This is a genomic window from Roseburia intestinalis L1-82, assembly GCF_900537995.1.
Classification (GTDB): Bacteria; Bacillota; Clostridia; order Lachnospirales; family Lachnospiraceae; genus Roseburia; species Roseburia intestinalis.
In genome coordinates this window covers 3,133,849-3,249,191 of record NZ_LR027880.1, presented here as the reverse complement: position 1 = coordinate 3,249,191, position 115,343 = coordinate 3,133,849, and the positions used below count along the sequence as shown (strand labels likewise).

Annotated in this window: 102 protein-coding genes and 3 pseudogenes (1 of these 105 running past the window's edge); 95 read left to right on the top strand and 10 right to left on the bottom strand. The window is 43.4% G+C overall.

What is annotated here, in order from left to right; translation table 11 throughout:
• The 42 genes and pseudogenes from RIL182_RS15310 to RIL182_RS15105 form a co-directional block, all read left to right on the top strand.
• Positions 1-45, top strand: partial view of a DUF6033 family protein gene (locus RIL182_RS15310; protein WP_172606720.1) — the 3' portion only. The gene continues 786 nt to the left of window position 1, outside the view; 45 of the gene's 831 nt are visible here — the last part of the coding sequence; its start codon lies beyond the left edge, outside the window; the stop codon is at positions 43-45.
• An 89-nt stretch (positions 46-134) separates the two neighbouring features.
• Entirely contained in the window at positions 135-509 is a 375-nt protein-coding gene (locus tag RIL182_RS15305) for a response regulator (RefSeq protein WP_006859104.1), read from the top strand.
• Between the two features lie 91 nt (positions 510-600).
• Positions 601-1,686, top strand: coding sequence for a tryptophan--tRNA ligase (gene trpS, locus RIL182_RS15300; protein WP_015559942.1), 1,086 nt, complete (start codon positions 601-603; stop codon positions 1,684-1,686).
• Between the two features lie 130 nt (positions 1,687-1,816).
• The gene (gene lepB, locus RIL182_RS15295; RefSeq protein WP_006859103.1) at positions 1,817-2,401 is read left to right on the top strand and encodes a signal peptidase I; all 585 of its coding nucleotides are present in this window, start codon (positions 1,817-1,819) and stop codon (positions 2,399-2,401) included.
• Positions 2,402-2,446: 45 nt separating this feature from the next.
• Positions 2,447-3,310: a ribosome biogenesis GTPase YlqF gene (ylqF, locus tag RIL182_RS15290; protein ID WP_044999537.1), complete on the top strand. Its 864-nt coding sequence runs from the start codon at positions 2,447-2,449 to the stop codon at positions 3,308-3,310.
• Positions 3,307-3,846, top strand: coding sequence for a signal peptidase I (gene lepB / locus RIL182_RS15285; protein ID WP_006859102.1), 540 nt, complete (start codon positions 3,307-3,309; stop codon positions 3,844-3,846). Before ylqF ends, lepB (RIL182_RS15285) begins: the two co-directional genes overlap by 4 nt.
• A 71-nt stretch (positions 3,847-3,917) precedes the next feature.
• Positions 3,918-4,685 carry a ribonuclease HII gene (locus RIL182_RS15280; protein ID WP_134523401.1) on the top strand — a complete coding sequence of 256 codons (768 nt, stop codon included), beginning with the start codon at positions 3,918-3,920 and terminating at the stop codon, positions 4,683-4,685.
• Positions 4,686-4,716: 31 nt separating this feature from the next.
• On the top strand, positions 4,717-6,675 hold the full coding sequence (fliK, locus tag RIL182_RS15275) for a flagellar hook-length control protein FliK (RefSeq protein ID WP_006859099.1): 1,959 nt from the start codon (positions 4,717-4,719) through the stop codon (positions 6,673-6,675).
• An 18-nt stretch (positions 6,676-6,693) separates the two neighbouring features.
• Positions 6,694-7,008, top strand: a complete 315-nt coding sequence (locus tag RIL182_RS15270) for an EscU/YscU/HrcU family type III secretion system export apparatus switch protein (protein WP_006859098.1) — start codon at positions 6,694-6,696, stop codon at positions 7,006-7,008.
• Between the two features lie 76 nt (positions 7,009-7,084).
• Positions 7,085-7,441, top strand: a pseudogene (locus RIL182_RS15265) (YraN family protein); the annotation flags it as partial.
• A gap of 24 nt (positions 7,442-7,465) precedes the next feature.
• Positions 7,466-8,329 carry a peptidoglycan editing factor PgeF gene (pgeF, locus tag RIL182_RS15260; RefSeq protein ID WP_006859096.1) on the top strand — a complete coding sequence of 288 codons (864 nt, stop codon included), beginning with the start codon at positions 7,466-7,468 and terminating at the stop codon, positions 8,327-8,329.
• A 56-nt stretch (positions 8,330-8,385) separates the two neighbouring features.
• Positions 8,386-9,423, top strand: coding sequence for a M42 family metallopeptidase (locus RIL182_RS15255; protein ID WP_134523399.1), 1,038 nt, complete (start codon positions 8,386-8,388; stop codon positions 9,421-9,423).
• 154 nt (positions 9,424-9,577) lie between these two features.
• Positions 9,578-9,952 carry a GntR family transcriptional regulator gene (locus tag RIL182_RS15250; protein ID WP_006859078.1) on the top strand — a complete coding sequence of 125 codons (375 nt, stop codon included), beginning with the start codon at positions 9,578-9,580 and terminating at the stop codon, positions 9,950-9,952.
• Entirely contained in the window at positions 9,949-10,848 is a 900-nt protein-coding gene (locus RIL182_RS15245) for an ABC transporter ATP-binding protein (RefSeq protein WP_006859077.1), read from the top strand. Before RIL182_RS15250 ends, RIL182_RS15245 begins: the two co-directional genes overlap by 4 nt.
• A complete protein-coding gene (locus tag RIL182_RS15240) occupies positions 10,823-12,751 on the top strand; it encodes an ABC transporter permease (RefSeq protein ID WP_242655643.1) in 1,929 nt (642 codons plus the stop codon). The genes RIL182_RS15245 and RIL182_RS15240 overlap by 26 nt, the downstream gene beginning before the upstream one ends.
• Positions 12,752-12,905: 154 nt before the next feature.
• Positions 12,906-14,231, top strand: a complete 1,326-nt coding sequence (der, locus tag RIL182_RS15235; RefSeq protein ID WP_006859076.1) for a ribosome biogenesis GTPase Der — start codon at positions 12,906-12,908, stop codon at positions 14,229-14,231.
• Positions 14,231-14,884, top strand: coding sequence for a glycerol-3-phosphate 1-O-acyltransferase PlsY (plsY, locus tag RIL182_RS15230; RefSeq protein WP_006859075.1), 654 nt, complete (start codon positions 14,231-14,233; stop codon positions 14,882-14,884). The genes der and plsY overlap by 1 nt, the downstream gene beginning before the upstream one ends.
• A gap of 4 nt (positions 14,885-14,888) precedes the next feature.
• Positions 14,889-15,902 (top strand): NAD(P)H-dependent glycerol-3-phosphate dehydrogenase, encoded by a 1,014-nt coding sequence (locus RIL182_RS15225; protein WP_022112240.1) that lies wholly within the window; start codon positions 14,889-14,891, stop codon positions 15,900-15,902.
• Positions 15,903-15,914: 12 nt separating this feature from the next.
• Positions 15,915-16,355 (top strand): dUTP diphosphatase, encoded by a 441-nt coding sequence (locus tag RIL182_RS15220; protein WP_006859074.1) that lies wholly within the window; start codon positions 15,915-15,917, stop codon positions 16,353-16,355.
• A 3-nt stretch (positions 16,356-16,358) separates the two neighbouring features.
• Entirely contained in the window at positions 16,359-17,351 is a 993-nt protein-coding gene (locus tag RIL182_RS15215) for a hypothetical protein (protein ID WP_006859073.1), read from the top strand.
• Positions 17,323-18,357, top strand: coding sequence for an SPL family radical SAM protein (locus RIL182_RS15210; protein WP_044999534.1), 1,035 nt, complete (start codon positions 17,323-17,325; stop codon positions 18,355-18,357). Before RIL182_RS15215 ends, RIL182_RS15210 begins: the two co-directional genes overlap by 29 nt.
• A 13-nt stretch (positions 18,358-18,370) precedes the next feature.
• Positions 18,371-19,114 (top strand): SDR family oxidoreductase, encoded by a 744-nt coding sequence (locus RIL182_RS15205; RefSeq protein WP_006859072.1) that lies wholly within the window; start codon positions 18,371-18,373, stop codon positions 19,112-19,114.
• Between the two features lie 247 nt (positions 19,115-19,361).
• Complete coding sequence (locus RIL182_RS15200) at positions 19,362-20,474, top strand: ABC transporter ATP-binding protein (RefSeq protein ID WP_015521323.1); 1,113 nt, start codon at positions 19,362-19,364, stop codon at positions 20,472-20,474.
• Positions 20,475-20,618: 144 nt separating this feature from the next.
• Complete coding sequence (locus tag RIL182_RS15195) at positions 20,619-21,713, top strand: PucR family transcriptional regulator (RefSeq protein ID WP_006859069.1); 1,095 nt, start codon at positions 20,619-20,621, stop codon at positions 21,711-21,713.
• A gap of 47 nt (positions 21,714-21,760) precedes the next feature.
• A complete protein-coding gene (locus RIL182_RS15190) occupies positions 21,761-23,683 on the top strand; it encodes a DNA gyrase/topoisomerase IV subunit B (protein ID WP_006859068.1) in 1,923 nt (640 codons plus the stop codon).
• Positions 23,684-23,790: 107 nt separating this feature from the next.
• The gene (locus RIL182_RS15185; RefSeq protein WP_006859082.1) at positions 23,791-26,040 is read left to right on the top strand and encodes a DNA gyrase/topoisomerase IV subunit A; all 2,250 of its coding nucleotides are present in this window, start codon (positions 23,791-23,793) and stop codon (positions 26,038-26,040) included.
• Positions 26,037-26,837: a CPBP family intramembrane glutamic endopeptidase gene (locus tag RIL182_RS15180; protein ID WP_006859067.1), complete on the top strand. Its 801-nt coding sequence runs from the start codon at positions 26,037-26,039 to the stop codon at positions 26,835-26,837. The genes RIL182_RS15185 and RIL182_RS15180 overlap by 4 nt, the downstream gene beginning before the upstream one ends.
• A 196-nt stretch (positions 26,838-27,033) precedes the next feature.
• On the top strand, positions 27,034-27,462 hold the full coding sequence (locus RIL182_RS15175; RefSeq protein WP_006859066.1) for a GNAT family N-acetyltransferase: 429 nt from the start codon (positions 27,034-27,036) through the stop codon (positions 27,460-27,462).
• A complete protein-coding gene (locus RIL182_RS15170) occupies positions 27,459-28,451 on the top strand; it encodes a hypothetical protein (RefSeq protein ID WP_006859065.1) in 993 nt (330 codons plus the stop codon). The genes RIL182_RS15175 and RIL182_RS15170 overlap by 4 nt, the downstream gene beginning before the upstream one ends.
• Before the next feature lie 62 nt (positions 28,452-28,513).
• Entirely contained in the window at positions 28,514-28,795 is a 282-nt protein-coding gene (locus RIL182_RS15165) for a hypothetical protein (protein ID WP_006859064.1), read from the top strand.
• Positions 28,767-28,994 (top strand): DUF6198 family protein, encoded by a 228-nt coding sequence (locus RIL182_RS15160; RefSeq protein WP_006859063.1) that lies wholly within the window; start codon positions 28,767-28,769, stop codon positions 28,992-28,994. Before RIL182_RS15165 ends, RIL182_RS15160 begins: the two co-directional genes overlap by 29 nt.
• A 333-nt stretch (positions 28,995-29,327) precedes the next feature.
• On the top strand, positions 29,328-33,902 hold the full coding sequence (gltB, locus tag RIL182_RS15155) for a glutamate synthase large subunit (RefSeq protein ID WP_022112245.1): 4,575 nt from the start codon (positions 29,328-29,330) through the stop codon (positions 33,900-33,902).
• Between the two features lie 59 nt (positions 33,903-33,961).
• On the top strand, positions 33,962-35,455 hold the full coding sequence (locus tag RIL182_RS15150; RefSeq protein ID WP_006859062.1) for a glutamate synthase subunit beta: 1,494 nt from the start codon (positions 33,962-33,964) through the stop codon (positions 35,453-35,455).
• A 202-nt stretch (positions 35,456-35,657) separates the two neighbouring features.
• Entirely contained in the window at positions 35,658-37,292 is a 1,635-nt protein-coding gene (locus RIL182_RS15145) for a response regulator transcription factor (protein WP_408638721.1), read from the top strand.
• Positions 37,289-38,746, top strand: coding sequence for a sensor histidine kinase (locus RIL182_RS15140; protein WP_006859060.1), 1,458 nt, complete (start codon positions 37,289-37,291; stop codon positions 38,744-38,746). The genes RIL182_RS15145 and RIL182_RS15140 overlap by 4 nt, the downstream gene beginning before the upstream one ends.
• Before the next feature lie 185 nt (positions 38,747-38,931).
• A complete protein-coding gene (locus RIL182_RS15135) occupies positions 38,932-40,068 on the top strand; it encodes an ABC transporter substrate-binding protein (protein ID WP_006859059.1) in 1,137 nt (378 codons plus the stop codon).
• 71 nt (positions 40,069-40,139) lie between these two features.
• Entirely contained in the window at positions 40,140-41,660 is a 1,521-nt protein-coding gene (locus tag RIL182_RS15130; protein ID WP_015559982.1) for a sugar ABC transporter ATP-binding protein, read from the top strand.
• Positions 41,653-42,717 (top strand): ABC transporter permease, encoded by a 1,065-nt coding sequence (locus tag RIL182_RS15125; protein WP_006856928.1) that lies wholly within the window; start codon positions 41,653-41,655, stop codon positions 42,715-42,717. The genes RIL182_RS15130 and RIL182_RS15125 overlap by 8 nt, the downstream gene beginning before the upstream one ends.
• On the top strand, positions 42,717-43,733 hold the full coding sequence (locus RIL182_RS15120; RefSeq protein WP_006856929.1) for an ABC transporter permease subunit: 1,017 nt from the start codon (positions 42,717-42,719) through the stop codon (positions 43,731-43,733). The genes RIL182_RS15125 and RIL182_RS15120 overlap by 1 nt, the downstream gene beginning before the upstream one ends.
• A 71-nt stretch (positions 43,734-43,804) precedes the next feature.
• Positions 43,805-44,866 (top strand): ABC transporter substrate-binding protein, encoded by a 1,062-nt coding sequence (locus RIL182_RS15115; protein WP_006856930.1) that lies wholly within the window; start codon positions 43,805-43,807, stop codon positions 44,864-44,866.
• Between the two features lie 101 nt (positions 44,867-44,967).
• Entirely contained in the window at positions 44,968-46,149 is a 1,182-nt protein-coding gene (locus RIL182_RS15110; RefSeq protein WP_118597925.1) for a hypothetical protein, read from the top strand.
• Positions 46,150-46,212: 63 nt separating this feature from the next.
• Positions 46,213-47,913 carry a M3 family oligoendopeptidase gene (locus tag RIL182_RS15105; protein WP_006856931.1) on the top strand — a complete coding sequence of 567 codons (1,701 nt, stop codon included), beginning with the start codon at positions 46,213-46,215 and terminating at the stop codon, positions 47,911-47,913.
• A 22-nt stretch (positions 47,914-47,935) separates the two neighbouring features.
• Here RIL182_RS15105 and RIL182_RS15100 read toward each other — a convergent pair whose 3' ends face one another.
• From RIL182_RS15100 to RIL182_RS15085, 4 genes are read right to left on the bottom strand one after another with little or no spacing between them, the layout of a single operon-like run.
• Positions 47,936-48,556 (bottom strand): flavin reductase family protein, encoded by a 621-nt coding sequence (locus tag RIL182_RS15100; RefSeq protein ID WP_006856932.1) that lies wholly within the window; start codon positions 48,554-48,556, stop codon positions 47,936-47,938.
• A gap of 11 nt (positions 48,557-48,567) precedes the next feature.
• The gene (locus RIL182_RS15095; RefSeq protein WP_006856933.1) at positions 48,568-49,083 is read right to left on the bottom strand and encodes a DUF4364 family protein; all 516 of its coding nucleotides are present in this window, start codon (positions 49,081-49,083) and stop codon (positions 48,568-48,570) included.
• A gap of 27 nt (positions 49,084-49,110) precedes the next feature.
• The gene (locus RIL182_RS15090) at positions 49,111-50,031 is read right to left on the bottom strand and encodes a TIGR01212 family radical SAM protein (RefSeq protein ID WP_118488424.1); all 921 of its coding nucleotides are present in this window, start codon (positions 50,029-50,031) and stop codon (positions 49,111-49,113) included.
• Positions 50,028-51,179, bottom strand: a complete 1,152-nt coding sequence (locus RIL182_RS15085) for an NAD(P)-dependent malic enzyme (RefSeq protein ID WP_044998978.1) — start codon at positions 51,177-51,179, stop codon at positions 50,028-50,030. Before RIL182_RS15085 ends, RIL182_RS15090 begins: the two co-directional genes overlap by 4 nt.
• Positions 51,180-51,527: 348 nt before the next feature.
• Here RIL182_RS15085 and RIL182_RS15075 point away from each other — a divergent pair, with 348 nt between their 5' ends.
• From RIL182_RS15075 to RIL182_RS15040, 8 genes are all read left to right on the top strand, one after another.
• Entirely contained in the window at positions 51,528-54,509 is a 2,982-nt protein-coding gene (locus RIL182_RS15075; protein ID WP_006856935.1) for a DUF3427 domain-containing protein, read from the top strand.
• Between the two features lie 31 nt (positions 54,510-54,540).
• Positions 54,541-54,954 (top strand): (deoxy)nucleoside triphosphate pyrophosphohydrolase, encoded by a 414-nt coding sequence (locus tag RIL182_RS15070; protein WP_006856936.1) that lies wholly within the window; start codon positions 54,541-54,543, stop codon positions 54,952-54,954.
• A gap of 60 nt (positions 54,955-55,014) precedes the next feature.
• Positions 55,015-56,109 carry an HNH endonuclease domain-containing protein gene (locus RIL182_RS15065; protein WP_044998972.1) on the top strand — a complete coding sequence of 365 codons (1,095 nt, stop codon included), beginning with the start codon at positions 55,015-55,017 and terminating at the stop codon, positions 56,107-56,109.
• A gap of 53 nt (positions 56,110-56,162) precedes the next feature.
• On the top strand, positions 56,163-56,687 hold the full coding sequence (locus RIL182_RS15060) for a nitroreductase (protein WP_015560000.1): 525 nt from the start codon (positions 56,163-56,165) through the stop codon (positions 56,685-56,687).
• 33 nt (positions 56,688-56,720) lie between these two features.
• Positions 56,721-57,746: a transglutaminase domain-containing protein gene (locus tag RIL182_RS15055; protein WP_006856937.1), complete on the top strand. Its 1,026-nt coding sequence runs from the start codon at positions 56,721-56,723 to the stop codon at positions 57,744-57,746.
• A gap of 14 nt (positions 57,747-57,760) precedes the next feature.
• Positions 57,761-58,753, top strand: a complete 993-nt coding sequence (locus RIL182_RS15050) for a helix-turn-helix transcriptional regulator (protein ID WP_006856938.1) — start codon at positions 57,761-57,763, stop codon at positions 58,751-58,753.
• A 276-nt stretch (positions 58,754-59,029) separates the two neighbouring features.
• Positions 59,030-59,752: a hypothetical protein gene (locus RIL182_RS15045; RefSeq protein ID WP_006856939.1), complete on the top strand. Its 723-nt coding sequence runs from the start codon at positions 59,030-59,032 to the stop codon at positions 59,750-59,752.
• Positions 59,753-59,766: 14 nt separating this feature from the next.
• Positions 59,767-60,072 (top strand): type II toxin-antitoxin system RelB/DinJ family antitoxin, encoded by a 306-nt coding sequence (locus RIL182_RS15040; RefSeq protein WP_015560003.1) that lies wholly within the window; start codon positions 59,767-59,769, stop codon positions 60,070-60,072.
• Between the two features lie 230 nt (positions 60,073-60,302).
• Here RIL182_RS15040 and RIL182_RS21365 read toward each other — a convergent pair whose 3' ends face one another.
• Positions 60,303-60,530 (bottom strand): hypothetical protein, encoded by a 228-nt coding sequence (locus tag RIL182_RS21365; RefSeq protein WP_006857040.1) that lies wholly within the window; start codon positions 60,528-60,530, stop codon positions 60,303-60,305.
• Between the two features lie 8 nt (positions 60,531-60,538).
• Between RIL182_RS21365 and RIL182_RS15025 the strand changes: the two genes are divergently transcribed.
• The 22 genes and pseudogenes from RIL182_RS15025 to RIL182_RS14925 all read left to right on the top strand — a co-directional run bounded on the left by RIL182_RS15025 (position 60,539) and on the right by RIL182_RS14925 (position 83,144).
• Positions 60,539-60,883, top strand: a complete 345-nt coding sequence (locus RIL182_RS15025; protein WP_006856941.1) for a hypothetical protein — start codon at positions 60,539-60,541, stop codon at positions 60,881-60,883.
• 84 nt (positions 60,884-60,967) lie between these two features.
• Positions 60,968-61,117 carry a hypothetical protein gene (locus RIL182_RS22195; protein ID WP_202864850.1) on the top strand — a complete coding sequence of 50 codons (150 nt, stop codon included), beginning with the start codon at positions 60,968-60,970 and terminating at the stop codon, positions 61,115-61,117.
• Between the two features lie 113 nt (positions 61,118-61,230).
• Positions 61,231-62,259 (top strand): glycoside hydrolase family 172 protein, encoded by a 1,029-nt coding sequence (locus RIL182_RS15015; RefSeq protein ID WP_226947204.1) that lies wholly within the window; start codon positions 61,231-61,233, stop codon positions 62,257-62,259.
• A 106-nt stretch (positions 62,260-62,365) separates the two neighbouring features.
• Positions 62,366-63,283, top strand: a complete 918-nt coding sequence (locus RIL182_RS15010) for a serine hydrolase domain-containing protein (protein ID WP_006856943.1) — start codon at positions 62,366-62,368, stop codon at positions 63,281-63,283.
• A 322-nt stretch (positions 63,284-63,605) separates the two neighbouring features.
• Positions 63,606-63,875 (top strand): annotated as a pseudogene (tnpA, locus tag RIL182_RS15005) (IS200/IS605 family transposase); the annotation flags it as partial.
• Positions 63,876-64,036: 161 nt separating this feature from the next.
• On the top strand, positions 64,037-64,309 hold the full coding sequence (locus RIL182_RS15000; RefSeq protein ID WP_006857041.1) for a PDDEXK nuclease domain-containing protein: 273 nt from the start codon (positions 64,037-64,039) through the stop codon (positions 64,307-64,309).
• 635 nt (positions 64,310-64,944) lie between these two features.
• A complete protein-coding gene (locus RIL182_RS14995; protein WP_006856944.1) occupies positions 64,945-65,955 on the top strand; it encodes a lysozyme inhibitor LprI family protein in 1,011 nt (336 codons plus the stop codon).
• Between the two features lie 14 nt (positions 65,956-65,969).
• A complete protein-coding gene (locus RIL182_RS22345; RefSeq protein WP_370819204.1) occupies positions 65,970-66,044 on the top strand; it encodes a hypothetical protein in 75 nt (24 codons plus the stop codon).
• A gap of 33 nt (positions 66,045-66,077) precedes the next feature.
• The gene (locus RIL182_RS14990; RefSeq protein WP_242655554.1) at positions 66,078-66,545 is read left to right on the top strand and encodes a GNAT family N-acetyltransferase; all 468 of its coding nucleotides are present in this window, start codon (positions 66,078-66,080) and stop codon (positions 66,543-66,545) included.
• A gap of 127 nt (positions 66,546-66,672) precedes the next feature.
• A complete protein-coding gene (locus RIL182_RS14985; protein WP_044998973.1) occupies positions 66,673-66,882 on the top strand; it encodes a hypothetical protein in 210 nt (69 codons plus the stop codon).
• A gap of 94 nt (positions 66,883-66,976) precedes the next feature.
• Complete coding sequence (locus tag RIL182_RS14980; RefSeq protein ID WP_134523396.1) at positions 66,977-70,516, top strand: PD-(D/E)XK nuclease family protein; 3,540 nt, start codon at positions 66,977-66,979, stop codon at positions 70,514-70,516.
• Positions 70,517-70,564: 48 nt separating this feature from the next.
• Entirely contained in the window at positions 70,565-74,278 is a 3,714-nt protein-coding gene (addA, locus tag RIL182_RS14975; RefSeq protein ID WP_006856946.1) for a helicase-exonuclease AddAB subunit AddA, read from the top strand.
• Positions 74,279-74,371: 93 nt separating this feature from the next.
• Positions 74,372-74,998 carry a Maf family protein gene (locus tag RIL182_RS14970; protein WP_006856947.1) on the top strand — a complete coding sequence of 209 codons (627 nt, stop codon included), beginning with the start codon at positions 74,372-74,374 and terminating at the stop codon, positions 74,996-74,998.
• 62 nt (positions 74,999-75,060) lie between these two features.
• Positions 75,061-75,318: a hypothetical protein gene (locus tag RIL182_RS14965; protein ID WP_006856948.1), complete on the top strand. Its 258-nt coding sequence runs from the start codon at positions 75,061-75,063 to the stop codon at positions 75,316-75,318.
• 93 nt (positions 75,319-75,411) lie between these two features.
• A complete protein-coding gene (locus tag RIL182_RS14960) occupies positions 75,412-76,812 on the top strand; it encodes an NAD(P)/FAD-dependent oxidoreductase (RefSeq protein ID WP_006856949.1) in 1,401 nt (466 codons plus the stop codon).
• Positions 76,813-76,840: 28 nt separating this feature from the next.
• Entirely contained in the window at positions 76,841-77,830 is a 990-nt protein-coding gene (locus RIL182_RS14955) for a peptidyl-prolyl cis-trans isomerase (protein WP_015520142.1), read from the top strand.
• Between the two features lie 18 nt (positions 77,831-77,848).
• On the top strand, positions 77,849-79,198 hold the full coding sequence (locus RIL182_RS14950; RefSeq protein ID WP_006856952.1) for an MATE family efflux transporter: 1,350 nt from the start codon (positions 77,849-77,851) through the stop codon (positions 79,196-79,198).
• Between the two features lie 63 nt (positions 79,199-79,261).
• Positions 79,262-80,818 carry an ABC-F family ATP-binding cassette domain-containing protein gene (locus RIL182_RS14945; protein ID WP_006856953.1) on the top strand — a complete coding sequence of 519 codons (1,557 nt, stop codon included), beginning with the start codon at positions 79,262-79,264 and terminating at the stop codon, positions 80,816-80,818.
• A gap of 82 nt (positions 80,819-80,900) precedes the next feature.
• A complete protein-coding gene (gene fliB / locus RIL182_RS14940) occupies positions 80,901-82,172 on the top strand; it encodes a flagellin lysine-N-methylase (protein ID WP_006856954.1) in 1,272 nt (423 codons plus the stop codon).
• Between the two features lie 59 nt (positions 82,173-82,231).
• Complete coding sequence (locus RIL182_RS14935) at positions 82,232-82,465, top strand: hypothetical protein (protein ID WP_006856955.1); 234 nt, start codon at positions 82,232-82,234, stop codon at positions 82,463-82,465.
• The gene (locus RIL182_RS14930) at positions 82,446-82,760 is read left to right on the top strand and encodes a YbjQ family protein (protein ID WP_006856956.1); all 315 of its coding nucleotides are present in this window, start codon (positions 82,446-82,448) and stop codon (positions 82,758-82,760) included. The genes RIL182_RS14935 and RIL182_RS14930 overlap by 20 nt, the downstream gene beginning before the upstream one ends.
• Before the next feature lie 105 nt (positions 82,761-82,865).
• Positions 82,866-83,144: a cupin domain-containing protein gene (locus RIL182_RS14925; RefSeq protein ID WP_006856957.1), complete on the top strand. Its 279-nt coding sequence runs from the start codon at positions 82,866-82,868 to the stop codon at positions 83,142-83,144.
• Positions 83,145-83,219: 75 nt separating this feature from the next.
• On the opposite strand, the gene RIL182_RS14920 is transcribed toward RIL182_RS14925, so the two are convergent.
• The gene (locus RIL182_RS14920) at positions 83,220-84,092 is read right to left on the bottom strand and encodes a DegV family protein (protein ID WP_006856958.1); all 873 of its coding nucleotides are present in this window, start codon (positions 84,090-84,092) and stop codon (positions 83,220-83,222) included.
• A 220-nt stretch (positions 84,093-84,312) separates the two neighbouring features.
• Between RIL182_RS14920 and RIL182_RS14915 the strand changes: the two genes are divergently transcribed.
• The 9 genes from RIL182_RS14915 to RIL182_RS14885 all read left to right on the top strand — a co-directional run bounded on the left by RIL182_RS14915 (position 84,313) and on the right by RIL182_RS14885 (position 89,602).
• Positions 84,313-84,513 carry a hypothetical protein gene (locus tag RIL182_RS14915; protein ID WP_006856959.1) on the top strand — a complete coding sequence of 67 codons (201 nt, stop codon included), beginning with the start codon at positions 84,313-84,315 and terminating at the stop codon, positions 84,511-84,513.
• The gene (locus RIL182_RS14910; protein WP_006856960.1) at positions 84,504-85,097 is read left to right on the top strand and encodes a hypothetical protein; all 594 of its coding nucleotides are present in this window, start codon (positions 84,504-84,506) and stop codon (positions 85,095-85,097) included. The genes RIL182_RS14915 and RIL182_RS14910 overlap by 10 nt, the downstream gene beginning before the upstream one ends.
• On the top strand, positions 85,085-85,252 hold the full coding sequence (locus tag RIL182_RS21360) for a hypothetical protein (RefSeq protein WP_006856961.1): 168 nt from the start codon (positions 85,085-85,087) through the stop codon (positions 85,250-85,252). The genes RIL182_RS14910 and RIL182_RS21360 overlap by 13 nt, the downstream gene beginning before the upstream one ends.
• A gap of 43 nt (positions 85,253-85,295) precedes the next feature.
• On the top strand, positions 85,296-86,360 hold the full coding sequence (locus RIL182_RS14905; RefSeq protein ID WP_006856962.1) for an ATPase, T2SS/T4P/T4SS family: 1,065 nt from the start codon (positions 85,296-85,298) through the stop codon (positions 86,358-86,360).
• Positions 86,317-87,900: a hypothetical protein gene (locus RIL182_RS21770; RefSeq protein WP_022111859.1), complete on the top strand. Its 1,584-nt coding sequence runs from the start codon at positions 86,317-86,319 to the stop codon at positions 87,898-87,900. The genes RIL182_RS14905 and RIL182_RS21770 overlap by 44 nt, the downstream gene beginning before the upstream one ends.
• Positions 87,897-88,232 carry a hypothetical protein gene (locus RIL182_RS14895; RefSeq protein WP_006856963.1) on the top strand — a complete coding sequence of 112 codons (336 nt, stop codon included), beginning with the start codon at positions 87,897-87,899 and terminating at the stop codon, positions 88,230-88,232. The genes RIL182_RS21770 and RIL182_RS14895 overlap by 4 nt, the downstream gene beginning before the upstream one ends.
• A 142-nt stretch (positions 88,233-88,374) precedes the next feature.
• A complete protein-coding gene (locus tag RIL182_RS21355; protein WP_006856964.1) occupies positions 88,375-88,524 on the top strand; it encodes a hypothetical protein in 150 nt (49 codons plus the stop codon).
• Positions 88,525-88,533: 9 nt separating this feature from the next.
• Positions 88,534-88,986, top strand: coding sequence for a hypothetical protein (locus RIL182_RS14890; RefSeq protein ID WP_006856965.1), 453 nt, complete (start codon positions 88,534-88,536; stop codon positions 88,984-88,986).
• A gap of 28 nt (positions 88,987-89,014) precedes the next feature.
• Positions 89,015-89,602: an InlB B-repeat-containing protein gene (locus RIL182_RS14885; RefSeq protein ID WP_044998979.1), complete on the top strand. Its 588-nt coding sequence runs from the start codon at positions 89,015-89,017 to the stop codon at positions 89,600-89,602.
• Positions 89,603-89,690: 88 nt separating this feature from the next.
• Here RIL182_RS14885 and RIL182_RS14880 read toward each other — a convergent pair.
• Positions 89,691-93,947: pseudogene (locus tag RIL182_RS14880) on the bottom strand (acyl-CoA dehydratase activase-related protein).
• A 277-nt stretch (positions 93,948-94,224) separates the two neighbouring features.
• Here RIL182_RS14880 and RIL182_RS14875 point away from each other — a divergent pair.
• The 9 genes from RIL182_RS14875 (at position 94,225) to RIL182_RS14835 (ending at position 105,070) form a co-directional block, all read left to right on the top strand.
• Positions 94,225-95,394: an IS110 family RNA-guided transposase gene (locus tag RIL182_RS14875; RefSeq protein ID WP_118592507.1), complete on the top strand. Its 1,170-nt coding sequence runs from the start codon at positions 94,225-94,227 to the stop codon at positions 95,392-95,394.
• Between the two features lie 379 nt (positions 95,395-95,773).
• Positions 95,774-96,655, top strand: a complete 882-nt coding sequence (locus RIL182_RS14870) for a rhomboid family intramembrane serine protease (RefSeq protein WP_006856968.1) — start codon at positions 95,774-95,776, stop codon at positions 96,653-96,655.
• Positions 96,656-96,792: 137 nt separating this feature from the next.
• Positions 96,793-97,665 carry an NAD(+) diphosphatase gene (gene nudC, locus RIL182_RS14865; protein WP_022112931.1) on the top strand — a complete coding sequence of 291 codons (873 nt, stop codon included), beginning with the start codon at positions 96,793-96,795 and terminating at the stop codon, positions 97,663-97,665.
• A 279-nt stretch (positions 97,666-97,944) separates the two neighbouring features.
• Positions 97,945-99,363, top strand: coding sequence for an efflux RND transporter periplasmic adaptor subunit (locus RIL182_RS14860; RefSeq protein WP_006856969.1), 1,419 nt, complete (start codon positions 97,945-97,947; stop codon positions 99,361-99,363).
• Positions 99,364-99,383: 20 nt separating this feature from the next.
• A complete protein-coding gene (locus RIL182_RS14855; protein ID WP_006857048.1) occupies positions 99,384-100,061 on the top strand; it encodes an ABC transporter ATP-binding protein in 678 nt (225 codons plus the stop codon).
• Positions 100,061-101,389: an ABC transporter permease gene (locus RIL182_RS14850; RefSeq protein ID WP_006856970.1), complete on the top strand. Its 1,329-nt coding sequence runs from the start codon at positions 100,061-100,063 to the stop codon at positions 101,387-101,389. Before RIL182_RS14855 ends, RIL182_RS14850 begins: the two co-directional genes overlap by 1 nt.
• 267 nt (positions 101,390-101,656) lie before the next feature.
• On the top strand, positions 101,657-102,481 hold the full coding sequence (gene pdaA, locus RIL182_RS14845) for a delta-lactam-biosynthetic de-N-acetylase (protein WP_044998974.1): 825 nt from the start codon (positions 101,657-101,659) through the stop codon (positions 102,479-102,481).
• A 167-nt stretch (positions 102,482-102,648) separates the two neighbouring features.
• Positions 102,649-104,610 carry a transglutaminase domain-containing protein gene (locus RIL182_RS14840; RefSeq protein WP_134523394.1) on the top strand — a complete coding sequence of 654 codons (1,962 nt, stop codon included), beginning with the start codon at positions 102,649-102,651 and terminating at the stop codon, positions 104,608-104,610.
• Positions 104,611-104,677: 67 nt separating this feature from the next.
• The gene (locus RIL182_RS14835; RefSeq protein WP_006856974.1) at positions 104,678-105,070 is read left to right on the top strand and encodes a hypothetical protein; all 393 of its coding nucleotides are present in this window, start codon (positions 104,678-104,680) and stop codon (positions 105,068-105,070) included.
• A gap of 96 nt (positions 105,071-105,166) precedes the next feature.
• On the opposite strand, the gene RIL182_RS14830 is transcribed toward RIL182_RS14835, so the two are convergent.
• Together RIL182_RS14830 and guaB are read right to left on the bottom strand one after the other, a co-directional pair.
• Positions 105,167-106,447, bottom strand: coding sequence for an HlyC/CorC family transporter (locus RIL182_RS14830; RefSeq protein WP_006856975.1), 1,281 nt, complete (start codon positions 106,445-106,447; stop codon positions 105,167-105,169).
• A gap of 97 nt (positions 106,448-106,544) precedes the next feature.
• Entirely contained in the window at positions 106,545-107,999 is a 1,455-nt protein-coding gene (gene guaB, locus RIL182_RS14825) for an IMP dehydrogenase (protein ID WP_006856976.1), read from the bottom strand.
• 324 nt (positions 108,000-108,323) lie between these two features.
• Between guaB and hisA the strand changes: the two genes are divergently transcribed.
• The 3 genes from hisA to RIL182_RS14810 are packed head-to-tail and all read left to right on the top strand — an operon-like array spanning position 108,324 to position 111,010.
• Positions 108,324-109,103 carry a phosphoribosylformimino-5-aminoimidazole carboxamide ribotide isomerase gene (hisA, locus tag RIL182_RS14820; protein WP_006856977.1) on the top strand — a complete coding sequence of 260 codons (780 nt, stop codon included), beginning with the start codon at positions 108,324-108,326 and terminating at the stop codon, positions 109,101-109,103.
• 6 nt (positions 109,104-109,109) lie between these two features.
• Positions 109,110-110,441: a type I glutamate--ammonia ligase gene (glnA, locus tag RIL182_RS14815; protein WP_015560053.1), complete on the top strand. Its 1,332-nt coding sequence runs from the start codon at positions 109,110-109,112 to the stop codon at positions 110,439-110,441.
• Between the two features lie 23 nt (positions 110,442-110,464).
• On the top strand, positions 110,465-111,010 hold the full coding sequence (locus RIL182_RS14810) for an ANTAR domain-containing response regulator (protein ID WP_006856980.1): 546 nt from the start codon (positions 110,465-110,467) through the stop codon (positions 111,008-111,010).
• Positions 111,011-111,419: 409 nt separating this feature from the next.
• Here the strand turns inward: RIL182_RS14810 and aroC are convergent, their stop codons facing one another.
• A complete protein-coding gene (aroC, locus tag RIL182_RS14805; protein WP_006856981.1) occupies positions 111,420-112,523 on the bottom strand; it encodes a chorismate synthase in 1,104 nt (367 codons plus the stop codon).
• Positions 112,524-112,665: 142 nt separating this feature from the next.
• Here aroC and aroA point away from each other — a divergent pair, with 142 nt between their 5' ends.
• Complete coding sequence (gene aroA / locus RIL182_RS14800) at positions 112,666-113,994, top strand: 3-phosphoshikimate 1-carboxyvinyltransferase (RefSeq protein ID WP_006856982.1); 1,329 nt, start codon at positions 112,666-112,668, stop codon at positions 113,992-113,994.
• A 138-nt stretch (positions 113,995-114,132) separates the two neighbouring features.
• Complete coding sequence (tgt, locus tag RIL182_RS14795; protein WP_006856983.1) at positions 114,133-115,287, top strand: tRNA guanosine(34) transglycosylase Tgt; 1,155 nt, start codon at positions 114,133-114,135, stop codon at positions 115,285-115,287.
• Positions 115,288-115,343: the final 56 nt, after the last annotated feature.

The following is a 115,343-nucleotide window of genomic DNA, read 5'->3' as shown; positions in this document are numbered from 1 at the left end:
AAAGAAGAAAAAGCAGTCGGACAGTCTTTTGATTATTCCATATAAAAATACTGGGAAAAAAGGACAGTTGAACCACAGGTCATTCTATGGCAGAATAAAAGAAAATACAGAAGAAAATATGCATAGGTGACATTGTGAGATATACAGTATTGATTGCAGATGATTCAAAACTTCAGAGAGTGATTGTAAAAGAAAATTTAAAAGATATCTATGATGTGGCAGAGGCATCGGGCGGACAGGAATGTCTCGATCTGGTAGAACACAGTGCCGGGAAGATCGATGCAGTACTTTTGGATATTGTGATGCCTGGGATGGATGGATTCGAGGTGCTGCGGAGAAGGCAGGAGTCCGGGGTGTTTCAAAAGATTCCGGTGATCGTACTCACTATGAGTGACAGGAAAGAGGATCAGGAACTTGCAGAACAGTTAGGCGCAGATGGATTTCTGCTAAAACCGGTCGATGCAAAGCAGGCGCGTCTTCAGATCAGCCGTGTTTTAAGGGAAGACTGACAGAGATTACCCATATGTAAAAGAATAAATTGAATCACGGAAACAAAACGTGTATAATAGACACAGAAATATGTTTGACAGGGGAAAAAATATGGCACAGAAAATTATTTTAACGGGCGACCGCCCGACAGGCAAATTACATGTGGGACATTATGTAGGCTCTTTAAAGCGGAGAGTTGAACTTCAGAATTCCGGTGAATATGACAAGATCTTTATTATGATCGCAGATGCACAGGCACTTACCGACAATGCAGACAACCCTGCAAAAGTGCGCAGTAATATCATGGAAGTGGCACTCGATTATCTTTCCGTAGGAATCGATCCGGCGAAGTCTGATATCTTTATCCAGTCTTATGTAACAGAATTGACGGAGCTGACATTTTATTATATGAACCTCGTTACGGTATCAAGATTACAGCGCAATCCTACCGTGAAATCAGAGATTCAGATGCGTAACTTTGAGACAAGCATCCCAGTTGGATTTTTCTGTTATCCGATCAGTCAGGCGGCAGATATCACTGCATTCCATGCAACGACAGTTCCGGTCGGTGAAGACCAGATGCCGATGCTTGAGCAGACAAAGGAGATCGTGCACAAGTTTAATGCCGTATACGGCGAGACACTGACCGATCCGCAGATCTTGCTGCCGGAAAATAAGGCGTGCTTGAGACTTCCGGGTACCGACGGAAAGGCGAAGATGAGTAAATCACTCGGCAACTGCATCTATCTCTCCGAGCCGGAAGCAGATGTCAAGAAAAAGATCATGTCCATGTATACCGATCCAAATCATATCCGTATCGAAGATCCGGGTAATCTTGAGGGCAACACGGTATTTACCTATCTGGATGCGTTCTGTAATGACGGACATTTCGCAGAATATCTTCCGGAGTATTCCTGCTTACAGGAGTTAAAAGACCACTATACACGCGGTGGTCTCGGTGATGTCAAGGTGAAGAAATTCTTAAACAATGTTATGCAGGAAGAACTTTCTCCGATCCGTGCACGCAGAAAAGAATACGAAAACCGTATCGGTGATGTGTATGACATTTTAAAGAAAGGCAGCGAGACAGCAAAACATGAGGCTGAGAAGACGCTCGCCGAAGTAAAACATGCGATGAAGATCGACTATTTTGATACACCGGAGTTTTTAGAAGAACAGGTGGAAAAATTTAAGTAAAAAATATGAAAAAGCTGCCCTGCAGGTGGAAACACAGCGGGGCGTTTTTTATTCTCCATGTATATGGTTTACGAAGTGCAGTATTTTGTGATAAAGTATATAGGTACATCTTTGTGAAAGGAAAACGGACGTGGTAAGACGAAGAAAAAGTGGTTTAAACTTTGGAAGACGGAAGAAGAAAATCAATTTTGCAGTGGTAAAAGAGGTTTTGTCGTGGACAGTAGAAATAGCACTCACGTTACTCATTGCGTTTACGTTTGTTTATTTTATCGGACTTAGAACCAGTGTGGTAGGACAATCGATGTCTAAGACATTAAATGGCGGAGATCAGATTTTAGTAAACCGTTTTGTTTATAAAGTGACAGATCCGAAAACGAATGATATTGTCGTATTTTTGCCAAATGGAAATGAAAAATCCCATTATTATGTAAAGCGTGTCATAGGTGTTCCGGGAGATACCGTACAGATCAAAAATGGAACGGTATATGTCAACGGAAAAGCGTTTGATGAGGAGACGGATGTGGCATCCATTGAGGATGCGGGACTGGCAGCGGAGGAGATCACACTTGGAGCAGATGAATATTTTGTTTTAGGAGATAACCGCAATAACAGTGAGGACAGCCGTTATGCAAATATCGGAAATATCAAAAAAGATTATATTATAGGAAAAGCCTGGTTTCGGATTGCACCGTTTTCGGAAATTGGATTTCTGTAAAAAGATACAGATGTTAAAAAAATATTGATAGAAATGGAGAAAAATATGCAATTTCAATGGTACCCTGGACATATGACGAAAGCAAAACGTCAGATGCAGGAAGATATAAAACTGATCGATTTAGTGATTGAACTGGTGGATGCAAGAATACCACTTGCAAGCCGTAACCCGGATATTGATGAACTTGGGAAAAATAAGGCAAGATTGATTCTGATGAATAAATCGGATCTGTCGGATGCGGGAAGAAACCGTGAGTGGTCGGATTTTTTCCGTGAAAAAGGTTATTATGTTGTATGTCTGGATGCAAGGAGCAAGGCAGGAATGAAAGATGTCACAAATGTTGTGATGGAGGCCTGTAAGGAGAAAATTGAGCGTGACCGGAAAAGAGGAATCAAAAATCGTCCGGTGCGTGCAATGGTTGTAGGTATTCCGAATGTCGGCAAATCAACATTTATCAATTCCTATGCTGGAAAGGCATGTGTGAAGACTGGAAATAAACCGGGTGTGACTAAAGGAAAACAGTGGATCCGGCTCAATAAGAATGTGGAACTGTTAGATACACCTGGAATCCTCTGGCCAAAATTTGAAGATCAGAGAGTTGGTCTTTATTTAGCTCTGATCGGTGCAATCAAGGATGAGATCTTAAACATTGATGAATTATCATTAGAGTTGATCAAAATACTGTTAAGCGATTATCCGACCGTACTAAAGGAACGTTACGGTGTGGAGGAGGACGCAGAGCCGCCGGTGATCTTAGGACAGATCGCAGAAAACAGAAAGTGTATCTCAAAGGGCGGAGAGTTAGATTACAGCAAGGCGGCAGCACTTCTGATCGACGAATTCCGGAGTGGAAAACTGGGACAGATCACACTGGAACGTCCGAAGATACAGGATGGCAGTGCAGAATGAGACAGACAGAGATCAGGGCAGTGTTTGAAATCATTCTGTATTTTGCACTTGTGGCGTGTATCACTTTTTTGATCATTCATTTTGTAGGGCAGCGTACGGTTGTAAACGGTGTTTCCATGCAGCCGACACTTTCTGATGGAGATAATCTGATCGTGGATAAATTGTCCTATCGTTTTCATGATCCGGACAGGTTTGATATCATTGTGTTTCCTCAGGAAGATGGCAGATATTTTATCAAGCGGATCATCGGACTGCCCGGAGAAAATGTGCGGATCGATGAGGACGGATTCATTTATATCAATGGCGAAAAGCTGCAGGAATCATATGGAAAAGAAGTGATGCGGGATCCGGGACTGGCAAAAGACGGGATACAGCTTGGAGCAGATGAATATTTTGTGCTGGGTGATAACCGGAACGACAGCATGGACAGCCGTATGGCGGAAGTGGGACCGATTGCGGGAGAAAGGATCATAGGACGTGCGTGGCTTCGCATCTATCCGTTTGATCAGATCGGTTTTTTAAAACACGGCTCATGACAATAGATTTGCCTGCGGAAGGTGTAGTCTATTGTAAAAAAATACAGACAGCAGAAATGGAAGTGTCAGAGATGGAAGAACGAAAAATAGGACAGATCAAAGAGGAATTAAAGGCGGCAACGGAAGCAATGCTGCCTTCTTTTATTATGGCATATGAGTCAGATGAGAGAAGTGGTGTCATAAAACTTGTAGAGCAGGCAAAAAAAAGACTGCAGAAATTAGAGGAAGAACGAAAAAGAATCTGGAAACTGCAGGAATACGAACGAAAATATGGTCAGTACACCTATATCTGTGGGATTGATGAAGTGGGAAGAGGACCGCTTGCCGGTCCTGTTGTTGCCGGGGCAGTGATCCTGCCGAAAGACTGTGATATTCTTTATATCAATGATTCTAAGAAACTTACGGCAGTAAAGCGGGAGGAACTCTATGATGAAATCATGGAGAAGGCGGTTGCAGCAGGGATCGGAATGGTATCCCCGCAGCGGATCGATGAGATCAATATTCTGCAGGCAACCTATGAAGCGATGCGCGAGGCTATAAGCAAATTAGAACCGGCACCCGATATATTATTAAATGATGCGGTGACGATACCGGAAGTTACCATTCCACAGGTACCGATCATCAAAGGAGATGCAAAAAGTATTTCAATTGGTGCAGCGAGCATTATCGCAAAGGTGACAAGGGACAGGCTGATGGTAGAATATGATCAGATCCTGCCGGAATACGGGTTTGCGTCAAATAAAGGGTATGGTTCGGCAGAGCATATTGCGGCATTGAAGAAATATGGTCCTTCCCCGATCCACCGCAGAAGTTTTATCCATAATTTTATAGAGGAATAAAGTGTCAGACTTTTTGGAATGAGGGTTTGTTATGCAGATCAGAGATATGTTGGGGCAGTACAGCCAGAATGTCAAAAATGGAACAGAGGAGCTTATGAGTGCGCAGGGAACGCAGAAACTTGTGTCGTCCATGCAGGAATTAGAACCGGGAAGCACGTTTGAGGGAACGGTTAACAGTGTCAAAAACGGTAAGGTTGTTTTAGCACTTGGAAACGGGCAGACGATCACGGCGAGGCTGGATGGAAAAGTGTCCATTCAGCCGGGTGAATCCATGTTTTTTCAGGTTCGTTCGAATGACGGGACGACGATCGCACTCCGTCCCTATGTCCAGGCGGGCAATATCAATAATCCGATTTTATTAAATGCGCTGACTGCGGCTGGAGTTCCGGCAACAGAGCGGAATATCACAATGGTGGATTCCATGATGAAAGAGCAGATGTCGATCAGCAGACAGAGCATCCTTGACATGGGCAGAGTCGTTGGAAGCAATCCGAATGTCAATGTAAATACAGCCGTCCTTATGACAAAGATCGGATTGCCGGTCAGTGCGGAAATGGCATCACAGTTTGAAAATTATATGGTGGATCAGCATGCGATCGTGGATGAGATGGATCTTGCAATGAACCAGCTTGGACGTCTTTTAGGAGATGCAGATTTAGGAGAAGAACAGTCCTTTGAATTATATGGAAAGGTTTTAGACATTTTAAACGGAGAGGGAGAAACGCCGGCACAGACGACGGACGGATTGCAGCAGAACGATACAGGAACGATGGTAAATGCCGGTGAGAATATAGAGATGGAAGCGGCAGTGCAGCAGAGCAAAAATGGTGCTGCTGCAGAAGGTGTGCAGAAACAGGTACAGCAGCAGAATACGAAAGACCTGATTTCAATGGGAGCAGCCGGGCAGGAACAGAGTGCCGGTGTGGCAGAAAACGCAGAAAATATTGCGGGGGAGCAGACCGCGGGAAATGCAGCGCAGAGTATGCAGACAGGCATAGATGCAGCGGACGTTTTGAAAAATACACAGGCGGATACGGCCGCAGATTTCAAAAATGTGCAGGGACAGACGGACACCTTAGAGCAGATCTTAGACCAGAACGGTCTGGATCATTTAAAACGTTTATTGCAGAATATACCGACGCTCACCGGAAATACAGATCTTTTTGAAGTGCAGGAAGAGGAAGATGTATTTGTGGACACAATGTCGGGGGACGATGCAGGTAAGAAGGCATTTGAACTTGCACAGGCAGAACCGGAAGTGACATTAAAGCAGTCCATGACGGCGGAAGATTTCCTGAATACGCTTCGTGATGCGTTAAAACAGAATCAGGAGTATGGATTTGCCGGAATGACAAAGCTGTTTGGAAGTAAGGAATTTGCTGCAATCTTAAAGAACCGTGCCGAAAAACAGTGGCTGCTTGAACCGGAACAGCTGAGAGAAGCATCAAAAGTAAGCGACCTTTATGAGCGGCTGGATCACCAGATGAAACAGATGGAAAATGTGATGAAAGCTGCCGGAGTCACACAGAATTCCTTTGTACAGACGGCAGCAGATATCCGCAGTAATATAGAATTTATGAATCAGATTAACCAGGTCTACACATATGTACAGCTTCCGCTCAAATTGTCAGGGCAGAATGCATCGGGAGATCTGTATGTATACACAAACAAAAAGAATCTGAATGATCCGGAAGCGGAACTGACTGCATTTTTACATTTGGATCTTGAAAACTTAGGTTCCACGGATGTTTCCATACGCATGAAAGATAAAAATGTAAAGACGAATTTTTACATTGCGGATGACGCGTCCTATGACCTGATCGAAAAACATCTTCCGGTGTTGGAAAAACGGCTGGCACAGAAGGGGTACCGATGCAGCATTACGATGTCAAAAGAAGAAAAAAAGGTTGAATTTGTGGAAGATTTCCTGCAGCGGGACATGCCACAGGCAGGAACGCTTCACAGATATTCGTTTGATGTGCGTGCATAGACAGCGCAGGAGGCAGATATGTGGTTTGATGGAAAAAACAAAGAACAGGAGAAAAAACAAAAAACTGCAGTAGCGGTGGCATATGAGCCGGGGGATGCGGCACCAAAGATTTTAGCAGCGGGAAAAGGCGAGGTCGCAGAGCGTATCATTGAAAAGGCAAAAGAAAATGATGTACCGTTTTATCAGGATAATAAGTTAGCCGAAACACTCTCAAAACTGCAGATCGGGGATACGATACCGCCGGAGCTCTATGATGTTGTGGCAGAGATTCTGGTGTTTGTGGATGATATGGATAAAATGAAAGCTAAATTAAGCAGGGCAGGGTTACTTTGATCAGATCTTGTTTTTGATGCACTGGAAATGTAAAATAAAATAGTATAAAAACGGGGGAGAAAGTACGGAGAAAGTAAACAGGCGTGCAGTGGGGACTGCATATGAAAAGATGGCAGGTGAATATTTAAAAACACAAGGATATGAGATCCTGCAATATAATTTCCGCTGCCGTATGGGCGAGATCGACATCATTGCAAAAGATCACGGATATCTTGTATTTATAGAGGTAAAATACCGCAGAGACAAAAGCTGCGGACATCCGGCGGAGGCAGTGACACCAAGAAAGCAGCGTACGATCAGCAAAGTTGCATCGTATTATCTGCTGACCCATGGATGCGGGATGGATACGCCGTGCCGTTTTGATGTTGCGGCGGTGTCCGGTGACGAGGTGGAACTCATAAAGAATGCGTTTGAGTATCAGGGGTATCTTTAGAAAAAAAACAGGAAGGGCAACAGTGTGAATCTAAAAAAGAAAAATAATGACATTGTGTTAGAAGAAGTATGGTGTGAAAATGGAGCGGGCAGCACATTACCGCTCCTTAAATATCCACTGCTTGAGCAGACGGGCATCGTAGAACATTGTTTTACCACACGGATTGGTGGTGTGAGTAAAGGGATTTATGAATCCCTGAATTTAAGTTTTACGCGCGGGGATGAGGATGCAGCCGTAAGAGAAAATTTCAGGCGGCTCGCCGGCGCAATGAAAACAGATGTTTCAAAGTTTGTGTTTACCGATCAGACACACACGACAAATGTGCGCAGGGTGACGGCGGAGGATGCCGGAAAAGGGATTGTAAAAGAGAGGGATTATACGGATATTGACGGACTGATCACAAACGAACCGGGACTTGTACTCTCGACGTTTTATGCAGACTGCGTACCGTTATACTTTGTGGATCCGGTGCACCGTGCGATTGGCATGAGCCATTCCGGCTGGAAGGGAACGGTCGGAAAAATGGGAGCGGCCACGATCACAGCGATGAAACGTGAATTTGGCACGGAGGCGAAAGATTTAGTCTGTGCCATCGGTCCGTCCATCTGCCAGGACTGCTATGAGGTCAGTGAGGATGTCGCAGATGCTTTTAAAGAGGCGTTCCCGGGGCATGCAGATGAGATCTTGCTCGATAAGAAAAATGGCAAGTACCAGCTTGATCTCTGGGGGGCGAACGAGATCGTCCTGACAGAAGCAGGAGTTTTAAAAGAAAAGATCGCAGTCACGAACATCTGCACCTGCTGTAACCCGGATCTTCTGTTTTCCCACCGTGCAAGCCATGGAAAACGCGGAAATCTTGGCGCGTTTATTTATCTGAGAAACGCATAAATACAATGAACGCAAACAGTCATTGGAATATAAAATAAAAAAGAGGAAAATAAAAAATGGAAAAGAAAAATTATATTGATTATATCGTGGAAGAGACAAAAAAGATCCTTGCGATCGCCAGTCCGTCCGGCTACACCAAAGAGGTGGCAGAGTATGTCTTAGGCGAATACCGTGCATTGGGATATGAGCCAAAACTTACCGTAAAGGGCGGCGTCCTTGTCGCATTGGGCGGCAAAAATAAAGAGGATGCCGTGATGTTAGAGGCACATATTGACACCTTAGGTGCGATCGTAACGGAGATCAAGTCAAACGGAAGATTAAAGGTATCTCCGATCGGTGGTATGAATGCCAATAATGCAGAGGCGGAAAACTGCCGTGTGGCAACCAGATTTTCCGGTACATTTGAGGGAACCTGCCAGCTTTCAAACGCTTCCGTCCATGTGAACGGGGATTACAGTGATACCAAGCGAAGCTGGGATGAGATGGAGATCGTGCTTGACGAAAAAGCAGATTCCAGGGAAGAAACAGAAAAACTTGGCATTATGGCAGGGGATTTTGTATGCTTTGATCCGCGCACCACAGTGACAAAGACCGGTTATATCAAGAGCCGTTTCTTAGATGATAAATTAAGTGTCGGCATTTTACTTGGATATGCAAAATATTTAAAAGAAGAAAATATCACAACGGAGCGTATGGTATACCAGCATATCACAGTTTACGAGGAAGTCGGACACGGCGGTGCGGCATCTATCCCGGAGGGAGTGACAGAGGTGATCTCCGTGGATATGGGATGCGTGGGAGACGGACTTTCCTGCAAAGAAACACAGGTTTCCATCTGCGCAAAAGACAGCAGGGGACCTTACAATTATGATGTAGTCACAGGTCTGATCAAAGCTGCAAAAGACAACGATCTTGATTTTGCCGTGGACGTTTATCCATACTACGGTTCAGATGCGGATGTGGCACTGACGGCAGGTTATGATGTGCGCCACGGTCTGATTGGCGCAGGAGTGTATGCCTCCCACGGATACGAGAGAAGCCATAAGGACGGCGTGAAAAATACATTTGAGTTACTGCGCGCTTACTTGGGTTAAAGAATCGGGCGTACATTTTTACAGGAACTTTGAGCAGGCTTCATAAAATCTTCATAATATCATAGGATTATCTTTATTGTATCAGCAGATACCCCGTGTTATAGTGACCGTATGATAGAAAATAGTACGGTTAGTACAGACAGGGGGTATCTGATTGATACAGTTAAATTATCGTGATTCCAAACCGATCTACGAACAGATCAAGGATGGACTCAGAAAACTTGTAATATCAAATTCTCTTTCTGCGGATGAAAAACTGCCATCGGTCCGGGAACTTGCGGCGAAGCTTGCAATCAACCCGAACACGATCCAGAAAGCATACCGGGATTTGGAAAGTGAAGGCTATATTTATACGGTCACTGGAAAAGGAACTTTTGTTGCAGAACGAAAAGAAGTTTATGATGCGAGGGCGAAAGAGTTACTGACAGAATTTGATGAGATCGTGGAAGAATTATTCTTTTTGTCTGTAAAGGAAAAGGAATTGGTCGAACGTATGGATAATCTGGCAGAAGGGAAGGTGGACCAATGATACAGGTAAATCATCTGGAAAAGTCTTTTGAGGGATTTCATGCATTGAAAGGCGTGGACATGCATGTGGAAAAAGGTGCGATCTATGGACTGGTCGGACCGAACGGAGCAGGAAAATCGACACTGATCCGCCATATTACAGGGGTGTATAAACCGGATGCAGGAGAAGTCCTCATTGCGGGGGAACCGGTGTATGAGAATAAAAAAGTAAAAGCGAAATTTTCTTATATCCCGGATGAAATATTTTATTTTATGCAGGCAGACACGATGGAAATGAAGCGTTTTTATCAGGGGATTTATCCCACATTTGATGAAAAACTTTTTTACCGTCTTCAGGAGTTCTTTCCGAATATTGACGTAAAAAGAAGTATTCGCCGTCTGTCAAAAGGTATGCAGAAACAGGTTGCTTTCTGGCTTGCGATCTGTGCAAAACCGGAACTGATGATCTTAGATGAGCCGGTAGACGGTCTTGATCCGGTTATGCGCAGACAGATCTGGAGCATCATCATGTCGGAAGTTGCAGAAAATCAGATGACAGTACTGGTATCATCCCACAATTTAAGAGAGCTGGAGGATGTCTGTGATCATGTCGGCATTATGCATCAGGGAACGATCATGATCGAGCGGTCTTTAAGCGATCTGCAGGGCAGCGTATCAAAAATCCAGGTTGCATGCCAGAATGGTGTGCCGAAGCTGTCGGAAGAATTTGAAGTCCTTCATATGTCCAATACGGGACGTGTATACACGCTGATCGTAAAAGGAGATCCGGAAGATGCCAAAAAAGCTTTAGCGGCAGCAAATCCGGCAATCGTGGATGTCCTTCCACTGACATTGGAAGAAATATTTATCTATGAAATGGGAGGTGCTGATTATGAAGTCAAAGACATCCTCTTTTAATACAACGATATTTAAAAAGAATCTTACACATCACTGGCCGATCTGGATCGTATACCTGTGCTATCTGATCGTGGTAGTGCCGCTCAGTATCTGGCTTTATGCAAATAATGAGAGTAATTATATCGGAAACGTGCCCCTTACACAGAAACAATATTATGTGATTGGGTCGGCGTTAGCAGGTGCGGGATCGGTAATACCGGTTTTTATTGCAGCGGCAGCGGCAGCACTTGCAGTGTTTTCTTATTTATATAATCCCAGAAATGCCAATATGATACACTCCCTGCCGTTAGACAGGCGGGAACTTTATATCACCAATTATGTTTCCGGTTTTGTTTTTCTGTTTGTCCCGGAACTGATTGCATTTATTGCCGGTGTACTGGTCTGCCTGGCAAACCAGATTACCTGTATCCAGTATCTGTTTTACTGGTTTTTATACATGGCAGGCGTATCTTTTTTCGCATATGCGCTTGCGGTATTTGTGGCTATGCTGACGGGAAATATTTTTGCCATGCCGTTTTATTATCTGGCAGTCAATTATCTATGGATCGGCTGTATGAAGATGGTGCAGAATATATCAAGTCTGATCTGTTACGGTGTATCAGATACATGGACTTCGAGTCAGACCAGTAGATTGTCACCGCTTGATTATCTGATCCGTAATCTGGTTATGGGAGTAAAATACGATAAGGACTATGTGCAGGCAGTTGGAGTTACGATCAGTGGCGGAAAAACAGTTGCAGTTTATGCTGTGGCAGCAGTTGTGATCACGGTTTTTGCGTACTTTTTATATAAAAATCGTAAAATCGAAACAACCGGAGACGTAGTCAGTATTGCAGCTTTAAGACCGGTATTCCGCTGGATATCCGGTATCTGTGGCGGCGGACTGATCGCACTTGCCGTATCTGCTCTGGTACTTGAATATATCAAAGTGAATGAATTTATCAGCCTTATGATTTTTATGGTCATTTTTGGAAGCATCTGTTTTTTTGCGGCAGAAATGGTTTTGCAGAAGAATTTCCGTGTACTGTGCAAAAAAAGAATTGCAGAGTGGGCTGGTTTTGTGGCGGTTGTGCTGATATTACTGACCTGTTTCCGCGTGGATGTATTTGGCATTGAACGCAAAATTCCGGATGCATCTGAGATTGAAGCTGCATTTGTGAATATGGATTATCCGGTCTGTGTTTCAAAAGAGCAGATCCCGGATGTGCTGGAATTACAGAAACAGTGTATTGACAGCAAAGATGAATATTTATCTGTCTATAAAAAGGGAAAAAATTATTATTATACATCGTTCCGGTATTACATGAAGGATGGCTCTGTGTTTGAGCGGAGATATCCGGTTTCCGTTACGGAGGAGGCATTAAAAGACAAAAATTCAGTTGCATTTAAACTGACTGCCCTGGAGACAGATCCGGATAACATGATGAAACAGGTTCTTGGAAACGGATATAAAGAGAATGATTATTATTCCGGATATTTAACTGTCTATAAGGAAGATGGTGAATCGGATGTATATACGTTTTCCAGACAGGAAAGCACTGCTCTGCGGGACGCTGTTGAACAGGATGTGAGAGAGGGCAATTTTGATTATTACCAGCTTCCGGCGGTTTATAAGGATGGACAGGACGAGATGTATACCAATTCATTTTCGATTTCTTATTATGGAAAAGGAAATGATTACCAGACCTGGGATTACTATTATAATTATTATGATTACCGGAATGCGCGAAATGATAATGTTGCGCATGGCGATGCATCCGGAAACAGTTATATCCAGTTTGGACCGAAGTGCGAAAATACGGTAAAGGCATTGGAAAAGATGGGTGTGCTCAGTGACACCTGGCATCTGTATAATTATGATGAACTTGATGAGATCCAGAAAAAGACAGGTGTGACAGAATAAATCAAAAATTCGTGAAATGTTCTGTAAAAGCCCGCAATGGAAAATATCTTTACAAGAACCACAGGATATTGTAAAATCAAAATAATGTTCAGAGCGTAGTATCAGCCGCTCATGAAGTGAATGAGATTTGAGAATAAAAGGAGTACAGGAAATTATGAGTAAACCCGTAGTGGCGATCGTGGGTCGTCCGAATGTTGGAAAATCGACGTTGTTTAATGTGCTTGCAGGCGAGCGGATTTCCATCGTAAAGGATACGCCGGGCGTGACCAGAGACAGGATCTATGCGGATGTGACCTGGCTGGATTATCATTTTACCATGATCGATACCGGTGGTATTGAACCGGACAGTAAAGATATTATTTTATCCCAGATGCGTGAGCAGGCAGAGATTGCGATCGCAACTGCGGATGTGATCATTTTTTTGACAGACGTGAGACAGGGACTGCAGGATTCGGATTCCAAGGTGGCAGATATGCTGCGCCGTTCCGGAAAGCCGGTTGTTTTAGTTGTCAACAAAGTGGATAGTTTTGAAAAATTTATGCCGGATGTGTATGAGTTTTATAATCTGGGTATCGGGGATCCGTATCCGATTTCTGCATCCTCCATGTTAGGACTTGGAGATATGCTTGACGAAGTGGTAAAGAATTTCCCGGAATACAACAAAGATGAGGCGGAAGATGAGAGACCGAAGGTTGCGATCATCGGAAAACCAAATGTTGGAAAGTCATCCCTGATCAATAAACTGGCACAGGAGGACCGCGTGATCGTGTCCGATATTGCAGGTACGACCCGTGATGCAATCGATACGGATATCCGGTACAACGGAAAGGAATATGTGTTTATCGATACAGCAGGACTGCGCCGTAAGAATAAGATCAAGGAAGAAATCGAGCGTTACAGTATCATCCGTGCCGTGACGGCAGTGGAGCGCGCCGATGTGTGTATCATTGTGATCGATGCGACCGAGGGTGTGACCGAACAGGATGCAAAAATCGCAGGAATCGCTCATGAGCGTGGAAAGGGTATCATTATTGCAGTCAATAAATGGGATGCCATTGAAAAAGACGATAAGACAATCTACCGCCATACGGAGAAAATCCGTCAGATTTTAAGCTTTATGCCATATGCAGAAATTTTATTTATCTCTGCAAAATCAGGACAGCGTTTAAACAAACTGTTTGACATGATCGACCTTGTCATTGAGAATAACAGCATGCGTGTTGCAACCGGTGTCTTAAATGAGATCGTTGCGGAGGCAGTAGCAATGCAGCAGCCGCCTTCAGACAAAGGAAAACGTCTGAAAATCTACTATACCACACAGGTTGCGGTAAAGCCGCCAACGTTTGTTATTTTTGTCAACGACAAAGAATTGATGCATTTTTCTTATACCCGTTATCTGGAAAACCGTATCCGTGATACATTTGGATTCCGTGGAACGGCGTTAAAATTTATCATTCGTGAGAGGAAGGAAGAACAGTAATGCTTGGGGCAAGAGTCATAGCAGTGGCAGTGGGGTATTGTTTTGGGTTATTCCAGACAGGATATATTTATGGAGAAAAGCACGGCGTGGATATCAGAACACAGGGCAGCGGCAATGCGGGAACGACAAATACGCTGCGCGTGTTAGGCTGGAAGGCTGGATTAATCACTTTTCTGGGTGATCTGTTTAAAGCGATTTTTGCAGTGCTTCTGATCCGTTTCATTTTTATCGGAAAATATCCGGATGCGGTCAAGATCTTAGAACTTTACGCAGGGTTCGGAGCAGTTTTGGGACACAACTTCCCATTTTATCTGAAATTTAAGGGTGGAAAAGGGATTGCATGTACGTCCGGTATGATCCTTGCAGTGTGTCCGCTTGCAGCGCCAATCTGCCTGATACTGTTTATTGGATCAATCGCGATTACAAGATATGTATCGTTAGGTTCTATCCTTGTTGTGACAAGTTATCTGATCCAGGTACTGATATTTGGCCACATGGGATATCTTCATGTGGATACGGCATATCTGCCGGAATTTTACATTGTCAGTGCATGTTTTACAGCGATGGCATTATGGAGACACAAAGCCAATATTAAGCGTCTGCTTACTGGAACAGAAAACAAATTTGGAATGAAAAAGAATCAGGAGGAATGACAGAATGGCAAAGACAGCCGTTATTGGTGCAGGAAGCTGGGGTACGGCACTTTCTCTGGTATTACATACAAATGGAAACGATGTGACAGTCTGGTCGATCGTGGAGCAGGAAGTACAGATGCTCCGTGAAAAACACGAGCATGTGGATAAACTTCCGGGAGTGAAATTACCGGAAGATATTACATTTACCACAGATTTAAAAGAGGCGATCGAAGGAAAAGATTATCTGATCCTTGCGGTGCCGTCTGTTTTTACGAGAAGCACGGCAAAATCTATGGCACCTTTTGTAAAAAAGGGACAGGTGATCGTCTGTGTGGCAAAAGGTATTGAGGAAAATACCCTGATGACACTTTCTGATATCGTGGAGCAGGAAATTCCTGCTGCTGACGTGGCAGTGATGTGCGGACCGAGCCATGCAGAGGAAGTTGGAATCGGACTCCCGACCACAGTCGTTGCGGGTGCAAGAAAGAAGTCTGTGGCTGAGGGTGTGCAGGATATTTTCATGAATGAAGTATTCCGTGTATACACAAGTCCGGACGTCCTTGGAATGGAACTTGGCGGATCTTTAAAAAATGTGATCGCACTTGCAGCAGGTATGGCGGACGGACTTGGATACGGAGATAATACCAAGGCAGCGTTGATCACACGCGGTATATCTGAAATCAGCAGACTTGCAATTAAGATGGGTGCAAATGCAGAAACATTGAGCGGTCTGACTGGTATTGGTGATCTGATCGTAACCTGCGAGAGCAAACATTCCAGAAACCGCAAAGCCGGCATGCTGATGGGACAGGGATATACGATGAAGCAGGCGATGGATGAGGTAAAGATGGTCGTTGAGGGTGTTTACTCTGCAAAAGCAGCAATCGCGCTTGCAAGAAAGTATGAAGTGGCTATGCCGATCATCGAGGAGATCAATCACGTTCTGTTTGATGATAAACCGGCAAAAGACGCAGTGCGCGAGCTGATGCTGCGTGACCGCAGAGAAGAACACAGCAGCTTAGAGTGGGAAGAATAGACAGGAGTAAAAATGGAACAGCAGACGATCAGAATTAAATATCATTCAAATGAAATAGAAAAACTTACCTATATTGACGGAAAGAGTGACTGGATCGATCTTCGCTCAGCAGAACACGTTGTATTAAAAAAAGGCGAATTTAAATTGATTAAACTTGGCGTGTCCATGCAGCTTCCGGCAGGATATGAGGCAGTTATTGTACCGAGAAGTTCTACCTACAAGAATTTTGGAATCATTCAGACAAACCACATGGGTGTTGTAGATGAAAGCTACTGCGGAGATGATGATGTGTGGATGATGCCGGCACTTGCAATGCGTGACACGGAGATCAATGTCAATGACCGCATCTGCCAGTTCCGCATCCAGAAACATCAGCCGGTCATCCGTTTTGAGGAGACAGATACACTTGGCAATGAAAACCGCGGCGGTATCGGAAGCACCGGAAGAGCGTAAATTATGATATATATATTTTGTGCCTTATACCATGAGGCAGAACCACTGATTCGTGAATATGGATTGAAGAAAAAGACAGATGAAACTTGTTTTCCTGTCTTTTTTTCTGAGGAAGAAAATATTCTTCTTACGGTAACGGGATGCGGAATGAACGCAGCGACGGCGGCCGTGGCGAGAATCTGTACGAAAAGAACTCCACAGCCGGCGGATTTTCTGGTCAATATCGGTACTTGCGCAAAAGTTTCTTGCTCAAAAGGATCCGGTCAAACTTGTAGAAATGTATCGGAAAAAGAAACCGCAGCCGGAGATGGTCTACATTCTTCCGACAAGAGAAAAACAGTACAGGAACAGTCAGTAAAGGCAGGAGAAGTGTATCTGTGCAAAAAGATCATGGAGCATGTGACAGGGCGTACATTTTATCCGGATATTTTATACAGACATCCTTTTGAGGAAGCTGAAATTGTGACAGGTGCAATGCTTTATCATACAGAAAACAAAACAGAGTTAATCCCAAAATACGAAACGGCCATAAAAAATAGTGTGGCAGACGGTTTTCTTTATGATATGGAGGCCTCTTCCATATATCAGGCAGGAGCATATTTTTTCGGCCCGCATCAGATGTCTTTTTTAAAAGTTGTGACAGACGAGGGAAATGTGCAGGAATTGTCTGCAGAAATGCTGAAACAGGGCATTGCGGGCGCAGTTCCCGGAATCCGGAGTTACCTGGATGAACTGAGGAAGATCGACGGGATAAAAAAGCTGCAGAACAAAAAAGCGATGGGGGAAGTATCGGAGCTTGCACAGAAGTTAAATGAGGATATGCACTGTTCGGCTGTGATGCAGGCCGCAGTAATGCAGCATCTGAAATATGCAGTACTTGCCGGAATTGATTATCAGGGAATCATAGAAGAAATGTATCAGGCGGGGGAGCTGCCCTGTAAGGATAAAAGAGAGGGGAAACGCTGCTTTGAAGAGTTTGGACGAAAATTATTATAATCCGTTTTTTTTTCATATTTATGTGGAAGAAGAAATAGCAGAACATCCGCGGGTAAAGCAAATCTTAGCGCGTTTTATGAAAGCAGAGATTGTGTATATCAGACATTACAAAGATGTATTCTGCAGACGCAGACAGGACTATGAAGAACAACATCATGCGCAGAACCTGATCCTGGCAAAAAAGACAGGCAGTCTGATCTATCAGGGGGCACCGGTGTGCCAGAATTTTGGAAATACTTATTTTTATTATACATCCTGTATGATGAACTGCATCTATGACTGTGAATACTGCTATTTAAAAGGAATGTATCCCTCCGCGAATATCGTAATTTTTGTAAATATCGAAGATATTTTTGAAGAACTTCACCGGATGCTTTCAGAACACCCGGTTTATCTGTGTGTGTCCTATGATACAGATCTGCTTGCATTTGAGACAATGACCGGTTATGTCAGGGAGTGGGAGCATTTTGTTCTGGGAGAAAATAAAAGATCTACATATCCGCTTAAGATCGAAATCCGTACAAAGTCGGCGAATGTAAAGCTTTTTGACAATCTGATACCCGATAAAAATATAATCTATGCGTTTACACTTTCGCCGCAGCAGATCACAAAACAGTATGAGCACAATACGCCATCACTTTTGCAGCGTGTCCGCTGTGTGGCAGATGCGGTAAAAAAAGGATTCCCGGTGCGACTGTGTTTTGATCCGATGATTTACTGCCCGGACTGGGAAAAAGAGTACCATGAAATGTTAGAACTTGTCACAAAAGAAGTTCCAATGGATCAGATCTTTGATGTCAGTGTCGGCTCTTTTCGTGTATCGCAGGATTATCTGAAAAAAATGCGGAAAAACGAGCCGTATTCTGCAGTAGTGCAGTTCCCATTTCAGAATGACGGCGGGGTTTATCATTATGGAAAAGAGCTGACAGAACAGATGGAGAGATTTCTGATCAGACAGCTTTTAGAGTATGTGCCGGAAGAGAAGATCTTCCGGTGGGAGTCGTGAGAGGAAAACAGCTATGACACAGAAATATACAGCCATCGTAACGGGTGCCTCGTCTGGTATCGGACGCGCTATCAGTGAAAAATTAGGTGTGCTCGGATATGAAGTATTTGGGATCGGGCGCAGATTTGATACGGAAGAGGATAGAGACATTGCCGGAGTACCTCAGTGTGAAAATGATTTGAAAAATGCCATATTTCATCCAATCATCTGTGACCTCACCGATACGGATAAACTGTGCGCTATCGTGAAACAGGTCACATCGGAGCACACGGTAAAAGTCCTTGTCAATAATGCCGGTGCAGCTTACTATGGTCTGCACGAGGAACTGAATCCCAAAAAGATACAGGAAATGGTCCGTGTGAACTTAGAAGCACCGTTGATCTTAACCCAGCAATTATTACGGACGCTGAAAAAAAACGGCGGTTACATTATCAATATTTCATCTGTTACGGCAAAACAGCCGAGTCCGCACGGCTGTGCTTATGCGGCAACCAAAGCAGGACTTGCATCGTTTTCGTCAAGCCTGTTTGATGAGGCAAGAAAATACGGCGTCAAAGTGACGGCGGTTTACCCGGATATGACGGAGACAAATCTGTACCGGAACGCGGACTTTACGGTGGGAGAAGAAAAAGAATCTTATCTTACCCCGAAAGAAGTAGCAGAAGCAGTGGAATATGTGCTGACGCAGCGTGAAGGTATTGTAATCCCGGAACTGGTATTAAGACCGCAGTTTCACCGGATCCGTAAAAAGAAATGATTTCAGCGGAACATAAAATAAACCTTTTATAAAAAAAGAGGAACGTCTGTATCCGTCAATCTGTACAGTTTTTGATGGAAAAGCCGTCAGTTTGACGAAAAGATGGAAAAGATGCACAGAGCACTGTGACATCCTACAAGAAAAAACAAAATTCTTTGTGTAGGAGGCATATGGTGCTTTTTGCATCTTTTTTGTATAGTATAGTTATCAAATAACGAAACACAAATATCAGGAGGTATTTAGACCAATGGCAAGTTTATCATTAAAAAACATTTGCAAAGTTTATCCAAACGGTTTTGAGGCTGTTAAGGATTTCAACCTTGAAGTAGAAGATCAGGAGTTCATCATTTTCGTAGGACCATCCGGATGTGGTAAATCTACTACACTTCGTATGATCGCCGGACTTGAGGAGATTTCCTCTGGTGAGTTCTATATCGACGGAAAGCTCATGAACGATGTTGAGCCAAAAGACAGAGATATCGCAATGGTATTCCAGAACTACGCTCTGTATCCTCATATGACCGTTTTCGATAACATGGCATTCGGATTAAAATTAAGAAAAGTTCCTAAGGATGAAATCAAGAGAAAAGTTGAAGAAGCAGCTAAGATTCTTGACCTTGAGAAATTATTAGACCGTAAACCAAAGGCTTTATCCGGTGGACAGAGACAGCGTGTTGCTATGGGACGTGCCATCGTTCGTAATCCTAAGGTATTCCTTATGGATGAGCCGTTATCCAACCTGGATGCAAAACTTCGTGTACAGATGCGTTCTGAGATCGCTTCTTTACATAACAGATTAAAAGCAACTATCATCTATGTAACACATGATCAGACCGAGGCTATGACACTTGGTACCAGAATCGTTGTATTAAAAGATGGTGTTATCATGCAGGTTGATTCTCCGCAGAAATTATACAATGAGCCGAACAACTTATTCGTTGCAGGATTCATTGGTTCTCCGCAGATGAACTTCATCGATACAAAATGTAAAGTTGAGGGAGACAAAGTTTCTCTTACATTCGATAACACAACAATCGTATTACCACCAGCAAAAGCAAAGAAACTTGCAGATGCAGGATGCAACGGAAAGACAGTTGTTATGGGTATCAGACCAGAGGATATTGGAGATTCCGAGATTGAGATCGAAGCACACCAAGATTGCGCATTCGAGGCTGATGTAACAGGATACGAGTTATTAGGTTCTGAGGTATTATTATACTTCAAAGTAGCAGGCACAAGCATGACTGCAAAAGTTGATTCCAGAACAACAGCACGTATGGGAGATCACATCAAACTTGCTATTGATCCTGAGAAGATTCATGTTTTCGACAAAGAAACAGAATTGACAATTACCAACTAATTCGGTAAAATTAAACAGAACATCATTTAAAATAAAACTGGGTACAGTGATGTACCCAGTTTTTGTTCGTCAGTAAGGATGAAATTATAGATCGGATGATGGGTGGAACTAGACGAAGGGGAGATATCGGAAAGGAAATAGATTATGATTTCAAACCATAAAATACAGACAGCACTTGATGAGATAAAGGATATATCGAGAATTGATCTTGCACTTTACACGGAAAAAGGAAAGCCGGTTGCAGCAACATTTGAGCCGGAGGGAGATTTAGAAGGTGCAATCACATCTTTTGCAGATTCCATGGCTGAGAGCCAGATGCTCTCAGGATATCATTTTTTTAAGGTGATCGCTGATGGAGAGATAGAATATATTCTGCTGACCAAATCACAGGCAGAGGATGCTTATATGGTGGGGCGCTTAGCGGTCTGCCAGATCAGAAACCTTGCGGCTGCCTACATGGAGCAGTTCGACCGCAACAATTTCATGCAGAATATTCTGCTTGGAAATATGTTGGTCGTAGATATGTACAATAAGGCGCAGAAACTTCATATCGAGCAGGCGGAGCGTGTGGTTTATGTGATCGATTTAGAAGATAAGAAAGATTCCACCGCAGTGGAGCTTGTGAAAAATCTCTTTGCAACCAAGATGCGTGATTATGTGACAGAAGTGGACGAGCAGAGCATCGTCCTGATCAAGGATGTTCGCGACGTGAAGAATGAAGATGAATTACAGAAATTGGCCGATATGATTGTGGACAATATGCATACCGAGGCAATGGTGCGCGTGAGGGTCGGCTACGGCAATCAGGTGAATAATCTGCCGGATATTGCAAAATCCTATCAGGAGGCAAAGATGGCGCTTGAGGTTGGAAAGATTTTCTATGCAGAAAAAGAGACGATCGCATATCGTTATCTTGGTATCGGGCGTCTGATCTACCAGCTTCCGATGAGTCTCTGTGAGATGTTTATTCATGAGGTGTTTGGGGATGAGATCCCGGATATTTTTAATGAAGAGACAACGACGACGATTCAGAAGTTTTTTGAAAACAATCTGAACATTTCAGAGACAGCCAGACAGCTTTATGTGCACAGAAATACTTTAGTGTACCGTCTGGAGCGATTAGAGAAAATCATTGGACTTGATATCCGTAAATTTGACGATGCGATGACGTTTAAACTTGCACTGATGGTTATTTCTCATATGCGGTATGCGAGACGTCAGGATACGGATCAGAGATAGCAATTCAGTATAAAAGTAATAGATTTAGCAGGAAAGGGAAGAAAGAAATGGCAAAAACAGGCGGCTATGACGAGAGCAGTATTTCCGTTCTCGAAGGGCTTGAGGCGGTAAGAAAAAGACCGGGAATGTATATCGGAAGTGTTTCGCGCAAAGGATTGAATCACCTGATCTACGAGATTGTGGACAATGCAGTGGATGAACATCTTGCGGGAGCCTGCGATACGATCTGTGTAACATTAGAAGCGGATGGTTCCTGTACCGTTGAGGATAACGGACGAGGCGTTCCGGTCGGCATGCATGCAAAGGGAGTTTCAGCTGCGCGTATTGTTTATACGACGCTGCATGCAGGAGGAAAGTTTGATGATTCCGCTTATAAGACCAGTGGAGGACTGCATGGAGTAGGTTCGTCTGTTGTAAACGCATTATCGACACATATGGATGTATGGATCAGCAGGGATGGTTACATTCATCACGATGGTTATGAGCGTGGTATTCCGGTGGTGGAACTGGAAAACGGGCTTCTTCCGACCATTGGAAAAACGAAAAAAACCGGTACGAAGGTCAATTTTCTTCCGGATCCTGAGATTTTTGAAAAGACCAGATTCAAAGAGGACGAAGTAAAAAGCCGTATGCATGAGACGGCATACTTGAACCCGGCACTGACGATTATTTATGAGGATAAACGTGGACCGGAAGTGGAACATATTGTATATCATGAGGAAGAGGGGATCATTGGTTTTGTCAAGGATCTGAACAAAAAGAACGAGGTGCTTCACGATGTGGTGTATTTTAAGGGCGAGCAGGACGGAATCACGGTTGAGGCAGCATTCCAGTATACCAATGAGTTCCATGAGAATATTTTAGGATTCTGCAACAATATTTTTAATGCGGAGGGTGGTACGCATATCACGGGATTTAAGACGGTGTTTACCACAGTCATCAATTCCTATGCGAGAGAACTTGGCATTTTAAAGGAAAAGGATTCTAATTTTACGGGAGCGGATGTCCGTAATGGTATGACGGCGATCGTTTCCATCAAACACCCGGATCCACGTTTTGAGGGACAGACCAAGACGAAACTGGACAATCAGGATGCAGCGCGTGTCACGGCAAAAGTGACCGGGGATGAGATACAGCTTTATTTTGACAAAAATTTAGAGGTATTAAAGACCGTGATCTCCTGCGCGGAGAAAGCGGCAAAGATCCGCAAGACCGAGGAGCGTGCGAAGACGAATCTTCTGACAAAACAGAAATTCTCTTTTGATTCCAACGGAAAGCTTGCCAACTGTGAGAGCAGGGATGCGTCGATCTGTGAGATATTTATCGTCGAGGGAGATTCCGCGGGAGGTTCTGCAAAGACGGCGCGTGACCGTAATTTTCAGGCAATCCTGCCGATCCGTGGTAAGATTTTAAATGTTGAGAAAGCAAGTATTGACAAGGTGCTTGCAAATGCAGAGATCAAGACGATGATCAATGCATTTGGATGTGGTTTTTCCGAAGGATACGGCAATGATTTTGACATCACGAAACTGCGCTATGACAAGATCATCATCATGGCAGATGCCGACGTCGATGGAGCACATATTTCCACACTGCTTCTGACACTGTTTTATCGTTTTATGCCGGAATTGATCTATGAGGGACATGTCTATGTGGCAATGCCGCCATTGTACAAAGCCATCCCGTCTAAAGGGGAAGAAGAATACCTTTACGACGATGCGGCATTGGAACGTTACCGCAGGAACCATAAGAGCAATTTTACTCTGCAGCGTTACAAAGGTCTCGGTGAGATGGATGCGGAGCAGCTCTGGGAGACGACCTTGAACCCGGAAACGAGGATCTTAAAACGCATCGAGATCGAAGATGGACGTATGGCGTCCGATATCACGGAACTTTTGATGGGAAATGATGTGCCGCCGCGCAAGATGTTTATTTATGAACATGCAAAAGACGCAGCACTTGATATCTGATAGAGATGTGGGTGTTACTGGAACGACTGGCAGGGAGCAGACAGTAACATGTGGGCGGGAAGTGAGCAGTGCCAGCTGACTTGTGATGCCCTGAAAAACGGACAGAAATGGAGTATGATATGAATCAGGAAGAACAGATTATCCGCACCGAGTATTCGGAACTGATGCAGAAATCTTATATTGATTATGCCATGAGCGTTATCATCGCGCGTGCACTTCCGGACGTGAGGGACGGTTTAAAACCGGTGCAGCGAAGAACGCTTTATGATATGTATGAACTTGGCATCCGCTATGACAAGCCGTACCGTAAGTGTGCGCGTATTGTCGGTGATACGATGGGTAAATATCATCCGCACGGTGACAGTTCCATCTATGATGCGCTCGTCGTGATGGCGCAGGATTTCAAAAAAGGACTGCCGCTTGTGGATGGACACGGTAATTTTGGTTCCATCGAGGGAGATGGCGCCGCAGCAATGCGTTATACTGAGGCGCGTTTACAGAAGATTACACAGGAAGCCTATTTGGCGGACTTAGATAAAGATGTCGTAAACTTTGTCCCGAACTTTGATGAGACGGAAAAAGAGCCGGAGGTGCTCCCTGTCAAAGTTCCAAATCTGCTTTTAAACGGTGCAGAGGGAATCGCCGTCGGTATGACGACCAGTATCCCGCCGCACAATTTTGGCGAGGTCATTGACGGTGTGATCGCATATATGAAAGACCCGGACATCAATACCGAGCAGATGATGCAGTATATTCCGGGACCTGATTTTCCGACTGGTGGTATCGTTGCAAATAAGGATGAACTGTTAGCCGTTTATTCAACCGGTATGGGAAAAATCAAGATCCGCGGTAAAGTTGAAGTTGAAAAGGGAAAAGGCGGAAAAGACCGTCTTGTGATCACAGAGATCCCGTACACCATGATCGGTGCCAATATCGGAAAATTCTTAAACGATATCTACAGCCTTGTTGAGACAAAGAAAACTTCCGATATCGTTGATATCACAAACCAGTCCTCAAAAGAGGGAATACGCATCGTTCTGGAGCTGAAAAAGGGTGCAGATGTCGAAAATTTAAAAAATCTTCTCTACAAGAAAACAAAACTGGAAGATACCTTTGGCGTTAACATGTTAGCGGTAGCGGACGGAAAACCGGAGACCATGGGAATCGTGCCGATCATCCGGCATCATGTGAATTTCCAGTATGAGCTTGCAACACGCAAATATCAGACGCTTCTTGCAAAAGAGCGCGACAAAAAGGAAATTCAGGAAGGTCTGATCAAGGCAACGGATGTCATTGACCTGATCATTGAGATCCTGCGCGGAAGTAAAAATGTGAAGGATGCGAGAGCCTGCTTAACCGACGGTATCACAGATAACATCAATTTTAAATCCGAACAGTCAAAACGAGACGCTGCAAAACTTCGTTTTACGGAGAGACAGACCACGGCGATTCTTGAGATGCGTCTGCAGAAATTAATCGGACTCGAACTCGAAGCACTCTTAAAAGATCATGATGAGACCTTGAAAAATATCTCAAAATATGAGGATATTTTGGGAAGCCGCGCGGCTATGGCGAAAGTCATCATCAAAGAATTGGAGAGTTTTAAGAAAGAGTACGCAAAACCGAGAAAAACGGTGATCGATAACTTAGAGGAAGCGGTCGTTGAGGAGAAGAAGATCGAGGAGATGGATGTTGTATTCTTAATGGATCGTTTTGGATACGCAAAAACCGTGGATGTCGCAACGTATGAGAGAAATAAGGAGGCGGCAAACACAGAAAACCGCTATATCCTGACCTGCAAAAATACGGACAAGATCTGCATTTTTACCAATAAGGGACAGATGCATCTGTTAAAGGTGTTAGATCTTCCTTACGGTAAATTCCGAGACAAGGGAACGCCGATCGATAACCTGAGTAATTATAACAGCAGCGAGGAAAATTTTGTCTACATCACGAACCTTGCGGCAATCAGCCGTTCCCAGGTGTTGTTTGGAACAAAATCTGCTATGCTTAAAGTCGTGGATGGAAGTGAGTTTGACGTTGCAAAACGAACCACGGCTGCGACAAAATTAAATGAGGGCGATGAGCTGATCTTTGTACAGGCACTTGCACTTGAGGAGACGCTCGTGATGCAGTCCGAAAAAGACTTTTTTCTACGGATCGACATTTCCAGTATCCCGGAAAAGAAAAAGGGAGCAGTCGGTGTGCGCGGCATGAAATTAGGTGCCGGGGACGCGCTTGCGGCGATCTATCTTCTGAATGCGGAAGATGTAGTAAATATTGAAGTAAAAGGCAAAGAAGTGGCATTAAACCGTCTGCGCACCGCGGGACGTGATACGAAGGGAACCAAACGATGAAACAGACAAAGGGCTTCCAGATCTGGCAGATTATTTATCCGGTCGGACTTTACTATGTGGTATCAAGTCTCTGTTATTTTGCATTGGAGATACTTCTCGGCAGTGCAGATGAGACTTACATGCTGCGCCAGCTTGTGGGTGATGCAGTTACGATTCCGGTCATATTAAAATTTTATATGGCAGATCAAAACATCCGGGATACTGTTTACGGAAAAAAGAAGTTTCGCTTTAGCAGTGAGCAGGCAATCAATATTGCCGTGACTGTTGTGTCCGTAGCGGCACTTGGAATTGCAGTCAACAATATCATTGCGATGACATCATTAATTCAGGCATCAGAAGGGTTCCAGACTGCAAATCAGGCATTTTTTGCAGGCGCAGCAGTCTATGAGTTCCTTGGATCCTGTTTTCTGATCCCAATCGCGGAAGAATTATTATTCAGGGGCGTGGTTTATCAGAGACTAAAATTGATGTTGGGTGTCGCCCCTGCAATTATTTGTTCCGCATTGATCTTTGGACTGGTGCATGCGAACCTGGTGCAGTTTCTGTATGCGGCGGTTTTGGGATGTCTGCTTGCATTTTTGTATGAAAAAACAGGATTTTTCTATGTGCCGGTACTGGGACACATCGCAGCAAACACTGTGTCGGTCGTGCGTGAGGAAACGGGATGGCTGTCCTTTGGCTATACGACGGATGCGAAAGGAATTGGATTTACGGCAGTGATGCTTGTGGTGGCTGGCGCTGTGATATGGGGGTTCTGGAAGTGGAAGAAGAATGTGGAATTTGACGAGAGAGCCTAAAGCTGCATGAACTATAGTTTATGAAACAAAAAGAATGATAGACAGCATATGTAAGCAGAGAGCCGGAAATGCGTATAAATTGCGGATTTTCCGGCTTTTATCAATACGGAAAAATGAATTTTTTATGAGCGATAAGGAGTGGGTAAAAAGATATCTTTGCAGTGCACTAAGACGAAAATAGAGATGGGGTAAATGTATGATAAGAAAAATGGAAGAAAAGGATATATCTGATGTTTTGCAGATATGGCTTGAGACAAACATTAAGGCACATAGTTTTATAGACAAGGAATATTGGACCGGCAATTATGAAATGGTGAAACAGATTCTGCCGGAAGCAGAAGTATATGTATATGAAGAGGAAAAAAATGGTCAGATAGATGGTTTTATCGGAATAAATGATTGCTATATCGAGGGATTGTTTGTGAAAGAATCTGCACAATCGATGGGAATTGGAAAATGTCTGCTGGATTATGTAAAAAGCAGAAAAACCGAATTGTGTTTATGTGTATACGAAAAGAATGTGCATGCAATTTACTTTTATCAGAGGGAGAATTTCTTGATTCAGGCGGAAGAAACAGATGAAGATACAAACGAAAAAGAGTATGTTATGAGGTGGGGAAAATGAAAAATAAATTAGTCATGGCGATGATTACTGTTGTACTTGCAAGTGAGTGTTTTGCTGGATGCAGTAAAAAAACAATAGAAAATTCTGCTGCTTCAAACGCGTCAGTATTGGAAGAAAATGAGAAAGAAGCAGAAAACGCGAAGAAAACAGAAAATGCAGAAGAGATGCCGGAAAAACTGAAAACAGGAAATACGGAAGAAATGTTAGAAAACATATCAGAAGACACAGAAAAAGAATCAGGTACAGAAATCTCTGAAACTACAGAAAATACTTCTGATGCACAGACACAAAAATATGTCGTGGAGAATCAGGAGTATGTATATTCCACATACAGCGATATCGGTCAGTTAGGGGAAGAGGGAAACTATTATAATTCAGATTATCCGGGTAAGGATGCCTATGAGGTGCCTGTATTTGAAACAACAGCAGATATCACACACGATGGAATCGCAGATCTGGTTTCAGTAGTCGGATATGGCGGTGAGCCGGATGCAACAGTAGATGATGTTGTAAGTAACAGTTCATATGGATGTTATGTGAAAGTCTATCGCGGAACAAAAGATGGAGAATATGAAAGTTATCCGAGATTTATCAGCAGAAACTTTCACCTGTCGCATGCAGGAAATGGAACGATATGTCTTTCGAAAAAGGATGGTCTGGACTATCTTTTGATAAGCACAACCTATGAAATGCAAGGGACTGCACAATATGATTTTGCAGCCTTTTATGTGGATGATGAAAAGGGAATTGTGATCGATGACACCTATGGTGTTGAATTTGCAGTTGACAAGGATGAACACCAGGACTGGAACGAATGTATACACAGGGAAGATGTCGTCCCGCTTTTAAAGGAAAAAATGACGCCATACCTGGATGATTCCACGCTTCTTCTGTCACTTGACATTGATAATGGTGCTTTGTATAGTTGTGATGGGAAAACACTGGAGGGAAATGACTTCTTTGACCAAATATGGGAAAGAAACTATTAGTCCATGACAATGGAATTGAAACACATTGTAACAGATGAGCGAAAGAAATCAGGGAAAGAACAATGAATATGACACTGGTGATCTACACACTGTTTGTGCTTGTGGAGATGATCCTGCATCTGATCCGGCATTTCCGGTATCAGAAGGCAGAGGGAGAAACTTTGATGCACGCACAGAAAATGGACATCCGTCTGACACTGCTTATGGATCTGCTGCAGTTGCCGTTAAGTCTTATTTTCACAAGGTTTCTGAATCTGTTTTCGGCAGTGATTCTGGTATTTGGGGAGGCATACCCAAATCAACTTGCCGGAAGCTATGCAGGCGATCGCAGACACGGTACATAAGAGTGTGGGATTTACCAAAAACTGTTTTGACCTCTTCAACATCTGTATCACGATCACAGTCGGACTGGTCTGTCAGGGACATCTGATCGGAATCGGGCTTGGAACGGTGGTGGCAGTGATCGGAGTCGGACGTGTAATCGCAATTTTTAACCATGGGTTTAAGAAAAAAATGGATGATCTGGCAGGCATGGAAGCATAGATCTGCAGGTAAAAGAGCGGAAAGACACAGATACAATTTAAACACAATTTAATAGAAATAATAAAAATGCGAAGATGCAGAAAAATTAATGAAATTTTTTTGCATCTTTTTTCTATTGAATTGTTTGTATGGATATTATTTTAAGAGAAAATAAATAAAAAAGACAGATAATATACATGTATTATATATAATTATCATATTATCAGATAATATGAAGAAAAAACAGGTAGACAAACGGATATGAAAGTTGTATATTAATACATAACAAATCCGACAAAAGACAACTGTTTTTCAGGCAAAGACAGATGAGTGGATGGAGAAAGGAAGTTGAAGATGAAAGAGCAGAAATTAGACCGTTTTTCTGTAGCGGGCAGCTGTAAGACAGAAACCGGAATGTATGATCCGAGATTTGAACATGATAACTGCGGTATCGGTGCTGTTGTCAATATCAAAGGTATCAAGACACATGCAACGGTAGAGAATGCATTAAAGATCGTAGAAAACTTGAAACACAGAGCAGGTAAAGATGCAGAGGGCAAGACAGGTGACGGTGTTGGTATTCTGCTTCAGGTATCACACAAGTTTTTCTCCAAAGTGACAAAACCACTTGGCATCGAGCTTGGAGATGAGAGAGATTACGGTGTCGGCATGTTTTTCTTCCCGCAGGATGAATTAAAACGCAACCAGGCGAAGAAAATGTTTGAGGTCATCGTGAACAAGGAAGGAATGGAGTTCTTAGGATGGAGAGAAGTTCCAACCGATCCGACCAAACTCGGACAGAAAGCAGTTGACTGTATGCCGTATATTATGCAGGGCTTTGTCAAACGTCCGGCAGAAGTGGCAAAGGGACTTGATTTTGACCGCAAACTGTATGTGGCAAGACGTGTTTTTGAACAGTCCAACGATGATACTTATGTGGTTTCTTTATCCAGCAGAACCATCGTATACAAAGGTATGTTCTTAGTAGAGCAGCTTCGCTTATTCTTTGCTGACTTACAGGATAAAGATTACGAATCAGCGATCGCAACCGTGCACTCCCGTTTCTCCACGAACACGAATCCAAGCTGGGAGAGAGCGCATCCGAACCGTTTTATCGTACATAACGGTGAGATCAACACCATCAAGGGTAATGCGGACAAGATGCTTGCCCGCGAGGAGACGATGGAGTCTGAGCACTTAAAAGGAGAACTGCAGAAGGTACTTCCGGTTATCAATTCCGAGGGTTCCGACTCCGCAATGCTTGATAATACCTTGGAATTTCTGGTTATGAGCGGCATGGAACTTCCACTTGCAGTTATGATCATGATCCCGGAGCCATGGGCAAACAACCGCATCATGTCACAGAAGAAAAAAGATTTCTATCAGTATTATGCGACGATGATGGAGCCGTGGGACGGACCTGCATCTATTCTGTTCTCCGATGGTGATATGATGGGAGCAGTGCTTGACCGCAACGGTCTGCGTCCTTCCCGTTATTACATTACAGATGATGATTATCTGATCCTCTCCTCCGAGGTCGGTGTACTTGATATCGATCCGACAAAGATTCTCGTAAAAGAGCGTCTGCGTCCTGGTAAAATGCTTCTGGTTGATACCGTTGCAGGCCGCGTGATCGACGATGATGAGTTGAAAGAAACTTATGCAAACAAACAGCCATACGGTGAATGGCTTGACCGCAACCTCTTAAAACTGGAAGATCTAAAAATCCCGAACGAGCGTGTGCCGGAATACACCAAGGAAGAGCGCCAGAGAATGCAGAAGGCTTTCGGTTATACATTCGAGTCCCTGCGTGAAGCAATCCTTCCGATGGCAAAGAACGGCGGCGAGGGCACCTCTGCCATGGGTATTGATACACCGCTTGCTGCACTTGCAAGTGACCATCAGCCATTATTCAACTATTTCAAACAGCTGTTTGCACAGGTAACAAACCCGCCGATCGACTCGATCCGTGAGAAAGTTGTAACATCCACGACAGTCTATATCGGTGAAGACGGTAACCTCTTAGAGGAGAAGGCAGAGAACTGCCAGGTACTAAAAGTAAATAACCCGATTCTGACAAACACAGACCTGATGAAGATCAAAGCCATGAAGGTGCCGGGATTTAAAGTAGAAGTGATCCCGATCATTTACTATAAAAACACAAGCCTTGAAAAGGCAATCGACCGTCTGTTTGTGGAAGCCGACCGTGCATACAGAGATGGCGCAAACATCCTGATCCTTTCTGACCGTGGAATCGATGAGAACCATGTTCCGATTCCTTCACTGCTTGCTGTCTCAGCCTTACAGCAGCATCTGGTAAGAACGAAAAAGAGAACATCGGTTGCGATGATCTTAGAGTCCGGCGAACCGAGAGAGGTACATCATTTTGCAACACTGCTCGGCTATGGTGCGTGCGCGATCAACCCATATCTGGTACAGGATACGGTAAAACAGCTTGTGGACGAGCATATGCTTGACAAAGATTACTATGCAGCCGTACAGGATTACAACAATGCAATCTTAAACGGTATCGTAAAGATCGCATCCAAGATGGGTATTTCCACGATCCAGTCTTACGAGGGTTCTAAGATCTTCGAGGCGATCGGTATTGATAAAAATGTCATTGACAAATATTTTACCAACACGGTCAGCCGTATTGGTGGTATCACATTAAAGGATATTGAAAATGATGTCAATGAGCTTCATTCTGCAGCCTACGATCCGCTTGGACTTGAATCCGATCTGACTTTAGAGAGCCGCGGACGCCATAAGATGAGAAGCGGAGCAGACCCGCATCTTTACAATCCTGCAACGATCCATCTGTTACAGGAGGCAACCAGACGAGGTGACTATGAGCTGTTCAAACAGTACACGGATCTGGTTAATAAGGAAGAAAGAGAGATCACACTGCGTGGACTGATGGATTTCAATTACCCGAAAAAAGGTATACCGCTTGAGGAAGTAGAGAGTGTTGACTCCATTGTACAGAGATTTAAAACAGGTGCGATGTCCTATGGTTCCATTTCACAGGAGGCACATGAGACGCTCGCAATCGCAATGAATCGCCTGCATGGAAAATCCAACTCCGGTGAAGGTGGTGAGGATGCAGAGCGTATCGCAAGTAAAAACAGCAGTGTCAACCGCTGTTCTGCGATCAAACAGGTTGCATCCGGACGTTTCGGTGTCACCAGCCAGTATTTAGTCAGTGCACAGGAGATCCAGATCAAGATGGCACAGGGGGCAAAACCTGGTGAAGGCGGACATCTTCCGGGCAAAAAAGTTTATCCGTGGATCGCAAAGACCAGACTTTCCACTCCGGGCGTGGCTCTGATCTCTCCGCCGCCACATCACGATATTTACTCCATCGAGGATCTTGAGCAGCTGATCTTCGACTTAAAGAACTCAAACCGCGATGCGAGAATTACCGTAAAACTGGTATCTGAGGCAGGTGTTGGTACAGTCGCAGCCGGTGTTGCAAAAGCAGGTGCACAGGTTGTATTGATCTCCGGTTATGACGGCGGTACCGGTGCAGCTCCGGCAAGTTCCATCCACAATGCAGGACTTCCATGGGAGCTTGGACTTTCTGAGACACACCAAACGCTGATCATGAATGGACTTAGAAACAAAGTCCGCATTGAAACAGATGGGAAACTGATGAGCGGACGTGACGTTGCAATCGCAGCGCTGCTCGGCGCAGAAGAATATGGTTTTGCGACCGCACCGCTTGTAACTTTAGGCTGTGTCATGATGCGTGTATGTAACTTGGATACCTGTCCGGCAGGTATTGCAACACAGAACCCGGAACTCCGCAAACGTTTTGCAGGAAAACCGGAGTATGTTGAGAACTTCATGCGTTTTATCGCGGCAGAGCTGAGAGAGTACATGGCAAAACTTGGCTGTAAGACGATCGATGAGATGGTCGGCAGAAGCGATCTGTTAAAGGTTCGTGATGATTTAAGCGGCAGGGAGAAAGAGATCGATCTTTCCAAAATCTTAAACAACCCGTTTGCAGACCAGAAAAAGAAAGTCATCTTTGATCCGAAACAGGTTTATGATTTCGAGTTGGAAAAATCAAAAGATATCACGGTGCTCTTAAAACAGTTAGGACCGGCACTTGAAAAACAGCAGCGCAGAAGCATTGACGTGGAAGTGACCAACACCGATCGTTCCTTCGGTACGATCTTCGGTTCCGAGATCACCAAGAAATACGGCGGCGAGGGACTCCCGGAAGATACCTTTATCGTAAAATGCAGCGGCGCAGGCGGACAGAGTTTCGGCGCATTTATCCCGAAAGGACTGACCTTAGAGTTAGTCGGAGATTCCAATGACTACTTTGGAAAAGGACTTTCCGGTGGAAAACTGGTTGTCTATGCTCCGGCAGGCGTGAAATACAAAAAAGATGAGAACATCATCATCGGTAACGTTGCCCTCTATGGTGCAACCAGCGGAAAAGCATTTATCAGCGGTGTCGCAGGCGAGCGTTTCTGTGTCCGCAACTCCGGTGCATCCGCAGTTGTTGAGGGAGTCGGCGACCATGGATGTGAATACATGACCGGCGGCCGTGTCGTAGTCCTCGGTAAGACTGGAAAGAACTTTGCAGCAGGTATGAGCGGCGGTATCGCATATGTGCTCGACGAGGACAACGATCTGTATACAAGAATGAACAAAGAAATGGTATTTTCCGAAGAAATATCCAATAAATATGATGTTATGGAATTAAAGGATATGATCAAAGAGCATGTGGCATTGACCAATTCCGAGAAAGGAAAAGCAATCCTTGACAATTTCAGCGAATATCTGCCGAAATTCAAAAAGGTCATTCCATACGATTATAACCGGATGCTGATGGCGATCGTTCAGATGGAGGAGAAAGGTTTATCCTCAGAACAGGCGCAGATCGAAGCATTCTATGCAAACACAAGAGGTTAAATGAGAAAGATGTTCGTGCGGCGGCATGCCGCATGGCATCATGATGGAGGATATCAATAATGGGAAAACCAACTGGATTTATAGATTATGAGAGAGAAGATGCCAAAGCGATCGAGCCAAAAGAGCGCATCAAAAACTTTAAAGAATTTCATATACCGCTTTCCATGGAAAAACAGCAGATTCAGGGTGCAAGATGTATGAATTGCGGTGTGCCGTTCTGCCAGTCAGGTATGACAATCATGGGAATGACAAGTGGATGTCCACTGCACAATCTGGTGCCTGAATGGAACGATCTTGTCTACACGGGCAACTGGGAGCAGGCATATAACCGTTTAAAGAAAACCAATAACTTCCCGGAATTTACATCACGTGTCTGCCCGGCTCTCTGTGAAGCAGCCTGCACCTGTGGTCACTGGGAAGATCCTGTTACCTGCAAGGCAAATGAGCACGGAATTATCGAAAATGCTTACGCAAAAGGATATGCAGCAGCAAAACCGCCGAGAGTGCGTACCGGAAAGAAAGTTGCAATCATCGGTTCCGGTCCTGCAGGACTTGCCGCAGCAGACCAGTTAAATAAGCGTGGGCATCAGGTGACGGTGTTTGAACGTGACGACCGTGTCGGCGGACTTTTGATGTATGGTATCCCGAACATGAAACTGGAAAAATGGGTGATCGACCGTAAAGTGGATATCATGAAAGAAGAGGGCGTTGAATTTGTAACCAGCGTCAATGTCGGAAAAGATGTAAAGGCAGCGAAGTTATTAAAGGATTATGACCGCGTCATCTTAGCCTGCGGTGCAAAAAATCCGCGAGACATTAAGGCACCGGGACGTGATGCAAAGGGCATTTACTTTGCAGTGGATTTCTTAAAGGCAACCACAAAGAGTCTTTTAGATTCCGACCTGAAAGATAACAATTATATTTCTGCAAAGGGCAAAAAAGTGGTCATCATCGGTGGCGGTGATACCGGAAACGACTGTGTCGGAACATCCATCCGCCATGGCTGTGCGAGCGTGACTCAGCTTGAAATGATGCCGAAAGCACCAGATACGAGGGCAGAGAACAATCCATGGCCGGAGTGGCCGAAAGTCTGCAAGACAGACTACGGTCAGGAGGAAGCAATTGCTGTATTCGGGCATGATCCGCGTATTTACCAGACAACAGTCAAAGAATTTTTAAAAGATAAAAACGGTAACTTAAACGGCATTATCACCGTAAAATTAGAGAGCAAAAAGGATGAAAAAACCGGACGCATGGTAATGTCAGAAGTGCCGGGTTCCGAGACGAAACTGGATGCAGATCTGGTTCTAATCGCAGCAGGATTCCTTGGAACAGAAAAATATGTTGCAGATGCGTTTGGCGTCGAGCTGAATGCAAGGACGAACGTGTCGACGGCAGAGGGGGCATATGCGACCAGTGTGAAAAATGTATTTGCAGCAGGTGATGTGCACAGAGGACAGTCTCTTGTCGTGTGGGCAATCCGTGAGGGACGTGAGGTCGCACATGCGGTGGATGAGAGTCTGATGGGATATTCTTACCTGTCGGTACAATAGGGAAAAATAAAAATTGTTGATGGAAATAATATAATAAAAGACCGGAGTGACATGATTTGGGACACTATATGAAATCATGCGGCTCCGGTCTTTTTCAAAAGTTGTTTATTGAAACATTTTATGGAATGTGCTATTTTCATCATATAGATTTTCCGGCGGATGGGGAGTCCGGGAAGAAGATATGATGGGGGAAACAGAAACGATGTTGAAAATTTTTCTGGCAGAAGATGAGATTGTAATGCGGGAGGGGATACGAAATAATATTGCATGGCAGGAGGAAGGATTTGAATTTGTTGGTGAGGCGAGTGATGGAGAACTCGCGTATCCGATGATTCAGAAACTAAAACCGGACATCCTGATCACGGACATCAGGATGCCTTTTATGGATGGACTGGAACTTAGCCGGATCGTAAAACAGGAACTTCCGGATACGAGTATCCTGATTCTGAGCGGATATGGTGAGTTTGATTATGCAAAAGAAGCTATCTCGATCGGTGTGGAAGACTATCTGCTGAAACCGGTGACCAGTGCACAGCTTTTAGAAGCAATCAGGCGGATCGCAGAAAAAATTTACGGCAGGAGAGGCAGACAGGAAGAGACAAAAAACGAAAAAGAACAGAAAACACTTACAAAAAGAAGACTGTTCCGACATATCGTATCCGGTGAGCACTCCTTTTCGGAGGTGTTAAAAGAGGCCAGAGAACAGGAGATCGAACTGGCAGCGGAGCGCTACAATGTTCTTATGTTACAGCTCTTTTTCGAGGATGGGACGGAGACGTTTTATGAAAAAGATGAAGCATTTGAAGATCATATGGAACAGTTTTTTGCATACGGTTCGAGTGTGATCTGCGCAAAACTAAGCTGTGGGGAATATCATCTGGTACTGAAAGAGGAAAATGGTGTGACGCTTGAACAGCTGAAAAATGCCATTGAACAGGAACTTGAAATATATCTCTGCGGGGAAAATAAGATCGATTATGCCGCGGTATACGGGATACCGGTCACACGGTTCAGCGAGATCAAAAAATGTTACGAGGAAGCGAATCTTCTTTTTGCAAAGCGGTATTCCTTAGAGAAAAATAAGATCACGGAACAGGTAAAGAAGATAGAAAATGAGATGGAAACAAAAGAGACATTAGATCTTGGGGAACTCAATGTGTCCGGGATCGACCGCAGACAGGTGGAACAGTTTTTGTATACAGGAAGAAAAGAGGAAGTATCCGGGTTTGTGGATGATTATTTCCGGAAAATCTCAAATGGTAGCTTACAGTCGGTTCTGCTGCGTCAGTATGTGCTGATGGATCTGTATGTGAGCGCGGTCTCCGTGTTGGAAAAAAGCGGATATACCAGTGAAAATCTGTTGGAACAGTACAAAGATGCGCAGAAGATGGAAATTTTTCTTGGCACTGCAGGACAGGCGAGGGAGTACATCAAAAATCTGTTCGGGGCAGTGATCGAACTGCGGGAGCAGGGCATGGAACGCAGATATGACAATCTGATCCAACATGCAAAAGCCTACATAGAAGATAACTATAATCATGAGGATATCTCCTTAAATATGGTCGCTTCGGAGGTAAATTTAAGTTCGAGCCATTTCAGCACTGTATTCGGACAGGAGACGGGAGTGACGTTTGTTGAGTATCTGACAAAGGTGCGCATGGATAAGGCAAAACAGTTATTGCGGACGACCGGGACTAAGACCACGGAGATTGCATTTGAAGTCGGTTTCCGGGATGCACATTATTTCAGTAACCTGTTTAAAAAGACACAGGGGTGTACGCCGCGGGAATACAGAAACAGGAGTGACAGACCAGAGCAGGAACAGGAAAAATTATGAACGTAAGAAAAAAATTTTCATTAAAAAACAGGTTGTATCTGCTGCTTCTTATCTGTGTGATCCCACTAACGGTTATGATCACATATTTGCTTTTTATGATCAACAATGTATCGTCAAAATATGACCATATTGTGGAGAAGATCACAAAGGCAAATGCATATAACATCGGATTCAAGGAAGATATCGACTATGTGATGTACATTATCGTGGTTAATTCGGAACGTGCGGAGGAGTTAGTCGATACACAAAAGCCGCAAAAGATGATCAAAGAGGCGAGAGAGGTGTTTGGGGAATTGGCAGAGGATGCCGATTCCGCATATGCGAAACAGCGTCTCTCGCGAATTTTAAAGAGTCTTGACACCCTTGAAAAAAGGGTGCAGGAGATTGAGGAAGATGCGTTAGTCAGTGGATCTTATGAGACAAATATGGAGAGTTTGGACTTAAATATCAGGGTGCTGACGGAGCTGATCCAGGAACAGATCCAGTATTATATTTATTACGAGAGCATGAACATGGAGGATCTGCGGGGTGGGATCCGTAATGATGTGGAGCAGGCGATTGCGATCACGAGCGGTATTTTACTGGTGATCTTAGTGGGTGCATTTGCAGTCAGCAGAAAAATCGTGACGGGCATCACAGAACCAATCGGGGAGCTGTGCGATGCCGCAGTGGCTGCCGGGGGTGGCGATTTCAGAATCCGGGCGGTGAAAACCGGACCGGAAGAGATTGAGGTGCTAAATAAGAGTTTTAACCAGATGGTGGAAAAAATCGGCAACCTTGTGGAAGATATCCATACGGAGGAGTTGAATTTAAGGGCAGCAGAGCTTCGGGTGCTGCAGGAGCAGATCAATCCTCATTTCTTATATAACACGCTCGATAATATCATCTGGCTTGCCGAGTCAAAAAAGACAGACGAGGTCGTAATGATGGTGTCCTCCCTGTCCACATTTTTCAGGACTTCTTTGAGTAAGGGAAGGGAGTTTGTCTCCGTGAAAGAAGAGACAGAGCATATCCGCAGCTATTTAGAGATCCAGCAGTTCCGCTACCGGGACATTTTAGATTATGAGATTGCGATCCCGGAGGAATATTACGGTTATGAGGTCATCAAACTGACACTTCAGCCGTTAGTGGAAAATGCACTTTACCATGGCATAAAAAACAAGCGTGGAAAGGGACATATCACGGTCTCGGCGGAGCGTTGTGCGGATGTCTTGATCTTTAAGGTAAAAGATAACGGGATCGGGATGGATAAACAGAGACTTGCAGAAGTATGCGCGATGTTAAAAGAGGATGGCAATACGAAAAAAGAAAATGACGGCTTTGGACTGTTTAATGTCAATCAACGCATCCAGTTGCATTATGGCACGGAATATGGACTGAAAGTGCAGAGTACCTACGGGGAAGAAACGGAAGTCTGGGTAAGAATTCCGGTAAGAACAGAAAGCAGTTCATAAAAAATACACATTTTTCCAAAAAAAATACACTTTTTTACCGAAATATATGAAAGCTGTTCACAATTTAGTAAAAAATTATACTTAATTCAAATTTAATTCGGTATTCATAAAAACCTCTCACAGTTATAATTAGACCATGGTTAGCAACGAAACCAAATCTAAAAAAACTATGGGAGGTTTTTGAAATGAAAAGAAAATTGGTGAGTATGGTAATGTGTATGGCATTAGGGGCAACAATGTTAGCAGGATGCGGAAACAGCGCAAACACGTCAACAGGTAATGCGGGTGCATCCAATGATGCCGCAGCAAAAACAGATGATGCAGCTGCTGCAGATCAGACAGATGACAGCGCAGAGGCAGCCGGAACAGAGAGCTCCGCAGCAAGCGGTGATACGGTTACAATTGGTTTTGCACAGGTTGGACACGAATCTGACTGGCGTACCGCTTCCACAGATTCCTGTTTAAGTGTTTTTTCCGCAGACAATGGATACGATCTTCAGTTTGTAGACTGTGATAATGATTCTGCAGTACAGTTAGAGGCAGTCAGAGGATTTATCGAGCAGGATGTTGATTATATCATCATCGATCCGATCGTATCAACCGGATGGGACACTGTACTGACAGAGTGCGAGGAAGCAGGAATTCCGGTTATTGTCATTGACCGTACGATCGATGACTCAGATAAATATGTTTCATGGGTAGGTTCTAACTTCAAGACAGAAGGTCTTGCAGCAGGAGAGTGGTTAAAAGCATATACAGATGCAAAGGGCATCAGTGATGTCAATGTACTTGTGATCGAGGGATCTACCGGAGCTTCCGCAACGATCGGACGTACCGACGGATTTAAAGAGATTGCAGATGCAAATGGATGGAATATCTTAGATTCCCAGACAGGTGATTTCACACAGGCAGGCGGACAGGAAGTCATGGAGTCCTACATCAAGAGTTATGAAGGTAAATTTAATGTTGTTGTATGCCAGAACGATAACGAAGCATTCGGTGCAATGGATGCAATGAAGGCAGCTGGTATCTCCTACGGTGTAGATGGTGATGTGATCCTTGTTTCCTTTGATGCATGTACCGCAGGACTTGAGTATGTAATGTCCGGTGACATCAATGCAGACTTTGAGTGTAACCCGCTTGCAGCTCCGTTCGTAGAGGAAGTTATCAAACGGCTTCAGGCTGGTGAGACTCCGGAGAAAGAAGTATACATGACAGAACACTGGTTCGTAAATGAGGATGTCCTTTCTACGATCAATGTAAATGGAGAAGATCAGGATCTGACCGTTGTCACAAAAGAAATCGTAGATGCACAGTACTAATCAAACCTGATGGCATAAAATGCGGGGGAGACCATCTGGTCTCTCCCATTTTAAAGAAAGGGTGAAGGAAGATGGAGAGTAATGTTGTATTGACCATGCGCGGAATAACCATGACATTTCCGGGAGTAAAAGCATTGGATCATGTGGATCTTACATTACGCAAAGGTGAGATCATGGCACTGATGGGGGAAAATGGTGCCGGAAAATCTACGCTGATCAAATGTCTGACAGGAATCAATGCATTTGAGGCAGGAGAAATACATGTGGAGGGCATCGATGGTCCGGTTGTCAATCATTCGACGCTGGATGCACAGAAAAAGGGCATTTCCACTGTGTATCAGGAGGTAAATCTTTGCCCGAATCTTAGTGTTGCAGAGAATTTATTTATTGGAAGGGAACCGAAAACAAAACTTGGAACGATCGACTGGAAGACCATGGTCGCAAAATCGGAAAAGATCATGGACAGTCTGGATATAAAAATTGATGTAACGCAGAATCTGGAAGAATATTCACTTGCCCTGCAGCAGATGATCGCAATCGCGAGAGCGGTGGATATGGAATGTAAAGTACTTATCTTAGATGAGCCGACGTCATCGTTGGATGACCATGAAGTAGAAAAATTATTTACCCTGATGCGTCAGCTGAAAGAAAAGGGAGTTGCAATCGTGTTTGTAACCCATTTTTTAGAGCAGGTCTATGCGGTCTGTGACCGTATCACAGTACTCAGAAACGGTAAATTAGTCGGGGAATATCCAATCGAAGAACTGCCGAGGGTGCGTCTGGTTGCGGCAATGATGGGAAAAGATTTTGATGATCTTGCGGCCGTAAAAACAGAGCAGGCGAAAGACTTTTCAAAGGAACCGCTGTTTATCGATGCAAAGGGATTGAGCCATAAAGGAAAAATCAAACCGTTTGACTTACAGATCCATAAGGGAGAGGTAGTCGGATTGACCGGACTTTTAGGTTCCGGTAGAAGTGAGTTAGCACGTGTTATTTACGGCGCGGACAAAAATCAGACCGGAGAACTGAAAGTGGCGGGAAAAGAAGTAAAGATCAATGCTCCGATCGATGCCATGAACCTTGGAATGGGACTATTGCCGGATGACAGAAAGGCAGAAGGTATCATAGGTGACCTGTCGGTAAGGGAAAATATTATTCTTGCACTGCAGGCAAAACGTGGAATATTCAAACTGCTGCCGATGAGTAAGCAGATCGAGATCGCGGACAAATACATAGAACTTCTTCAGATCAAGACCGCAAACAGGGAGACACTGATTAAACAGCTCTCCGGTGGTAACCAGCAGAAGGTGATCTTAGCACGCTGGCTTGCGACCGATCCGGAATTTTTAATTTTAGATGAACCGACGCGTGGTATCGATGTCGGAACAAAGACAGAGATCCAGAAACTTGTGATCCAGTTAGCGGAGGAGGGAAAGAGCCTGATCTTTATTTCTTCTGAGATCGAAGAGATGCTTCGAACCTGTTCGAAACTTGTCGTATTAAGAGATGGGGAAAAAGTCGGTGAGATCACGGATAATCTGACACAGGAACATGTAATGCAGGCGATCGCAGGAGGTGGCACAAATGAATAATATAAAGAAACTGATCAGCAAACCGCTGTTTCTGCCTATCTTTTGTATGTTATTGGTAATGGCGGTAAATATCATTTACGATGTTGCATCGGGAAATTTTGCATTTAATTTCTTTACGATCTCCATTCGAAACGGAGTATTGTATGGACGTATGATCGATATCTTAAACCGTGGAAGTGAGATCGCGATCCTTGCGATCGGAATGACTCTGGTTGTATCCTGTTCTGCAGGTACTGATATTTCCGTTGGTTCGGTCATGTCACTGGCAGCGTCGTTCTGCTGTATGCTGCTTGCAGGCTATGGAGTTTCCTCCACGAATGAACTGGCGAGACCGCTTATCATCGGAGTGCTTGGCGGTATCCTGATCGGATGTGTCTGCGGTGCATTTAACGGATTTTTAGTATCGTATCTGAATGTACAGCCGATGGTCGCAACGCTTATTTTATTCTCGGCAGCAAGAGCAATCGGTCTGTTATTATGTAACAATATGATTGTGTATGTAAGAGAGGATTCCTTTAAAATTTTTGGTGGATATCTTGGATTTATCCCGACACCGATTGTTGTGGCAGCCGTATGTATCATAATCACTTCCCTGATACTAAAAAAGACGGCGCTGGGGTTATATGTACAGAGTGTTGGTATCAACAAAAAGGCTTCCCGTATTGCAGGTATCAAATCAGAAAGAATTATTTTCCTATGCTACATTGTCTGTGGACTTTGCGCCGGAATTGCCGGAATTGTGGCATCTTCCCGTATCAGTTCTGCAGATTCTAACAATATCGGATTAAACTTTGAGCTGGATGCAATTCTTGCAGTTGCACTTGGCGGTAACAGTCTTGGCGGCGGAAAGTTCCGTCTTACCGGTTCTATTATCGGTGCATATACGATCCAGGCGATCACGACAACACTGTATGCGCTGGGTGTTTCCACCGAACAGGCACCGGTATACAAGGCGGTCATTGTTATCATCATCGTTGCGATCCAGGCGCCTCCGTTTAAGGATTATATGAAAAAGATGTCTGCAAAAAGACAGCTGGCAAAAGGAGGTGTCGCATAATGAAGAAAAAGAAAATGAATGGAAACACGGTACTTTTGATCATCACAATCGTTTTATTCTTCGTCATGTATGCAGTCGGATGTGCGATTTATGCAAATAAGGGATTTACACACCTGCAGACATTTTTAAATGTACTGATCAATAATGCGGGACTCTTATGCATTACCTGTGGAATGACATGTGTTATGCTGACAGGCGGAATCGACATCTCGGTTGGTTCTCTTGTAGCTATGGACTGTATGTTTCTTGCGGTCGGAATGGAGAGATGGAACATGAACGCAGTGGTTCTTTGTATTCTGGTCCTTTTGATCGGCGTTGTATTTGGAATTGTACAGGGTTTCTGTGTCGGATATTTAAATATCCAGCCATTTATTGTGACGATGGCGGGAATGTTCTTCGCAAGAGGTATGACGGCTGTGATCTGTACGGATCAGGTATCGATCAGCAGCAATGAATTTTTTGTAAAACTTGCAAATGCCAAGATCAAACTTCCGTTTGGATCTTATGTCAATGGTAAAGGCGTGGTACAGGTACCGTTTATCCGTATTTCCGTGGTTGTGGCACTGGTAGTGTTAGTCGTGGTATTTCTGATGCTCCGCTACACCAAATTCGGAAGAAGTCTTTATGCAGTTGGCGGCAGTGAGCAGTCAGCGACCATGATGGGACTTGATGTGAAAAAGACAAAATTAAAAGCTTATGTGTTATCTTCTTTCCTCTGTTCGATCGGCGGTATCTGCTATTGCTTGAATACCATGTCCGGCAACGTGCAGCAGGCACTTGGATTAGAGATGGATGCCATTGCATCATCCGTTATCGGTGGAACGCTCCTGACCGGAGGAGTTGGAAATGTGATCGGTTCCTTCTTCGGTGTACTGATCAACGGTACAATCTCAACTCTGGTAAAGACCAATGGTAAGCTCTTAAGTTCCTGGTCGAGCATCGCAGTTGCAGCATTACTTTGTTTCTTTATTGTGTTACAGAGTATTTTTGCAAAGATGAAAGAGAGCAGTAAATAATAAAGTGAATAAGAAAAAGCTGTCGCACAGAGAAAATTCTCTATTTATGTGCGGCGGCTTTTTGGTATATAATGAAAAGCAGAGGTTATGGGTTCGGAGGAGATATGTTAAACAAAAGGTGGGTATCAGCAGGAATCACGGTACTTGGGGCAATATTTTTGCTGGCAGGATGTGGAGAAAAAAGAGGGCAGCGCACGAATGGACTGGACACGGAGGAGATGGCAGGTCATGATGGGTGTATTGTGGTAGGCTATGCACAGGTCGGTTCAGAGTCAGACTGGAGAACAACGAATACGCAGTCATTTAAAAATATTTTTACGGAAGAAAACGGTTATTATCTGATTTTTGAGGATGGACAGCAGAAACAGGAAAATCAGGTCAAGGCGATCCGCAACTTTATCCTACAGGATGTGGACTATATTATTTTAGATCCGGTTGTGGAAACGGGATGGGAAGCGGTGCTTGAGGAGGCAAAGGAGGCAGGAATCCCTGTCATTCTCTCTGACCGTACCGTGGAAGTCGGCGATGAAAGCCTTTACAGCTGCTGGGTAGGAAGTAATTTTTGTGAAGAGGGAATAAAGGCGGGGGAGTGGCTTGAAAATTATTTAAAAGAACAGGGAAGAGAAGATGAGACGATCCATTTAGTCACACTGCAGGGGACGTCAGGTTCCTCCGCACAGATCGGGCGGTCGGACGGTTTTGAAAAAATATTAAAAAAACACTCAGACTGGGTGATGCTTGAAAAACAGTCGGGCGATTTTACACAGGCAAAAGGTCAGGAAGTCATGGAAGATTTTTTAGAGAAGTACGATGATATCGATGTTGTGATCAGTGAAAACGACAATATGACGTTTGGCGTGATCGATGCGCTTGAGGCGGCAGGAAAGAAAATGGGAACAGATGGTGATGTGATCGTGATCTCATTTGATGCAGTAAAAGATGCGCTTACGGTGATGCAGGATGAGAAGATCATGGCTGATTTTGAGTGCAATCCGCTGACAGCCCCTTTGGTCGAACAGACGATCCGGCATATGGAAAACGGGGAAGAGGTCGATAAAGTCCAGTATGTGGAGGAAGGATATTTTGATTACACGATGGATCTGAAATCAATCCTGAAAGACAGATCCTATTAGACAATAGGGAAAGTGTGTATATTGCTTCTTTGGTTTTATTTTTGTATAATATTGAAATAAATTATACTGGGAAATCAAATAAAACAGAGGAGAAGAGCAGTATGGCAGAAGAGGAATTTCAGGAACAAAGTTCCGTGAAAACTGAAACTGAAAAAGAACAGAGTGCCGTGGAAAAGAAAAAAGCAAAAGAACAGAGTGCCACAGAAAAGGAAAATGTAAATGTAGAGAATGTTATGGAACAGGAACAGGTAGAAGATCCGGTTATCATAGAGAGCGAAGATGTGAAGATGGAAACAGAACCGGATTACATGCAGATGGAAGTCAAAAATCCGCGCATCGGGAAAGTTTTAAAGCTTGAAGAGGAAGCAAAGCGGCAGAATGAATTAGAGCAGCTTCGCAGCAAGCGGATCAGACAGCAGCAGGAATATATCAATCAGATGATCGACTCCGTGGAAGCAAATCTGAAGAATACAAAAGAAGAACAGAAGCTAAATGAGGAGTTTGAGCGCCATATCAGAACGGAAGTTTACCGGATGCATGGTATTAGTGAGGATAAACTTCAGGGCATGGAGGAGCGGCGCAATGCATGGTATCAGGGGGCTGCGTTTGCGCTGTTTTTTTTGTCGCTGATCTTAGTGGCAGTGTGCGGTGTTCTGCATGGATTTGGTTCGGAACTTTGTATTTTTATGGCATTTTATACGGCAATCGAGGGCACACTTCTTTCAAATGGCAGGAAACAGGCAGCGTTTTTTGAGGTGCTGATCAAGGTTTTATATCTGTTACTTTACCCTGTGATGCTGACGGTGTTTGTATGTTACGAACTGAAATTTAAGGAATATGATATGTTAGTTCCGATCTTTGTGATCGCTGGCGTGGTTGTTCTGATGCTCGGTGCGGTATCTTATTTTGCTTACGACCCATACCGTGTGGATAAGCGCAACCGCAAAAAAGCAAACAGTTACATAAAAGAGATGGAAAAGGCAGCGTTAAAGGAAGTACGTCTGAAAGAAAAAGCACTTGAAAAATTACAGCGGAAAAACGCGAAGAAGGCACAGAGAGAAAAAGTGCGCAAAGAAAAGGAAGAAGAAAGACGTACGAAACGGGAAGCACGCAAAGCGGAGCGGGAAGCAGCACGGCAGAAATCAGAACAGGAACAGCCGGCAGAAAAAATCATTGGATGGTGGGAAAAAATCCGTCATAAGAATGAGAAGAAAACTGAAAGTGAAGTGAAAGAGCAGATGACAGAAAACATTGCGAAAGACAAAAATGAGAGCGCAGAATAAAAGTCTGTTATGGTCAAAGACCAATAACATATAGAAATGCAGGAAGAAAGGACAAAATGAAACATGGAAGATTTTAAATTCAGCACACTGGAATATAAAAGACCAGATTTTGAAAAAACAGGTGCATTTGCAGAGGAGATCACGGAAAAGATCAAAAATGCAGCATCCTATGGAGAATTAAAAGGATATATGGAGCAGATGGAAGAAATGTCGAAAAATTTTTCGACGGACTGTACGATCGCATCCATCCGCCATACATTAGACACTACAGATGAGTTCTATGAAAAAGAAGATGCATATATCAACGATATGGTGCCGACCGTTATGCCGAAGCTTCTGGCTATGAATGATGCCCTGATGGAATCAAAATTCCGCGGCGATATTGAAAACGAATATGGAAAACAGTATTTTGCACAGATGGATCTGCAGAAAAAGACATTCTGTGAGGAAAACATCCCACTGATGCAGCAGGAGTCAAGACTGTGCAGGGAATATGAAAAAATGATGGCAACCGCAGCAATCCCGTTTGACGGAAAAACGTTAAACCTGTACGGGGTACAGAAGTATTTTGAACATGAGGAACGTGAAGTACGAAAGGCTGCTGTAAAGGCTTACTCTGATTTTTATCATGGCAATGAAAAACGCCTCGAGGAAATCTGGGATGAACTGATCAAAATCCGTACACAGATGGGAAAAAATCTTGGTTATGAGAACTTTATCCCGGTTGGATATATGCAGCAGGGACGTACCGATTACGGCATGGAGGAAGTAGCTGCTTTCCGTGAGCAGGTGCGTACCGTGTTAGTACCTCTGTGTGAAAAATTATATGAGGCACAGAGAAAACGTCTCGGCGTGGATACATTGATGTTTTATGATGAAAAACGTGTATTCCCGGATGGCAATGCAGTTCCGGCAGGGGATGATGATTTCATGGTGGATCAGGCGAGAAAAATGTATCATGAATTAAGCCCTGAGACAGGAGAATTCATTGACTTTATGATCGACCATGAGCTGATGGACTTAAAAAACAAACCGGGCAAGGCATCCACCGGATATATGACATCCCTTGACCGCTACAAAGCACCGTTTGTATTTTCCTGTTTCAATCAGACGATCTTTGATATGCAGGTACTGTCACACGAGTTAGGTCATGCGTTTGCAGGATATATGGCAATGCGCAGCCAGCCGATCGCAGCATATTACAGCGAATCCACGGATATTGCAGAGATCCATTCCATGGCGATGGAACAGTTTGCTTATCCGTATGCAGAAAAATTCTTTGGAGAGCAGGCAGATAAATACCGTTTTGCACATTTGCAGGATGCACTGACGTTCGTACCGTTTGGTGTTGCAGTCGATGAATTCCAGCATATCTGCTACAGCAATCCGGATATGACACCGAAGGAGCGCACGCTTGCATGGAAGAAATTAGAGGAAACCTACATGCCGTGGAGAAAATATGAGGCGGATGATTTCTTTGACCGCGGCGGCTACTGGTATCACAAGCTGCATATTTATCTCTACCCGTTCTATTACATCAACTATACACTGACGACGATGGGAGCGATGGAGTTTAAGACTAAGGACAGAAAAAATCATGAGGATGCATGGAAAGATTACTTAAATCTCTGTAAATGCGGTGGAAGCATGAGCTATTTAGAGACACTGCGTTATGCACATCTGATGAATCCGTTTGAACAGGGCACAGTGGAAAAAGCGATTGAACTTGCGAAAAATGATTTGTTAAACAGCAAATATATGTAAGAAAAAAGCAAAGAAACGGCGGTTATTTCCGTTTCTTTGCTTTCTTTTTTGCAACACTGTATCCGAAGGTGCCAAGCTTTTTGCCAAGCAGGAAATAGGCACCGTGGGAGTAAGTGACAAGTCCGGTGTCATTGAGATGAAAGGTATTTTTTTCATCAAAAAATTTATCGTCTACGGTAACATTCACCACATCAGCAAGAAACATGGTGTGACTGCCGAGCGGTTTGATCTCCCGCACTTTACATTCAATGTTGACCGGGCTTTCCGCAATACCCGGTGCAGAAATCTCCTTCGAGGGGAGCGGTGTCAGATGCATTTCTTTGAATTTGTCAATATCTTTTCCGGAGCGGACACCGCAGAAATCGGTCGCACGGACTAACTGCTCTGTTGTCAGATTTACAACAAATTCGCCGGATTCTTCGATCATGTGGTAAGAGTAGCGTTCCGGGCGGACAGAGATCGATAACATCGGTGGATTGGTACACACGGTACCTGCCCACGCTACGGTGATGATATTCGGTTTCCCGGCAAGGGCTGGATTGGTGCAGAGCGCATCCTCTTTTCCGGCAGGATACTGGCAGCTTACCATGACGGCAGGCAGCGGGTAGAGCATGTTGCCGGGTTTGAAATATTGTTTTGCCATAAAGCCTCCATTTATTTCAGCAGAAGATCCATGAGATATGCATAGACGTCTTCATTTTGTTTTTTCCAGTTATCACAGATCGCCTGCGCCTGTTCCCGGGTTTTTACGGTAAGTGTCAGGTCGATCAGGTTGGTTTCATGTACACGGAACTGACAGCGCGCTGCATAATCCTGATTTGGTGTTTTGTAATAATCAGCAAGGATGGAGTTAACGCTGCGCAGTTCTAATTTATTTTTTTCTAAGAATGCAGTGGTGTCGCGTTCGATTGCAGGCGTGATCTTATCTTTGAAAAAACCAAGCGTCTCCTTACCGGCAGCAGTAATGGTATACTGTGTATTGCTGTGTGTGGATTCTGCGTGGATGAGACTTGCGTCCTCAAGATCGCTTAATACCTGCTGGACGCGGAAATAATCCGTGTAATCCTGCTCTAAAAAGAAATTAGATATCTGTGTGTTGGTCAATGGAAAATCCACTTTATCGAGCATGTTTAAAATTGTCAGTTTATAGATTGTGATTGGTTCTGCCATAATATAGATGCCCTCTTTCTTTTATAATCAGATATTCTTTCCCTGCCAGAGGTCACGCTCACGCAGGCATTTCTGGATCGTATTTAAAACTCTTTTTTTGTCGGTGCTCCATAAGGGTGCAAGTAAAAGATTCCTCGGCCCGTCCCCTGTGAGCCGGTGGATGACGATCTCCGGCGGCAGCAGTGCGATGCAGTCTGCAATCAGGTCACAGTATTCCTCCAGTGTAAAAAGTGGAAACGGATCTGCCATATAGGCAGTCCCAAGATCGGTTCCTTTCAATATATGAAGGAGCTGGAGTTTTATTCCGGTGACCGGAAGGCTGCCAACATAACGGACGGAGGAGAGCATATCTTCTTTTGTCTCACCCGGAAGTCCAAGGATCAGATGAGTAATGACCGGAATGTTTCTTTTATGCAGATCAGATACTGCCTGCTCAAACTGGGAGAGGGTAAAACCGCTTCGGATCGCGTGAAGTGTTTTGTCGTGGATGGTCTGAAGTCCAAGTTCAATCCAGACCGGTTTTCTGCGGTTTAACTCGTCGAGGAGATCTAAGACATCCGGTGGAAGACAGTCACAGCGGGTCGCGATGGACAATGCCACCACATCCGGTTCTTCAATGGCTTCCGTAAAGATCCGTCTTAAATATTCTACCGGTGCATAGGTATTGGTATATGCCTGAAAATAAGCGATGAACTTTTTACAGCCTGTTTTTGCCTGAATCCGTTTTTTGGCGGAAAGAATCTGCGCATGAACAGACAAGTCAGGCGCGGCGGCAAAATCCCCGGAACCGCCAGCGCTGCAGAAGATGCAGCCGCGGTCGTCTAAGGTACCGTCGCGGTTTGGACAGGTCATACCGCCGTTTAAGGAGAGGCGGTAGACCTTTTCCCCGAAAGTCTGTTTTAATTCATAATCTAAAGAATGATACCGTTTGTCGCCCCAGATCATCATTTGATATGGGATTTGACAGCTTCGCTTACAACTTCTGCGACACGCGGGTCAAAAGCCTCCGGCATGATAAATTCGTCACATAACTGATCCTCGGAAACAAGACCTGCGATCGCTTCTGCGGCGGCAAGTTTCATTTCTTCCGTGATCTGTGTGGCACGTCCCTCTAAGGCGCCTTTGAAGATACCAGGGAATGCGACAACGTTGTTGACCTGATTCGGGAAGTCACTTCTTCCGGTTCCGACCACGCGTGCACCGGCTGCTTTTGCAACGTCCGGCATGATCTCCGGTACCGGGTTTGCCATTGCAAACAGGATGGAATCGTGATTCATGGAAGATACCATCTCCGGTGTTACAATGTTTGGTGCGGAAACACCAACAAAAATATCAGCACCTTTTAATGCATCGGCAAGTGTTCCATGCTCATTTGCAAGGTTTGTTACTTCGGTCATTTTCTGCTGCATCCAGTTTAAGTTTGGATAATCTTTTCCGATGATGCCCTCACGGTCACACATGATCACATTTTTAAAACCGTATGTTAAAAGTAATTTTGTGATGGCAACGCCAGCAGATCCAGCACCGTTTACAACGACGCGGCAGTCCTCTTTTTTCTTGCCGGTCACCTTTAATGCATTGATGATACCTGCAAGTACTACGATGGCAGTACCGTGCTGGTCGTCATGAAATACCGGAATGTCGAGCATTTCTTTTAAACGTTCCTCAATCTCAAAGCAGCGTGGTGCGGAGATATCCTCCAAGTTGATACCGCCGAATGCCGGTGCAATGTTCTTAACGGTAGCGATGATCTCTTCGGTATCCTGTGTGTCAAGACAGATCGGAACAGCGTTGACATTGCCGAATTCCTTGAATAATACGCATTTGCCCTCCATAACCGGCATAGCTGCGTATGCACCGATATTGCCGAGGCCTAACACGGCACTTCCGTCGGAAACAACGGCAACGGTGTTGGCTTTCATGGTATATGTATAAGCTGCCTCAGGATCTTTGGCAATGACCTTGCAAGGCTCTGCAACGCCCGGTGTGTACGCAATCGCGAGATCTTCGCGGCTCTTTACTTTAGATTTGGCAACGGTCTCTAATTTACCGTTCCACTGTTTATGCATCTCTAATGCTTTATTTTCCATAGTAATCCTCATTTCTGAGCAACTTGTTGCGAAGAGGCGACGAGAATCTCAAATTCTCGTAGGCATGCTTTTTTATGCCTTGTCATAGAAGCTATTTGTTTTTGCTCAGAAACAAATAGCCGTGCGAAAAATAAGCTATCGAGCTTATTTTTCACACTAGAATCTCTCCTGTTATCCTTGTTTTCATTTATGATAACATTAACAATTTCACAAATCAAGAAAAGTTGATGGAGAATTCGTGGGAATGTTTGTTGAAAACGTTTGTAATAAGGAATATACTGGATGTAGTGTGTTTTGAGAATTGTTTCATTGGTAAAACTGTGGGTTTGGTAACTGGCAGTATCAGGAGAAAAAATGAGTAAAATTGATGAGTTACGATTGGGATTTGAAACGGCATATATCAATGGTTCGGCTGCATCTAACAGCCTTTATCGACCGCAGTTTGTGTCTAATAACCATAAAGAGGGAAAGAAGGTGCTCTCATCCGTTGAGGATGAACTTTTGAAATGTGACAGGTTTCAGATCAGTGTGGCATTTATCACGATGAGTGGCATCACACCGCTTCTTCAGACACTAAAAGAATTGGAAAACAAAAATATTCCCGGGGAAATTTTAACCACAAATTATCTGAATTTCAGTGAACCTGGGGCATTAAAAAAGCTGAATGATTTATCGAATATTACCTTAAAGATGTATGATGTGGAAGCAGCGGACGAAGGGTTTCATACCAAAGGATATATTTTTAGAAAAGACGAAATTTACCGGATCATTATCGGCAGTTCGAATATTACAAGTGCGGCGCTTACCAGTAATCGTGAATGGAATACAAAGCTGATCTCAACCGAACAGGGGGAGATGGCGAAAGAAATCGTTGCTGAGTTTAAAGAACTGTGGAATTCGCCGTATGCTTTATCATTTGATACTTTTTATGAAAATTATAAAGAACGCTATCAGATCATAAAACATCAGAGGGAAACTGCAAAATTAGATGAGATAACGTCAATTGAAAAATATACGTTACAGCCGAACAGTATGCAGGTTGGGTTTATCACAAATCTGAAAAAAATTCTTGCAGCAGGGGAAAAACGGGCGCTTCTTATTTCAGCTACCGGAACAGGAAAAACATATGCCTCTGCATTTGCAATGCGTGAGCTTGGCTTTCGGAGAGTTCTCTTTTTAGTCCACAGAGGCCAGCTTGCCAGACAGACAAGAAAATCTTACGAGAAGGTATTTGCAAATACCGTATCTATGGGACTGGTTGGTGCCGGTTATCATGAATATGAAGCAGATTATGTGTTTGCGACAGTTCAGACATTGAATCGAGATGAACATCTGCTTCAATATGCGAAAGACGCATTTGACTGTATTGTTTTGGATGAGGCACATCATGTCCCAGCAGATACCTACCGGAAAATCATGGATCATTTTACACCAAAGTTATGGCTTGGAATGACCGCTACGCCGGACAAACGTGATGATAACGTGGAAGGCAGAAATGTTTATGAGATTTTCAATTATCAGATCGCATACGAGATACGACTGCAGCAGGCGATGGAAGAGAATCTTCTCTGCCCGTTCCATTATTTTGGGATTACGGATTTGTCTATGATTGGAGATGAGGAAGCAGCCAGAGATTTTAACATGCTTACAAGTGATGAGCGTGTGAGACATATTGTGAATCAGGCAGATTATTATGGGTACAGCGGCGATAAAGTGAAGGGACTGATTTTCTGCAGCAATATAAAGGAAACAGAGGAACTGTCCGCAAAGTTCAATCAGATCATTAATCCGGCGACCGGTAAAAATTTCAGAACCGTTGCTTTAAATGGCAGCGCATCGGAACAGGAAAGACAGGATGCGTTTGAGCGGCTGGCAATGAATGAGGACGAGAGTTCAGAAGATAGACAGCCATTAGACTATATTTTTTCGGTTGAAATTTTAAATGAGGGTGTGGATATCGTTGAGGTAAATCAGGTGATCATGCTAAGACCAACGCAGTCCCCGATTGTATTTATCCAGCAGCTTGGACGCGGACTTAGAAAAGCCAGTGGAAAAGAGTATGTGGTTATATTGGATTTCATTGGAAATTATAACAATAATTTTATGATTCCGATTGCGTTATCCGGAGACCGCACTTATAACAAGGATAATATCCGGAGATATGTTATGGAAGGCGGAAGGGTAATTCCCGGAGCATCCACCGTTCATTTTGATGAAATAAGCAGGAAAAGAATATTTGCGTCTGTTGACAATGCAAATTTTAGTGATATTAAGCTTATCAAAGAAAATTATAACAACCTGAAAAATAAACTTGGAAGAATTCCGGCACTCCGTGATTTTGATGATTATGGAGAGATGGATGTCATTCGCATTTTTGATAATAACAGTCTTGGTTCTTATTACAAATTTCTTGTGAAATATGAAAAGGAATATACCATTCGTTTATCGGAAGATGAAGAAAAAGTCATTGAGTTTGTTTCAAAGAAGTTAGCAAGTGGTAAAAGAATTCAGGAGTTACAGCTGCTAAAAAGAATCTTAGTATATACGCGGGGCATTTCAAAGATTGGTTTGTTTGCAGGGTTAGAGAATGATCTGAAATCATATGGAAAAGTGATGAGTAAAGATCAGCAGGAGAACATTATTCATGTTATGACAAATGAGTTTCCGGCAGGATCGGGAAAGAAAACGTATGCGCAGTGTGTTTTTATCGAGAAAGATGATTCGGATTATAAACCAGCCAAATCTTTTGCCGAGATGCTTGCCAACAATGATTTTTACAATATTTTAAAAGAGCTTGTGGATTTTGGAATCAGCCGTTACAAGAGAGATTACAGTAAGACTTATGGGCAGACAGATCTGGTGTTATATCAGAAATATACATATGAAGATGTGTGCCGTCTTCTTAACTGGGAGCAAAATGAGGTGCCATTAAATATTGGTGGTTATAAGTTTGATAAAAAAACAAAGACTTTTCCGGTGTTTATCAATTACGATAAAGCGGAGAATATCAGCGATACCACAAGGTACGAAGACCATTTTGTTCCGGGCTTTCGGGACCGTTTGATCGCGATTTCCAAATCGGGAAGAAGTATGCAGTCGGAAGATGTACAGAATTTTCTCAAGGCAAAAGAAAGAGGAATCCAGGTGGAATTGTTTGTCCGAAAAAATAAGGATGATAAGATTTCCAAAGAGTTTTATTATCTTGGTCACATGACAGCCAGTGGAAATGCAAAAGAGTTTACGATGGCAAATACAGAGAAAACAGCCGTTGAGATAGAGTGGATCCTCGATGTGCCGGTTCGGGAAGATATTTATGAATACATTGTCAATGCGTAAATTGCCATAATAGAATACTTGTGGAGGTTGTATGAAGGTAATCAGAGTGGTTGCGGCAGTTATAAAAGCAGCAAATGAACAAGGTGAGCCAATGATTTTTGCTACGCAAAGAGGCTATGGCGATTTAAAAGGCGGTTGGGAATTTCCGGGTGGTAAAATTGAAGAAGGGGAAACTCCAAAAGAAGCCTTAAAAAGAGAGATTATGGAAGAACTCGATACAGAAATTAAAGTGGGAAAACTCATAGATACGATCGAATATGATTATCCTGCGTTTCATCTGTCCATGGATTGCTTCTGGTGTGAAATTGTAAAAGGTGAGCTTGTACTGAAGGAACATGAGGCGGCAAGGTGGCTGACGCGTGAACAATTAGGCGAGGTGGAGTGGCTGCCGGCGGATGTAACGCTGATTGAGAAGGTTGGAGATGAGATGATACAACATTCTTAAAGGGGATGGTATGATCTAAGTCATGGGGAAAAATGATAAAAAGGGTAAGGAGACTGTCGTATGAATCTGCCGTATAGTGACAATTTAAATATTGGCTATCTGAGCCGGCTGTTTGACCGTAACAGAGTATTTAACTGTTATAAATATTTTTGGATGCTTGCAATTTTAAATAAAATTTCTGTGGAAAAAACATCATTTACTTATAATGAATTGTTAGATGAAATGATCGTCCACGCATGGTATATGGTGACAGAATTTAATCTTAAGCTTGGTCCCTGCAATACGACAGACAACCTGGAAGAAGTAGTAAGATATATTTCCACGGAATATAAGCTGGCCTCTACCGTGGAGGAAGGAAAACTCCATGAATTTTTAAGAACAACAGAAAATGTGAGGATCGATAAATATAAAGAAAAACTCATCGTAAATGTTCCGTATTGCCTGCAGAGTCCGTTTTACCCGGCAATTAAATCTCCGGGCAAAAGCAAAATTGCGGAAATTAACAGGCAGAAGCACCTGCTTTATTATTTTATGGATTTTCAAAAGCTGGATACAAGGGTGGAAGTAAATGATGAATGGGCAGAGTATCTGATCCGAAATAAAGAGATTCTAAAAGACTGGGTCAATTATAATCTGATCGGATATTTGCAGGATCGGAATCCTAGCGTGCCGGGTATTGCAGATAAATTGGCAAAACCGAAGAAACGAAATTTAACGAAAGTGACGGACTACTGGAACTTACTCATAGAGTTAGATCCATCGATCAGAGATATTTACGGAAAGATAAATTTGTCAAAAGAAAAAATATCTATTGATCATTTTGTCCCATGGCAGTTTGTAGCACATGATGAACTTTGGAATCTCAGTCCGACGACGAAAACGATTAACAGCAGTAAGGGGAACAAACTTCCTAGGTGGGAAGAGTATTATGAACCATTGGCGCTGTTAGAATACAAAGCTTATCGTATCTGTGACGATAACCCGGTTGCAAAAGCAAAGTTTGAGGAATGTGCAAAATATCATATCAATAATATGGATGTCCGAAACAGTCTTTATGCAGAAGGGTTAGACGATGGGCAGTTTCCGGAGAGGCTGGGCAATATATTAAAACCAGTGTATGAGTCGGCGAAGCTGTGTGGATTTCAGGAGTGGTAAAGGGCGGGAAAATCAGATATCTGAGCCGATCAATAGAAATGGAGGATAACACAATGAACGAAACATTAAAAGTATTGGAAACAAGAAGAAGCTGCAGAAACTTTGACAAGGAAAGAATGGTATCAGAAGAAGATATCCAGGCTGTCGTAAAGGCTGGTACCTATGCGGCAACCGGTATGGGAAGACAGAGCCCGATCATTATTGCCGTGACGAACAAAGAATTAAGAGACCGGTTATCTGCAGAAAATGCAAAGATTATGGGGACTGCGACAGATCCATTTTATGGAGCGCCTGTAATTCTGATTGTTCTTGCAGACAAAGACATACCAACCTATCAGTATGACGGTTCCCTTGTCATGGGAAATCTTATGAATGCGGCGGAAAGCCTGGGTCTTGGCAGCATTTGGATTCACAGGGCAAAAGAAGAGTTCGAGTCGGACTTTGGAAAAAAGATTCTTGCAGATCTTGGCATTGAAGGCAATTATGAAGGAATTGGACATTGCGCAATCGGATATGCAGCCGCACCTGCCAATGCGCCGGCACCGAGAAAAGAAAACTATGTTTATTATGTAAAATAGCCGCCGGTAATACCAATAGAGCTGGAGAACATCATGACTTTAACCGCAAAAGATTATTACTATCATCAATTAAATAAAGAACAGAAAAAAGTTTATTACGCCGTGAAGGAGGGACTTCTCAAAATGGAGGAGTCGTTTCAGGTGCTTAAACTAAGCAGCCGTGAGCTGGCGGATATATATTTTATGGTTCGTATGGATTGCCCGGAAATATTCTATTCTGTCAAATTTACATACAGATATTATCCGGATTCTACAATGGTTGAACTCATACCGGAGTATCTTTTTACAAGGGATAAGATAAAAGAACATCGCCTGGCAATGAAGTCCCGCGTCAAAAAGCTTGCGCTTTTGGCTGAGAAACTGAGTGAAAAAGAGAAAGAACTTTTCATACATGATTTTATCGTCAAAAATGTGAAGTACGACAAGCTTAAAAAGGAATACTCCCACGAAATCATAGGTGCTCTTGGCAATGGCGTTGCAGTATGTGAAGGCATGGCAAAAGCTGTGAAAATACTTTGCGATGAACTTGGTATCTGGTGTATTGTTGCTCTTTCAGATGCAAACCCCGATAAGGGAATTAAATATCGTCATGCATGGAATGTGATTCGTATCGACGGAAAATATTATCATCTTGATGTGACATTTGATAACACATTATCACGGGATGATGCTGTCCGTTATGATTATGTAAATCTGGCGGATAAACAGATTTTTAGGGACCATGAGCCGGTGATATGGAAAGTGCCGGAGTGCACAGACAGTGATCATTTTTATTATCGCGAGAAAAAATTATCGTGGACAACTGTTGATGAGGTGCGTAACCGTACAAAGCAGGCCGTTAAGAAGAACCGGATTTTACTTTTCCATTGGCGTGGAGGCTATTTGACCAAAGAAGTCCTAAAAGAATTGCTTGTGGTATTTGATGAGGAGGCCGGTGTAAAAGGCAAACAGGCGTATGTATCGGTCAACTGGCCACAGGCAGTGATCCGTGTGCGGTTTGAAGACGGGGCTGGCGAGGAACAGGTTGAGATGGAAGAGGCGAATGAGGGGGAAAGGTAGTTTGGAGGTGCGATATGCCTAAATCGTCAAATCAGAAATTGAAACTTATATATCTTATGAAAATCCTTTTGGAGAGAACAGATGAAACGCACAGTATTACTATGTCAGAGATTATTGATGCACTTGCAGCATACGATATAAGTGCTGAACGTAAGAGCTTATACAATGACATTGAAAATCTCAGAGTATATGGTTTGGATGTTATCGGAACGCAGGAGGATAGGACTTATTCATATCATATAGGAAACAGGCAATTTGAATTGGCAGAATTAAAATTACTGGTTGACTCTGTACAGTCTGCAAAATTTATCACGGCTAAGAAGTCAAATGAACTTATAAAAAAGATAGAGGGACTTGCAAGCAAATACGAAGCATCTCAGTTACATAGGCAGGTGTTTGTGGCTGGTCGTGTAAAGACAATGAATGAAAGCATTTATTACAATGTTGACCGGATACATACAGCAATAGCAGAGAATTCAAGGATAACATTCCAGTACTTCCAGTGGAACGTTGATAAAAAAATGGAGCTTCGGCACGGTGGATCACTTTATGAGGTCAGTCCCTGGTCTTTATCATGGGATGATGAGAATTATTATCTCATAGCATATGATAGTTCTGAGGGGATAATTAAACATTTTCGTGTAGATAAAATGCTTTATATTAAATCAAATGGGAAAGGAAGAGAAGGACGACAGGTTTTTAAATCATTTGATATGGCTGCATATGCCAGAAAAATGTTTGGAATGTATGGAGGAAAAGAGGAATGGGTGCGTATTGAGTGTGATAACTCTTTTGCAGGTGTAATGATAGATCGTTTTGGTAAAGATGTATCTATGATCAGGCTGGATGATAAACGCTTTGTTGTCAATGTGGAAGTCGCAGTCAGCAGACAGTTTTTAGCATGGATTATTAGTCTTGGTGAAGGCGTAACACTTGTTGGACCGGATAATGTTGTCGAAATGATGAACATTGAAATTGACAGATTGATAAAACAATATAAAAAATGAGAACAAAAATTCGATATGCAAGGTGTGTTTATGGGACACCCAGGTCTTTATAATAGGAATCAGATAAGAGATAAACTCTTACTGGTTCTTATTTTTTTGAAATAAACGAAGTGTGTAAAAATGATGGAACATTAGAATAGGAGGTGCCTATGGGAACAGATTGAAGAACAGGAAGAAAATATTAAGGATGAATTTGTTTCGCCAATAAAGGAACTCACATACGATGAGGTAACAGAGCCGATTGAAAAGAATGTTGCATCGTATGAATTGTCAGAAATGGACTGGGCAGAATATCTTACACATTTTACATATCTTGTAGAAGGTCTGAAGGACTATAGAGACGAGCTGTCAAAAAAACATTCAGATATAGATCAGAAGATTTGCGATATTCTTCATTATATTGAATTATGTGAAACCGATGATAATGAGGCTGCGGATCTGGTTGAACTGTTAAGGGTATGCAGGGAAAATAGAAGAGACATCAAAGATGAACTGCAAAGAATTGAATACTTTCAAAACAACCTCGGAACTAATGCGAATGCTGCTAAGGCAAAACAGGCATTAAAATGTATCAAAGGTTTGGAAACAAGAAAATACAAACCTAGAAAGTATGAAGAGTTGTTTGAAAACTGTGTACTTAAAGACAGACGATTGCAAAGAGAAGATATATATGAAACGGTTTATAATAGCCAAAATACAAAGCAAAGATATAGCATTGAACCGACATTTAATGATAAAGGTGGTGAAGAAACAATGGTACAAGAAAGAAACTATACTCCATTTGATGGAAAAGAGAATGACTGGGGTTCATTTGCAAAACAACAGGCGGAGTTTTATAGAAATGCAGGACAGTACATAACAAATCTTCAGATAGATATTAAAGAGATAGAGGCAGAGATTGAGGATATAATGGGTGTTTCAGAGCATAGTGAAGTGACCAAAATGCAACCTGTAGAGAATGAGCAGGAAGAGAAAATGCATGTGATAGAATACAGTTGAAGGAGGCGATGATTATGGCAAGAACAGCAAATGTGTTTGCTCGAGTTGAGCCTGAACTTAAAGAACAGGCTGAAAGTGTATTAGATCAGTTAGGAATTCCAATGTCAAATGCAGTAGGAATGTTTCTACGGCAGATTGTTTTGCAAAAGGGAATTCCATTTGAAATGAAATTACCAAGAACGGCACCGTTGACCTATGGTTCTCTTACGAAAGAACAATTTGATAAAGAAATTGAAAAAGGTATGTCTGATGTAAAAGCTGGCAGAGTTTACTCAGCAGATGCCATTGAAGCTGAAATGAAAAGAGATTTTGGCATATGATTTTTTATGTGGCATATTCCGCTGAAGCAAGACAGGATTTGAGGGACATTTATGAATATATTGCGTATGAATTGTTGGTACCTGAAACAGCTGCCGGACAATGGTTGCATTGTTCGGAACGATAGGAAATAGCAATACAAGTTGTAGGCAGGTGGCTACCCAGGAGCAGATGGACCGATTTTGAAAAACTCTGTATCAATTTTCTTTACAGATAAACTTTGTTCATAGATTTATGGTATAATCAGTTTAAGCGCTTGAATAAAGGAGATGGTTATACCATGAATCTGTTTTGCGAAGAGGTTCATAAACTGGAGGCGGAATTTAAACAATGCCGGAAGCTGCTGAACGCTATCGGGGATGAGAACCGCCAGCACCTTATATGCGTCATGATGAATATGCCGATTGATGGCGGCCTTGTATTGGGGATTGTCGAGCAGACGCATCATCCGGGTTGCCATTCCTTGATATGAAAAAGATCAAAAGGGAGTCACTTAAGAAAGCCGAAAAAGGCAGCGGTGTCTATACAATGGGCTCGGTTTATAAACTGCCGGATACATGGACACCGACTTTTGACCTGAGCAATCACGAAAAAGTATCGGCACGAAATGATTATGCGGAGAAGCCGCTGAAAAAAGTTGTCGAAGAAATCGTCGAGAGAAAAAATGGAGATCGGATGCAGCGGAATATGCCGTATTTTGTCAGGCTTGTCGTTGATTATTTCTATGACCGTATGAGAAAGACGAAAAACCTTCAATACGGTGACAGAACACAAAACCACGGGCAATACAAAAAACCATATACAAAGATTTGAACTAATCAGGCCAGGACAGTTTTATTTTGATGCCTGCTACAACCCGTCCAAGACCGCATTCCTGAAAAATGCTGAGAAGAAGGGCTGCAAAATCCTGAATGGTCTTGGTATGTCCAGTTCCAGAGGGCTGCTCAGATCGAATTATGGACCGGACAGAAGGCTCCACTGGATGTGATGCGAAAAGAATTAAAGGAGATTATCCGGGAAGAAAATGAGAAGGCGCAGACGGAATGATTCTGTAATTCCTTTACTTCATGGGAGATAAATGTTATAGTGAATAGAGAAACGCGATAGCGTAGTAAGCAATAATTTCAGATGATCCAGGTTTGATCAGAGAGGAGAAGAATATGAACAACTATTGTATGATCCAGAACTCCAAAACGTTTGCATTTTCCGCAGAGAATCCAACCGGTGTACGCGCAGGTGGTTCCCAGGGCGGTGACTGCACCAAGCTTCGTCCGACCGTGACGATTCCTGCGGGGGAAACCGTAACTCTGGTAGATGCTGCAGGACCGGGTGTGATCCAGCATATGTGGTTTACCGGATATGTCGGGCACCATTTTATCATCCGTATGTATTGGGATGATCAGGAATATCCGTCTGTGGAAGCTCCGCTCTCTGCATTCTTCGGATGTGCCTATGATGAAAATTTCGTGGATCGGGATGGCAAATATCCGGTGTTGAATTCTGCCATGATGCTGGTAGCTCCTGGTCGCGGCTATAACAGCTATTTTGAGATGCCGTTCCATAAGAGAGCTCGGATCACGATGGAAAACCGTGGTGACAAGGATGAAAATCTCTATTATATTATCACCGGAGCTTATCAGGAGATTCCGGCGGAGGCTGGTTATTTCCATGCCACCTATCGCCAAGAGCACCCGGTTCAGAAGGGTCGTACCTACACAATCGTTGACGGAATCGAAGGCAGGGGACAATTTGTTGGTGTGACTCTGGCAACTGGTATGAATGGCAACAATACCTGTTGGGTAGAAGGCGAAGCCCGCATGTATCTGGACGATGATCCGTATCCGTCTATCCACTATACCGGAACTGAAGACTACTTCGGCGGTTCCTATGGATTTGGAAATGACATCATCATCAAGAGCTATCAGACATTCAGCGGCTTATATACCGGCATGTATGCAATCTATGGAGACAACCGGGAATTCTATAACGGACAGCAGAGATTCCTGCTGTATCATTTCCATATTGCAGACCCGATCCGTTTTGAGAATAAGTTTCGTATGACACTCGACAACATGGGCTGGACCGGACCGCGTTACGATGATTACACCAGTGTTGCTTATTGGTATCAGACCCTGCCGTCCGCACCGCTGATGCCACTGCCGACAGATGCAGAGATGTGTATGAGATAATAGAACCAGATTGGAGATGTCAGATAGATTGGTTTTAACCTTGCGACACGTCGCATCGGTTATATCGGACTGACATCAGAGATTTGCCGGAAAGGATAGAGGTATTATGTTACTGGAAGAGAAGTTTTTGGAATTTCATCGTTATGCCAGCAACCACAATCTGCCGCTGGAAGCTATCAGTGTCGGAGATGAGAACAAGGTACTCTGTGAGATGCACTACGCAGCAAATGCACCGAGAAATATTTATTCACATACCAAGAGTTTTACGGTAACAGCAGTTGGACTCGCAATGGAAGAGGGAAAACTAAGCCTGGAAGATCATGTGGCGGAAGTGTTTAAAGATAAACTTCCTTCAAATCCGGATCCAAATCTGGAGAAGATTCAGTTGAAACATCTGCTCTGCATGTCCAGTGGCTTTGGTAAGGCACTTCTGATGAATGCGGACAGACGTCCGGGCATCGGCGCACCGGATTATGAGAAATATATGATGGCACAGCCGGTTCCTGTGGAGCCAGGCAGTGCATTCTGCTATTCCTCTGCCGACAGTATTCTGGCTGCTCATATGGTAGAACGGGCCGTTGGCAAGCGGATGGGAGAGTATCTGTATGAGAAGGTATTCCAGCCCCTTGATATGGGATGGCCGCTCTGGGAGCATGATCCACAGGGACATCCGAATGGCGGCGGAGGTATGTATCTGACTTGTACCGAGATGATGAAACTGGGACAGCTCTATCTGGCTGAGGGTAACTGGAAGGGCGAGCAGATTGTCAGCAGGGACTGGGTGCAGGAGGTGTCCACCCCGAAATTTACCTTCGAGCCATCTGCAGATCTCTGGCATGTAGGATATGGCTATCAGTTCTGGATCAGTCCATATCCAGGATCCTATCGTGCTGATGGCGCATTCGGACAGATTACAACGATTCTCCCAGAGAAGGGATTGGTTGTTTCCATCCAATGTCCGGAGCGAGGTAATTTCGATCAGGTGAAACGTGCGCTGCATGAACATTTTCTGATGGAATTGTAAGAATAGACTTGCAACAATATGCTATAATTTGCCCAGAATCCGCACTTTTGTCTGAAATGCCTGAAAATCAAGGGGGTGCTGGACTTGGAAAGGAGTTTGTACCCCTATTTTGAAAATTTTGTTAACCGGACTGCCCTCGAAAATATGAATATGATTTGTGGTGAAAGAAGTTCCTGCAGGAACTTCTTTTCGTTATGGGCTTTAGCCTGTTGAGTGCATCGGAGTTTCTCCCAACGGAGAAATGGAGATGTGCGAAACAATAAACCACCTGCTATGCGGGTGGTGCAACAAATTTGTTATACAAAAAAATCAAACAAATTCTATGGCACATACAAAATGGATGTGCAAATATCATATTGTATTCACACCAAAATACAGAAGAAAAGTAATATACAATCAGTACAAAGAAGATATCAGAGATATTATCAAAGCATTGTGTAAGTATAAAGGTGTGGAAATAATAGAAGGACACTTAATGCCAGATCATATCCATATGTTGGTAAGTATTCCACCGAAATATAGTATATCACAGTTTATGGGATATTTAAAAGGAAAAAGTGCACTAATGATATATGATAAGCACGCAAACGTTACTGTTCACTCGTACCTCGTTCCAGTAACGGATTTTGCCGATGCTTCGCATTCCAAATCGGCAAAATCTGCTACCACCACTGTATCATACGGCATTTTCAGTTCAGAAAATGCCTACCTGTGAACAGTAACAAAACAATAAAAAAGAAATCGCATAGATACATGAGCTGTGGTATACTGTGTCTATGCGAATTTATAATAGTCTTAGGGCAGCTTAATGCTTATGTAGGATATTATAAGAAAAATGAGATGATAGAGGGAGATAATCCTCCAGTAGGAATACTGCTTTGTACAGATAAAGGTTCTCAGATGGTAGAATATGCCTTATCTGGAATGGATAACCAGTTATTTGTTTCAACGTATATGTTACATTTGCCTGACAAGAAGAAACTCGAAGAATTTATGTTAAAAGAGATAGAAGAAATGGGAATGTAAAGTTAAGCACTTTGTAATTATGGGTATGAAGTATTTTCTGTTAAATGTGGATAGTTTGGAATTTTAATATGGAAAATGAGATAAATTATTCTGATATTTGAAAGTGATCAGTCAGATGGGAAGTTATTTGACGCTGTCCGTTCGGTAAGATTTAAACAAATCTTCATCTGTTCTTAATACATCACATTATTACCTTTAAAACCACAGATATAAACGATATTATTACAAATACGGTTGGGACTATAATCAGATATTTTATTGCACGCTGGATAACAGGTAGTTAAAAAAAAGAGTATTGCTAAATTCAAAAATGAGTGACTTTTATGTAATATGCAGTTCTGTCGTAGTTATTATGTTCTTGTTTCAACCTTTTGTTTCATCATTATTATGGGAAATGGCAGTGTAACTTCAAGTTTGGTTAAATATAGAGAGAAATGTTATACCTCGGCTAAAAAGATACAATATTAGATGTTTCATGAGCAGTATTTGAGTTTATTTTAAATTCAGGTATTGCTTTTTTATTTATGCAAAGTTTCACGGGGCCGCTGGTATTTTTTCTCATGTTCATTTATAATTGCTGATAGAGAAAACTGGAAAGAACACCCAATGAATCAGAAAGTAGAGAGTATAAACACATGAAAAAAAGAATTTACAGCATGATATTAATATTAATGACCGGACTTTGTGCCGGATGTGGCAAAGAAGGAGTAAAAAATAATAATACAGGAATAGAAAGCGAATCTTCCCAGGTGGAAGATTCGGTCAGTTTTGAAAACACAGAAGACACAGAAAGCACAGAAGACACAGAAAGCACAGAAGACACAGAAAGCACAGAAAATACAGAAAGTACAGAAAGTACAGAATACAATGACGTCGTATTAAATGAAGAAACGGATTTTACTTATGACTATTCGGAGGACATCAAAGCGGATGTTGACAATGTGGTATCAGGTTCCGCATCACTGCAGGACGAATTGGAGAATATTGAGAACATCGTAAAGAAATATACGCCGCTGGCGCAGGCAGCCCAGACACAGACAGAAATGAATCTGTCATCCAGATGGTTTTTCGACATATGGGATACGGAATTAAATAACCTTTGGAGCAGATTCAGTGATCTGGCAGATCCGCAGACAAAGGAGAAGATCCTTGCAGAACAGAGAAACTGGATCGCTATGAAGGAAGAAGTGACCTTGCTTCACATTGGATCTTACGAAGAAAACGGCAGTATGTATCCGCTTCTTCAGAATTCTTATCTGGAGGAGATCACGAAGAACAGGGCTTATGTTATTGCAAATGAGCTGGCAAAGATAAAGGGGGAATCCTTTGTTATGCCGGAAAAATCAGCAAAGTACGGTCTGTTTGTGGACAATCAGGGGACTGGCAGCGTATACAGTTCCCTGATCACCAGACAGGGGCTGGAAGGAGAGGATGAAGCGCTTATCTCCATTTACAGAGAGGGAGAAACAAAAGGAACATTTGTTGACAATGGAAACGGGGAGCTGGCTTTCACATCAGATGACGGAAGTGTAAAAGGAACCATTAAAATCAACGGATGGGATGGCGCAAGTTTCAAGGTTACAGAGACATCAGGAGAGGCTGTTTTTTCTGCAGGAGAGGAGGTCAATTTTCCGTTTGCATTTTGACAGCATTGTTTGATATGTTGTTTGTAATGATTCAGCGATATAACAGACAAAGAATCATGAAACTCGTAAATCGGCAGTTGCGGAGGTGAATAAAATATATGCTGAATGTGAAAAATGCTGATATGGCAGATTTTGAACAGATTATGAAAATTTATAAATATGCACAGGATTATATGATAAAGTCCGGAAATCCTGCACAATGGGGGCATTTTTATCCGGATGCAGAGCTAATAAAATCTGATATTTGTCAGAATGTATGCAGGGTAATATATGACAAAGATGGGATACATGGGGTATTTGCATTGTTTAAAGGTGCAGAACCTACTTATAAGCATATTGAGAATGGGAATTGGCTGAATGAAGAGCCTTATCTTACTATTCACAGACTTGCTGGGGATGGTCAGGTGCATGGTTTGTTTCAGTGTGTTTTAAATTATTGTAAAAATATTTCTCAAAATATCAGGGCAGATACCCATGCGGATAATCAAATCATGCAAAAGCTGATGGAAAAGAATGGTTTTATGAAATGCGGTATTATATATGTTAAAAATGGAACACCAAGAATTGCATATCATTGGACTGCTTCATAACTTTCAGTTGTGCGTCCGGCAAAGGGCAATTAACCTGGCAGGTGCAAATTCTCTCTGATACATGATATGACAGTGGAAATTTCCTGAATTGACAAAAGAGTTAGAATAGACTAACATGCAAAATAGAATGACAGAGCAGAAAGGGGCAGGAAATGGAAAGAGAGAAGAAAAAGAGGGCAATGATTGCGGGAATGGTCTCAATGACATACTGGTGCCGTTTATGGTATATTATCTGGTCGCAGATATCGGAATGTCTGTGGTAATTGCTGATGTTTTTGACGGCATTTCTTTTATTACAGGATTCGGGTGTGAAAAATTTGTCAATCAAGAAGTTTAAATGCACTATTTGACTCCAACCCGCAGGATAACATTTTTCAAAAGAAATAATGTGTGATACAATATTTTAAGATTGAATTTTCAGGAGAAAACAGATGTCCCTACAATTTATATTTGGCAATTCGGGCAGCGGAAAATCGGATTTTCTGTATGATTCCGTGCTGAAACAGGCGAAAGAAAATAAAGAGCAGCAGTTTTTAATCATTGTGCCGGAACAGTTTACCATGCAGACACAGCGGGAACTGGTCGAGAGGCAAAAACAGCATGCAATCATGAACGTGGATGTGCTCAGTTTTGCAAGACTCGCATACCGCGTCTTTGATGATCTTGGAAAACAAAATGTGGTTGTGCTGGAAGAGACCGGAAAAAATCTTGTACTGCGCAAGGTGGCAGAACAGAAAAAAGCAGAACTGAAAGTGCTTGGTGCGAATATGAATAAGATGGGATATGTCGGCGAGGTAAAATCCCTGATCTCAGAGCTGATGCAGTATAATGTCCGTCCGGATGCGCTGGCAGAGTTTTTGGAGAAAGAACCGCTTGGGGAGGGACTGCGCTTAAAAATGAAGGATGTCCTCACGATGTATCAGGGATTTACGGAGTATTTAAAGGGCAGATATATCACGGCAGAGGAAGTGTTAGAGCTTCTTTATGATGTGGCAGAAGAGTCCGAACTGCTTCGTAATAGTGTGATCGTGTTGGACGAGTTTACCGGATTTACACCGATCCAGAACCGTCTGATGGAAAAACTGCTCGTGCTGGCAAAGAAGGTCAGCGTGTCTGTCACGATGGATGTCAGGGAAGATTTTTACCAGTGCAGGGGTGTACATGAACTTTTTGCCATGAGTAAAAAAACGGTGGCGTCGCTACTGAAAGTGGCAGAACTGTGCAAAGTTCCGGTGGAGGAGCCGTTGGTACTGCCGACCGGAAAACAGAGGCGCTATGCCAATGCTGCCGACCTTTATTTTATGGAGCAGAATCTCTTTCGTCCGGGAGCGGGAAGCTACAGATACAAAGCACCGGAACAATCTATGCAGCATATCCGCATCACGTCCCTGAAAAATCCGAGGGAAGAATTAAAATTTGCTGCCCGCGAGATCGTGCGCCTGACGAGGGAGAATGGTTACCGTTACCGGGATATCGCAGTCGTGACAGGGGATGTGCAGCAGTATGGCAATTATGTGCCGGAGATCTTTGAGCAGTACCATATCCCGTACTTTATTGATCAGACGAAAAATATTTTGTTCCACCCGTTTATCGAGTGTATCCGGGCGATCTTAGAGATGATCGAATATGATTTTTCTTATGAAAGTGTGTTCCGGTTTTTGCGGTGCGGGCTTGCATCGAGAGTCGTGACCGAGGCAAAAAATTCCGACAAGGAGCCAGATCCGGCTGCAACGGAAGATTTGACGCAGCAGCCGGAAACAGGATCCCATGGACTTACAGAACAGGAGATCGACCGCCTGGAAAATTATGTCCTCGCACGGGGCATCCGCGGTGCATCCCGCTGGAGCAGACCGTGGACGTTTGTAATGCCGGATGGGACATTGGAGGATATGGCACGGTTAAATGAGATCCGTGAGGCGGTTTATGAGAATTTTAAGCCGCTGCTTGAGGCATTCCGTGGAAAAGACAATACGGTCAGCACACAGACCTATGAGTTATACAGTCTGATCAGACGGCTTGACATGGAGCAGTTATTAAAGGAGCGTGGAAACTTTTTCGAGGCGCATGGCAATCAGGCGCGGGCAAAGGAATATGACCAGATCTATAAAATTGTGATGGATCTGCTCGACAAAGTGACGTCCCTGCTTGGCGATGAGACGATGACGATCCGGGAATACAGTGATATCTTAGATGCCGGATTTGAGGCGGCAAAAGTCGGTATTATCCCGCCGGGCAACGACACGGTGACAGTCGGGGATATCGAGAGAACCCGTCTGAACCATGTAAAAATCTTATTTTTTGTCGGTGTCAACGACGGAGTTGTGCCGAAAGCAGGGAATCAGGGTGGCATTATTTCCCAGTTTGAGCGTGAAAAGATGGCAGAATATCACCTGGAACTGGCGCCGGGCGCAAGGGAAAAAGTATTTATCCAGAAGTTTTACCTGTATTTAAATATGACAAAACCGTCCGAGCGGCTGTATGTAACATTCTGCCGCGTCAACTCCGATGGAAAAGCACTGCGGCGTTCGTATCTGATCGGGACACTCTTAAAACTGTTCCCACAGCTTGCGGTGGAAGAACCGTCCGAGGAGGAGACATTAGAAGGTGCACTGACTGCGGAAAGTGCCCTGCCGTTTCTGATGGAAGGGCTGACAAAACCGGTGGAGGATGAAGAGGCATGGACTGCACTTTTGGCATGGTACCTGTCGGATGAGGGTGAACGGGAAAAAGTAATGCAGCTTTTTGATGCGGCGTTTGGCGCCCATAAAGATGATGCGATCAGCAAGGCAGTCACGAAAGCTTTATATGGGAATACCTTAGAAAACAGCGTGACAAGGCTCGAACAGTTTGCTGCCTGTGCGTTTGCTCATTATTTAAGTTATGGACTGCGGCTTAAAGAACGGGAACTGCAGCAGTTTGCGAGTGTGGATATGGGAAATATTTATCATGATGTGTTAGAGCGTTTTGCAAAGGGCATAGAGCTGTCGGATTATACCTGGTTTGATATCCCGGAGAAAGCGCAGGAAGCCCTGCTTTCCCAGAGCATGGAAGATGCGATCGCAGGCAGCGGGATCGGGGACGTATTCGAGGACGCAAGAAACAGTTACCTGTTAAAGCGGATGGAGGCAACGGCAAAACGGACGATCTGGGCACTGATGTTACAGGTGCGGAAAGGAAAGTTTGTGCCGAGCGGTTTTGAGGTGTCATTTTCGCGCGCCGAGCGACTGGATGCGGTGCAGTTTCAACTGGGTGAAGATGAAAAAATGCGTCTGCGCGGCAGGATCGACCGCGTTGATACTTACGAGACAGACGATAAGGTCTATGTAAAAATCATTGATTATAAATCGGGCAACACCACTTTTTCACTTTTAAATTTTTATTATGGACTGCAGCTCCAGCTTGTCGTCTACATGAATGCGGCACTGGAACTCACAAAGAAAAAATATAAGGGAAAAGATACGGAACCTGCAGGTATTTTTTATTATCACATCACAGATCCGATGGTGGATGCGGATGGTCAAGAGTCCGAGGAGGAGATCAGACGGAGTATTCTAGAACAGCTTAAAGTGGCAGGTCTGGTCAATGAAGATCCGGAAATCTATGGTGCGATGGATACTGATTTTTCAGGCACATCGACAGTGATCCCGGTAGCCTTAAAAGCGGACGGCTCCTTAAAGGCGACATCTAAGACGGCGAGCACCTATGAGTTTGGACTGATGTCCCATTATGTGCGAAAGAAGATTGAGCATGTGGGAAAAGAGATCTTTGCCGGAAATGTGGCGGTAAAACCTTACCTGTTAGGAGACAGGAGCGGCTGCGATTACTGTCCATATCACACGATCTGCGGATTTGATGTACGCATGCCGGGATTTTCCTATCAGCAGTTTGAAAAATTTGACAGCAGTGAGGAGATCCTTGCACATATCCGGGAAGAGATTGGAGAGCCGGGAAAAAATCCGGACGGTGAATAAATGTGATGTGACAGGTGCAAAAATAAAAAGTCAGAAACGGAGCAAAACATGGGAATGACATGGACAGATGACCAGCGAAAGGTCATCGAACTCAGAGACAGAAATATATTAGTTTCCGCGGCAGCAGGTTCCGGTAAGACTGCGGTGCTCGTGGAACGTATCATAAAGATCATTACGGACAAAGAGCACCCGGTGGACATTGACCGTCTTTTGATCGTGACATTTACCAATGCGGCTGCGGCAGAGATGCGTGAACGAATCGGAAATGCACTGGAGAATGCCTTAAAAGAACAGCCGGACGACGAACATTTACAGCGTCAGCTTTCTCTTTTACACAATGCCCAGATCACGACGATCGACAGTTTTTGTCTGTATGTGATCCGTAATCATTTTCATGAGATCGATCTCGAACCGAATTTCAGAATCGGGGATGAGGGCGAGTTGAAACTGTTAAAAGAGGACGTGCTCGCAAAGGTGCTGTTGAAAAATTATGAGGAGAGTGCGCCGGAATTTTTAGCATTTGTGGACGGATATGCATCCGGCAGAAATGATGCGGCGCTCTCCGGCATGATCTTACAGCTCTATGAGTTTTCAAGGAGTTATCCATGGCCAAAGAAATGGCTGCTTGCGGCGGCAGAAAGCTATGGCATAGAGGATGAGGCATCTTTGGAAAGCGCAGCTTTCATGCAGTCGCTTCTTCAGAACTTAAAACGGGTGTCAGAGGATCTTGTGGCACTTTCCGGGCGGGCATACAAACTGACGCAGGACGATGACGGGCCGGATATGTATGCGAAAGCATTAGAGGGCGACCTGGAAAAATATAAGGAGATCGCTGCGAGTGAAAGTTTTGCGGATTTTTATCAGAATTACCGCAATTTATCCTATGACAGGCTTGCTTCCTCCCGTGGATTTGACGGAAACGAAGAAAAATTAGAGCTGGTCAAAAAACTGCGAGAGATGGGAAAGGATGCGGTCAAAAAAATAAACCGCCAGTATTTTTTCACATCACCGGAGATCATGGCGGAGCAGATGAAAAAGACGGCGCCGATGGCGGCAGAGTTAGTGCGTCTGACGTTGGAATTTGACGAGACGTTTACGGCAGAAAAACGACGGAAAAATCTGGTGGATTTCCATGACCTTGAGCACTTTGCGTTAAATATCTTTGTCGATGAGGAGACCGGCAAAGTCAAAAAGACTGCCGAGGAGTTCCGGGATAATTTCAAAGAGATCATGATCGACGAGTACCAGGACAGCAATGAGGTGCAGGAGACAATCTTACGTGCAATTTCACGGGAGGAGCGCGGTGAATACAACCTTTTTATGGTCGGGGATGTCAAACAAAGTATCTACCGTTTCCGTCTGGCAAGACCGGAACTATTCATGGAAAAATACGATACTTACAGCCTGACGGATGCAAAAATGCAGCGCATTGACCTGCATAAAAATTTCCGAAGCAGAAATGAAGTACTCGATTTTTCCAACGATATTTTTTACCGCATCATGAAGCGCAATCTTGGAAATGTGGAATATGATGCGGATGCAGCACTTTATCCGGGAGCTTCTTATCAGGAAGAAACGGACATGTTCACACCGGAAATTTTACTGGTGGACGGGGATGATGAACTGTTGGATGATGCTGCAGCGGATGATAAGAAACTGTTAGAAGCACGGATGATTGCAAAAAGGATCAAAGAGCTTATGGGAACGCAGAAGGTGACCGACAAGGCAACCGGGGAACTGCGCCCGGTGCAGTATTCGGATATGGTCATTCTGCTGCGAAGCCTGAGCGGATATGCAGACCGTTTTGCTGCTGTGTTAAATGATGCAGGAATTCCGGCACATACTGTTTCGGCGACAGGATATTTCAGTACGGTGGAGGTGCAGACCGTGCTCTCCATGCTTCGTATTTTGGATAATCCGAGACAGGATATCCCGCTGACAGCGGTGCTTCGTTCACCAATCGCAGGACTTTCGGATGAGGAACTTGCAAAATTGCGTTTAAAAGACAAGAATGTCAGATTTTACGAGTGTGTTTTGGAGGAATGTGAGCGTCTGAAACAGGAAGCGGAGGAAAATCCGGGACAGGGCAGGGATGATTCCGAAGAAAAGTTATACCGGTTTTATGTTACCTACGAAAAACTGCGGCAGCTTGTGCCGGATACACCGATCCATGAGCTGATCGAACTGCTGTTAAAGGAGACCGGTTACGGCGATTATGCCGCAGCAATGCCAGCCGGAGACAGGCGTCATGCAAACCTTTTAATGCTGGTGGAGAAGGCGATCGCCTATGAAAATACCAGTTACAAGGGACTGTTTCATTTTGTGCGCTATATTGATGAACTGCAGAAATACGATGTGGATTTCGGCGAGGCAGATCTGATCGGGGAAAACGAAAATGTCGTGCGCATTATGAGTATCCATAAGAGTAAAGGACTGGAATTTCCGGTCGTATTTGCCGCCGGGATGGGAAAAAACTTTAACCGCCAGGATACAAGAAGCCGTCTGGTATTACACCCGGAACTTGGCATCGGTCTTGACTATATGGACGGAAAACAGCGTGTAAAATCCGTGACGATCGCAAAACGTGCTATCGCAAAGCAGATCGATATGGAAAATCTTGGCGAGGAACTGCGTGTCCTTTATGTGGCATTAACGAGAGCGAAAGAAAAGCTGATCTTAACCGGAAGTCTGAAAAAGGCAGAGGAGACACTTTCCTATATAAAAGCATTTCCAGAGGAACTGTTATCTTATCTGGGACGCGAGAGTGCAGCCGGTTATTTGGACTGGATTCTGCCTGCGGCTGCATCCTGTCAGGATAAATATCAGATACGTCTGATGCGGGCGGCAGAACTGGTGCAGGAAGAACTGGAAACACAGATCAAAGATGACTGGAACCGTTCAGCCTGCATGGAAAAAGCTGCGCAGGCAGATGAAAAAAAAGTGCAGCAGTTCTCGGAGCGTTTTCACAGACGGTATGCATATGAAAATGATGTGCAGAGAAAAAATAAGTATTCCGTGTCGGAGTTAAAACATCGTGCCATGCGGGAGGCGTTTGAAAAAGAGGAGGAGGCAGTTCCTGTTTTTCAATACGAGGAGGTTGTGCCGTATGTGCCTGCATTTGCAAGAGAAATAGAGCAGCAAAGTGAGGATGCCAGCCCTGGAGCACTTCGTGGAACGGCAATGCACCGCATCATGGAGTGCTACCAGTTTTCTTCCGGTGTGTCCGCAAAAGAGCAGGTCGCCGGGATGCTGGAGAAAGAACAGATCACACCGGAGATGCATGGACTGATTCGCATACCGCAGGTTGAATATTTTGTAAATGCAGATATTGGAAAACGGATGGGAACAGCTGAAAAAGACGGAAAATTGTACCGTGAGAAACCATTTGTCATGGGATTTACGGATGAACAGTTAGACGAGTTTGGTTTTGCTGAAAACACGGAACAGGCGGAAAAGGTAAAAAGCATGGGGCGTGTAGGAAATATAGGAGAAACGGAATATACAGGGAAAGAGCTGACCCTGATCCAGGGAATCATCGATGTATTCTGGATTGAAAAGGACGGTATTGTCCTTCTTGATTATAAAACAGACCGTGTGGATACGGAAAAGGAATTGTCCGAGCGTTATGCGGCACAGTTAAAACTTTACGAGGAAGCGCTAAACCGAGTCTATGAAAATGAGAAAGATGCAGCCGGAAATCCGCTGAAAGTAAAGGAAAAACTGTTGTATTCCTTCCGGATTGGGAAAGTGATCCCGGTATAGAAAATTTAAAAACATTGTACAAAAGCCAGTCTGATTGGAGTTTTGTGCAATGTTAAGAAGCAGATAAGCATGTAGCAGAAAGGAAATTTGACCATGTCACAGATTATTTTAGCATCCGCGTCCCCAAGACGCCGTGAACTTTTAGAGCAGATCGGTCTTAACTTTGAGGTCTGTCCGGCAAAGGGGGAGGAGATCATCATAAAAAAAGAGCCAAAAGAGGTTGTCATGGAACTTGCAGCACAGAAGGCGAGAGAAGTCGCATCCATGTTAAAAACATATGGAGATGAGCATCGGACGCTGATGACACCGCAGGATACTTTAGTCATCGGTGCAGACACCATTGTTGCCGCGGGCAGCGAAATCTTAGGAAAACCAAAAGATGAGGAAGATGCCTTCCGCATGCTCTCTTTATTGTCAGGGAAAAGCCATTCGGTGTACACGGGGGTTGCTTTTGTGTTTATCGACCGGACCGGCAGGGCAGGGGAACATATCTTTTATGAAAAGACTGACGTTTTTGTCAGACAGTTAAAGAAAAGTGAAATTTTGCGTTATATTGCGACAGGAGAACCGTCGGACAAAGCCGGTGCATACGGAATCCAGGGAAAATTTGCAATTTATATTGACAAAATCGACGGTGACTATAATAATGTGGTAGGACTTCCGGTTGCAGCGATTTACAGAGAGCTTGACCGGCTTGGAATTGACCCATATACATGGTAGATAAGCGGGAAAATATAGTGTGAAAAATGAGATTTTTACACTGCACAGAATGGAGGATTATTATGTACGATGAAGCGGTAGTACAGTATTTTTTGGAACATCAGATGCAGCTTTTTAAAGAAAATGTTGCAGAATCGCCGGAGGAGGCCGAAGAATTTTTAGAGGACTGCATGGCAGTTGTCTGCAAAAATATCAAAGAAGTCCGTGCTTATTTTGAAGATGAGGGCGCAGATATTGCCGGAATGAGCAATGCGGATTTAGCAGAGGCAGAGGAAGTTTTTGCAATCCCGGACGGCAGATATCTGATCGTGGAAGCGTAGGAATGACGTTTTTATGGAATACGCTATGCCAAAATACAGATGCGTGTGAGAAATCGGTAAACAGGACAAATAGACAGGTAAGAGGAAAAAAGAATGAAACAATATGATGTGATTATTATTGGAGCCGGTCCATCTGGTATCTTTTGTGCATATGAACTGATCCATGCAAAGAAGAATCTGAAAATTTTAATGATCGAGAAGGGCAGACGAATCGAAAAGAGAGAATGTCCGAAACGTAAGACAAAAGTCTGCGTTGGATGTAAACCTTGTTCCATCACGACCGGATTTGCCGGAGCGGGAGCTTTTTCTGACGGTAAACTGTCACTTTCACCGGATGTCGGAGGAAATCTGCCGGAAATTTTAGGCTATGATAAAACCGTGGAATTATTAAAAGAATCCGATGATATTTATTTAAAATTCGGTGCAGATACAAAAGTTTACGGAGTGGATAAAGAAAAAGAGATCCGTGAGATCCGCAGAAAAGCGATCAATGCAAACTTAAAACTGATCGAATGTCCGATCCGCCACCTTGGAACAGAGGAAGGCTACAAAATCTATTCCAGACTTCAGGAGCATCTGTTAGAGCAGGGCGTTGAGATGGAATTTAACACCATGGTCAAAGATATCATCATTGAGGATAACAAGGTCAAAGGGATCATTACCGAAAAAGATGAGGAATATCTTGCAGCAGAGGTTATTTCTGCAGTTGGACGAGAGGGTGCTGATTGGTTTTCACATATCTGCGGACAGCATGATATTGAAACAAAGGTAGGTACCGTAGACATTGGTGTACGTGTGGAGGTGCGTGATGAGGTCATGGAATTTTTAAATCAGAACCTCTATGAGGCAAAACTGGTTTACCATACCCCGACATTTGATGATAAGGTGCGTACCTTCTGTACCAACCCGTCCGGTGAGGTCGCAACAGAATACTACGATAACGGACTTGCGGTGGTAAACGGTCACGCATACAAGTCGAAAGATTTAAAGACCAACAATACCAACTTTGCAATTTTGGTTTCCAAAAACTTTACCAAACCATTTAAGACACCGATCGAGTACGGTAAACAGATCGCACAGCTTTCCAACATGCTCTGCGACGGAAAGATCTTAGTACAGACATTCGGTGATTTCAAGAGAGGAAGAAGAACAACGGAGGAACGCCTCTGCAGGAATAACCTGATCCCGACTTTAAAGGATGCTGTGCCGGGTGATCTTTCCTTAGTATTCCCGCACCGTATCATGGTCGATATTGAGGAAATGATTATGGCACTCGATAAGGTAACACCGGGTATTGCCAGCGACGAGACACTGCTTTACGGTGTGGAAGTAAAATTCTATTCCAACAAGGTAGTGGTCAACTCTGATTTTGAAACCAGCGTAAAAGGACTGCGTGCGATCGGAGACGGAGCATCTGTGACGAGAGGATTGCAGCAGGCATCTGCAAACGGAATTTCCGTTGCAAGAAGTATCTTAAAATCAATGGAACAATAGGACTTTCTATCAGATTGGGTAAATTAGGATGAAGAGAAAATTTACAAGGGTAGCAGCTGTGCTGTGTGGCATGTCGCTGTTATTGACCGGATGCCGGATCGGAAATAAAAATATTGTGGTTTCGAATATATTAAATGACCGTCAGGTATTCAAGATCGAGGGAACCGTCTGCAGTTTGAAAGAGGCGCGGGTTTATCTGACGAATTATCAGAATATCTACGGGACGGCATATGGTGTGGATCTCTGGAAACATGATTTCGGGGATGATTCATTGGTAAAATATATCAAAGCGGTCACAATGGAAGAATTAACCCAGGTGGTCAGCATGGATCTGCTTGCACAGTCAAGGGAAGTTGCACTTTCAGAGGATGAGCTTTCTGCAATATCAGAGGCGGCGGCAGAGTATTATGCATCACTTTCAAAAGAAGAAAATACTTATCTTGAAGTGACGGAGAGCGATATCAGCGAATATTATCAGCATTACGCATTAGCACAGAAACTTTATAATTCGCTGACAAACAGTGTAAATGAGGAAGTCAGTGACGATGAGGCGCGTGTGATCGAGATCATGCAGATATTTGTCGCAGACAGTACAAAGGCAAGTGATGTGGCAGCAAAGTTAGAGCGTGGAGATGATTTTGCATCTGTGGCAAATAACTATAATGAACTTTCTTCCATACAGACTACGGTGGCCAGGGATGAACTGCCCAAAGAGGTCGAGGAGGTTGCGTTTAATCTTGATAATGGACAGACGTCGTCTATGATCCAGGCAGGCAAAGGGTTTTATTTTATTAAATGCCTGAATAAATATAATGAGGAACTGACAGAGGCAAACAAGTCCAATATCGTGGAAAAAAGAGAAAAAGAGGCATTTGATGATGTCTATAATCAGTTTGTGGCGGGACTGAATTCCAGTATCAACAAAGATATGTGGGATGAACTCACATTAGATACCACAGATGGTATACAGACGGACAGTTTTTTTGAGATTTTTGAAAAACATTGTGGGGAAATATAAGGGAAAAGAGGATGAAATATGACAAAAGATATGACGAATGGTTCTCCGATGAAGCTGATTTTAGGTTTCTCCATTCCACTTTTGTTTGGATATCTGTTTCAGCAGTTTTATAATCTGGTGGATACACTCATTGTCGGAAGATTTCTCGGTGTGGATGCACTTGCAGCGGTAGGTTCCACCGGATCTTTAAACTTTTTGATCATCGGATTCTGTATGGGTGTCTGCAACGGTTTTGCAATTCCACTGGCACATAAATTTGGTGCCGGGGATTACCGTGGACTGCGTGCATTTATGGTAAATGCCATTTATTTATCTGCAATTTTTGCAGTGGTCATGACGGCAGTCACAGTAGTATTCTGCCGCCCGATCTTAGAACTGATGCGCACGCCGGACAACATTATCGACGGGGCGTATCTGTATATCGTGATCATTTTTGCAGGAATACCGGCAACATATTTGTATAATCTTATTTCGGCCATCATCCGTTCGATGGGAGACAGCAAGACCCCCGTCGTGTTTTTGGTAATCTCATCTGTGATGAATATTGCGTTAGACCTTGTATTTATCATAAATCTTCATCTGGGTGTAGCTGGCGCATCACTTGCAACGGTGATCTCTCAGGCAGTGTCCGGAATCGGATGCCTGATCTACAGCTGGAAAAAATTTGAAATCCTGCATCCGGATGCAGAGGAACGCCGATGGAACAGTTCTTATATGAAAACACTCTGTGGCATGGGTGTGCCGATGGGACTGCAGTATTCCATCACGGCAATTGGAAGCGTTATTTTACAGAGTGCAGTCAATACGCTCGGTTCAAACGCAGTTGCATCCATGACCGCTGGAAGCAAGATAGGAATGTTTTTCTGCTGCCCGTTTGATGCGATGGGATCGACGATGGCAACTTATGGCGGACAGAATGTCGGTGCAAAGAAAATGGATCGTATTTCGAAGGGATTAAAGGCATGTTCCATGCTTGGAATCGGATATGCGATCCTTGCATTTGTTATTCTTGCGCTGACCGGAAGAAATCTTGCACTGTTCTTCGTGGAACGCGCTGAGGTGGAAGTCATCGGGAATGTATACCTGTTTTTATTGATCAACAGTGCATTTTACATTCCACTCGCATTTGTCAATATCGTCCGTTTCCTGATCCAGGGTATGGGATACAGCAAGTTTGCAATCTTAGCAGGTGTCTGTGAGATGGCGGCGAGAACGCTCGTCGGATTTGCATTAGTGCCGCTGTTTGGTTTTCCGGCAGCATGTTTTGCAAGCCCGGTCGCATGGATCTTCGCGGACGCATTTTTGTTCCCGGCGTACCGGCATGTGTACCGGAAGACGGAAAAGATGCTGAACGTGAGCATACAATAGTGGTTTTGCCGGAACAAAACGTGAGTACCATATAGATAATAACAGAAAGTAAAGAGGAAAAATATGAGTATATTAAATGTTGAACATCTGACCCATGGCTTTGGCGACCGTGCAATTTTTGAGGATGTTTCATTCCGTCTGCTTGCGGGGGAACATATCGGATTAGTTGGAGCCAATGGCGAGGGAAAGTCCACATTTATGAACATTGTGACCGGAAAACTGATGCCGGATGAGGGAAAAGTTGAGTGGGCGAAAAATGTGCGGACCGGATATCTGGATCAGAATTCCACCCTGCAGAAGGGGATGACAATCGAGAGCGTCCTAAAGTCGGCGTTTGCGTGGCTGTTTGAGCAGGAAGAACGCATGAATGAGATCTGCGATCAGTTAGGCAGTGCCGATCCGGATCAGATGGATGCCATGATGGAAGAACTTGGTGTGATCCAGGATATGCTGACGATGCATGATTTCTATGTTATCGACAGCAAAGTGGAGGAGGTTGCGCGAGCACTTGGATTATTGGAACTGGGACTTGACCATGATGTTTCAGATTTAAGCGGTGGACAGCGTATGAAGGTGCTGCTTGCAAAGCTTCTTTTAGAGAAACCGGACATTCTTCTTTTGGATGAGCCGACAAACTATTTAGATGCAGAGCACATTGCATGGCTGACGCGTTATCTGCAGGAGTACGAGAATGCGTTTATCCTGATCTCACACGATATCCCGTTTTTAAATGACGTGGTAAATATCATTTATCATATGGAAAATCAGAGACTTGACCGCTATGTAGGAAATTACGATAAGTTCCAGGAAGTTTATGCAGTGAAAAAATCACAGCTTGAGGCTGCATACCGCAAACAGCAGCAGGAGATCAGTGAGTTAAAAGATTTTGTGGCGCGCAACAAGGCCCGCGTTGCTACGAGAAATATGGCGATGTCCCGTCAGAAAAAACTTGATAAAATGGATGTGATCGAGCTTGCCGCAGAGCGTCCAAAGCCGGAGTTTGATTTCAAACTTGGAAGGACACCGGGAAAATATATCTTTGAGACCAAAGATCTTGTCATCGGGTACGATGAACCGTTATCAAAGCCGCTTAATATTTCTATGGAACGCGGTCAGAAGATCGCCTTAGTCGGTGCAAACGGTATCGGAAAGACGACTTTACTGCGCAGTATTTTAGGACTGGTTCCGGCTTTATCAGGGGAAGTCACTCTGGGGGAAAATTTAGAGATCGGTTATTTTGAGCAGGAGATCAAAGGGGAAAATAAAAATACCTGTATCGAAGAAATCTGGGAAGAATTTCCGGCTTTTTCCCAGTACGAAGTGCGTTCAGCACTTGCAAAATGCGGTCTGACCACAAAGCATATCGAAAGCCAGGTGCGTGTACTTAGCGGTGGTGAGCAGGCGAAAGTACGTCTGTGCAAACTGATGAACCGCACGACTAACATCCTGCTTCTGGACGAGCCGACGAACCATCTGGATGTGGATGCAAAAGACGAATTAAAGCGTGCTCTAAACGAATACCGCGGAGCAGTACTTTTGATCTGTCATGAGCCGGATTTCTATCAGGATGTGGTGAACGCCGTGTGGGACTGCTCAAAGTGGACGACGAAGATTTTATAAAAAATGTGGGGCTGGATTTCAAAAGGTAAAAATACCCTTTGAAAAAACAGCCCTATATTTATTCATAAGCTAGGAGAGAGAAATGAAGCCGGATTATTATGAAGATTTTACCTGTATAGCAGACCGGTGCAGTTTTACATGCTGCAGGGAATGGAAGATCGGGGTGGATGAGGACACTTTTGTAAAGTGGAAACACACTCTGACGCCGGACGGGATGTATGATACAGATAGAGGACAGCAGGCAAAAAAAGAAAAGCTGAGTGGGTATGTAAGAAAGAAGGATGGCAGCAGAGTCATCGGATTAAATAAAGAGAAAAATTGTCCATTTCTGAATGGCAAAAAATTGTGCAGATTGGTTCTTACTTATGGGGATGAGATACTTTCACAGACCTGTCAGCTTTTTCCAAGAGAGATCCATACCTTTAACGAAGATGTCACAGAATACGCCCTGATGCCGTCTTGTCCGGCGGTCATTGATCTGTTGCGGAAAAGAGAACATATTTCATTTTCCGGAGAGATGGATACATCTGCTTATCGGGAACTTGCGCCGCTTGTGAACTTGCGCGCATTTTTAATGAAGCTGATGGAGGATGGAGCGCATACGCCGGAGCATAATCTGATGAAGATTTTTTATGTGCTGCTTGATCTATATGAGCGTGTGGAAGATGAGCAGGCAAAAGATGGGTGTATGGAAAATAAGCAGGTAAAAGATGCGGCAGAAGATGCGTTGGGACTGGATTTGACAGACATGGCAAAAATGTATCCGGGTGGATTCCTTTTAGAACTTTCAGAAACGATTGATGGAATTGAACAGACACTGCAGTATTCCATTGAGGAGCGCAACGAACTGTTTTTGGACCTTGCAGAGAATTATCGCAGGGAAGGATTGTATGAAAAATACTTAGAGCCTGTGGCACAGCTTGCAGAACAGTTATCCGAACAGGGAATCGATGAGGAAGTTGTAAAAGAATGGCAGGAGTTTGAAGTACAGTTTTTGAAATACCAGCCGTTGATGCGGCGGTTCCTTTTGACAGAGTTGTATGCAGATTCTTTAAAACCGGAAGGAAATTTAGAGGAGATGGTCGTGCAGGTGCAGTGGATCGCAATGGAATATGCCACAATAAGGCATGCTGTTTTTCTGCACTGGTTGTTAAGTCAGGGGGAGGGGAGCTTCTGCGAAGAAGGAATTTCAACTTCCTGCCGAAGAGGAATTTCCTACGAAGATGTGCGTGATTATATGGTTGTGGTCTCCCGCATGACGGGATATGAGGAAGATGATATTTACGAATATTTGGAAAACAGTTTTGAACATATCATCTGGGACTGGGGATATTTTGCGTTGATTTGTGGTTGACATATTCTGTTGAATGTATTATTGTATTAACTAGATAATACACAAAGGGGGCAAAAGTTATGAAAAAGGAACATCGAAACAAAATGATCGCTCCGATTATCATTGCAGCAGTTCTGATCGTGTATTATGTTGCAATTGCTGCGGTATTTATGCTGATCCCGGATCTGACTGTCATCATGAAATTATTGATGGTAATTATTCCGCTGGCACTGGCAGGAGTAGCATTTGCAGTAACCGTAGAACGTGTGCAGGAGATAAGGAGTGGAGAAGAAGATGATCTTAGTAAATACTGATTATATCAGCGGCAAAAATTTAGAAATGCTTGGTCTGGTAAAGGGAAGCACGATCCAGAGCAAAAATATTGGAAAAGATATTACACAGAGTTTCAAAACATTAGTTGGCGGAGAGTTAAAGGCATACAATGAAATGATGAATGAGGCTAGAGCACTTGCAACAAAGCGCATGGTGGAAGAGGCAGAGAGCTTAGGTGCTGATGCGGTTGTAAATATCCGTTATGCATCTTCTGCAGTTATGCAGGGGGCAGCAGAAGTCATTGCATATGGTACGGCTGTAAAATTTACAAACTAGCAGAAATTTCTTGACTTATAGTGCACTTCAAGTTGTAGAATTTATAAGTACTTCCGATGGGGAAGCAGATGATAGAATCCGTCAACGGAAAGGAGCAATACAATTATGAAGACTATAAGTAGAGAAGAATTTGAAAAACGGAACGTATTTGGAACGGGTGCGGAGAATACAGGATTTGCACAGTATTTTATCGGTAATTCTTATCTGAATCCACTGACAGATCCGAAGAACTGTGCTGTATTTATGGCAAATGTGACATTTGAACCGGGATGCCGTAATAACTGGCACATTCACCACGCAGCAAAAGGCGGTGGACAGCTTTTGATCTGCACAGCAGGAGAGGGATGGTATCAGGAAGAAGGAAAAGAGGCATTTGAAAAATGATTTTTCATTTTTCAAATGCCTCTTTTGGAATCACAGATTACTTATAAGGTGTAAAAGATATGGCTGCTATAGAGGTTAACGGTGATCTCCCATATAAAACAGTGCAACGGTACCCGGACCGGAATGTGCACCAATCGTAGCACCGATATAATCAATCATGAAATTTTCATATCCAAAACGTTCTTTGATCAGATCAGCAACAAACTGTGCATCTTCCGGGCAGTCACCATGACTGATAAAGATAATATCATTTTTATCTTTCCAGTCACCGAGTTGTTTTTCCATGCAGTCGACCAGTCCGATCAGTGATTTCTTGCGGCCGCGCACTTTGCTTAACATGACAAGATGTCCCTCATCATCGACATGAAGTACCGGTTTTAAATTGATCATCGTACCTACAATTGCAGCTGTCTTAGAGAGACGTCCGCCGCGATGCAGATGAAAAAGATCGTCCACGGTAAAATTATGTACGAGATGATATTTGTTTTCTTCTAACCAGACAGCAATTTCATCCAGATTTTTTCCAGCTTCCTTTAACTGAACTGCTTTATAGACTAAGAGCCCCTGACCTAATGTTGCGGCAAGTGAATCCACAACTACGATACGGCGGTCTGGATATTTTTCACATACGTCTGCTGCGGCGATCCTGCAGCTGTTAAAACTTCCGCTGAGACCGGAAGAAAATGCGATATGGAGAATATCCACATCATTTTCTTTCAGAATCGATTCATACAAAGTAGCAGCTTCTTCGGGATTCGCCTGTGAGGTGGTCGGTAATGATCCGGCACGCATTTTATCATAAAACTCTTTGACCGGCATTGGATTTTCCCAGGTGTAGGATGTGCCTTCTAAGGTGTAAGGAAGGGACATCATGTATAAGTGATGTTTTTCAACATATTCTCTTGGTAAATCAGTGGTTGTATCAGTTACAATTACAAACTCTTTCATGAACTCCTCCAGATCATATTGTAAATATTTTTGGATAGCGTCAGTCAGATATTATCCAATGTTCATGCACAATTATAAATGATACATGGCTAAAAGAAAAGAAAAAATAAAATAAGGTCTTTACAAACATAATAAAATGAAGTAATATATGACTATCTTTTTATCGGGTTTGCGTGAAGCATCTTAGATCGTTCTATATATTGAGGAGATTGGAGCGGTTTTGAAACAGGATGAACAGATCAGCAGACATTTTTACGGTTGTATGACAGACCGTATCGCTGGAAATCAGACAGGGATTTCCATCTTATTAGAATCAATTATTGTCAATTTATTTCACAGAACAATTTTTATTGCCAAAGGCTGTTTCAGAGGGATATCCCGCCTTTTTTGTAATGGGAAAAAGGAGCGGACATGTCTGTAAAAATAGCATTCTGGGGTATGGAAGAGTCCTGCCATATAACAGAAAATATGATTGTGATGTCATGGCTTCTGGCAAAAATCAGACCGGCACATAGTATTTTTGTGCATAGGGAGAATGGCTGGCAGTGTATTTTTTCCGGTGGAAAAGACAGAATTTTATTTGCAGATTGTGGATGTGGCAGAGACAAAAAAACACAAAACAGTTTAAAAAATGCAGATGTTATTGTCGCAGGGATCCATACCTATCCGAGTGAATGGCAGGAGATCATACGCAATTTTACAGTCAGACACAAAAAGGTTCTTTATCTGGTCGAAGGCTATGCATTGCATGCAAGCCGGTTAAAGACGGATATGATGGACAGGTATCGTATTGCGCCGGAACAGATAGGCTATATCCCGCAAAACGGGGAATTGGAGTGGGTGTCAGCGCAGGGAAAAATTGATAATTTTATGAAGTCATGGAGACAGAAATCGAGAACAGAACGTAATGAAAACTTTTTCGAAGAAATGGAACATAATCTGTTTCTTCTCATGAAACAAATGGAAAAAAATGAAAATGGAGGATATCAATTATGGAACAGGTAATGAAACATTATGGAAATGCAATTCTTGCGGTAATCGTATTATTGGCATTAGGTGCGATCATTGTGGCGGCACTGTCGTCGGACGGATATGTTGCAATGGAATTTAAGAATACACTTACCGGTTTTTTTGACAATATGAATGCGCTTCGTCCTTAGGAAGAGGCAAAGAAAATGGAGAAGGAGATAGAATCTGGAAAAGATGAGTGAAAAGATTATTTTTGAACCCACACCGGAACAGTTCGGGATATTCTGGAAATATTTAAGCAGACCGGAGGTGACGGATGTAGACTATAATGGGCAAAAATTATGGATCACAGATCTGAAAGAGGGGAGGTACTGTGCAAATGAGGAGATACCGGAATATTTTATCAGTACATTTACACACAATATCTCAAATTGTATCAATAAACAATTTAATAATGCAAACAAAATACTGGAAGCGGATACAAAAGAACTGAGAATCAGTATTATTCATGAGTCGGCGGCGATATCGGGGATCAGCATCTGTATCCGTAAATCCCCGTGTTTTGTAAGAAATACCTTAGAGAATCTGCTGGATCAGAAGTACTGTGAGAAAGAAGTGCTGCATCTGCTGTTAAATTGTGTGCAGGCGAAGATGAATCTTGTTTTTGGAGGGGAGCCGGGGGCAGGCAAGACAGAATGTGCAAAATTTTTTATGCAGTTTATCAGAAAGGAAGAGCGTGTTATCACGATAGAAGATTCGTTGGAGATCCATTATGCGAACATCAATCCCGGTGCAGATGCGGTTGAACTTCGTGTCGGAAAGGGATTTGATTATACAGATGCAATCAAAGCCTCACTGCGTCAGAATCCAAGCTGGCTGATGCTCTCGGAGGCGCGCTCTGTGGAGGTAACATCATTGTTGGAGCAATGGAGCACCGGCGTTCATGGATTTACGACGATCCATCTGGATGATGTGAGAAAACTTCCGGATCGGATATTAAATATGATGAATAATGTCAATGATGCACAGCGTATGGAAAATCGGATTTACCGTTATGTGAATGCAGCAGTTCTGATCCGAAAAATCGAATCTTCCGATGGAAAGGTCAGACGTTATATAGATCAGCTATGTTTTTTTTCGCGTGAAGAAGGGAAAAACAGAATTTATATGATCGTCGATGATGGGGCGCTTGTATCGAAGGAATTGCCGCCGGATATCAAAAAAAGGTTCAGGGAAACAGGCGTGGAGGAGCCTTTTGTATGCAGACAGTTTGAAACGTATCTTAAAGAGAACCGATGAAAGGAGAGGATGTATCGTGGGGTGGCTGACTTTTTGGAATCCGAAAAATCTGCAGAAAAAAGTGGATATGTATGGGTATCATTTTTCGTGGAAAACCCATGCAGTGATGATTTTTCTGGCACTCGCAGGGGTGATTGGCATAGGTGCCGTGTTCCGGCTTAAAGCGGGCGGCGTTGTGATCGCGTTGACCGCGGTTATCATGATGCTTCCGGTTCTGGTGCTGGATATGTACCATAAGATGTACGAGCAGAAACGATTTGCGGATGCTGCGGAATATATGGAGCAGATGTTATATGCATTTCAGAAAACAGGAAAAATTTTAAGTGCATTAAAGGAAACCAGAGAAATATTTGAAGAAGGGAAGATGCGTTCCTGTATTGAGCAGGTGATTCTGAAACTGGAATTTGGAGACTTCTCTGCAGGAGAAAATGTCTTTGAATCAGCATTAGAACCGATTGAAAGTCAATATCAATGCCCTAAAATAAAAATGCTTCATGAGCTTTTGATCAATGCCGAGGAACATGGGGGAGAGATGAGTGAGTCTGCACTGCTCCTGTTAGAAGATATCGAATTGTGGAAGCGCAGAGGCTATCAGCTTCAGGCAGAGAAGAAAAAAAGTCATACGGATAACATTATTTCTGTGATTGTATCCGTTATTTTGTGTGCGACGGCATTGTATGTGTTAGATTCCATGAAAGATCTTTTTGTGGTGAAAACGGATTTTAATATTTTTGGAGTAGGGATCATTCAGGTCTCATCACTTGTATTTCTGCTTTTCCTATTATGGGTATTTGTAAAGAGTTCGAGGAATCTGACGAATGACTGGCTAGCCACAGAGAAGGTGGAGAAAGAACAGGAAATCAGTTCAAGCTGTGAAATGGTGTACCATTACAATGAGAAAAAGGAAAAAAGAAAAAGTATGTTATGGGCATTGCCGGCGGCTGGTATGATGTTAGCTGCTGTATTGGCCGGAAAACTTATTCTCGCAGGAATTTTATTCCCGGTGACGCTTTTTTTAGCCATGCAGCATAAGGTGGGGTATCAGATTGCAAAAAGAGATGTGAAGGAGGCTGTTTATCTGGCTCTTCCGGGCTGGTTTATGGAACTTGCTCTGTTATTGCAGAATAATAATGTACAGGTTTCAATCGAAAAGTCAAAAAACAGTGCACCGCCGGTGCTCAGATATGAGATTGAATGTCTGGAGGAGCGATTAAAAAAAACGCCGGAAAAACTGAGTGCATATACAGAATTTTGCAAAGAATTTGATGTGCCGGAAGCACAGAATTGCATGAAAATGCTTCATGCTGTTGCGGAGATGGGAACCGGGGATGCAGTGACACAGATGAATCATCTGATCATGCATGTGAATGAAATGCAGAACCGGGCAGAAGAAATCCGAAATGGAAAAATCGCATTTAGACAGAAAATGATATTTTCTTATCCTGTTATAGCGGCAACCGTAAAACTTCTGATCGATCTGACAGTTGGAATGATAATGATGTTTCATATGCTTGGAAGTATGGGAGGTGCAGTGCAATGAGGCAGATAATCGGGGCATTTGGTATTTTATTTATAATGATGGCAAATATTTTTATATGTACAGGTCTGATCGGGGCGAGTGGGCAGGTTGCTGCTGCAAAAGAGTATAAATCACAGGTGGTTGCGGAACTGGAAAACAGTAATTTTAATCCGGGTGTGATCGATGCCTGTAAAAAGAAGGCGGCAGAGGACGGATATGAACTGGAGATTTCGGATTGTGTTTATGACGCATGGCAAAATATGAGAGCTGCACAGGTGGCATTAAAGTATCATTACCGCATACCGGTACTTGGAATTTACGAAGAGAATATTACATATGCGATTGCGAGGTGATAGATTTGAGCCTTATGATGATCGTGGAAAAATTTGGCGGAGCGTTTCTGGGGATTTTGGCTGGCAGTGCAGTGATAAGAATGTTTTATGAAATTTTAAATTATGTGTCATCTTTTTAAAGAACACAGGAAAGGGAAAGCAGATGGAGGATATCATTGAGGAATTTGGAAGTGGATTTCTGACAATTACCGTGACACTTTTTTTAGTTGGTTACTGGTATGAAAATATGAGGCAGGGCGGAGCCGTTTATGAATTTGTGCAGCAGTTTCTGAATTGTATCTGCGGCGGATAGGAGGTGGATATGCATGAAGTGATCAAAGTTTATGGGAAAACAATTCTTCAGGCGATAATCCTTGTGGGGGTAATGTGGCTTGTTTTTAGGGGAGTGACGGATGAAAACGGAAATAAGGGAATCGTTGAGATCGTATCTGGTCATATGGATCAGCAGATGGAAAACCCGGCAGATTTTGAAACGTTTTATGAGGAATCACAAAAAGCACCACCCCATTTTGAAACAGCCATAACAGGATATCTGAAAATTGGAACATATCAGATGACAGATATTATAAAGGCGTGGGATTATGCAGAAAATGAATTGCAGATACAGTTGATGAAAGTTATTTCACCCGATGGAACAGTGCTGGAAAATAAATTGGATTTTCAGATGCCGGGGGTGTATGAAGTAAGTGTGATGACAGAAGATCATGATAACAGAGTCAGATATGCCGTGGTAAATATACCGGTAAATGAATGACAGATAAAGGGTGGGAAAAGTGAAAAACATGATAACTATGATGATTGGAATCGTAATTGGTGCAATAACAATTCTGATAATATTAACGGTAACCGGCCGTATGAATTACGCTACAGAGCTGGAAAGCCAGCTTCCGGCGGTTGTAGAAAATATACTTTATAATGTAAAGATAAAACAGTTGTATAATGTAGCCGATAATCAGGAATTTACCGCGGATGTGACAGAACAGATTGCAAAGGAGCTGGATGCCCAAACCGGTATTGTAATGCGGATCATGGGAGCTGATAAGGAGAAGGGACTATTTTCTGTGGGAGTAGATAGAACGTTTGTGCATCCGAATGGAAAAACCGGTACTGTGAAATGCAGCCGGACTGTATTGGCAGACAAGTTGCAAATAGTAGAAATTCAGAAATATTATGTACAGTTTTATAAAGATGCAGGTAACAGTGAATGTTATAAAAAGTACTGTGTGACGGAAGGAGATACGATCAGTGCACCCGCAGTGCCGGAATACAAAGACAGGGAGTTCGCAGGCTGGCAGGACGACAAGGGATATGAGGCAGATTTTTCACAGCCGGTCGAACAGAACCGGAATTATTATGCTGTCTGGAAATAATATTTACAGAGACACAAAAGAAAAACAGCCGCACCCTATAAGCGCGGCTGTGAAAACGGTAATGCATGATGATAAATCTGTGTGTGATTTATAAAGATTGCTTTGCAAGATTTTTGTTTGCAGTTGAGAGCATCAGTTTGATACGGTTCAACTGGTTTACTTCACTTGCACCCGGATCGTAGTCAATGGCAACGATATTTGATTCCGGGAAACGGTGGCGCAGCTCTTTGATAACACCTTTTCCTACAACGTGGTTCGGCAGGCAGGCAAATGGCTGTGTACAGACGATGTTTGGTGTACCACTGTGGATCAGCTCCATCATCTCGCCGGTTAAGAACCATCCTTCACCGGTCTGGTTACCTTCGGATACGATATCTCTTGCATAATTTGCAAGATCGTCGATATGAGCAGGCGGATCAAAATGCTTACTCTTTTCAAATTCATCTCTGGCAGCGCTTCTTAACCATTCAAAGAAATTGATGCCAAGTCGTCCAATGCGTTTGGACTTTTTGCTGAAACCGAGGTTGTCAGCCTTAAATCCGGTGTTATAGAAGCAGTAGAGCAGGAAGTCGGTCAGATCCGGCACGACAGCTTCTGCGCCTTCGGATTCTAACAATCCGACTAAATCGTTGTTTGCAGCAGGATGGAATTTTACTAAGATCTCTCCAACGACGCCGACACGCGGTTTTTTCACATCTACACGGTCAAGGTTGTCAAAATCGCGGATGATCTGACGGCACATCTGCTTAAATTTGCGGTGGGACAACAGTTTATCTTGTGTGATAAAGGAGATTACTTCTTTTTTCCATTTCTCATGCAGTGCATTCGCAGATCCTTTTACTGCTTCATAAGGACGTGTGCGGTACAGACAGCGAAGGAAAATATCGCCAAACTCTAATGCATATAGTCCGTGCTGGATCAGTGAAGGCGTCAGTTTAAAGCCAGGATTGCTTTCAAGTCCGCTTAAGTTGATGGAGATTACCGGTACATTCGGATATCCTGCTTTTTCAAGAGCACGACGGATAAAACCGATGTAGTTGCTGGCACGACAGCCTCCGCCGGTCTGCGAGATCAGGATCGCGGTTTTGTTCATGTCATAATTTCCGGACATAACAGCACTCATAAGCTGTCCGACCACAATCAGTGACGGATAGCAGGCATCATTATTTACATATTTTAATCCGACATCCACACAGGTGCGGCTTGGAACATCCGGTACCACCAGGTTATAACCGGCTGCACAGAATGCAGGTTCTAACAGCTCAAAGTGGATCGGTGACATCTGCGGACAGAGAATTGTATAATTTTTACGCATCTCTTCCGTGAAAACAACTCTGTTATAGTTGGAAGGAATAATTGTCCGTTTTGTCTGTTTCTTCTCACGCACACGGATGGCGGAGAGCAGGGAACGGATACGAATCCTTGCAGCACCTAAGTTGTTAACCTCATCAATCTTTAAGCATGTGTAGATCTTGCCTGATTTTGTCAGGATGTCGTTGACTGCGTCGGTGGTAACTGCGTCTAAGCCACAACCGAAGGAGTTCAACTGGATCAGATCAAGGTCATCCCTGGTTTTTACAAAGTTTGCAGCCGCATACAGACGGGAATGATACATCCACTGATCCATAACGATCAGAGGGCGTTCCACTTGATGAAGGTGAGAAACGGAGTCCTCAGTCAGTACGGCAATACCATAGGAATTGATCAGTTCCGGGATACCGTGGTTGATCTCAGGGTCAACATGGTATGGACGTCCTGCTAATACAATACCGCGTTTGCCGGTTTTCTCCATATAAGCTAAGACTTCTTCACCTTTTTTCTGCATTTCCATGCGGACAACTGCAAGTTCTTTGTAACCTTCGGAAACAGCGTCGCGGATCTCTGATTCCGGGATGGCAAATTCCGGTGCAGTAAATGTTTTTACAAGCTGTGAGGATAATGTCTCTTCACTGGTAAATGCCATGAATGGGTTATAGAAACGTACTTTGCCGGAAGTAATATCTTCCACGTTATTTTTGATATTTTCCGCGTAGGAAGTTACGATCGGGCAGTTGTAATGGTTGTTGGAATCCGGGAATTCATTACGCTCATAAGGAACACATGGGTAGAAAATAAAGTCTACATTCTGATGGATCAGCCAGGTCATATGTCCATGTGCAAGTTTTGCCGGATAACACTCGGATTCACTTGGAATTGAGTCAATGCCGAGCTCATAGATTTTTCTGGTGGACTGTGGTGACAGTACAACGGAAAAACCGAGTTTTTTGAAAAAAGTAGCCCAGAACGGGAAATTCTCGTACATATTTAAAACTCTTGGGATACCTACCGTTCCACGCGGGGCTTCTTCCGGCTTTAAGGAAGGGTAGTCGAATAAGCGTTTATTCTTGTATTCAAATAAGTTCGGAATATTTTCTTTGTTTTTTACGCCGCCGACACCGCGCTCACAGCGGTTTCCCGTGATATACTGGCGGTTTCCGGAGAAACGGTTGATCGTCAGCAGACAGTGGTTGGTACAACCCTGACATCTTGCAAGTTTGGTATCAAAAGTTAATGCATTGATCTCGTCGATGGAAAGCATCGTTGTCTGATAGTCAGCTTCATGATGTTCTCTTGCGATGAGAGCAGCTCCGAAAGCACCCATGATACCTGCGATATCCGGACGGACACATTCACAGCCGGAAATCTTTTCAAAACTGCGGAGCACGGCATCATTGTAAAAAGTACCACCCTGTACGACGATATTTTTTCCGAGCTCACTTGCATCGGAGAGTTTGATAACCTTAAATAAAGCATTTTTAATGACGGAGTAGGCAAGTCCGGCAGAGATATCTGCTACGGAAGCTCCTTCTTTCTGTGCCTGCTTTACTTTAGAGTTCATGAATACAGTACAGCGTGTTCCAAGATCAATCGGGTTTTTGGCAAATAAAGCTTCTTTTGCGAAGTCCTGTACAGAAAAGTTTAAGGATTTTGCAAATGTTTCGATAAAAGAACCACAGCCGGAAGAACAGGCTTCGTTTAACTGTACACTGTCTACCGTCTGGTTCTTGATCTTGATACATTTCATATCCTGACCACCGATGTCTAAGATACAGTCTACCTCAGGATCAAAAAATGCCGCTGCATAATAATGGGCTACCGTTTCTACTTCACCATCGTCTAACATCAGCGCTGCTTTTAAGAGAGCTTCACCGTAACCGGTAGAGCAGGAGTGTACGATATGTGCATTTGCCGGAAGTTTTTCATAGATCTCCTTGATGGAACGGATCGCAGTGGAAAGCGGGCTTCCGTTGTTGTTGCTGTAAAATGAATACAACAGGGAACCGTCCTCGCCGACGAGAGCGATCTTTGTTGTTGTGGAACCGGCGTCGATACCGAGATAACAGTTGCCTTCGTAGGTGGAAAGATCACCTGTCTTTACATTGTGTCCGTCGTGGCGGGCACGGAAGGTATCGTATTCTGCCTGATCTTTAAATAACGGATCAAGACGTGCTACCTCGAATTCCATATGTATATCAGAGTTTAATTTCTCAAGCATGGAAGAGAGAGTGGTATTCTGTTCCGGTTTGCAGTTTAAGGCAGAACCGATCGCTGCATAAAGGTGCGAATTGTCCGGCGTGATCGCATGCTCATCATCTAAGTTTAAGGTGCGGATAAATGCAACTTTTAACTCAGATAAAAAGTGGAGCGGACCACCTAAGAATGCAACGTGGCCGCGGATCGGCTTACCACAGGCAAGACCACTGATCGTCTGGTTTACCACCGCCTGGAAAATAGAAGCAGAGAGATCCTCTCTTGTGGCACCTTCGTTGATCAGAGGCTGGATGTCTGTTTTGGCAAAAACACCGCATCGGGCTGCAATCGGGTAGATTGCTTTGTAATTTTTCGCATATTCATTCAGACCGGAGGCATCTGTCTGAATCAGGGAAGCCATCTGGTCAATAAAAGAACCGGTACCGCCTGCGCAGATACCGTTCATACGCTGTTCAACGTTACCGCCCTCAAAATAAATAATTTATGCGTCTTCACCGCCGAGCTCGATCGCAACGTCTGTTTGTGGAGCATAGTGCTGTAAGGCGGTAGACACAGAGATAACTTCCTGTACGAAAGGAACATCTAAGTGCTTTGCAAGTGTAAGTCCGCCGGAACCGGTGATCATTGGAGCAACCTTCCGGTCACCGAGCTGATCGAATGCTTTTTGGATCAGAGAAGAAAGCGTTTCCCGTATGTTGGCAAAATGTCTTTCATAATCGGAAAAGAGCAGATTGTCATGCTCGTCGAGCACAGCAACCTTTACGGTGGTAGAACCGATATCAATTCCAAGTTTGTGAAGCGTATTATTTTCCATAATTTCCTTGTATGATAATTAGGAAGTTAATTATCACATATTTCCTTTCTTTTAATATCGTGGTTCAATACAATTCAGATACTATGGACTTTTGATTTGTTTTCTGTAGCTTGACTACTCAACTGGAGTGTATTGCCACTACCTTTATCTGAATTGTTTATTAGCTGGATGTTGCCGGAGTGTTTTTCACTCAGAGTACTTATTTCTATCAAGTCTACGATGATAATCGTTGGTGGACATCATGGTATCAGACTTTAGGAAAGGGAGGTACAACCTCATGAAAATTTACGTAGGCATTGATATTGCCAAACTTAATCATTTCGCCGCTGCGATTTCTTCCGACGGTGAAATAATCATTGAGCCGTTCAAATTCACAAATGACGCTGATGGCTTCCAACTGCTGGTCTCTAAACTCGAATCATTCGATAAGAACAGCCTCATCATCGGTCTTGAGTCAACGGCACACTACGGTGACAACCTTGTTCGATACCTTGTTACTGAGCTTTACCAAGTGTGTGTGTTGAACCCCATCAAAACCTGTCAAATGCGAAAAAATAACGTTCGCAAAACTAAGACAGATAAGGTCGACACTTACGTGATTGCTAAAACTCTTATGATGCAGGACAACCTCAGATTCGTCAGCTTCTTCGATCTCGATATGATGGATCTTAAGGCATTGGGACGTTTCCGTCAGAAAACCATAAAGCAACGTACCCGATTGAAAATTCAACTGACAACCTATGTTGATCAGGTCTTTCCGGAGATTCAATACTTTTTCAAATCCGGTCTGCATCAACACGCTGTCTATGCTTTATTAAAAGAAGCACCTTCTCCAAAAGAGATTGCTTCCATGCATATGACTCATCTGGCAAATCTGCTCAAAGTGAACTCACACGGACACTTTACCAAAGAACAGGCCAAAGAATTAAGAGTTCTCGCACAGAAGTCTGTCGGTGCTAACGACAGCGCTATATCTATTCAGATAACTCAAACCATTCAACAAATCGAGTTACTGGATAGCCAATTAGAAAAGATTGAAGCTGAGATGACGGATATCATGAAATTCAACGATTCTGTCATCATGACCATTCCTGGTATCGGTTATATCAATGGTGGAATGATTCTTGGTGAAATAGGTGATATTCACCGTTTCTCCAATCCTAACAAGCTGCTTGCTTTTGCCGGTTTGGATCCTTCTGTTTATCAGTCTGGTAACTTTCAGGCTAAGACAACAAGGATGTCCAAACGTGGCTCTCGTGTTTTACGATATGCCCTTGTAAATGCAGCTTGGAACGTTGTCAGAAACAACGCAACCTTCAAGGCTTATTATGATGCCAAGAGGGCTGAAGGCCGGTCTCACTACAATGCACTTGGGCACTGTGCCGGCAAGCTTGTCAGAGTCATCTGGAAGATGCTCACTGGCGAAGTAGAATTCAACCTCGAATAAGAGGTCTGTATACCAATATCGATAGATTTTGAAAAAGCACCCTAAGGGAGCTCTATTAAAGTTACCCTTTTTTACCACCGATATGAAAAAGAAATTTTTTGCTAATTTATGGTTGACTTTTCATAGCTGGTCTCCAGTCAGTAACTCCGGAAAATCCGGATAATATATAAATAAAGTGGCTGTTTCTTCTTATTAAAAAGAATGCCGGGCAAAAGCCAAGCAAAGTACATTATACGACATGATTTTACAAAAGACAATGTGCAAATCGGGGAAAAATATAAACTTTTTATGAATAAAATCAGCCTGGATTGACAAAGCACAGGCATACGGATATACTGAAAAAAGTAGTGTTTTCAAAGAAAGGTTAGGGTTTTATCCGATGAACTGGTTAAATAAATTAGAACGTAAAATTGGTCGTTACGCTGTTCCAAATCTGATCATCTGGCTGATAGGGGCATATACAATCGGCTTTGTATTCAGAAATGTATCGCCTGGTATATTAAACTATCTGACACTCAGTCCGTATCATATTTTACATGGGCAGATATGGAGATTAGTGACTTGGGTGTTTATGCCGACCGATTCAAATTTGATTTTCTTACTGATCATGGCATTGTTTTATTATCAGCTTGGCATGGCACTGGAACGTACCTGGGGAACTTTCCGGTTTAATGTATATATTTTCGGTGGAATGATATTTACCGTGATCGGTGCATTTGTTCTGTACGGTATTTATTATGCAATGAATGCATCTGTAATTTCACAGATGCCTGCACTGGCAGCACAGTTATCTTATTCGATTGCGTCGGGATTTTCCACGAATTATATCAATATGTCCATTTTCCTTGCATTTGCAATCATGTATCCGGATATGCAGGTAATGCTTTACTTTATTATTCCGATCAAGATGAAGTGGATGGCGATCGTATATGTGGTACTGACACTCTATGAGTTTGTAATTAGTGGTTGGGCGGACAGGATAGCCATTTTTATGTCCCTGCTCAATTTTATCATTTTCTTCTTTTCAACGCGGAATTTTAAACGTTATTCGCCGCATGAAATACACAGGAGACAGCAGTTCAAGTCCCAGATGCGTCAACCCAGACCGGGTTCCGGCATTACTAGGCACAAATGTGCGATTTGTGGCAGGACAGAACTTGATGATCCGAATTTAGAGTTCCGTTTCTGTTCAAAGTGTGACGGCAATTATGAATATTGTCAGGATCATCTGTTTACACATAAACATATTAAAAAAGGTTAAATAATATGACAGGCCGGATGGTATTTCAAAGCGAAATATCATCCGTTTTTTGAATGATGGCACAAAGAAGATTAGATTTTAGGTGTGATTTGTTTCAGGTTCTGTCAGAATAAATGCAGATAAAGGAGAAAAATACAATGATTCAGGATATATTTCCGATGCATCTTAGTAATGAATATCACAAAAAGATACCACAGGCAGACAGTTTTCTTATGATCTTTAAAGATAACCGTATTCTGGCAAAAAATGATGGTCAGGTGTGTTATCTGACCTATAAAGAACTTTCTGAAATCTGTCGTGGGATGGGAAAGGAAATCCCTGCATGCGTTTATCTTTTTTCCATCGGGGAGGATGATTATTTTCTGACAGATCCGGGGGAAGGGATAGAGGTGCCGGGATTTGTATACTATAAAATGTTTGAGACACGCACCATGCAGCCGAAAGAGCGGGTGCTTGCAGCTGCGACCGCATGGCATCTGTATGTCTGGTACCGCGATAATGTTTATTGTGGGAGATGTGGGCATAAACTGGTACATAGTGAAAAACTCCGGATGCTTTCATGTCCGGACTGTAACAACATGGTTTTCCCGAAAATAGCACCGGCAGTGATCGTGGGTGTGACAAACGGCAGAAAAATCCTCATGACAAAATATGCAAACCGTGAATATAAAAGATATGCACTGATTGCCGGATTTACAGAAATCGGTGAAACTGCGGAGGAAACGGTGGCGAGGGAAGTGAAGGAAGAGGTTGGGCTTTCCGTAAAAAATATCCGTTATTACAAGAGTCAGCCTTGGGGATTTGACAGCAATCTTCTTCTTGGCTATTTTTGTGAACTGGATGATGAGGGAGATGCGATGAGACTGGATGAGGAGGAACTTGCCTGCGCAGAATGGGTTGATTTTGAGGATGTCCCGGATGATCCGGAGGGACTTAGTCTGACACGGGAAATGATGCTCTGTTTCCGGGATATAATGAACGCAAGTGAGTCAACATGCTTGCATGATTGACGAACGGTAAATTGGATCATGTGACGGTTTTGCACATGATACGATGAAAGAATACGGTAGATTCTAAAAGACAGGGAAAACTGGTATGCAAAATTATACCAAATACGGAAAAATGTCTTGACACTCCAACAAAACCACTGTATTATTACAGTAATACAAAAAAGAAAGATTTACGGATGGAAAACTTAAGATTTCTTAATATTTGCTTAAGTGCCTTTTTTTGGCAGATAGATAATGATACAATCACCGTAAATCGAATAAAAAAAGGGAGTAATAAAAATGGGTAACAAGACAAAACCGAAAAAGGGAAAGAAAAAAGTAGTTATTATTGTGCTTGTGGTTCTGGTCGTTGTAGCTGCGATCATTGGAAGTTCAGTAAAGAAAATGACAAGCCAGGTAGCAACAGCAGTCAATACAGTAGAGGTGGAGCCGGTACAGAAGAGAGATTTATCTGATACGATTTCATTAAAAGGTACTGTATCGGGTATCACGAAGAATAATGCAACTTCAAAAGCGTTAGCAGAAATCACAGCAGTTAATGTTCAGGTCGGAGATATTGTAAAAGAGGGAGATGTATTATGTACATTAGATTCCTCTACGATTCAGGATCAGATTGCGGATCTCGAAAAAAATATGTCTGATACAAATGCGACAGACAGTATTAATTCACAGCAGACAGCAGAAACAGTCAGTCGTGCAAAAGAAGATCAGCAGACACAGCTTGCAGCTGCACAGAAAGCAATTGATGATGCAAAGGATGCTTATAACGCACAGAGTATTATGTGGGATAAGAGTGAAGATAAATCGGATGCAGAATTTCAGTCTTTGTTAGCTGCACAGAAAGCAGTTACTACTGCTGAGGAAGATTACCAGAAAGTATTAGAGACCACGAACCGTACGATCGAGGATGCACAGCGTGCGGTAGAACTTGACAAGTATAAAGGATCGGATTCATCTTCCAAAGATAAACTGACAGATTTAAAAGAACAGTTAGAAGATTGCAATATTACAGCACCTTGCGGTGGAGTTGTGACGGCAGTCAATGTTTCTGTCGGAGATGTTAATGCAGATTCAAAAACACCACTTGTAACGATCGAAGATACCAGTTCTTTAAAAATGGTGGCAACTGTGGAAGAAGCTGATATTTTAAAGATTGAAGAGGGAATGAAAGCAACTGTAACAGCGGATGCCATGGGAGATGAGACCATTAATGGAACTGTGACCAGAGTGGTACGTGTCAAAGGACAGTCCACGGGATCTGACGGACAGACAACATCCGGAGGATATTCCGTAGAGATATCTTTAGATAACAAAGAATTACTTGTCGGTATGGAAGTAAAAGCAAAAGTCATGATCAAGGAAAAAGGTGAAGTATTAGCGATTCCTTATGATCTTGTCAAGACGGATGATGACGGAAATACATACGTACTTGTTGCAGAGGCAAATGCAGACGGTTCTGCTACAGCGGTGAAGAAGAATATCACAGTTGGTGAAGAAGTAGATTACTATACGGAAGTAACCGGTGGAGATCTGGCAGAAGGAGATAAATTAATTTATGATTACTCCGGAACGGTGACAGAAGGACAGCAGTTTACACCGGAACAGATGTATTCCGAGCAGGATATGGGAACAGGCGCATCTACAGATGAAACCTCAGATGCAGAAGGTATGAGCACCAGCGTGGAGGGAAATGAGTAGTGAGTGAACCAGTAATCCGAATGGAAAATATCGTTAAGACATATTATTTGGGAAAACCAAATGAACTTGAAATTTTACATGGAATCAACCTTACCGTAAATAAAGGGGAATTTGTTTCCATCGTCGGTGAATCCGGTTCCGGTAAGAGTACACTTATGAATATTATAGGAGTCCTCGACCGCCAGACACAGGGAGATTATTATCTGGAGGGACAGGATGTCAATGGAATGTCGGATGAAGTACGGAGTGCGATCAGAAACCGCAGGATTGGTTTTGTATTTCAGAACTTTAATCTCCTTCCGAGAGCCAATGCATTAAAAAATGTTATGGTTCCATTACTATATGGAGAAGAACATTCCAAAAACGGAAAAGAACATGCCATGGAAATGCTCAAAATGGTAGGAATGGAAGACCGTGCGGATCACAGACCGAATGAGCTTTCCGGTGGTCAGAAACAGCGTGTTGCAATTGCAAGGGCAATGATCAATGATCCGGCGATCATTCTTGCGGATGAGCCGACCGGAGCACTTGATTCTAAGACAGGACATATGGTCATGGACTTATTCCATAAGCTTCATGAGGAGCAGGGAAAAACAATTGTTCTGATCACACATTCCCAGGAGCTTGCACAGGAAACAGAGCGTATCGTTACTCTGTTAGATGGACAGATCGTGGCAGATAATGGAGGTGAACATTAATGTTTTGGGAAAATATCAAAGAGGCAATCACGAGTATTTCCAGCAACAAGATGCGTTCGCTTCTGACGATGCTTGGAATCATCATCGGTATCAGTTCGGTGATCATTATCACGACGATCGGTGGTTCCATACAGAGTACGCTGACGGCAACCATGAATTCACTTGGTGGAAATATGGTACAGGCGTATGTCGAGGCACGTTATCCGGAAAATGATGAAGACTGGGCTACCTGGGAACAGCCGGATATGACAGACAGCGATTATGTCACACAGGATATGATCGATGGATTGATTGAAAAATATCCGGATGAGGTAACAGGTGTTGCAGCACAGAACTATCTTGGTTCAGGAACCATTAAAGATGATGCTGATTCCAAGAATTATGCAAATGTCAATATTGATGGTATCACACCGGAATATTTAGAGTATATGAAACTGGAAATGCATGCCGGAAGAAATCTGACAAAGGCAGATAATCAGGGGAAAAAGAGAGTATGCCTGATTGCAGATACGATGGCAGAGAGATACTTTGCAGGTAAAGATCCGATCGGTGAAACACTTTCTGTTGCAACATCGGATGGCGGAATTTTTGATTTTGTTGTAGTTGGCGTTTATGTATATAACCAAGCATTATTTGGAAAAGTGGACACGTCCATACCGGAAAAAGACCGTGTAACAGAATTGATGATCCCTCTTCAGACCTGTTTTAAACTGCAGGGGACTGACAGGACTGGTTATGATTATTTTAATCTTATGATCGATCCTCTTGCAGATGTCAATCAGGCAACAACGGATGTTTTATCTTATTTTGATGAGATGTATGCAAACAACAAAAATTTCCACGTCAGTGCATACAATATGGCATCTGATCTTGGCATGATCAATACGGTACTCAACGTGATCACGATCGCGGTTTCCGGTATTGCAGCGATTTCACTGATCGTGGGTGGTGTCGGCGTTATGAATATCATGCTGGTGTCCATCACGGAGCGTACAAGAGAGATCGGTGTCCGTATGGCGCTTGGTGCCAAAAGACGTACCATCCGTATGCAGTTTGTCATAGAGGCGATCATGCTTTGTCTGATCGGAGGTATCATCGGTATACTGATTGGTATAGGAATCGGGGCACTGCTTGGAAAAGTGGCAGGATTTGTCATTCAGAATATGTACTCTCAGTATGCAAATTATATTATTATGACGGTGCATCCTTCTGTAACGGCGATCATGCTTTCCCTGTTCTTCTCCATGTTAACCGGTGTATTCTTCGGATATTACCCGGCAAATAAGGCTTCAAAGATGGAAGTCATCGATGCATTGCGCTATGAGTAAGTACGGAGAAGAGAATCTGGGCGGAAAGTTTTAAATGAATACAGATAAATAGATAGAAAAGAAAAAGTACTGTATATGACAAAAAAGAAAAATGTCAGTATACGGTACTTTTTTTGTAACAGATTTTCCGGATCAATATTTCCGGGCATGGTACATGCGCCTTCCCACATAGAATACAAAAAGAAATATTGTAAAGTATAGCATTCATGCATGATTGCGATGCGTAGATGTTATGCAATATCAATAATCGGTATGGAAGGGAAAAACATGAACCATAACAAAAAGAAAATTTTAAAAGTGACGGCACTGTTTGTTTTTATGTTCTTTTTAGGCTGGGGCGCAGGTTCGCTGCAGAAACAGCAGATGAAAAAAACAGTGGAGACAGTGTCTGTCCAGAATCAGGCAGATAACTGGGGACTGGGCTTTGGAGCGGAGGGAACCCAGCCGACCGGCAATGTGACAGCGGATGAATTAAAAAAATACAACGCATGGTATGTGGGCGATAAAAATAAAAAGACAATTTACCTGACCTTTGACTGCGGGTATGAAAATGGAAATACAGAACCGATCCTGGATGCATTAAAGAAACACAATGCAAAAGCGACCTTTTTTGTCGTGGGACATTTCCTTGAGTCAGCGCCAGATATCGTAAAGCGCATGGAGGAAGAGGGGCATGCCGTTGGCAATCATACTTATCATCACCCGGATATGTCATCCATATCGGAGCTGGCTTCATTCCAAAAGGAAATCGATGATGTCGCATCGTTATACCAGTCGATCACGGGAAAAGAAATGATCAAATATTACCGTCCGCCACAGGGAAAATACAGCACGGAAAATCTAAAGATGGCAAAAGAACTCGGATACAATACATTTTTCTGGAGCCTTGCCTATGTGGACTGGAATGTCGATAACCAGCCGACGAAGGAGGAAGCATTTGATAAACTGCTGACCAGGATCCATCCGGGAGCAATCGTTTTGCTGCACAGCACTTCAAAGACGAATGGGGAGATCTTAGATGAACTTTTGACCAAATGGGAGGAGATGGGATATACATTTGCACCGCTTTCGGAACTGATCGCAGAATCCTGACAGAAAAGATCGGGGAAAAATACAAAGGATATGGTGGATAAGACTTGTTTGATGACGAGCGGGAAGGTATAATGGACATAAAGTGCCATGAAAAATGAACAGTTTTCTTAAAATCAGGGAAGAAGATTGTGACTGATAAATGAGCGGCAGGTAAGGATAAGGATGTTATGAAAAGAGCAAAATTAAAAATAGAAATATTGACGGTAATTTTTTGCAGTCTGATATTTGCATTTTCAGAAAAAAACAACAGCATTTATGCGGATGAAGTCCTAACGGATATGGAATTGCCGACAGGACGACTTGTATTTGAGGAAGAAACCGAAGAGGCGGCTGACGAGGATTATGAATCCATAGAAGAAAGTGATATTGCCGAACAGTCTTTGCTTCGAACGGCAGACATAGCAGCGGACGACTGGAACAAGTATGGAAGCGATTACTTTTATGATCAGTTATCGGACGAAGAAAAAGCGTACTGGAATGCCTTAGATGTCATCTGTGAAAAGTACCTGACGACGGAAACGGATGCTGTGACGACAAAGTCGGGGGCATATCGGATGCAGGCAATTTCTGGAAGCACACTTGCGAAGGCACAGCAGAAAAATGTACTGTTGATGTTTCGGTATTCAAATCCACAATATTATTTTTTGAATGCGACAGTTTATACAATTTCATATTCAAATGATACAATTTCTCTGGTATTCGGTATTTATCCTGCGTTTGAAAACGGTACAGACCGGATGGAAAAGACGGAAAAAGTAAAGGAACAGGTGGATGCCTGGCAGGAGCAGATCGATCAATGCAGTAAAGATTATGAAAAGGTTAAAAAGATACATGATCTGATCTGTGAAAAAGTGTATTATAATCAGGCTCTTGTGAATAGCGATTTTGCAACGGAGAGTACAGAATATTCACAGTCTGTGTACAGCGTTTTCTGTACGGATAAGACTGTCTGTGCCGGATATGCCCAGTCATTTGCAATGATGTGCAATGGCTCAGGAATCGATACGGCGGTGGTGACGAGTTCCAACCATGAATGGAATAAAGTAAAAATATGTAGCTCCTGGTATAATGTGGATTGTACATGGGATGACCAGAGTGATGGTTATTATTATAATTTTTTTGTGAAAAGTGATGAGTTTTATGATACATACAGCAGCTGGTCGAAAACATGTCATACAGAAGAAGATTATTGGGAGGGGTATTTGCCGGTATGTACATTAGATAGTGGAGCTACGCAGACAGATCCTGGAAAAATCCCGATAGAAGGTCATACAATTGTGACAGATGCAGCGGTAGCAGCATCCTGTGAGACGACCGGTCTCACAGAGGGAAGCCACTGCAGTGTCTGTGGGGAAATATTGACAGAACAGACAGTGATTCCGGCAACAGGGCATACACCGGTAAAAGATGCAGCGGTAGCAGCAGCCTGTGAGACGACCGGTCTTACGGAAGGAAGTCATTGCAGTGTGTGTAAAACAGTGCTTGTGGCACAGAAAGTAATTCCGGCAGCCGGTCATAAGTGGAGTGAGTACAGAGAGAGCGGAAAAGTGAAACGGAAATGCAGCGTCTGTGGAAAGACGGAAACGGTACGAACCCTTCCGAAAGTAAAGATGGTCCAGCTCTCAAAGACTTCCTATACCTATGACGGTAAGTCCCATATGCCGGCGGTAAAAGTGACAAACAGTGCTGGAAAGAAGTTAAAAGAGGGAACGGATTATAAAATAAAGAAGCCGTCCGGGCGGAAAAATGCCGGTATCTATACGGTCACGATTGAAATGAAAGGTGATTACACCGGAAAATACCAGAAAACATTTCAGATCATACCGAAAGGAACCGCCATTTCCAGTGTAAAGGCAAAGAAAAAAGCATTTTCGGTGTCCTGGAAGAAGCAGGCAAAACAGACAAGCGGTTACCAGATCCAGTATGCAGTGGATGCGAAATTCAAAAAGTCGGTTGTGGCAAAGAACGTCAATAATACCAAAAAGGTAAAACTGGACGTTTCAAAATTAAAAGCAAAAAAGAAATATTACATACGCGTCCGCACCTATAAGACTGTAAAAGTGAATGGAAAATCAAAAAAGATCTATTCGGGCTGGTCTAAGGTAAAAGCAGTCACTACAAAGAAATAACAAAGATATACCGATCCATTTTACAAAATGCGATATAAGTATAAATAAAAAACGGGAGAAAGAGAAAATGGCAGACAACAGTTTAAAAATCAGTTACAAGATATATTTAGAGGCGGAGGATATTTCGCAGTCACGGATTTCTTCTACGGCATCTTATGTAAGCAATCTGTTTAAGAATTGCACCAATTCCTATTTACAGAAAGCGGAAGTGGACAATGAGAGCGACATGGATGATTTTACGCTTCGTCTGTATATTGACGAAAAGGTAGAGGAAGAAGCGTGCAGTTCACCGGAATGTGCAGAAGGTTTTCTGGAAAATATCGCAGAATTTTTAGATGCGGTTGCAGCAGCACATTCCTATCTGGATATGGAGGGAAGTTTTTCCATTTCCTATCATGGAGTAGAGGATACATTCCGGTTCCGTTCTGAGGCAGGAAGCGATCTGTGCGATATTGAATAAAAACCGAAATAAGAAGGATAAAAAATACCGGCTTGCAAAATCAGATAAAATCTGAGGCTGCAGGCCGGTATTTTTATATCCGTTTCTTTCTATTGTTTATTGTTTGTCTGATTCATCCGGTGGAAAGTCCGGTTTTTTTATGTAAACTTTCTCAATCCGGTTTTTGTCCATCTGTTCGACGCGGAGAAGCACATTGTCATCTGTGATGATGATCTCATTTTTTTCCGGCAGATGATCTAAGAGACCGAGCAGATATCCGCCGATCGTATCATAATCTTCGGAACTGAAATTAAGATCTAACTCATCGCAGAGATCCTGCAGGTTGGTGGAACCGGAAACGATAAATTCGCGGTCATTAAGCGGCAGGATCGGATCTTCTTCATCCGTGTCGTATTCATCACGGATCTCACCCACGATCTCCTCTAAGAGATCCTCAAGCGTGATAAGACCGGCAGTTGCACCGTACTCGTCAAGTACGATTGCAAGGGAGATAGATGACTTACGCATCTCAATAAAAAGTTCTGCGGTATTTTTGTGCTCAAAAGTAAAATAAGGTTCACGCATGATATCCCGCACGGAAAAATGCTCCTTGTCCTTGCAGAGGAGAAGATCTTTCATGTTCAGGATACCGATGACGTTATCGGTCGTATCCTCATAGACAGGAAGTCTGGTAAATTTGTCTTCCTGAAAAATATCAATCAGTTCGTCATAAGTATTATTTACATTTGCAAAAGTCATATCAGGTCTTGGAATCATAACTTCCTTTGCCTGCGCATCACCAAAATCAAACAGATTGTTGATCATCTCATGTTCTTCTGATTCGATGACACCGTTTTCTTTGCTGACATCCACGATGGTACGGAGTTCTTCCTCTGTCATCTGATTGTTGTTTGCCTTTGGATCCACATGCAGTAAAAATAAAAAGCCCATGGAAAACTGATTTACCAGAAAAATCACAGGAGTCAGTATTTTCATAAGAAAACCGATAATACCGGAATAGGCGATCGAAATCTGATCCGCATAAAGTGTCGCAAAAGTTTTTGGAGAAATCTCACCAAAGACGAGGATCAGAAACGTAAGGATACCGGTTGCAATACCTGCGCCGACGCTGCCCCAAAGCTTGATTGCAAGCGTGGTTGCCAGTGAGGAGGCGGAGAGATTGACGATATTGTTGCCGATTAAGATCGCGCTGAGCATCTTGTGGGAGTCGTCGGTAATACGAAGTACCTGTTCGGCGCGTTTGTTTCCGTCATCTGCGAGTGTACGCATCCGGATTTTATTTACGGTCGTAAGAGCTGTCTCTGCGGATGAAAAAAAAGCAGAGAGAATCAATAAAATAATTAGAAAAATAATCTGTGATATGGCACTTGCGTCCACGAAAATTCACCTCATTAAAATATAAAATTTTCCGGCACTATAGCAAAAATAGCGCCGGAATGTTTAAAATTTACCATATATTATATCGGAAAGAGGATTATTCGTCAATACTGTAATTCGGAGCCTCTTTGGTGATGTGAATGTCATGTGGATGACTCTCACGGAGAGCTGCTGCGGAGATCTTAACGAATTTGCTCTTCTCTTTCAAGTCCTCGATGGTCGGGCAGCCACAGTAGCCCATACCGGAACGGATACCGCCGACTAACTGGAATACAGTGTCTTCCACGGAACCTTTGTATGCAACACGTCCTTCAACGCCTTCCGGAACCAGTTTCTTCGCACCTTCCTGGAAGTAACGGTCTTTACTGCCGTTTTCCATGGCTGCAAGAGATCCCATACCGCGGTATACTTTGTATTTTCTTCCCTGATACAGTTCAAAAGTCCCCGGAGCTTCGTCACATCCTGCAAACATGCTGCCCATCATACATACATTAGCACCGGCAGCGAGAGCTTTTGTCATGTCTCCGGAATATTTGATACCACCATCTGCAATGATCGGAACACCGAACTCTTTTGCAGCGTTGTAGCAGTCCATGATAGCGGAAACCTGAGGAACACCGATACCTGCAACGATACGGGTGGTACAGATAGAACCAGGTCCGATACCGACTTTGACTGCGTCAGCACCTGCTTTGATCAGATCGCGTGTTGCATCACCGGTAGCAACGTTTCCTGCGATGACCTGCAGATCCGGGTAGGCAGCTTTGATCTTTTTGACTGCCTCTAAGATATTTTTGGAATGTCCATGTGCAGAGTCAACAACGATCACATCAACGTGCGCTTTTACTAAAGCTTCTACACGTTCCATCATGTTTCCTGTGATACCGACACCGGCACCGCAGAGCAGACGGCCTAACTCGTCTTTGGCAGAGAGCGGATATTTGATCTGTTTTTCAATATCTTTGATCGTGATCAGTCCTTTTAAGTGGAAATCCTTATCTACGATCGGAAGTTTTTCTTTTCTTGCTTTTGCGAGGATCTTTTTTGCTTCCTCTAAAGTGATGCCCTCCGGAGCTGTGATCAGATTCTCGGAAGTCATGCTTTCACTGATCTTTTTGGTAAAATCTGTCTCAAATTTTAAATCACGGTTTGTGATGATACCGACTAATTTGCCACCTTCGCAGATCGGCACACCGGAGATGCGGAATTTGCGCATCAGATCTTCGGCATCCTGTAATGTATGATCCGGGGAAAGGTAAAATGGATCCGTGATAACGCCATTTTCAGAACGCTTTACCTTATCTACCTCATCGGCCTGTGCCTGGATCGACATGTTTTTGTGGATAATACCGATACCGCCCTGTCTTGCCATTGCAATGGCCATTCTGTGTTCTGTAACGGTATCCATGGCAGCGCTCATCATAGGAATATTTAAAACGACCTTTTTTGTAAGATGCGTTGTCAGATCAATCATGTTTGGTGTAACTTCTGAATACTGTGGAACTAATAACACATCATCAAAAGTAATACCTTCACCAATAATTGTTCCCATTTTATTTTCCTCACTTTCTTCTTATTGAATTGTATGAAAAAGATATATTAGTTTCTGTATCATAGCAAAAAAAAAATACTCTGTCAATGAGATATAAGTGTGAATTTATAAAAATAGATATATATTAGAAATAATAATAAAACGTGCGAAAAAACCTTATAGAAATTATGGTTCACAAATGATTTGATGTGTGATATGATGGCTTTAGGCGACGGGGCCAGAGCACGGGCATACGTCGCCCATTTTTTACCTAAATAAAAGAGAACATCACAGATAAAATATGTTATTCTGTGAAAAAAGAAGAGAAGAAAAAGGGGGAAAATTATGGAGTTTCGTCCCTGTATCGACATCCATAACGGAAAAGTTAAACAGATCGTTGGTGGAAGTTTAAAGGATGCCGGAGACCAGGCAACGGAGAATTTTGTGGCTGAGCAGGATGCCGCTTATTTTGCAAAGCTGTATCAGAAAGAAGGAATCAAAGGAGGGCATATTATTCTTTTGAATCCGGTGAGCAGTGAGTATTACAAAGCGACGCGTGAACAGGCAGAACATGCACTGCGGGCATATCCCGGCGGACTTCAGATCGGTGGTGGAGTTACAGCGGAAAATGCAAAAGAGTTTCTGGATGCCGGAGCGAGTCATGTGATCGTTACTTCGTATGTGTTCCGGGATGGAAAGATCAATTATGATAATTTAAAACGCTTAAAAGCTGCAGTGGGACGGGAGCATTTAGTGCTTGATTTAAGCTGCAGAAAAAAAGAAGATACCTATTATATAGTGACAGACCGATGGCAGAAGTTTACAGATGAAGAGGTCAGCACCGTACTATTGGACGAACTTTCATCCTATTGTGATGAATTCCTGATCCATGCTGTGGATGTCGAAGGAAAAGCAAAAGGGATTGAAAAGGAACTGGTAAAGATGCTCGGCGAATGGGGAAAGATACCGGTCACTTATGCCGGGGGCGTTGGCAGTTTTGAAGACCTTTTGGAACTGAAGAAACTGGGGAATAACAGATTGAACGTGACCATTGGAAGCGCACTCGATTTATTTGGAGGACCGATGGCTTACGATAAAGTGTTGCAGTATATGAAGAAGGAGTGATTTTTGATGAGCAGGTATACGAAACAGGATATCTTTAATATGGTAGAGGAAGAGGATGTGGAATTTATCCGTCTGCAGTTTACGGATATGTTTGGAACTTTAAAGAATGTGGCGATCACGTCCAGTCAGTTAGAGAAAGCATTAAGTAATGAATGTATGTTTGACGGTTCGTCCATTGAGGGATTTGTCCGTATCGAGGAGTCGGATATGTATCTGTATCCGGATCTTGACACGTTTGTAATTTTCCCGTGGCGTCCGCAGCAGGGAAAGGTTGCAAGGATCATCTGTGATGTTTATACATCGGACAGAAAACCTTTTGAGGGTGATCCGCGTTATATCTTAAAGAAGGCAGTGGAAGATGCAACGCAGATGGGATATCGTTTTGATGTCGGACCGGAATGTGAATTTTTCCTGTTTAATCAGGATGAGGATGGGCAGCCGACCACGATCAGCACGGAGCGTGCCGGATATTTTGATCTTGGACCGATCGATCTGGGTGAAAATGCGAGACGTGATATGGTGCTGACGTTAGAGGATATGGGATATGAGATTGAAGCTTCCCATCATGAGGTTGCACCGGCACAGCATGAGATCGATTTCCGTTATGATGAGGCGGTCAAAACAGCAGACAATATCATGACATTTAAACTGGCTGTCAAAACGATCGCAAAACGTCATGGAATGTTTGCAAGTTTTATGCCAAAGCCGAAATTTGGAATCAACGGTTCCGGTATGCATGTGAATATGTCACTCTGCAAGGACGGAAAAAATATTTTTGACGATCCGGACGGCGAGTTAGGACTCAGCAAAGAAGCATACTGGTTTATCGGCGGTCTGATGAAACATATGAAAGGAATGGCGGCGATTACCAATCCGCTTGTTAATTCCTATAAGCGTCTGGTTCCGGGATATGAGGCACCAATCTATATTGCATGGTCTGTGACAAACCGCAGCCCACTCATCCGTATTCCGGTTACAAGAGGCGAGGGTACAAGGGTGGAACTCAGATGTCCGGATTCCGCAGCCAATCCGTATTTGACACTTGCGGTGTGCTTACAGGCAGGACTTGATGGTATCCGGAATCAGATTGAGCCGCCGGCAGCAGTGACGGAAAATGTTTTTGAGATGCGTATGTCACAGAAAAATAAACTCGGTATCGAGGAACTTCCGGCTGACCTTGGAGAGGCACTTGCAGAATTTGAAAAAGACGAATATTTACAGAACGTGCTGGGCAGACACGCGACGGAAAAATATATTGAGGCCAAAAAATCGGAATGGGCAGATTATCGTGCGCAGGTTTCCGATTGGGAGATCAATAATTACCTGTATAAAATCTGATATAGGAATGAAGGGGAAAAGATTTGACAAACATTATCGTTGCATTTCCGAAACAGGATACTGCGCGTAATATCAAAAAGATCCTGATGCAGAACGGTCATCATGTGGATGCCGTCTGCACGACAGGCGCCCAGGCTTTACAGAATGCAAATGAACTGGACGGAGGGATCATGGTATGTGGTTACCGTTTTGTGGATATGATGTATACGGAATTACATGAATATCTCCCCCCTCAGTTTGAAATGCTGCTCGTGGCATCACCGGGAAACTGTGGTGAGCGTGATGTGGAAAATCTGGTCTGTTTATCGACACCGCTAAAGATCAATGAACTGCTCCAGACCGTTGAAATGATGGAATACACGATTACACGCAGACGGAAAAAGGCAAGACAAAAACCGAAGGAGCGGTCGGAGAAAGAGATGAATCTGATCAGTGAAGCAAAAGCACTCTTGATGGAACGTAACAACCTGACAGAGGAGGAAGCTCATCGCTATATGCAAAAGAGAAGTATGGATAACGGGACGGGACTGACAGAGACTGCCCAGATGATACTTAGTTTACTTACATAAGAATAACAAAAAATGCCGACCAGGAATGGACGGCATTTTATAATTCATAAGATTCATAGGATTCGGGTGTCAAAAGGTGGTTTTCAATTTTGGGTCTGTCAAATTGCACAAAACCGAACTTGTTTTGTTCCGTTGTCCGAAAATAAGAAAAACTAAGTATGCCTGAATCAGTTTTTCACAGAGTGACGTAAACGGCATTCAACGAGCCTTCCATGGCTCGCGAAGCCTTGTTCTGCCGTCCGTGGCAGAACATTACTGTAAATAGACAGGCATACTAAGATTTACTAATTTTCTACTAAAGTCACAAAAACAGTCCCGGATTTGTGCAGTTTGCCAGCAGCTAAGTTGTGAGCCACCTTTTGACACCCCGAATCTTCATAGGAAATTACGTCCTATGAATTATAAAGTATTAGTGTTGATAAAACATTTCAAGAGAATCCATCCTTGCGCTCATATTTGTAAAAAGGGCATCCACAAGAGTTACGGCAGCCATGGACTCCACAACGACCACGGCGCGTGGAACGATGATCGGATCATGGCGTCCTTTGATGCTCACATCAATTTCTTCCCCATCTTTATTGACAGTCTGCTGGGGGGCAGCGATGGATGGTGTAGGTTTGATCGCGGCGCGCAGGATAATGTCACTTCCGTCGCTCATTCCGCCTAAAATACCTCCGGCATGGTTGGTTGTTTTGACCGGCCTGCCGTCAGCACCGATGCGGAAGGCGTCGTTATTGTTTTTTCCGGTTGCTTTCGCAACGTCAAATCCGTCACCGATCTCAAAACCTTTTACTGCACCGATCGACATGACTGCTTTTGCGAGATTCGCATTTAATTTTTCAAAGACAGGATCGCCAAGTCCGGCGGGAACACCCTGGATGATACATTCCACAACACCACCGGAGGAATTCTGTTCGGCGATGCAGGCATTTAAATAATTTTCTGCGTTTTCCGCAGCGTCGGCATCCGGCATGTAGAGCGGATTTTCATTGATCTGTGCGGCATCAAAATTCTGTGATGAAATACTGATCGGCCCGATGGAACGGGTGTAAGTCAAAAATGTGATGCCGAGCTGGTTTAATATTTTGACAGCGATCGCACCGGCTGCAACACGTCCGATCGTCTCGCGCCCGGAGGAACGTCCGCCGCCGCGGTAATCGCGGAAACCGTATTTCTGGTCGAAAGTATAGTCCGCATGTCCCGGACGGTAATAGGACGCAATCTCACTGTAATCTTTGGATTTCTGGTTCTGATTGTACACGACAAGAGAGATCGGCGTACCGGTTGTTTTTCCCTCAAACACGCCGGATAAAATCTCGACTGCGTCATCTTCTTTCCGCGGGGTGGTAAACTTTGACTGACCCGGTTTCCTGCGGTTTAAAAATTTCTGGATGTCATTTTCATCAAGAGGCAGTCCGGCAGGACATCCATCCACCACAACGCCGAGTCCCTTCCCGTGGGATTCGCCCCATGTTGTAATTTTAAAAATTGTACCGAATGATGAACCAGCCATGAAATATTCCTCCTGAAAATGTGTATTATAAGATTATATATCTTAATCATTATAAAAGATTTCTCTTTTCGTGACAACAGGAATATGTTAAAATGGGAAAAGCGTTTAGAGGCAGGAAAACTGATAACAGGGATGAAAATATATGAAGGAACAATATGAGGTAAAAAGATTAGATAGACCGGTCGACTGGACGGTGGATGTGCCGGGATCTAAGAGCATGACAAACCGTGCACTTTTGATGGCAGCTTTATCGGATGGTGAAGTGAAGTTAGAAGGAGTGCTGTTTTCTGATGACTCAAGGCATTTTCTGGAGAGTCTGGTATCTTTGGGCTTTATGGTAGATATCAATGAGTCGGAAAAGGCGGTTACTGTTTTAGGTTGTGGTGGAAATATTCCCAAGAAACAGGCAGTGATCAATGTCGGAGGTGCCGGGACAGCCGCCCGTTTTCTGACGGCCATGCTTGGTTTTTCCGATGGGGAATATACGATCGAAGCTTCAGAGCAGATGAAAAAAAGACCGATGCAGGAGTTATTTTCACTGCTCACCAGAGTTGGTGCAAAGATTACTTATCTGGAAACAGAAGGACATCTGCCGGTGAAGATTTGTGGACGGAGAAATCCAAAAGCCGGCGCAGATCAGTCAAAGGCAGATGGAACCCCACTGCAGTTGTCACTTGACATCAGCAAGAGCACTCAGTTTTTAAGTGCACTTTTGCTTATCTCACCGATGATACCGCAGGGATTAGACATCCACATCACAAGTGAGAAAACAGACGGTTCCTATATCCGCATCACAAGAAAAATGTTAGCGGATGCGGGTGTGGAGGTAAAATATGGCGGAAAAAATTATCGGATTGATCCGAAAGCCGTCTATCAGAAAAAACATTATCAGATCGAACCGGATGTTTCGGCAGCGTGTTATTTTTATGCGGCAGCTGCAATCACAGGCGGCAGGGCACTTGTAAAACATGTGCACAAGGACAACAGCCAGGGCGATATGAAGTTTTTGGATGTGCTTGCACAGATGGGCTGTACCGTCACAGAAAAAGCAGACGGGATTGAAGTGACCGGACCCGCTGAAGATACACTAAAAGGAATTGAGATCGATATGAACGATTTTTCAGATCAGGCATTGACTCTTGCTGCAATGGCACCGTTCTGCAAATCCGATGTGCATATCACCCACATCGGACATATCCGTGGACAGGAATGCGACCGCCTCCATGCCATGTCAGAGGAACTGACCAAACGCGGAATCACATGTACCGAAGAACCGGATGCCATCACAATAAAACCAGGAATCCCGTCCGCTGGCATTGTGTCAACCTATGAAGACCACCGCGTTGCCATGTCATTTGCCCTCCTAGGTTTGAAAGTGGATGGAATCGTGATAGACAACCCATCCTGCTGCCGCAAAACCTTCGAGAACTATTTTGATTTATTGGATCAATTATCCGGTAAAGACAGATGATATTTTCATACATGTAAAAACAGCCAAAGCGAAACTCTCCAAAACAGTAAATTCGCATGGAAAGCTTTCCATGCGCTCACAGCTTTTACCAGAGTTTCGCTACACATTTCATATAAAGAAAAAAGGAGATTATAAACAATGTACGAACTACTAAAACAGGAAGGCCGCGCCAAACGCGGAATCCTGCACACCGTCCACGGTGATATACAGACCCCGGTATTCATGAACGTCGGCACCGTTGCGGCCATCAAAGGTGCCGTATCCACCGAGGACTTAGAGCAGATCAAATGCCAGGTAGAACTGTCAAATACCTACCATCTGCACGTCCGCACCGGGGATAAACTGATCCGCGAAGTCGGCGGACTCCATAAATTCATGTCCTGGAACCGTCCAATCCTCACGGATTCCGGCGGATTTCAGGTGTTCTCCCTTGCCGGACTGCGCAGGATCAAAGAGGAGGGCGTCTATTTCCATTCCCACATTGACGGTGCAAAGATTTTCATGGGACCGGAAGAAAGCATGCAGATCCAGTCGAACCTCGGTTCCACGATTGCAATGGCATTTGATGAATGTGCCCCGGCACTTGCAGACCGCAGCTATGTGGAGGCTTCCGTGGCACGGACAACCAGATGGTTAGAGCGATGCAAAACCAAAATGCAGCAGTTGAATGCCGAGGAGGGAACGGTCAACTGTCATCAGATGTTATTTGGAATCAATCAGGGCGCTATCTATTCGGATATCCGTATCGATCATGCAAAACGTATCGCTGAGCTGGATTTAGACGGATATGCAGTCGGCGGACTTGCAGTCGGTGAAACACATGAGGAGATGTACCATATTTTAGACGAGACAGTCCCTTATCTGCCGCTTCACAAACCGACCTATCTGATGGGCGTCGGTACTCCGGCAAATATCTTAGAAGGCGTAGAGCGCGGCGTTGATTTCTTTGACTGCGTATATCCGACCAGAAACGGACGTCACGGTCATGTATACACCAATCAGGGAAAGATCAATCTTTTTAATCAGAAATATGAAAAAGACATGCGCCCGATCGAGGAAGGCTGCGGCTGTCCGACCTGCCGCCGTTACAGCAGGGCATATGTGCGCCACCTGTTAAAAGCAAAAGAAATGCTTGGTATGAGACTCTGCGTGCTCCACAATCTGTATTTTTACAATACAATGATGGAAGAGATCCGCGATGCCATCGATGAAGGCAGATTCCATTCTTATAAGGAAGAAAAGCTGTACGGTATGGGACAGATCAACCGCGAGAAAGAAAAACAGAATGGCTAAAAATAAATTAATCATAAAATTTGGCAAAGTGCTTGTCTAAAAAGCCTATTTTGTGT

Excerpts from the sequence above, each read along its gene's own strand:
- RIL182_RS15000 (WP_006857041.1), top strand. The coding sequence starts at position 64,037 with ATGAGCTGTGGTATACTGTGTCTATGCGAATTTATAATAGTCTTAGGG.
- RIL182_RS14965 (WP_006856948.1), top strand. The coding sequence starts at position 75,061 with ATGTACGATGAAGCGGTAGTACAGTATTTTTTGGAACATCAGATGCAG.
- RIL182_RS14980 (WP_134523396.1), top strand. The coding sequence starts at position 66,977 with ATGTCCCTACAATTTATATTTGGCAATTCGGGCAGCGGAAAATCGGAT.
- aroC (WP_006856981.1), bottom strand. The coding sequence starts at position 112,523 with ATGGCTGGTTCATCATTCGGTACAATTTTTAAAATTACAACATGGGGC.
- RIL182_RS21360 (WP_006856961.1), top strand. The coding sequence starts at position 85,085 with ATGGAACAGGTAATGAAACATTATGGAAATGCAATTCTTGCGGTAATC.
- tgt (WP_006856983.1), top strand. The coding sequence starts at position 114,133 with ATGTACGAACTACTAAAACAGGAAGGCCGCGCCAAACGCGGAATCCTG.
- RIL182_RS21355 (WP_006856964.1), top strand. The coding sequence starts at position 88,375 with ATGGAGGATATCATTGAGGAATTTGGAAGTGGATTTCTGACAATTACC.
- fliB (WP_006856954.1), top strand. The coding sequence starts at position 80,901 with ATGAAGCCGGATTATTATGAAGATTTTACCTGTATAGCAGACCGGTGC.
- RIL182_RS15040 (WP_015560003.1), top strand. The coding sequence starts at position 59,767 with ATGGCAAGAACAGCAAATGTGTTTGCTCGAGTTGAGCCTGAACTTAAA.
- RIL182_RS15120 (WP_006856929.1), top strand. The coding sequence starts at position 42,717 with ATGAAGAAAAAGAAAATGAATGGAAACACGGTACTTTTGATCATCACA.
- RIL182_RS15055 (WP_006856937.1), top strand. The coding sequence starts at position 56,721 with ATGACTTTAACCGCAAAAGATTATTACTATCATCAATTAAATAAAGAA.
- fliK (WP_006859099.1), top strand. The coding sequence starts at position 4,717 with ATGCAGATCAGAGATATGTTGGGGCAGTACAGCCAGAATGTCAAAAAT.
- RIL182_RS15130 (WP_015559982.1), top strand. The coding sequence starts at position 40,140 with ATGGAGAGTAATGTTGTATTGACCATGCGCGGAATAACCATGACATTT.
- RIL182_RS14850 (WP_006856970.1), top strand. The coding sequence starts at position 100,061 with ATGTTTTGGGAAAATATCAAAGAGGCAATCACGAGTATTTCCAGCAAC.
- RIL182_RS15110 (WP_118597925.1), top strand. The coding sequence starts at position 44,968 with ATGGCAGAAGAGGAATTTCAGGAACAAAGTTCCGTGAAAACTGAAACT.
- RIL182_RS15200 (WP_015521323.1), top strand. The coding sequence starts at position 19,362 with ATGGCAAGTTTATCATTAAAAAACATTTGCAAAGTTTATCCAAACGGT.
- RIL182_RS15125 (WP_006856928.1), top strand. The coding sequence starts at position 41,653 with ATGAATAATATAAAGAAACTGATCAGCAAACCGCTGTTTCTGCCTATC.
- plsY (WP_006859075.1), top strand. The coding sequence starts at position 14,231 with ATGCTTGGGGCAAGAGTCATAGCAGTGGCAGTGGGGTATTGTTTTGGG.
- glnA (WP_015560053.1), top strand. The coding sequence starts at position 109,110 with ATGAGCAGGTATACGAAACAGGATATCTTTAATATGGTAGAGGAAGAG.
- RIL182_RS15255 (WP_134523399.1), top strand. The coding sequence starts at position 8,386 with ATGGAAAAGAAAAATTATATTGATTATATCGTGGAAGAGACAAAAAAG.
- addA (WP_006856946.1), top strand. The coding sequence starts at position 70,565 with ATGGGAATGACATGGACAGATGACCAGCGAAAGGTCATCGAACTCAGA.
- RIL182_RS15095 (WP_006856933.1), bottom strand. The coding sequence starts at position 49,083 with ATGGCAGAACCAATCACAATCTATAAACTGACAATTTTAAACATGCTC.
- RIL182_RS14955 (WP_015520142.1), top strand. The coding sequence starts at position 76,841 with ATGAAGAGAAAATTTACAAGGGTAGCAGCTGTGCTGTGTGGCATGTCG.
- der (WP_006859076.1), top strand. The coding sequence starts at position 12,906 with ATGAGTAAACCCGTAGTGGCGATCGTGGGTCGTCCGAATGTTGGAAAA.
- RIL182_RS14925 (WP_006856957.1), top strand. The coding sequence starts at position 82,866 with ATGAAGACTATAAGTAGAGAAGAATTTGAAAAACGGAACGTATTTGGA.
- RIL182_RS14870 (WP_006856968.1), top strand. The coding sequence starts at position 95,774 with ATGAACTGGTTAAATAAATTAGAACGTAAAATTGGTCGTTACGCTGTT.
- RIL182_RS14855 (WP_006857048.1), top strand. The coding sequence starts at position 99,384 with ATGGAAAATATCGTTAAGACATATTATTTGGGAAAACCAAATGAACTT.
- RIL182_RS14835 (WP_006856974.1), top strand. The coding sequence starts at position 104,678 with ATGGCAGACAACAGTTTAAAAATCAGTTACAAGATATATTTAGAGGCG.
- RIL182_RS15160 (WP_006859063.1), top strand. The coding sequence starts at position 28,767 with ATGCAGGCGATCGCAGACACGGTACATAAGAGTGTGGGATTTACCAAA.
- RIL182_RS14935 (WP_006856955.1), top strand. The coding sequence starts at position 82,232 with ATGAAAAAGGAACATCGAAACAAAATGATCGCTCCGATTATCATTGCA.
- RIL182_RS15075 (WP_006856935.1), top strand. The coding sequence starts at position 51,528 with ATGAGTAAAATTGATGAGTTACGATTGGGATTTGAAACGGCATATATC.
- RIL182_RS15140 (WP_006859060.1), top strand. The coding sequence starts at position 37,289 with ATGAACGTAAGAAAAAAATTTTCATTAAAAAACAGGTTGTATCTGCTG.
- RIL182_RS15220 (WP_006859074.1), top strand. The coding sequence starts at position 15,915 with ATGGAACAGCAGACGATCAGAATTAAATATCATTCAAATGAAATAGAA.
- RIL182_RS14895 (WP_006856963.1), top strand. The coding sequence starts at position 87,897 with ATGAGGCAGATAATCGGGGCATTTGGTATTTTATTTATAATGATGGCA.
- RIL182_RS15190 (WP_006859068.1), top strand. The coding sequence starts at position 21,761 with ATGGCAAAAACAGGCGGCTATGACGAGAGCAGTATTTCCGTTCTCGAA.
- trpS (WP_015559942.1), top strand. The coding sequence starts at position 601 with ATGGCACAGAAAATTATTTTAACGGGCGACCGCCCGACAGGCAAATTA.
- RIL182_RS15065 (WP_044998972.1), top strand. The coding sequence starts at position 55,015 with ATGAATCTGCCGTATAGTGACAATTTAAATATTGGCTATCTGAGCCGG.
- RIL182_RS14905 (WP_006856962.1), top strand. The coding sequence starts at position 85,296 with ATGAGTGAAAAGATTATTTTTGAACCCACACCGGAACAGTTCGGGATA.
- lepB (WP_006859102.1), top strand. The coding sequence starts at position 3,307 with ATGAGACAGACAGAGATCAGGGCAGTGTTTGAAATCATTCTGTATTTT.
- RIL182_RS15070 (WP_006856936.1), top strand. The coding sequence starts at position 54,541 with ATGAAGGTAATCAGAGTGGTTGCGGCAGTTATAAAAGCAGCAAATGAA.
- RIL182_RS14990 (WP_242655554.1), top strand. The coding sequence starts at position 66,078 with ATGGCAGATTTTGAACAGATTATGAAAATTTATAAATATGCACAGGAT.
- RIL182_RS15165 (WP_006859064.1), top strand. The coding sequence starts at position 28,514 with ATGAATATGACACTGGTGATCTACACACTGTTTGTGCTTGTGGAGATG.
- RIL182_RS15115 (WP_006856930.1), top strand. The coding sequence starts at position 43,805 with ATGAAAAGCAGAGGTTATGGGTTCGGAGGAGATATGTTAAACAAAAGG.
- RIL182_RS15205 (WP_006859072.1), top strand. The coding sequence starts at position 18,371 with ATGACACAGAAATATACAGCCATCGTAACGGGTGCCTCGTCTGGTATC.
- RIL182_RS14840 (WP_134523394.1), top strand. The coding sequence starts at position 102,649 with ATGAAAAGAGCAAAATTAAAAATAGAAATATTGACGGTAATTTTTTGC.
- RIL182_RS14875 (WP_118592507.1), top strand. The coding sequence starts at position 94,225 with ATGAAAATTTACGTAGGCATTGATATTGCCAAACTTAATCATTTCGCC.
- RIL182_RS15090 (WP_118488424.1), bottom strand. The coding sequence starts at position 50,031 with ATGATGATCTGGGGCGACAAACGGTATCATTCTTTAGATTATGAATTA.
- RIL182_RS15180 (WP_006859067.1), top strand. The coding sequence starts at position 26,037 with ATGAAACAGACAAAGGGCTTCCAGATCTGGCAGATTATTTATCCGGTC.
- RIL182_RS14885 (WP_044998979.1), top strand. The coding sequence starts at position 89,015 with ATGATAACTATGATGATTGGAATCGTAATTGGTGCAATAACAATTCTG.
- nudC (WP_022112931.1), top strand. The coding sequence starts at position 96,793 with ATGATTCAGGATATATTTCCGATGCATCTTAGTAATGAATATCACAAA.
- RIL182_RS15015 (WP_226947204.1), top strand. The coding sequence starts at position 61,231 with ATGAACAACTATTGTATGATCCAGAACTCCAAAACGTTTGCATTTTCC.
- RIL182_RS15135 (WP_006859059.1), top strand. The coding sequence starts at position 38,932 with ATGAAAAGAAAATTGGTGAGTATGGTAATGTGTATGGCATTAGGGGCA.
- RIL182_RS21365 (WP_006857040.1), bottom strand. The coding sequence starts at position 60,530 with ATGGCAACCCGGATGATGCGTCTGCTCGACAATCCCCAATACAAGGCC.
- RIL182_RS15025 (WP_006856941.1), top strand. The coding sequence starts at position 60,539 with ATGAAAAAGATCAAAAGGGAGTCACTTAAGAAAGCCGAAAAAGGCAGC.
- RIL182_RS15100 (WP_006856932.1), bottom strand. The coding sequence starts at position 48,556 with ATGGCAAAACAATATTTCAAACCCGGCAACATGCTCTACCCGCTGCCT.
- RIL182_RS14890 (WP_006856965.1), top strand. The coding sequence starts at position 88,534 with ATGCATGAAGTGATCAAAGTTTATGGGAAAACAATTCTTCAGGCGATA.
- guaB (WP_006856976.1), bottom strand. The coding sequence starts at position 107,999 with ATGGGAACAATTATTGGTGAAGGTATTACTTTTGATGATGTGTTATTA.
- RIL182_RS15050 (WP_006856938.1), top strand. The coding sequence starts at position 57,761 with ATGCCTAAATCGTCAAATCAGAAATTGAAACTTATATATCTTATGAAA.
- RIL182_RS14995 (WP_006856944.1), top strand. The coding sequence starts at position 64,945 with ATGAAAAAAAGAATTTACAGCATGATATTAATATTAATGACCGGACTT.
- RIL182_RS15225 (WP_022112240.1), top strand. The coding sequence starts at position 14,889 with ATGGCAAAGACAGCCGTTATTGGTGCAGGAAGCTGGGGTACGGCACTT.
- RIL182_RS15240 (WP_242655643.1), top strand. The coding sequence starts at position 10,823 with ATGAAGTCAAAGACATCCTCTTTTAATACAACGATATTTAAAAAGAAT.
- RIL182_RS15105 (WP_006856931.1), top strand. The coding sequence starts at position 46,213 with ATGGAAGATTTTAAATTCAGCACACTGGAATATAAAAGACCAGATTTT.
- RIL182_RS15145 (WP_408638721.1), top strand. The coding sequence starts at position 35,658 with ATGTTGAAAATTTTTCTGGCAGAAGATGAGATTGTAATGCGGGAGGGG.
- RIL182_RS14910 (WP_006856960.1), top strand. The coding sequence starts at position 84,504 with ATGTCTGTAAAAATAGCATTCTGGGGTATGGAAGAGTCCTGCCATATA.
- RIL182_RS15045 (WP_006856939.1), top strand. The coding sequence starts at position 59,030 with ATGGACTGGGCAGAATATCTTACACATTTTACATATCTTGTAGAAGGT.
- RIL182_RS14945 (WP_006856953.1), top strand. The coding sequence starts at position 79,262 with ATGAGTATATTAAATGTTGAACATCTGACCCATGGCTTTGGCGACCGT.
- RIL182_RS15215 (WP_006859073.1), top strand. The coding sequence starts at position 16,359 with ATGATATATATATTTTGTGCCTTATACCATGAGGCAGAACCACTGATT.
- hisA (WP_006856977.1), top strand. The coding sequence starts at position 108,324 with ATGGAGTTTCGTCCCTGTATCGACATCCATAACGGAAAAGTTAAACAG.
- RIL182_RS15150 (WP_006859062.1), top strand. The coding sequence starts at position 33,962 with ATGGGAAAACCAACTGGATTTATAGATTATGAGAGAGAAGATGCCAAA.
- RIL182_RS15170 (WP_006859065.1), top strand. The coding sequence starts at position 27,459 with ATGAAAAATAAATTAGTCATGGCGATGATTACTGTTGTACTTGCAAGT.
- RIL182_RS14985 (WP_044998973.1), top strand. The coding sequence starts at position 66,673 with ATGACAGAGCAGAAAGGGGCAGGAAATGGAAAGAGAGAAGAAAAAGAG.
- RIL182_RS15270 (WP_006859098.1), top strand. The coding sequence starts at position 6,694 with ATGTGGTTTGATGGAAAAAACAAAGAACAGGAGAAAAAACAAAAAACT.
- RIL182_RS14970 (WP_006856947.1), top strand. The coding sequence starts at position 74,372 with ATGTCACAGATTATTTTAGCATCCGCGTCCCCAAGACGCCGTGAACTT.
- RIL182_RS14920 (WP_006856958.1), bottom strand. The coding sequence starts at position 84,092 with ATGAAAGAGTTTGTAATTGTAACTGATACAACCACTGATTTACCAAGA.
- RIL182_RS15185 (WP_006859082.1), top strand. The coding sequence starts at position 23,791 with ATGGAGTATGATATGAATCAGGAAGAACAGATTATCCGCACCGAGTAT.
- pdaA (WP_044998974.1), top strand. The coding sequence starts at position 101,657 with ATGAACCATAACAAAAAGAAAATTTTAAAAGTGACGGCACTGTTTGTT.
- RIL182_RS15245 (WP_006859077.1), top strand. The coding sequence starts at position 9,949 with ATGATACAGGTAAATCATCTGGAAAAGTCTTTTGAGGGATTTCATGCA.
- RIL182_RS15175 (WP_006859066.1), top strand. The coding sequence starts at position 27,034 with ATGATAAGAAAAATGGAAGAAAAGGATATATCTGATGTTTTGCAGATA.
- RIL182_RS14860 (WP_006856969.1), top strand. The coding sequence starts at position 97,945 with ATGGGTAACAAGACAAAACCGAAAAAGGGAAAGAAAAAAGTAGTTATT.
- gltB (WP_022112245.1), top strand. The coding sequence starts at position 29,328 with ATGAAAGAGCAGAAATTAGACCGTTTTTCTGTAGCGGGCAGCTGTAAG.
- RIL182_RS14930 (WP_006856956.1), top strand. The coding sequence starts at position 82,446 with ATGATCTTAGTAAATACTGATTATATCAGCGGCAAAAATTTAGAAATG.
- RIL182_RS15280 (WP_134523401.1), top strand. The coding sequence starts at position 3,918 with ATGGAAGAACGAAAAATAGGACAGATCAAAGAGGAATTAAAGGCGGCA.
- RIL182_RS15010 (WP_006856943.1), top strand. The coding sequence starts at position 62,366 with ATGTTACTGGAAGAGAAGTTTTTGGAATTTCATCGTTATGCCAGCAAC.
- aroA (WP_006856982.1), top strand. The coding sequence starts at position 112,666 with ATGAAGGAACAATATGAGGTAAAAAGATTAGATAGACCGGTCGACTGG.
- RIL182_RS14960 (WP_006856949.1), top strand. The coding sequence starts at position 75,412 with ATGAAACAATATGATGTGATTATTATTGGAGCCGGTCCATCTGGTATC.
- RIL182_RS15060 (WP_015560000.1), top strand. The coding sequence starts at position 56,163 with ATGAACGAAACATTAAAAGTATTGGAAACAAGAAGAAGCTGCAGAAAC.
- ylqF (WP_044999537.1), top strand. The coding sequence starts at position 2,447 with ATGCAATTTCAATGGTACCCTGGACATATGACGAAAGCAAAACGTCAG.
- RIL182_RS14950 (WP_006856952.1), top strand. The coding sequence starts at position 77,849 with ATGACAAAAGATATGACGAATGGTTCTCCGATGAAGCTGATTTTAGGT.
- RIL182_RS15195 (WP_006859069.1), top strand. The coding sequence starts at position 20,619 with ATGATTTCAAACCATAAAATACAGACAGCACTTGATGAGATAAAGGAT.